The sequence below is a fragment of the Streptomyces sp. NPDC001070 genome, from assembly GCF_053598835.1.
Window position 1 is genome coordinate 1 of record NZ_JBSFLB010000023.1, and the last position, 115,343, is coordinate 115,343.

Below are 115,343 nucleotides of genomic sequence, written 5' to 3' on the forward strand. Positions count from 1 at the left end.
CTCCCGGGGCAGGCACCGTGCGACGACGTCACCCTGCTCCTGGTCCGGACCCGCTCACTCAAACCCACCCGGGTCGCCTGCTGGACACTGCCCGGCGACCGGACCGCCGTCCGCGACGCCCGTGACCTGGCAGCCCGTCAGCTGGCCGCATGGGGCCTGGAAGGGCTCGAGGACTCCACGAAGCTGATCGTCAGCGAACTGGTCACCAACGCCCTCCGCCACGGCACCGGCCCGATCGGACTGCGCCTGATCCGGCACGAAGTCTTGACCTGCGAAGTGTTCGACACCGACGTCTGCGCCCCGCGACTGCGCCGGGCGCACTCCACGGACGAGAACGGCCGCGGCCTCTTCCTGGTCGCCCAGCTGTCCCGCCGGTGGGGCTCCCGCTCGGCATCGGGCGGCAAGGTCGTCTGGGCCGAAGCAGACCTGACCCCCTCACCCTCACAGCGACAGGCCTTCGACGCACCGCCCGCGCCCGGGGAGCAGCCGCGTCGCGCCACCCCACCGCAAGTCCGGCAACGTTGGCCGTGAGGTGAGGCCCGACCCGCCCCACGGGCCCGACGGGCGTGGCGGTGCGTACCGCCGCGCCCATGCTGCACGCGTCTGTCGGAGGTTCCTGGGGAAATCTTTCCCGGCATCCTCTGGACATCCGTCGCCTCTGACGCGACCATGAGGGTTACTCCATACGGTATGCAATCTTCAGTATGGAATTCGGTCATCGCGAGGAGGACGGCACATGGCGGGATCCAAGAGCCACGCCCCTGCGGGCGGCCGGGCGCCGTCGCCCCCGAGGACCACTCCTGACGCGGCCGCTGCCGGGCCGTCGTCGCATGCCCCTGGAACGGTGAACCAGTCGATGGACAAGTGAGGTGACGACCGCTGTGACGAAGGCTCTCGAGGGTGTCCGCGTGCTGGACATGACGCATGTGCAGTCCGGACCGTCCGCGACCCAGATCCTGGCCTGGCTCGGCGCCGACGTGATCAAGCTGGAGGCACCGACCGGCGACATCACCCGCAGCCAACTGCGCGACCTGCCCGACGCGGACAGCCTGTACTTCACCATGCTCAACGGCAACAAGCGCAGCATCACCTTGAACACCAAAACCCCCCGCGGCAAAGAGATCCTCACCGAACTCATCCGCCGCAGCGACGTCATGGTGGAGAACTTCGGCCCCGGCGCCATCGACCGCATGGGATTCACCTGGGAACACATCCACGACATCAACCCGCGGATCGTGTACGCCTCGATCAAGGGCTTCGGCGACGGCCCCTACACCGCCTACAAGGCCTATGAAGTCGTCGCCCAGGCCATGGGCGGCTCCATGGCCACCACCGGCTTCGACGGCGGCCCACCCCTGGCCACCGGCGCCCAGATCGGCGACTCCGGCACCGGCATGCACGCCGTCGCCGGCATCCTGGCCGCGCTCTTCCAACGCACCCACACCGGACGCGGCCAACGCGTCCAGGTCGCCATGCAACACGCCGTCCTGAACCTGTGCCGGGTCAAACTCCGCGACCAGCAACGCCTGACCCACGGCCCACTCGCCGAATACCCCAACGCCGAGGACACGTCTTCGGCTGAAGAGGTACCCCGCTCCGGCAACGCCTCCGGCGGCGGCCAACCCGGCTGGGCCGTCACATGCGCACCCGGCGGCCCCAACGACTACGTCTACGTCATCGTCCAGCCCACCGGCTGGCAACCCATCACCGAACTCATCGGCCGCCCGGAACTGGCCCACGACCCCGAATGGGCCACCCCCCAAGCCCGACTCCCCAAACTCGCCAAAATGTTCCAGCTCATCGAGGAATGGACCAGCACCCTGCCCAAATGGCAGGTCCTGGAACAACTCAACACCCACAACATCCCCTGCGGACCGATCCTGTCCACCAAAGAGATCATCGAGGACACCAGCCTGCAGGCCAACGAAATCATCGTCGAGGTCCCCCACCCCGAACGCGGCACCTACATCACCGTCGGCAACCCCCTCAAGCTCTCCGACTCGCCCACCACCATCGAACGCTCACCCCTCCTCGGCGAACACAACCAGGACATCTACACCGCAGAACTCGGCATCCACGAGGACGAGTTGCCCCTGCTCAAGGCGCAAGGGGTGATCTGACGACGACCGCGGACCCCGGCCCGCCGGCCGTGACCCGACCCGGCGGTGCGACCCGCCGCCGTACGGGCGGCGCATGGCATGCGGGTCACCGGCGCTCCGGAACCCGCCGCCGTACCGGGGACGGTGTCCCGTCGCGGACCCGGCACGGCACGCCCTGCCCCCGCACGACGACCGGGGCCCGGGTCCGGATGACACACCCCGGGGCGGACTGCCGTTGACAGACCCCGCTTATCGACCGGGCGGGCACGCACCACCGGCGCCCGCCGCGGCACGAAGCCGCGGCGCGCAGTCGTGGCACGCACGCGGTAACAGCAGAAAGGCACAGGCCAGACCATGAGCACCATCGAGGACCCGACCGGCGACCGTCTGGAGGTGACCCCGCCCAAGACCTGGGCGACCGGACTGCCCGCGGTGACACACGCGATCGGGTACTCCCTGGGCCAGACCACGGTCCGGCGCACGGCGCTGACGCTGCTGAACATCAACCAGGCCAAGGGCTTCGACTGCCCCGGATGCGCCTGGCCGGAGCCGGACCCGAAACACCGGCACCTGCAGGAGTACTGCGAGAACGGCGCCAAGCACATCAGCGACGAGGCGACCTCGCGCCGGGTCACCGCCGACTTCTTCGCCCGGCACTCGGTGTCCGAGCTGGACACCAAGTCCGACTACTGGCTCAACCAGCAGGGCCGGCTCACCGAGCCCATGGTCAAGCGCCCCGGTGCGACCCACTACGAGCCGATCGGCTGGGACGGCGCCCTCGACCTCCTTGCCGGGGAGCTCCGCGGCCTGGACTCCCCGGACGAGGCCGTGTTCTACACCTCGGGCCGGGTCGGCAACGAGGCCGCCTTCCTCCTGCAGCTCTTCGCCCGCGCCTACGGCACCAACAATCTGCCGGACTGCAGCAACATGTGCCACGAGTCCAGCGGCTCCGCTCTGAACGAGACCCTCGGCATCGGCAAGGGCAGCGTGTCCCTGGACGACATCCACCACGCCGACCTGATCTTCGTGGTGGGCCAGAACCCGGGCACCAACCACCCGCGGATGCTGTCGGCGCTGGAGGAGACCAAGCGCAACGGCGGGAAGGTCATCGCCGTCAATCCACTGCCCGAGGCCGGGCTGATGCGGTTCAAGCACCCGCAGAAGATCCGCGGCATCGCCGGCCGCGGGACCGCCATCGCCGACCAGTTCCTGCAGATCCGCCCCGGCGGTGACCTCGCGCTGTTCAAGGCCCTGAACCTGCTGCTCCTGGAGGCCGAGGACGCCGCTCCGGGAACCGTGCTGGACCAGGAGTTCATCGACACCCACTCCACCGGCTTCGCCGAGTTCGCCCGGCACTCCCGCAAGACCGACTGGGACGACGTCCTCACCGCCACCGGGCTGACCCGCGAGGAGATCGAGCAGGTGCACGCCCGGGTGCTGGAGAGCAGGAGCGTCATCGTCTGCTGGGCGATGGGCCTGACCCAGCACAAGCACGGAGTGCCGACCATCCGCGAGGTGGTCGACTTCCTGATGCTGCGGGGGAACATCGGCAGGCCCGGAGCCGGTGTGTGCCCGGTGCGCGGCCACAGCAATGTGCAGGGCGACCGCACCATGGGCATCTGGGAGCGGATGCCGCAGGAGTTCCTCGACGCGCTGGAGGCCGAGTTCGGGTTCGCCCCGCCCACCCGGCACGGCTGGGACACCGTGGACTCCATCCGGGCCATGCGCGACGGCCGCGCCAAGGTCTTCGTCGGCGTCGCCGGCAACTTCGTACGGGCCACCCCCGACAGCGAGCTCACCGAGGCCGCGCTGCGCGGCTGCCGGCTCACCGTGCACATCTCGACCAAGCTCAACCGCTCCCACACGGTCTGCGGCGACACCGCGCTGATCCTGCCGACCCTGGGCCGCAGCGACCGGGACGTCCAAGGCGGCGTCGAGCAGTTCGTCACGGTCGAGGACTCCATGAGCCAGGTGCACGCCTCCCGCGGCAGGCTCGCGCCCGCCTCCGGCACGCTGCTCAGCGAGGTGGCGATCATCTCCCGGCTGGCCCGCCGCACCCTCGGCGACGCCCCGCCCATCCCCTGGGAGGAGTTCGAGGCGGACTACGGCACCATCCGGGACCGGATCGCCCGGGTCGTCCCCGGCTTCCACGACTACAACGCACGGGTGGCCGAGCCGGGCGGCTTCACGCTGCCGAACCCGGTCAACCACGGGACGTTCCCGACCTCGAGCGGCAAGGCCGTCTTCACCTGCAACGACTTCGAGATGCTCCAGGCGCCCGAGGGGCACCTCATCCTGCAGACGCTGCGTTCCCACGACCAGTGGAACACCGTCCCGTACGCGATGGACGACCGCTACCGCGGGATCCGCAACGGCCGCCGCATCGTCCTGGTGAACCCCGCCGACCTGGCGGCGCTCGGTCTCGCCGACCGCGACCACGTCGATCTGGTGGGCGTGTGGCACGACGGGGTGGAACGCCGCGCCCGCGGCTTCCGGCTCGTCTCCTACCCCACGACGCCCGGATCCGCCGCCGCCTACTACCCGGAGACCAACGTCCTCGTGCCGCTGGACAGCGTGGCCGACATCAGCAACACCCCGACATCGAAGGGGATCGTGGTCCGGCTGGAACCGTCCGGCGACGGGACCAGGGACGACGCTTCGAACCCGACCGAAACGAGGTAGCCCGGCATGTCGACGCCGACGCACCGACCCGCGCAGTCCACCGGCGGCGCCCCCGGCCCCGAGGCGGTCATCGACCGCCTGGTGGAGTCCAACCGGCAGTACGCCGCCGGATTCACCGACCCGGGTATGGGGGCCCGCCCCGTTCTGGGGGTGGCCGTTGTGGCCTGCATGGACGCCCGTCTCGATCTGCACGCCGCTCTCGGCCTCGAGCTGGGCGACTGTCACACCATCCGCAACGCGGGCGGGGTGGTCACCGACGACACGATCCGCTCCCTGACGATCAGTCAGCGCGCACTCGGCACCCGCAGTGTCGTCCTCATCCACCACACGGGCTGCGGCCTCGAGAGTCTGACCGAGGACTTCCGGCACGAACTGGGGCTGGAGGTCGGACAGCGGCCGGCATGGGCGGTGGAGGCCTTTCAGGACGTCGACCAGGACGTCCGGCAGTCGATGCGGCGGGTGCGCACGTCGCCGTTCCTGCCGCACACCGACGACGTCCGGGGCTTTGTCTTCGACGTGTCGACGGGCCTGCTGCGGGAGATCGACCCGCTGCGCTGAGGCCACCGGCCACCCCCGGGACCCGGCCCCGGGGGTGGTTACGGCCCACAGGCGTGCGCGCGGGCCGGCGGACGGCAACCGGGCCGGGGCCTGCGGGACGGCGGCTCCGGCCGTACGGTCCGCGCGCGCAGGATGGCGGGCCGGCCGGAGCGTGTTCTCCGCGCCGGCCCGTCACCGCTCCGGTCTTGTGCCGGCGCATTCGGCGAAGGGACCGGGGTGCTCGGCATACTGTATGCAATCCCTTTCGTGCTTACCACCCGCTGCCTGGCGGCAGACCAGAAACCACTCCTGAGGGGGCGCCCGTGTCGTACCGCAACGCTTTCTCCCGCGTCCTGAGCAGCGTCATCGAGCCCTCCGCCGAGAGGGCCGGCAAGGAGGGCAGGTTTCCGCGCAGCTCGGTGACGGCCCTCGGCCGGGCCGGGCTGCTCGGACTCACCGTCTCCGCGGACCTGGGCGGCGGCGGGCTCGCGCTGTCCGACGCCGCCGATGTGGTGGCGCGGATCGCGCGTGCCTGCCCGGCGACCGCGGCCGTGCTCCAGTCGCACTACGCGGCGGTCGCCGTCATCGAGGCGTACGGCAGCCCGTGGGTCCGTGCCGAGATCGCCGCCGGGCGCCACCTCGGCAGTCTCGCCCTGACCGAGGGCGTCCCCGGCGGGCAGGGCATACAGGCCCGGCCCTGGGGGCCCTCTTCCACGGCCACCCGCTCAGGTGACGTGGTCGCCCTGCGCGCCCGCAAACGCGAGGTGGTCGCCGCGGGGGAGGCCGACAGCTACGTCTGGTCGTCCCGGCCGCTCGCCACGGAGGACGGCCTGACTCTCTGGACGGTCCCCGCGCACGCCCCCGACCTGTTCGTCCCCGCCCGGACGGACGGGGGAGGGCCGTACGGCAGCGCGACCTCGACCGTCCTGGCCGATCCGGTGCTCGTCCCGGCCGACGCGATGCTCGGGAAGGACGGCGAAGGGCACGACATCGTGCTGCGCACCGTCCTGCCGTGGCTGCTCGAACTGCGCGACGCCGTCGGTGCCACCGCAATCCACCCCTCGGTGGACGTCGTGGCAGCCGCCCGGCGCCCGGCCGGCACCCTCGCGTCGTGAACCGGGCGGGGCGGCGGGTCAGCGCCGGGCCGTCGCCCTCGCCGCGAGGGCCTTGCGGTATTCGCCGGTTCGTTCGGTGTGCTTGCGCATGATCTCGCCGGCGCGGCCGGCGTCGCCCTTGGCGATGGCCTTGATGAGCTGGGAGTGCTCGTTCCAGGCGTCCTTGCCGCGGGGCTTGGCGATGGGCGTGTAGTACCAGCGCACCTTCCGGCTCACCTGCGAGATCAGCTCGGCCAGTACGGAGTTGCCGGCCATGGAGGTGATGAAGGTGTGCAGGGAGATGTTGGCCGTGACCAGGCGCTCCACGTCTCCGGCTGCGAGCGCGTCGACGCCCTCCTGCTGCAGCGTCCAGAGGTGTTCGACGTCCTCGGGCTTGGCGTTCGCGGCGGCGAGTTGGGCCGAGTAGGTCTCCAGCACCGAGCGGACGCTGAGGAGTTGGGCGGCCTCTTCCTCGGTGGGGGAGTGCACGAAGGCGCCCTGGGCGGGGCGCAGATCGACCCAGCCGTCGGTCTGCAGCCGCTGCAGGGCCTCGCGGACGGGCTGGCGGCTGACGCCGAGGTGTTCGGCGAGTTCGGCCTCGACCAGGTGCTGGCCGGGTGTGAGGGAGCCGTTGATGATCAGTTCGATCAGCGCGTCGTACACGGCCTGGCGCAGTGGTGCCGGGCGGGCGACACGCCGGGTCGCCGCGGCCGTCAGGGACTCACGCATGCTTCCCCCGATCTGCCGGCGAACCCGTGGGCCGACGGCTCTGCCAGTGGTGGCCGCCGTGGCGGTCGCAAGGCGGTGGTGGGAGTTCCCGGATCTCCCAGTATACAGGTTTTGGTATGCAACATGCCTCAACTGTGGCGTGATGCCCGCCCGGTGGCGGGCCGGAGCGTGCGAAAAGTTGGCGACGGGATTCTGCATACAGAAGCTTGTATGCGGTATCGTCGCCCTGTACTGCCAGCACCGTCGGGAAACCGAAGCGGCTCCGCAGGCCGGTCACCGGCCCCGCGCATCCGCAGGACAGGTCGAGGGGCGTGCATGTGGGCGAATGGCACCGGTCTGACGGCAGCGACGATCCCGCGCCGGTACTCCCCGACCTGACGAAGGCGGAGCGATCAATGACGATCAGCGGGAGTGACATGACGGTCGAAGACGTTGTCCGCACGGTTGTGGCTGATCACCGGGATCAGCGCGGTTCGCTGCTGCCCATACTGCACGCCGTCCAGGCCGAGTTGGGCTGCGTGCCGCAGGAGGCCATACCGGTACTCGCCGACGAGCTCAACCTCTCCAGGGCGGACGTCCACGGAGTGGTGACCTTCTACCACGACTTCCGCCGCGAGCCGGCGGGCCGCACCACCGTGCGGATATGCCGTGCCGAGGCATGCCAGGCCCTCGGCGCCGACGGCCTGCTGGGCTACGCGCGCGAGGCGGGGCTGGCGCTGGGGGAGACCACCGCGGACGGTTCGGTCACCGTCGAGCAGGTCTTCTGCCTCGGCAACTGCGCCCTCGGGCCGTCGGTCGAGGTGAACGGCCGGTTGTACGGACGAATGGACCAGGCCCGGCTGGGCTCGATCCTCGAGGGGACGGTCGCACGATGAGGCTCTCTTCGGACTCCGCGGTGACGGTCTACGTCCCACGCGACTCGGCGGCCAGGTCCGTCGGCGCGGACGAGGTCGCGGACGCGCTGCGACAGGCCGCCGCCGAACGGGAGTCGCCCGTCGAGGTGGTGCGCAACGGTTCCCGCGGCATGCTGTGGCTGGAGCCGCTGGTCGAGGTGGCCACGCCGGCCGGCCGCGTCGGCTACGGACCGGTGTCCCCCTCGGACGTGGAGGGCCTGCTGACCGCAGGCCTGCTGGAGGGCGGGGACCACCCGCTGCGCCTGGGCGTCGTCGACGAACTGCCCTGGCTGGCACGCCAGACGCGGGTCACCTTCTCCCGGGTCGGGGTGACCGACCCGCTGTCGACCGGGGACTACCTGCGCCACGGGGGCCTGGCCGGGCTGCGCACGGCGCTGGGCATGGCGCCCGCTGACGTGGTCACCGAGGTCACCGAATCCGGGCTGCGGGGCCGCGGCGGCGCGGGCTTCCCCGCCGGCATCAAGTGGAAGACCGTCCTGGACTGCGCCGACGAGCTGAAGTTCGTCTGCTGCAACGCCGACGAGGGCGACAGCGGGACCTTCGCCGACCGGATGGTGATGGAGGGCGACCCGTTCATGCTCATCGAGGGCATGACGATCGCCGCACACGCGGTCGGCGCGCGCGAGGGCTATGTCTACATCCGCTCGGAGTACCCCGACGCCGTGGCCACGATGCGCGCCGCGATCGCGATCGCGCGGGAGCACAACTGGCTCGGCAAGGGCATCCTCGGCTCCCCGCTCGACTTCGAGCTGCACGTCCGGGTCGGCGCGGGCGCGTACATCTGCGGCGAGGAGACCTCCATGCTGGAGAGCCTGGAGGGCAAGCGCGGCACGGTCCGGGCCAAGCCGCCGATCCCCGCGATCGAGGGCCTGTTCGGAAAGCCGACCGTCGTGAACAACGTCCTCACCCTCGCCACCGTGCCCGTGGTCCTCGCCGACGGGGCGAAGGCGTACCAGGAACTCGGTGTCGAACGCTCGCGCGGCACCCAGGTGTTCCAGCTCGGCGGCAACATCGCCCGCGGCGGGATCGTGGAGACGGCCTTCGGCGTCACCCTGCGCGAACTGGTCGAGGAGTACGGCGGCGGCACGCTCTCCGGGCGCCCGGTGCGCACGGTGCAGGTCGGCGGGCCGCTCGGCGCCTACCTGCCGGAGTCGAAGTTCGACCTGCCGATGGACTACGAGGCGTTCGCCGCCGCGGGGGCCATGCTGGGCCACGGCGGCATCGTCGTGTTCGACGACACCGTCGACATGGCCGCGCAGGCCCGCTTCGCGATGGAGTTCTGCGCCGAGGAGTCCTGCGGCAAGTGCACCCCCTGCCGGGTGGGCTCCGTGCGCGGCGTCGAGGTGATCGACAAGATCGTGGCGGGGCAGCAGCGGGACGGGAACCTGGCCCTGCTCGAGGACCTGTGCGAGCTGATGACCGATGGCTCGCTGTGCGCGATGGGCGGACTGACGCCGATGCCCGTGCGCAGTGCCATCGCCCATTTCCCCGACGACTTCCTCGCCCGCGACGCCGGCCAGGGGGTCCGGCACGGGCAATCCAGTGGCGCCAGGACGGAGGGCACGGCATGACACTTCTCAAGGAACCCGACTTCGGCACACCGGAAAGGCCCGGCGCGGCGACGGTGTCGGTGGAGGTCGACGGGATGCCGGTGACCGTGCCGGAAGGCACGTCGGTGATGCGCGCCGCCGCGCTCGCCGGCATCGACATCCCCAAGCTCTGCGCCACCGGCAGCCTGGAGCCGTTCGGCTCCTGCCGGCTGTGCGTGGTGGAGATCGACGGCCGCCGCGGCACCCCGGCGTCCTGCACCACGCCGGTGGCGGACGGGATGAAGGTGAGCACGCAGACCCCGAAGGTGGAGAAGCTCCGCCAGGGCGTCATGGAGCTCTACATCTCCGACCACCCGCTGGACTGCCTCACCTGCCCGGCCAACGGCGACTGCGAGCTGCAGGACATGGCCGGCGTGGTCGGGCTGCGGCAGGTCCGGTACGGCTACGAGGGCGAGAACCACCTCGACGCCGCGAAGGACACGTCCAATCCGTACTTCGACTTCGACGCGTCCAAGTGCATCGCCTGCTCCCGCTGCGTGCGGGCCTGCGGCGAGGTGCAGGGGACCTTCGCGCTGACCATCGAGGGGCGCGGCTTCGACTCCAAGGTCTCGGCGGGCGCGGGCGAGAGCTTCATGGACTCCGAGTGCGTCTCCTGCGGGGCCTGTGTGCAGGCCTGCCCGACCTCGACGCTGCAGGAGAAGTCGGTGGTCGAGCTCGGCATGCCGACCCGGTCGGTGGTCACCACCTGTGCGTACTGCGGTGTCGGCTGCTCCTTCAAGGCCGAGCTGCGCGGCGACGAGCTGGTGCGGATGGTGCCGTACAAGGACGGCGGGGCCAACGAGGGCCACTCCTGCGTCAAGGGCAGGTTCGCCTTCGGCTACGCGACCCACCCCGACCGGGTGCTGGGGCCCATGGTCCGCGACAGGATCACCGATCCGTGGCGCGAGGTCGAGTGGGACGAGGCCATCGGCACCGTCGCCCGGCGGATGCGCGAGCTCCAGGATCGGTACGGACCGAGTGCGATCGGCGCCATCACCTCCTCGCGGTGCACGAACGAAGAGGTGTACGTCGTCCAGAAGATGGTGCGGGCGGCCTTCGGCAACAACAACGTGGACACCTGCGCCCGGGTCTGCCACTCCCCGACGGGATACGGGCTCAAGCAGACCTTCGGCGAGTCGGCCGGCACCCAGGACTTCCGGTCGGTGGCGCAGGCCGACGTGATCATGGTGATCGGCGCCAACCCCACGGATGGGCACCCGGTGTTCGCCTCCAGGATGAAGCGCCGGCTGCGCGAGGGCGCCCAGCTGATCGTGGTCGACCCGCGCCGCATCGACCTGGTGCGCTCCCCGCACATCGAGGCCCGGCACCACCTCCAGCTCAAGCCGAGCACCAACGTCGCGGTCGTCAACGCCATGGCGCACGTGGTGGTCACCGAGGGCCTGGTCGACCGGGCCTTCGTGGACGAGCGGTGCGAGGACTTCGACGCGTGGGCGGAGTTCATCGCCCGCCCGGAGCACAGCCCGGAGGCCACTGAGCTGATCAGCGGCGTGCCCGCCGACGAACTGCGCGCCGCGGCCCGGCTGTACGCGCAGGCGCCCAACGGGGCCATCTACTACGGCCTCGGCGTCACCGAGCACAGCCAGGGTTCGACCATGGTCATGGGGATGGCCAACCTCGCGATGGCGTGCGGCAACATCGGCCGTGACGGCGTCGGCGTGAACCCGCTGCGCGGCCAGAACAACGTGCAGGGCTCCTGCGACATGGGCTCGTTCCCGCACGAGCTGCCCGGTTACCGGCACGTGTCCGACGACGCTGTCCGAACGGTGTTCGAGAAGCTCTGGGGCGGCACTCTCCTCGCCGAGCCCGGGCTGCGGATCCCCAACATGTTCGACGCGGCGATCGACGGGACCTTCCGCGGCCTGTTCGTCCACGGCGAGGACATCGCCCAGTCCGACCCCAACCTGGGGCACGTCACCGCCGCGCTGGAGGCCATGGAACTGGTCGTCGTGCAGGACCTGTTCCTGAACGAGACGGCCAAGTTCGCGCACGTCTTCCTGCCCGGCGCGTCCTTCCTGGAGAAGGACGGCACGTTCACCAACGCCGAACGCCGGATCAACCGGGTGCGCGCGGTGATGAAGCCGAAGACGGGCAAGCACGAGTGGCAGATCGTCAGCGAGATCGCCACCGCCATGGGCTTCCCCATGGCCTACGACCACCCGGGGCAGATCATGGACGAGATCGCCGCGGTCACGCCCACCTTCACCGGTGTCTCCTTCGCGCTGCTGGACAAGCTCGGCAGCGTCCAGTGGCCGTGCAACGAGTCGGCCCCGGAGGGAACGCCGATCATGCACGTCGACGAGTTCGTCCGGGGCAAGGGCAAGTTCGTGGTCACCACCTTCGTGCCGACCAGCGAGCGCAGCACCCGGCGCTTCCCGCTGATCCTCACCACGGGGCGGATCCTCAGCCAGTACAACGTCGGGGCGCAGACACGCCGCACCGGCAACGTCGCGTGGCATCCCGAGGACGTACTGGAGCTGCACCCCCACGACGCCGAGGTCCGCGGCATCACCGACGGCGACATGGTGACCCTGACCAGCCGTGTGGGGCAGACGACCCTGCGCGCGGAGATCTCCGACCGGATGCCGGCCGGCGTCGTGTACACCACGTTCCACCACCCGGTCACCGGCGCCAACGTGGTCACCACCGAGAACTCGGACTGGGCGACCAACTGCCCGGAGTACAAGGTCACCGCCGTGCAGGTCGGGCTCGCGCGTCCGCTCCGGCCCGACGACGCGGAGATCGCCGAGGACGGCCTGCTCACGGTGGGGGACTGAGATGGGAGCCGCGGTGCCGTCCGAACGGAGGATGGCGAACGACATCGCCGCGAACCTCGGGCACCTGCCGGGCGGGCAGGCGGCCGAGGCCGTCGCGGGGCACATCGGCAGGTTCTGGGACCCGCGCATGCGCGCTCGGCTGTTCGAGTTCGTCGACGCCGGAGCGGACGGGCTGGACCCCTTGGTCGTGGCCGCGGTGAAGCTCCTGCGGTGACCCGCGGGCTCCGGGAACGGGCCGGGAGCCGGGATCGCGGGCGATTTCCGCGGCCCCGGCGACCGGCCCCGCCCCGGCCGCTCGCTGTGACGGCACCGGCACCCAACGGGACCGGCGGCCGCGCCCGCCGGTGTGCGAGGGCGCCGCGGCCAGGCGAGTTCGTGATGGTCAGGGCTCCCGGGAATCACGGCGCGCCTCGGCCGTCCGACACCGGCCGCCGGGCTGTGCTAGGCTTTTTGTAGTTGCAGTTGTGGTACCCATAAACCTATGTGCGCCTGACGGGTAATTTCTCACCTGCAGGCGCATTATTTGTTCTCCGGCATCTCCGGATGGGGCCTCTGCCTACAGAAGGAGAAAGTCATGGCACAGGGAACCGTGAAGTGGTTCAACTCCGAAAAGGGTTTCGGATTCATTGAGCAGGACGGCGGCGGCCCCGACGTCTTCGCCCACTACTCGAACATCGCGACCCAGGGCTTCCGTGAGCTCCAGGAGGGCCAGCGGGTGACCTTCGACGTCACGCAGGGCCAGAAGGGCCCGCAGGCGGAGAACATCGTCCCCGCCTGATCGCCCGGACGCGTATCCGCCTGCCGGGGTCCGCACCGTACGGTGCGGACCCCGGTTTGTGTTGTTCCAGGAAGGCAGACATCCGTATGTCCCGCAGGCCCCAGAAACCGGCCAGGCGCACGTCGCCGCGTCCGTCGTCCGCGTCGGCGCCGAGAGAATTCCGGCTGCCGGAAAGCACGACACCCGCGCTGCCCGCGGTCGAGGACTTCGCCGGTCTCGACATGCCCGCGGGGCTGCTGAAGACCCTCACCGCGCAGGGCGTGACCACGCCCTTCCCCATCCAGGCCGCCACGCTGCCGAACTCGCTGGCCGGCCGTGACCTGCTGGGGCGGGGACGCACCGGCTCCGGCAAGACCCTGGCGTTCGGACTGGCCCTCCTGGCCCGTACGGCGGGGCTGCGCGCGGAGCCCAGGGCGCCCCTCGCCCTCGTGCTGGTGCCCACCCGCGAACTTGCCCAGCAGGTGACGGACGCGCTGACCCCCTACGCGACGGCGGTGAACCTCCGGCTGGCCACCGTGGTCGGCGGGCTGTCCATGACCAAGCAGGCCGCCACGCTCCGGCGCGGCGCCGAGGTGCTCGTGGCGACCCCCGGCAGGCTGAACGACCTGGTGGCACAGGGCGACTGCGTGCTCGACGACGTCCGCATCACGGTGCTGGACGAAGCCGACCAGATGACCGACATGGGCTTCCTGCCGCAGATCACCAAGCTGATCGAGCGCGTGCGGCCCGACGGGCAGCGGATGCTCTTCTCGGCCACCCTGGACGGCAACATCGACCGCTTGGTGCAGCGGTTCCTGACCGACCCGGTGGTGCACTCCGTGGACCCGTCCGCCGGGGCGGTGACCACCATGGAGCACCACGTGCTCCACGTCCTGGACGAGACCGACAAGAAGGCCGTCACCACGCGCATCGCGGCCCGTGACGGCCGGGTCATCCTCTTCCTGGACACCAAGAGGTCCGCCGACCGGCTCGCCAAGCGGCTCCTGTCCGTCGGTGTCCGCGCGGCGGCACTGCACGGGGGCCGCTCCCAGCCGCAGCGGAACCGGACCCTGGACCAGTTCAAGAACGGCCAGGTCACCGCGCTGGTCGCCACGAACGTCGCGGCCCGCGGTATACACATCGACGACCTCGATCTCGTGGTGAACGTCGATCCGCCCACCGACCACAAGGACTACCTGCACCGGGGCGGCCGCACGGCCCGCGCCGGCGGCTCCGGCAGCGTGGTCACGCTGGTCCTGCCCGACCAGAAGCGGGACGTCACCCGGCTGATGTCGGACGCGGGCATCCGTCCCCGGTCGGCCCGCATCACGTCGAGCGACGCCGAGCTGGCCACCATCACCGGCGCCCGCGAGCCCTCCGGCGTGGCCGTCACCATCGAGATCCCGCAGCCCGCGGCACCGGCGGCGTCCCGCCCGGACCGGAAGAACGGCACCGAGCCCGGCAGGCGGCCCAGCCGCCGGCGCCGGAGCGGCGCCGGGGCCGGGACGGCGACGGGTGCCGGGACCGGTGGCCGGGGTTCGGAGGGGCGTGCCGCGGCCGGGACGACGGGGGCCGGCGGTGCCTCCGGAACCGGCGGGCGCGGTTCCGCCCGCCGGGCGGGATCCCGCGCGGCCGCGGGCGGCGCCGTGAGCGCGGGCGGCCGCAGTTCCGACCGCCGTGCCGCGGCGGGCGCCGCGACCGGCGGCGCCTCCGGCAAGGTCGTCCGCGGCTCCGGCCGGCGGCCGGCCGGCGAGGCGACCGGCGGCGCTGCCGGCACCGACGGCCGGGCCGGTCGCGGTGGCCGGGGCGGCCGCCGCAGCTCGGCGACCTGAGCCCTTGAGGTGAAGCGGGCAGCCGATCCCTCGCCGTCCATGTATGCCGGACACGGGCACTGGCGGCGAAGGGATCGGCCCCGGCTTCGCCGGTGACCCCTGGGGGCTCCTCGGCCTTCCCCGGCCGCGCCGCCGGGGCATGGCGGTACCGAGGGCGGCCTTCCACGGCCGCCCGTTTCGTATACGACGTTCGCACCGCCGCCGCCCCGGGCGGCCGGGCCGGGTTCCGGCCGGCTCCGTGGCGTCCGCACCTCCGCGCCGTGCACATACTGAACCCCGTAGCGCGACCGGGCCGCCGTTGCCACCCTGGAGCGGTCGTCAACCAAGCCCGGCAAATGAGGTGTTGAGCGATCACGCCGCGGCGCGGCTCATCCCTCACGCGCAGCCGGGGCCGGGCAACGCCCAAGGCCCGCCGGATGATGCCGCGCTCTCCGGGCGGTCGCCGAGCAGTCTCCGCGCGGCGGGCCGGACCCGCCGACGGAAGTCGCGGTTGCCTCATAGGTAATGCGGTAGTCAATCTTCCCGACATCCTCTGGACACGCGCTTCGGCGGATCCATACCGTATGCAATCTCCAGTATGGAATGCCTCACATGCTGGTCAGCGGATCGACGACAACTCAGCCCCGGGCGCGGCGCCTTCGCGCCCGGGGCCGTACCGCAGTGATACCGCCCATGCGCTGCACGGTCCGGGATGCCGCCCCGGACCTCCAGGCGTCCGGACGGCGTACCGCCGGCCCGGCCGCTGTCGGCCGTGCCGCAGGGATGGGATTCCGGACCACCCCGCCGCATGAAGAGAAAGGCCCAGGGAGCGCACGCCAGGTTCTTTTCACGCAAGGGAAGGCACACATGTCAGCAATACCTCAGGTGGCCCCTGCTCCCTATCGGGAAGTCACCGACGTGAACGGCCGTGTGTACCGGGTCGGGGAGACCGACCGGTCCATCCTGGGCAGGCCCCGGGCCTGGATGGTCTGGCTTCCGTGGTTCGCGATGATGGGTGTCAGCGTCTTCGAGTACGGCTACAGCTCCGCGGAGTCGACCCTTGAGAGCGCTCACGGTTGGACGCTCACGCAGGCGTTCTGGATCGCCAGTGTGTGGGCGGTCTTCCAGGCGGGAGTGGCGTTTCCCGCGGGGCGGCTGAGGGAGACGGGAGTCCTGCCGGCCAGGACGGCCATGCTCGCCGGTGCGCTGCTGTCCGGTGTCGGTCTCGCGTCCGTCGCCCATTTCGGGAACCCCGTCGTCGTGATCCTCGGCTACTCGGTGCTCGGCGGCACCGGTGCGGGACTGGTCTACGCGACCTGCATCAACATGGTCGGCAAGTGGTACCCGGACAACAAGGGCGCCCGCACCGGCTTCGTCAACGGCGGCTTCGCCTACGGAACCCTGCCGTTCATCTTCGTCTTCAGCTACTGGTTCCACCCCGGGAACTACAAGCTGGTCCTGGACCTGATCGCGGTGTTCATGGTCCTCGTCGTGGGCGTCTGCGGCATGTTCTTCCAGGACCCGCCGAAGAGCTGGTGGCCGCACGACGTGGACCCGCTGAACCGGGGCACGACCGAGGACTCCGCGCGAGTCGCCAGGCGGCTGGCCAAGAACCCTCCGGCGAAGGGGCAGTTCACCCCGATGCAGGCGATCCGGACCGGGCAGCTGCCGCTGATGTGGTTCGCGCTGGTGTGCATCGGCGGTGTGTCGCTCTTCGGCATCAACTTCCAGGTGCCGTTCGCCAAGAGCCTGGGCTTCGGGCCGCTGGTGGCCGCGTCGTCCGCGGGCGTGCTCGCCGTGGTCAACGGTGTCGGCCGCGCGGCCGTGGGCTGGCTGTCCGACACCCTCGGCCGCAAGCGGACGCTGACACTGGTGCTGGTCGTCGCGGGCGTGGCGCAGTTCGGCGTCCTGTGGTCGGGCCAGGCGCACAACGAACCCCTCTTCCTCTTCTTCGCGTTCGTGAACGGCTTCGGCGGCGGCGCCTTCTACCCGCTGTTCGCCGCCCTCGTACCGGACTACTTCGGCGAGAACAACAACGCGCAGAACTACGGCCTGGTCTACAGCGCCAAGCTGTTCGGCGGTGTGTTCGGCGGCGGTCTGGCCGCCTCGGTGATCAGCGCGTGGGGCTACACCGGCGGCTACAGTCTGGCCGGCGGCATCGCCTTCCTCTCGGCGGTGATCACGCTGTTCCTGCGCCAGCCCAGGCCCTCGCACGTGGAGGGGACCGCCGCGCGGGAGGCCGGCGGCCGTGCCGAGCCGGCCCCGGCTGAGACTGCCCCCGCCGAAGCGAGCGGCTGAGCGGTCCGGCCCCGGAGGGGCGCCGCCGCGGCGGCGCCCCCCACAAGACGTGCGCGGGCGAACGGAGCCCGGCCCGGTTCAGCGGCAGTTCCGCGCCGGGTCGCCCGCGTCACGGGAGCGGGGCCGGCCGGTGGGGTGCGCTCCCTGCTTCGTCCGGCCCCGCCCCAGTTCCCGTCGGGCATGCGAGCACCGACGGGAACCGCGCGCTCCTGTCGTGGAACGGTCCGGGTGCGCCGAGCACCCGGACCGTACGGCGTTGCGGCGGCCGCCCCGTCACCCCTTCCGGGCGCCGGCGGCGGCGATCTGCCGGCCGTAGAAGTCGGTGGTGTGTTGGGTGTGGCGGCGCATCAGTTCCTCGGCACGGTCCGCGTCGCCTTCGGCGATGGCGTCGATGAGGGCGGCGTGCTCGTTCCAGGCGTCCTTGCCGCGGGGCTTGGCGATGGGCGTGTAGTACCAGCGCACCCGCCGGTCGACCTGGGGGATCAGCTCCGCCAGGACCTTGTTGCGGGACAGTTCGGTGATGAAGCCGTGCAGGGCGGCGTTGGCCTCGACGATGCCCCGCGCGTCGTCCGCCGCCAGGGCCGCGATCCCGGCCTCCTGCAGCTCCCACAGGCGGGCGACGTCCTGCTCGGTCGCGTGCAGCGCCGCGCCATGGGCGGAGTGCGTCTCCAGTACGGCGCGGACGCTGAGGAGCTGTGCGGCCTCTTCCTGCGTGGGGGAGTGGACGAAGGCGCCCTGGGACGGGCGGAGGTCGACCCACCCGTCGATCTGCAGTCGCTGCAGGGCCTCGCGGACCGGCTGGCGGCTGACGCCGAGGTGTTCGGCGAGCTCTGCCTCGACCAGGTGCCGGCCGGGCTTGAGGGTGCCGTTGATGATCAGTTCGATCAGGGCGTCGTGGACCGCCTGGCGCAGCGGGGCCGGCCGGTTGATCCGGACGGTGGCGGCTGCGGCGGTGCGTGTCTCGCGCATGGGCCCCCTCATCGGACTGCGGTTGGTGACGGAGCCAGAATACAGATTTTAGTATGCAATCTACTCGCAGAAATGTACAAGACCTCGTAATCGACCGGCAGTTGGCACCGGTGGAAAGCCGCACGATTCCGGACGGGCGGACAGGCGGACGGGCGGCCCGCGGTCCGGCGGTGCGGGCACGCGGGGTGGGGCGGGAGAGCCGATGCTCTCCCGCCCCACCCCGCCGGGTGCGTCAGGGCCGTCAGGCGGGCGTGGGCTGCTCGGCCGTACGGGGGCCCGGGCGCGACGCCGCGGACCCGTTGTCCGGCGAACTGAGCGCGCGCAGGATGTTCTCCACGCTCTGCTTCGCGTCCCCGAAGAGCATCCGGCTGTTCTCGCGGAAGAACAGCGGGTTCTGCACGCCCGCGTACCCCGAGGACATGGACCGCTTGAAGATGATGACGTTCTCGGCCCCCCAGACCCGCAGCACCGGCATGCCGGCGATGGGGCTGGTCGGGTCCTCGGCCGCGGCCGGGTTCACCGTGTCGTTGGCGCCGATGACCAGCACCACCGTGGTGTCGACGAAGTCGTCGTTGATCTCGTCCATCTCCAGCACGACGTCGTAGGGCACCTTGGCCTCGGCCAGCAGCACGTTCATGTGCCCGGGAAGCCGCCCGGCCACCGGGTGCACGCCGAACCGCACCTTCACCCCGCGCTCGCGCAGGGCGTGGGTCAGCTCGGCCACCGGATGCTGCGCCTGGGCCACCGCCATCCCGTACCCCGGAGTGATGATCACCGACGTGGCGTTCTCCAGCAGTTCGGCCGTCTCCTCGGCGCTGGTCTCGCGGTGCTCGCCCTGCTCGGCCTCGCCGCTCGCCACCGCCTCGATGCCGAATCCGCCGGCGATCACCGAGATGAAGGACCGGTTCATCGCCTTGCACATGATGTACGACAGATACGCGCCGGAGGAGCCGACCAGCGCTCCGGTGACGATGAGCAGGTTGTTGTCGAGCAGGAAGCCCGCCGCCGCTGCCGCCCACCCCGAGTAGCTGTTGAGCATCGAGACCACGACGGGCATGTCGCCGCCGCCGATGGAGGCGACCAGATGCCAGCCCAGCGCGAGCGCCAGGACGGTCACGGCGATCATCAGGCCGAGGTTCGGGCTCACCGCGAACCAGACCGTCAGGAGGACGAAGGCGGCGAGCGCGCCGAGGTTGAGGGCGTTCTTGCCCGGCAGCGTCAGCGGACGGGACTTGATCCGCGCCGACAGCTTCAGGAAGGCGATGATCGAACCGGTGAAGGTGACCGCGCCGATGAAGATGCCGATGAACACCTCGGCGTGGTGGATCCGCAGCAGGTCGGCGGCGACCCGGGTCTGCTCCGCGCCGTGCGCCTCGACCTCGAGGTAGCTGTTCCAGCCGACCAGCACCGCGGCCAGGCCGACGAGGCTGTGCAGTACGGCGATGAGCTCCGGCATCTGGGTCATCTCGACCCTGCGGGCCCGCCACAGGCCCACGGCGCCGCCGACGGCCGTGGCGGCCACGATCAGGGTGACGGCGCCGGCCGGGATGTCCCGCGCGGCGACGACGACGGTGGCGACGAGGGCCAGGGCCATGCCGCCGATGCCGTACGCCACTCCCACGCGGGCGGTGCGGTGCTGGGAGAGCCCGGCCAGGCTGAAGATGAACAGCAGCGCGGCGACGATGTCGGCGGCCTGGGCGGCCGTGGTTGAGTTCATCGATCCTCAGCCTTTCGAGAACATGCCGAGCATGCGGCGGGTGACGGCGAATCCTCCGAAGATGTTGACGGTGGTCAGCATGATCGCCACGAGCGACATCACGCTGACGGCCACCCCGTCGCGGCCGATCTGCAGCAGCGCACCGACCACCACGATCCCGGAGATCGCGTTGGTGACCGACATCAGCGGGGTGTGCAGGGCGTGGTGGACCTTGCCGATCACGTAGTAGCCGATGACCACGGCCAGCGCGAACACCGTGAAGTTGCGCGCGAGTTGGGTGGGGGAGAAGGCGATGAGGAGGAACATCGCGATCATGCCGAGGCCGGTCAGGGCGTAGCGGGCGGCGGGCGAGAGGCGGGGCTCCTTCGCCTGCGGGGCCGCCGCCGGCGCGGCGGCCGCCTGCGCGGGCGCGGCCGACACCTGGACGGGCGGCGGCGGCCAGGTCTTCTCGCCGTCCCGCACCACGGTCACCGACCGCTGCACGACGTCGTCGAAGTCCAGCGTCAGCCGCCCGTCCTTGCCGGGCGTGAGCAGTTTCAGCAGGTTGACGAGGTTGGTCCCGTACAACTGCGAGGCCTGGGCGGGCAACCGGCCGACGAGGTCGGTGTAGCCGATGATCGTCACGTCGTTGTCGGTGACGATCGCCTTACCGCTCACCGTGCCCTCGACGTTGCCGCCCTGCGCGGCCGCCATGTCAACGATGACGCTGCCGGGCTTCATGGACGCCACGTCCGCGGCCGTGATCAGCCGGGGTGCCGGGCGGCCGGGGATCAGCGCGGTGGTGATGATGATGTCGACGTCCGCGGCCTGCTCGCTGTAGATCTCGGCCGCGCGCCGGTCGTACGCCTCCGACGTCGCCTTGGCGTAGCCGTCGCCGCTCGCCTCCTGCTCCACCTCCACGGTGAGGAACTCGCCGCCCAGCGAGCGGACCTGGTCGGCGACCTCGGCCCGCGGGTCGGTGGCCCGTACCACCGCGCCCAGGCTGCCGGCCGCGCCGATCGCCGCGAGACCGGCCACACCCGCACCGGCCACCAGCACCTTCGCGGGCGGCACCTTGCCCGCCGCGGTGACCTGGCCGGTGAAGAACCGTCCGAAGACGTGCGCCGCCTCGATCACCGCCCGGTATCCGGCGATGTTGGCCATCGAGCTGAGGACGTCCATCGACTGGGCGCGCGAGATGCGGGGCACGGCGTCCATCGACAGGACGGTCACCGGGCGCCGCGCGAGCTCGTCCAGCAGCTCGGGGTTCAACGCGGGGGCCATCAGGCCGATGAGGGTCGCCCCGTCACGCAGTTTCGCCGTCTCCTCGTGCGAGGGCGGGTTGACCTTCAGGACGACGTCCGCCTGCCAGGCGTCGCCGATCCGTGCTCCCGCCTCGGTGTAGGCCTCGTCGGAGAACCCCGAGGCCGTTCCGGCCTCCGATTCCACGACGACCTCGTAGCCGAGTCCCAGGAGCTTGCGAACACTGTCCGGTGTGGCCGCCACCCGGGTCTCCCCGGCGGTTGACTCGGTGACGACACCTATCTGCTGTGGTGGTGTATCCGACATCGCTCTCCTGTTCCGTCCCTTCCGACTGGGCATCACGGCGCCGTTGTGAGCTGAGCCAACCCGCCGTGCCTGCCCCGGCCACCCGCACCGGCCAGGGCCCGCGCCACGACCCGCCGGCCGGCGTGCCCGGCGGCGGGCGCCTTCCGGCGGCGTGGCGACCACGCTTCCCGGCGGCGCCGGCACAGCGTGTGCGGCGATCGTTCCCTCCGCGGGGTACTCGAACAACCGCTCCGGGGTGTGAGTTGCGCCGCGGCCCGGGTGCGGTCCGCCCTCGTCGGCGGGGTCAGGCGACGGCTTTTCGTGTGCGATGACCGGTTTTCCACTGCCCTGATGGGGTGTTGAAGCCGGCCCGGTTCCGCGCCGGTCCGAAGTGGGGCCGGTGCTGGAGCGTGCGTCTTTCCGTGAGGGGGACTGTACATCCCGAGAGGGCACTGCATACAGTATTCACTCCCCCCTCGATTCGAGAGGAGCCGTCGTGAAAATTGCAGTCCTCGGAGCCGGAGCCATCGGCGCCTACGTGGGCGCGGCACTGCACCGTGGTGGCGCCGACGTCCACCTGATCGCCCGAGGTGAGCATCTGCGGGCGATACGTGCCGACGGCGTCCGGGTGATCAGTCCGCGCGGCGACTTCGTCGCGCGACCGAACGCCACGGACGACCCGAGCGAGATCGGCCCCGTGGACTACGTGTTCCTGGGCCTGAAGGCACATGCCTACCCCACCTCCGGATCACTGGTCGCCCCCCTGTTCGACGACAAGACCGCGGTGGTGGCCGGGCAGAACGGCATTCCGTGGTGGTACTTCCACAAACTGTCCGGCCCCTACGAGGGACGCCGGATCGAATCGGTCGACCCGGGCGGCGCCACCAGCAAGGTGCTGCCACCGCAGCGGGCGATCGGCTGCGTGGTCTACCCCGCCACGGTCATCGAGGCCCCCGGTGTCATCCGGCACTTGGAGGGCACCCGGTTCTCCATCGGCGAGCCGGAGGGCGGAGTCTCCGACCGGTGCACGGCCCTGAGCGAGGCCATGATCGCGGGCGGCCTGAAGTGCCCGGTGGAGCCCAACCTGCGCGACGACATCTGGATCAAGCTGATGGGCAACGTCGCCTTCAACCCGATCAGCGCCCTGACCCGGGCGACGATGGTCGAGATCTGCCGGCACCCCCGCACCCGGCGGCTGGTCACCCAGCTCATGGAGGAGACCCTCGACATCGCGGCCAGGGTCGGCAGCACTCCGGACATCTCCATCGAGAAGCGGCTGCGGGGCGCGGAGGGCGTCGGGCACCACAAGACCTCGATGCTCCAGGACCTGGAGGCCGGCAAGCAGCTGGAACTCGACGCCATCGTGACGGCGGTGGTGGAGATGGCCGACATCTCCGGCGCCGAGGCGCCCAACCTGCGGGCGGTCCACGCCGCGACCGACCTGCTGGCACAGGGCGTCACCGCGGCCGCGAACGGCGCACCCGCGCCGAAGCCGGTCCCCGCCTGACCCGCCCTGCGCACCCGCGAGGGCGCACCACCGATCGCCGGTCCACCGCCCGGACGATCACCGGAGCACTTCCGGCCCCGGTCCCGTCGCGGCCGCGACGGGACCGGGTGCCGGGGACGGGCCCTCCGGGCGAGGGGCTCCGGCGCGGGCCGGAGGACGCCGCACCACCGGACCGGGGCGACCCGCCGCACCACAGCCGTGCCGGCACCACCGGCACGCGTACGGGGCGACCCGCCGCACCATGGCCGTGCCCGCACCACCGGCCGCGGGCGCCAGTGAGGGTCGCGGCCGCGCTCGGTAGGCTGGGCCGGCCACACCGCAACCAGCTCGTCCGTCTCCGGCCGGCCGGGGACGCTCTTCACGTCCCGGGCGTCGACCAGCCGGCACCGACGGCCTTGCGACTCCAGCAGGAAGCGCCGGCGCGGCCGCGGCCCCAGGCAGAGAGGAGTCGTTCATGCTGTTCCGACAGCTGGAGTATTTCGTGGCGGTGGCCAGGGAGAGGCACTTCGCCCGGGCCGCGGAGTCCTGCTACGTGTCCCAGCCCGCGCTCTCGGCGGCGATCGCCAAGCTGGAGCGGGAGCTGAACGTCACGCTGATCAACCGCGGGCACAACTACCAGGGCCTCACCCCGGAGGGCGAGCGGCTCGTGGTGTGGGCCAAGCGGATCCTCGCCGAGCAGGAGGCGTTCAAGGCCGAGGTGGCCGCCGTCCAGTCGGGCATCACCGGCACACTGCGCCTGGGCACGGAACCCACGGCGTCGACGACCCTGGTTCTCCCCGTGGCCGCCTTCTGCGCCGCGCACCCGCTGGCCAAGGTCCAGGTCCGCTCCCGGTTGTCGACGACGGAGCTGCACCGCCAGCTGCTCGCGTTCGAACTGGACGCCGCGATAGCCCACTTCGCTCCCCACGACCGGGAGAGCCTGCAGGTGATGCCGCTGTACGAGGAGCGGTACATGCTGCTCGCGTCCAGCGACCAGATGCTGCCCCAGGCCGACACGATGAGGTGGGCCGACGCGGCCCAGTTGCCGCTCGCTTTGCTGACCCCCGACATGAGGATCCGGCAGGTCATCGACAGCGCCTTCGCGGAGAGCGGGGTCATGGTGACCCCCCAGGTGGAGACCGACTCCGTCGCGGCCCTCTACGCCAGCGTGGGCGCCGGCACGTGCGCGAGCATCGTGCCGCACACATGGCTGCAGGCGATGCCGCCGCTGCGCAGGATGAGAGCCGTCCGCCTGGTCGAACCGGACGCCCGGGCGCAGGTGTCGGTGGCGATCCACGCCGCGACCCCCGGCTCGGTCGCGGCGCGGGCGTTCATGAACGCGGCGGCGGGCCTGTCGCTGGACGAGTTCTTCGACGAGCCGCTGCCGGCCGAGCACCGCGTCAGGTGATGCCGGGCCCGCGGGGCCGGTCCGCGTACAGGGCGTCCACCGCCGCCCGGTCGAGCCCTCCCTTGGCGGTGTGCGGGAGAGCGGCGACGATGTCGATCCGGTCGGGTACCTCGAAGGCGGCCAGACGGGTACGGCAGTACCGCGCGATCTCCTCGGACCCGATGGTCTCGCCCCGCGACAGGACCACGGCGGCGCCGACCCGTTGACCGTACGTCGCGTCCGGCACGGCGAAGACCGCGGCCTCGGCGACACCGGGGCATCCGGCCAGGATGTCCTCCACGTGCTCGGGCGAGATCTTCTCGCCCCCGCGGTTGATCAGGTTCTTGATGCGGCCGGTGAGGAACAGGTAGCCGTCCTCGTCGAGCGAGCCGAGGTCGCCCGTCCGCAGCCACCCGTCGGCGAAGCTGTGCGCCGTCCCGGCCGGGTTGGCGAGGTAGCCGCGGGCGACGGTGGCACCGCGCACCCACACCTCGCCCTCGGTGCCGGCCGGGCAGGGGCGCCCGTCGCGGTCGACGACACGGAGCTCCACCCCGGTCGACCGGCCCACCGACCCGTGCTTGAGGGGTCCGTGGTGCGGCAGCGGCTCGCTGGTCGCCTGGTGCGTGGACTCGGTCATCCCGTACGCCGCCAGCAGCGGCGCACCCAGCGTGCGCTCCAGCGCCCGCTGGGTGGCCGCGTTGAGGGGGGCACTGCAGCTGCGCACGAACTTCAGCGGCGGGGTCCGCGGGTCCGGGTAGTCGGTCGCGGACCGGTCCAGGAGGATCTCGTGGATGGTGGGGACCGCGGTGAACCACGTGGCGCCCGCCGCCCGCACGTCGTCCCAGAACGTGTGCGCCGAGAACCGTCCCAGCGCGGGCAGCAGCACGCAGCCGCCGCTCGCCAGGGAGGCCAGGAGCGCCGCGAACAGCCCGTGACCGTGGAAGAACGGCATCACCGCGACCGTCGCGTCGCCGGGTCCCAGCTCGTAGGCGGCGCAGATGCCCCGCACGGACGCGGCCACATTGGCGTGCGTCAGCGGGACCATCTTGGCCCGGTCGGTGGTGCCCGCGGTGAACAGCACCAGGGCGTCGTGGCCGGAGAGTTCGTGTGCCGCGCCCCGGACGGCCCCCACCGCACGCGCGCCGGCGTCGAGCGCGGCCGACGCCGTCCCGGCACGGGACACCTCCACGCGCAGGGTCCACGCCGGGACACCGGCCGGCGCGACCGGTGCGACGGCGTCGGTGGCAGGACCGAGCAGGAGCGCCCGCACCCCGAGCGCCTCCAGCCGGGCGGACATCCGGGACTCGGGCAGGGCCGGGTCGACGGGGGCGACCACCAGCCCCCCGCGCGCCCCGGCCAGGAGCGCGACGACGAACTCGGCGGTGTTGGCGCAGACCAGGCCCACCACGTCCCCACGGCGCAGTCCCGCACGGCCGAGCCGGGCGGCCACGTCGTCGGCCAGGGCGGCGAGCGCGCCGTAGGACAGCTCCACCCGGTCCCCGGTGACGACGAGCGCACGGGCCCGGGGACGTTCGCGGACGTGCCGGTCGAGGAGATCGGCCAGGCCCGTGACCGCCGGCGGCCGGTACGGGTTCGGGTCGCGCACGGATGCCGCGGCTGGAACGGCCATCACCGCACCTCCTTGCGCCAGGTCTGCCGGGTCGTCCCCAGCGAGACTGCGCGGCCCGTGAAGTGCCCGTCCAATACGCGCTGGTGAACGGCCGATAGCGGAGGTCTATCAACAGAGCTCCAGGCCCCTGTGGCGTGCGTCGATAGACGCTGTTTATCGGCTGGTCGCCGATAGGTCTTGGACGCGGCGAGGCGTGCTGCGGAAGGTGAGATGAGAAGCCGCACTGCATGACTTTGCCCAAGGAGGACCTCGGACCATGACCGCCCCCTCACCACTGGAGACCGCGGCGACCGCCGACGTTCCGGCCGAGCTCACCGACGGGTACCACCTGGTCGTCGACGCGCTCAAGATGAACGATGTCGACACCATCTACGGGGTGGTCGGCATCCCGATCACCGACCTGGCCCGCCTCGCCCAGGCGCAGGGCATCCGCTACATCGGCTTCCGTCACGAGAGCAACGCGGGACACGCGGCGGCGGCGGCCGGCTACCTGACCAAGAAGCCGGGCGTATGCCTGACGGTGTCGGCGCCGGGCTTCCTCAACGGACTGGTCGCGCTGGCGAACGCCACCACCAACTGCTTCCCCATGGTGCAGATCTCCGGCTCCAGCGAGCGCCACCTGGTCGACCTCAAGCAGGGCGACTACGAGGAGATGGACCAGCTCGCCGCCGCCCAGCAGTTCTGCAAGGCCGCGTACCGCGTCAGCCGGGTCGAGGACATCGGCCGCGGCATCGCCCGCGCCCTGCGCACCGCGATCTCCGGGCGCCCCGGCGGTGTTTATCTCGACATCCCCGCCGCGGTGCTCGGCTCCATCATGAACGCCGAGGAGGGCGCGAAGACGCTGAGCCGTCTCGTCGACCCCGCCCCGCGCCAGCTGCCCGCCCCCGAGGCGGTGGACCGCGCGATCGAGCTGCTGGCGGGAGCGCAGCGGCCGCTGATCGTCCTGGGCAAGGGCGCCGCGTACGCGCAGGCGGACGACCAGGTCCGCGAGTTCGTCGAGTCCACCGGCATCCCCTACGTGCCGATGTCGATGGCGAAGGGCCTGCTGCCCGACGACCACCCGCAGTCGGCGGCCACCGCCCGCTCGCTGGCGCTGAAGAAGGCCGACGTAGTGATGCTCGTCGGCGCGCGCCTGAACTGGCTGCTCAACCACGGCGAGGCACCGCAGTGGAACCCCGACGCGAAGTTCGTCCAGGTGGACATCGAGGCGCGGGAGATGGACAGCAACCAGCCCATCGCCGCCCCGCTGGTCGGTGACATCGAGTCGGTGCTCGAGGCGCTCATCGAGCGGACCAAGCCGGGCCGGATCGTGGCCCCCGCCGCCTGGCGGGAGGAACTGGCGGCGCGGTCGGCGCAGAACGTCGCCAAGATGGCGGAGCGCCTGAAGGCGGACCCGCACCCGATGCAGTTCATGGGCGCCCTGAAGGCCGTGCGCGACGTCATCCACGAGCGCCCCGAGACGTACCTGGTCAACGAGGGCGCCAACGCGCTGGACATCGCGCGCAACGTGATCGACATGCACGTGCCGCGCCACCGCCTGGACAGCGGTACGTGGGGCGTCATGGGCATCGGCATGGGCTACGCGATCGCCGCCGCCGTCGTGAGCGGCGCGCCGGTGGTGGCCGTGGAGGGCGACAGCGCCTTCGGGTTCAGCGGCATGGAGATCGAGACGATCTGCCGCTACAAGCTGCCCGTCGTCACCGTGATCATGAACAACGGCGGCGTCTACCGCGGCGACGACGTCAACCCCCTCGACGACGCCCCGTCCCCGACGACCCTGACGTCCTCGGCGCGCCACGAGCTGATGATCGAGGCGTTCGGCGGCAAGGGCTACCGCGCCACCACGCCCGCCGAGGTCACCGCCGCCCTCACCGAGGCACTGGCCTCGGGCGGCCCGGCCCTCATCGACTGCGTGATCGACCCCTCGGCCGGCACCGAGAGCGGCCACATCTCGCACCTCAACCCGAAGGGCATCACCGTCGGCAACATCGTGCCGGCGAAGAAGTGACCGCCCGCACCCCCGAAGTCACCCGCTCCCGCACAGCCCACCCTCGCTCAGCGAACATTCACGGAAGGAAACCACCATGAGTGATAAGCCGCTCGCCGGAATCAAGGTGATCGACTTCACCGGGGTCCAGGCCGGTCCCGCGTGCACCCAGATGCTCGCCTGGTTCGGCGCCGACGTCATCAAGGTCGAGCGTCCCCAGGGCGGCGACGTGACCCGCAACCAGCTCCGGGACGACCCCGACCTCGACGCGCTGTACTTCACCATGCTCAACAGCAACAAGCGCTCGCTGGCCATCAACACCAAGACCCCCGAGGGCAAGGAGGTCATGGAGAAGCTGATCCGCGAGGCGGACATCCTGGTCGAGAACTTCGCGCCGGGCGCCATGGACCGCATGGGCCTGGGCTGGGACCACATCCACGAGCTCAACCCGCGCCTGATCTTCGGCTCGGTCAAGGGCTTCAACGACGACTCCTCGTGGAACGACCTCAAGGTCTACGAGAACGTCGCCCAGGCCGCCGGCGGCGCCGCGTCCACCACCGGTTTCTGGGACGGCCCGCCGACCATCAGCGGCTCGGCCCTCGGCGACAGCAACACCGGCATGCACCTGCTGATCGGCCTGCTGACCGCGATCATCCACCGCAACCAGACCGGTGTCGGCCAGAAGGTGTCGGTGTCCATGCAGGACGCCGTCCTCAACCTGACCCGCGTCAAGCTCCGCGACCAGCAGCGCCTGGAGAAGGTCGGCTACCTGGAGGAGTACCCGCAGTACCCGAACGGCGAGTTCGGCGACGCGGTGCCCCGCGGCGGCAACGCCGGCGGCGGCGGCCAGCCGGGCTGGATCCTGAAGTGCAAGGGCTGGGAGACCGATCCCAACGCCTACATCTACTTCACGATCCAGGAGCAGAACTGGAAGCGGACGGCCGAGGCCATCGGCCGGCCCGAGTGGGTCGAGGACCCGGAGTACACGACCGCCAAGGCGCGTCAGTCGCACATCTTCGAGATCTTCGGCGAGATCGAGAAGTGGCTGGCCGACAAGACCAAGTACGAGGCCGTCGACATCCTGCGCAAGTGGGAGGTGCCGTGCGCGCCGGTGCTCAGCATGAAGGAGCTCGCCGAGGACCCCGACATGCGCAAGAGCGGCACGATCGTCGAGGTCGAGCAGAAGGGCCGCGGCACCTACCTGACCGTGGGCAGCCCCATCAAGTTCAGTAACTTCAAGCCCGAGATCAAGGGCGCCCCGCTGCTCGGCGAGCACGGCAGCGAGGTCCTGGCGGACCTGGGGTACGACGGGGCGGCGATCGCGAAGCTGCGCGAGGACAAGATCATCGTCTGACGTCGCCCGTTGCCGATCCCGGTGCCCCGCGCGCGATCCGCGTGCGGGGCACCGGGGTTTGCGGGCGGCGGTTCGCGCGGATACGGCGAAGCCCCCGTGCCGAACCGGTACGGGGGCCTCAACGCCTCGGACGACGGAGGTCAGGTCGTCGCCGCGTGCTGCGCCCTGGCGGCCGCCACCTGCTGGTACAGCTCCTTCTCCCGGGCGCGCCGCGCGGTGACGTCCCGGATAATGGCCCCGACGTAACCCGGCTGCCCGTCCGCGTCGTTGAGCAGCACCACGCTGAACTCGATCGACAGCTTCCTGCCGCCCGCGCCCACCGCGGGGACGGTCAGCAGGTCGTCGTCCCCGTACTTGGTGGTGCCGCTGGCCATGGACTTCTCGAAACCGTCCCAGTGACGCTGCTGGTGCCGCTCGGGAATGATCACGTCCAGGCTGCGGCCGGCGACCTCGGCCGCCGGGAACCCGAAGATCCGCTCCGCCCCGTGGTTCCAGTAGCGGATGAGTCCTTCGCGGTCGATGATCACCACGCCGTCGGGTGCCTGGGCCGTCATGCCCAGCACTACCTCGGGGTCCAGGTCGTCCATGTCGCCTCCGGCCGTCGGGCTGTTCCGTTAGGCATACAGCATACAGTCTTCATGTGTAACGGGCATGGGTCGCCCGCCGTTCGGGGAGCGCTTTTCCTGGCCCGCATGCTGGAGTGAGGGAAGGCGGCGAACGCCGACCCGGGAGCGGATGGTCAGCGCGTGGCGGACGTGAGCTCTTCCACGATGCGACGTACCCGTGACCGCAACTCCGCATCCGACATGTCGTCAGGATCTCGCAGGCTCGAATCTGTGACGTAGTCGTCAAGGTCGTAGAACACCCGGTCCAGTGCGGTTTCCGATCCTCCCCGGACTCTCTCTCCGTCCGCCGGCGCGCGCCCAGTCAGGCCCGGGCGAACCAGGGCCTCGGCGTAGTCGTGTGGCATCCCTGGAGCAGGCACGGCTTCCAAGATCATGCCGTTCTTGACGCCTCTTGCGCGGAACCGGGGTGAGGCGCGGTGCGTCCACTCAAGAATGTGCACGGACGGAAGATCGACGCCGGGGACGCGCCTGCCGCGGCGGGCGCGGCGGGCGGCTGCGCGGTGGGTTGCGCCGTCGCCCTGGCGGGGCTGGTCGTGGGCTTCGTGGTGGAGGCGACAGCCACCAACCTAAGTGGAGTTCCGACGGGTTCCCCGAGCGGTCCTTGGCTGATGCTGTTGCATCTCAGCAGCTAGATGGCACCTTCTGGCCTCTCACTCGTTCGTGGGGGATTTCCGCTGTAACTGGCAAATTCTGCGAGTGATCCGCGTAATTTGCCGGTCCATGGCGGATTCAGGAAGTCGTCGGCTGTCGCTGGTACCACCACCTGCGACCCCGGCGCCGCAACAGCCCCGGGCAGAAGAGGGCCTGGCGGATGTGCTGACGCTGCAGGAGCGAGCATCAGCGATCTCTAGCGAGGCGGACGAGGTGGCGTTCTTCCACGACACCGTGGCCGAGTACACGTGGGCGCGGGACGTGGCTGGGCTTGCGGCGACCACGTTGCGGCAGGTGGTGCAGCCGATCATCGAGGTCTGCGATTTCTACGACACCGTGCCGTGGCATCTCACCTCGCGGCAGGTCGACTGCTACTTCGCCGGCCCCGGCAAGCGGGCGCACAGGACCATCCGGCAGAAGATGGTCCGGATCGACGGCTTCTTCGCCTTCCTGGAGCAGCGGTACGCGGGCGAGATCCTGCGGCGTTTCGGAGCGGCCGTCGAGTCGCCCATCGACCCGTTCAACCAGCCCCGGCACCGTGGGGAGTTCGGCCTGCGGATCCCGCCGTCGAAGCGGGCGACGACAGAGTTCTTCGCCTCCTGGCGCAAGGGTCTGCCGCAAGCTCGTAAGTACCCGGTTGCCGCACGCGACTACGTTATGGCGAAGATCGCGTACATCTCGGGCGTCCGGGCGACCGAGCTGTGCTCGGTGCGGATCGGTGACGTCCACTGGGAACTCGGCCAGTGGGGTCGCTTCGTCGTTCAGGGCAAAGGTGCCCGGGGCTCCGGCCCGCGCGAGCGGGAGGCGTATCTGTTCGCCGAGGGCCGCGAACTGCTGTGGTGGTACATCGAGGAGATCCGCGGAGAGTTCGCTGACGATCCCTGCGACCCGTGTGCGCCGCTGTGGCCCTCGGAACGGCTTCCGACGGCGGTCGCCTCACTGAACGTCCCCATCGCCCCGCCGGTCGGCTCGGATGCGTTTCGGCGGGCATTGAAGGCCGCCTCGAAGCGGCATCTGACCGGGCCGGTCACCATGCTTCACCCGCATCTTCTACGGCACGCGTGCGCGACCCACAACTACGAGTCGGGCATGCCGTTGTGGGACGTGCAGAAGATCCTCGGCCACGAATGGCCGACCACCACGGTCGGCTACCTGGGATCGGTCAAGGCCGACCCGGAGAAGGCGAGCCTGGCAGCGTCACACCGAGCGGTGCGACGCCTGAGCGGAGAGGCGTGAGACGGTGAAGTGGAACCTGCGCATGGTAGCGGCCCAGCGGGACATCTGGCGGCCAACGCAGCTGCTGGTGGCCTTCAAGGAAGTCGGGTTCACCCCCTCCCTGAGCAAGGTCGCGGCCCTGTGGTCAGGCAAGCCGGTCACGGTCCGGCTGGAGGACCTGGACAAGATCTGCGCGGCCCTGGACTGCACGGTCGCCGACTTGATGGTGGCCGAGCCCCAGCAGCACCTGGCCCAGCGCGAGCAGCCGCAGCAGCGGGCCGTCGGCGAACAGCGGGAGGGCGGAGCGGTACGGCCGGTTCCGCGTCGCGGCGGCGGCCCCCGCCGCGGCCTGCCGCCCAACTGAGACGGCGAGACCATGGTGATCAGCGAATGCGTCCGCTGCCATGGCTGGGGGCCGGTCCGTCCGCTGGGCAGCTGCCAGACCTGCCTCAACTGGACGCCCCGCGGCGGCTACAAGGGCCTATGCCACCGGTGTCGGCACGAGGGCAAGGTCAACCGCGACGGGCTGTGCCGGCTCTGCATGCTGGAGGTCCGCATGGTCCCCGATCATGAGTGGGCCGACGCGGCAGCCAGGCGGACGCTGGGGCCCGTCCGGGATCTGCAGCTACCGCTGCTGCTGGAGGGTGTCCGGCTGCCTGTGGTCCTTGCGCGCCACCATGACCGGCCGCTGGTGCGCGAGCGGCTGCGGACGGGGCGCTCGTCAGGCCCCTGGACCTGGGCCAAGAAGGGCGATGACCTGCAGGTCTGCCCTCCGCAGGTTACCGGCCAGCTGCCGCTGCTGCCCCGCCTGCCCAGGACGTTCACCCGCCAGCACGGCTACCGGATCGCCGCCCGCGACTTCCCCGAGTGGGCGGACGTCCGCCAGGCCGTCGAGCGGGTTAGCGTCCGGCGCGATCTGTCCGCGGGGTGGAGCGAGAGCGTGGGGCAGATGATGCGGCTGGCGCTGGCCTCCCGGGAGGCCAGCGAGCAGATGGTCGACGAGTACGTCGTCGCCGAGCTGCCCAGGATGAGGCCTGCCGTCGCCGAGGTCCTGCGGGAGGCCGGGCTGCTGCGGCGTCGACTCGGCTCCGGACTCGCCCAGAACGGCTACCGGCGTGAACGCCGGCGCATGGTCTCCTGCGAGCACTGCCTGGCCTGGAGCGGGGATGCCAGGCCGCTGTGTGACTCGTGCCGGGAGTGGGCTCGTCAACCGGACCGGGAGAGTGGCCTCTGCCTGCGGTGCGGCCGCACCTGGCCCCTGAAGAACGGACAGTGCCGGTTCTGCCACCTGGTGCTGAACGAACACGTCGGAGACGGCCCGGCGGTCGAGCAACTCTGGTTCGGCGCCGGCCTGGGTCACGGCCTCTACACGAAGCAACCCGGCGACTACAGCCAGGGCAGCCGCAAGAGCCGCCGGCGGGAACTGGAGCGTCGGGAAAAGCAGACCCGGCAGGCCGACCGCCGGCTGTCCCCGCACTTGATCAACCCACACCAGCTGGAGCTGTTCCCGCCCCCGGCGCGTGTCTGGAAGGGAGCCCAGCACACCCAGCTGCCCACGATGACACCAGAGGCCGAGCAACTGGTCGCTGATTTCCGGCAGTTCACAGCAGACCAGCACTGGACCACCCCATCTCGGGACATCAATGCCAAAGTCCTGCGGCTTCTCGTCGCCTGGCTCGGTATCGACGCCCCCCTTCTCGAAGCCGACGTTCGTGCGGTCACCAGACTCGGCCCGAACTGGTCAGGACGTCGCGTCGCAGCCTTCCTCGACCAGCGCGGCCTGCTCGTTCCCCTGGAGCGGACCGATCCGGAGCAGGCCGCGCTCGAACGGCTCCTGCAGGGTGTCCCCGATCACCTGCGGGACGAGGCGGACGCCTGGGTCCGCGTGCTCCGCGGAGAAGGCCGCAAGCCCTCCCTCACGATGAACTGGGTCACCATCCGACGCTATGCGCACTTCAACGTCCCGGCCCTGCAGCAGTGGGGCCAGCGGGTCAGCAGTCTCCGTGAGATCACCCCGAAGGACATCGAGGACATACTCAGCAGCCGCATGGGAGAACAAGCCCGTTCCCTCCACGCCAGCCTGCGATCGCTCTTCCGCGCGTTAAAGCGCGAGCGCGTGATCTTCCGCGATCCAGCCCGCGGTGTCTCCGTGGCCTCCACCGTCAACGCACCCCGGCGCATCCCCTCAGACCGGCTCGTGGGTCTGCTGGACAAGGCACCGACCGCGATGGCGAAGGTCGCCGTTGCCTTGGTGGCCATCCACGCGCTGGGGCCCCAGGAGATCCGTCATCAGCTGCTGACCGGCCTCGACCGTCCGGCGGGACGCTTGGTCGTCCGCCGCCGCTTTGGTGATCACGTCGTCTATCTCGACGAACTGACCATGAAGTTTCTGAGCGACTGGCTTCGCGAACGGGCTGAGCGCTGGCCCCGCAGCACCAATCCGCACCTGATCGTCACGCAGGTCACCGCGGTCGACCCCAACGGCCCTCCGGTGTCCAAGGACGGGCTGCGGTTGATCTTCAGAAAGCTCGGTATCCAGCCCCGGACGCTCCGCATCGACCGGCTGTTCGATGAGGCACACGAAACTGCCGACCCCGTGCACCTGATGCGCGTCTTCGGAATCTCCGACACGACCGCGCTGAAGTACGTCAGAGCAGCCCACCCACACCGCTTCGGGCCAGAGCCCACCCAAGCCTGATCGGCAGTCCTCGGCCCGACGACCTCCTTGCCCGCCTTTCACCGCTCCGGTTCGACCACATCAACTTCCTCGGCCGCTACGCGTTCTTCCGCCCGCAGGAGGCCGGCCGCAGGAGGCCGGCCGCAGGCCGCTGCGCGAACCCTCGACCCGCGAGGAGGGCAACGGCAACGGCCGGCGGTAGAAGGGCCGATCACGCGAGGGAAGGGCTACGCGCGCGGGTGGCCGCCCTTGCGAAGGCCACGGCCGGACGGGGACGGCGTTTCCGGCGGCCCTGGTTGGACCGCGTACCGCGCGGACCAACACTTCACCGGATGAACTTCACCTCTGGGAAGGCCGGGCTCGGGCCGTCGAGGAGGTGCCTTATGCGGTGTCGCAGGTGCTGGTCGAAGAAGGCGAGCGGGTAGGCCTGTTGGATCCGTACCGCCCGGGCCGGGTCGAGGGTGCCGATCCAATCCTGGATCTGCTGGTCGGTCATGCCGAGGATCTTGCCCGCTTGCGGGATCAGCGTCGCGTCGTCGCCGTACGAGTTGTGAACGGCGCCGTCGGCCTGGATGTCGAGCCGCCAACCGCGAAGGTGCGTCCAGAACTCGGCGACGTCCGGCATGGCGGCCCGGGTGAACACCGCGGTCATCATCATGAACGGCCGGTCCAGATCGGCGGTGATGGTCGGCTGCATCGGGCCGTCGATGCTGAGCCCGGCGCGCACGCGCCGGTCGGCGAGCATGGTGAGCGCGGTGGCCGTACCGCCCTTCGACCAGCCGAACGCGCCGATGCGCTGCGGGTCGAGGGCGCCGAGCAAACCCCGGGGCAGTGGTTTGCCGTCGACGTCGGGGTTGCGCCCGGCGGCGAGCTGCTCCACGCAGTCGAGCAGGAACCGGAGGTCCGCGGCGAAGTCCCTTGGGAACATCGGGGGGAAGTCGGCCGGGGTGAGCACCCGGCCGTCGGGAAACTCGGTGAACGTGTCGTAGGTGTGGTCGACGGTGACCACGGCGTAGCCGTGGCTGGCGAGTTCCTGGACCATGATGGTGTGGTCGCTGCGGTGGCTGCGCGCGCCATGTGAGTACACGATGACGGGCAGAGGGTGGCTCGTACGGTGCACGGGCGCGCCCATATGCCCGGCGGTGAGCGGGCCGAGGGCGGGGTCGAGGGGGAAGCCGACGTCCGTCAGGAGCGCCCGCAGCGCGCCGTCGGTCATCCAGGGAGAGCGCGGCAGGTTCTCCGTGTTGCACGCGGGGTACCAGACGCCGGCCATCAGCTCGCGGTGATGCCCGGGACCGGCCGCGGGGTCCGGGCGTGAGGTGTCGATGAGGTGGAGTGGCACTGTGCCCACCGGGTACGGGCCGGTGGGCGCAGGCAGGGTGAGTCGTGCCGGGCCGGAGGCGGTAGGAGCTGCCCACGCGCGGGATGCGGCGCCGAGCGGCACGGTAGCCCCGAGGCCGGTGATGAGCGTTGCCGCGAGTATGCGGCGGCGCGTCATGTCCGTTCGGGTGGTGACCGATGTCGTGGTCACAGGTCTTCCCCAGTCTTTTGGATGGTGTTGGGCATGCTGCACGCGTGCGCCGCGACCAGCGCGAGTCGGTCGCGGCGCACGGAGGAGTTTCCGGGCGATGTCGGCTAGGGCTGTGGGTCTGAGCTGCCCTGTTCGATCTGGTGGATGAGCCGCTTGAGTTGGCTGACTTCGTCCTGGAGGGCCTGGGCGCCGGCGGGGGTGAGGGAGAGCCAGGTGCGGCCGCGTTTGCCCTCGTAGCCCTTCTCGATGTCGATCAGTCCGGCCTTCTCCAGGGTGGCCAGGTGCTGGCTGAGGTTTCCGGCGGTGAGGCCGAGCGTTGTCCGCAGGAAGCCGAACTCGACACGGCGGGCTTGGTGGGCGACGGTGAGAATGCCAAGGCGGACGCGCTGGTGGACAACGTCGTCCAGGCCGTTGACGGGGTGCTGGTCGGTCTGCTCGCTCATGAGCGGGCGCGCTTAGCGGGCAGCTCGGCCAGGCCGAAGCCGAGGGCGCCGAGCAGGAGGAAGACGCCTTGGACGCCGTAGTGGGGCAGGGATGACCAGGGCGAGGTGTAGGGGATTCCGGCCCAGCCGTCGGTGAGCGGCACCAGATCGATGGCCAGGTACACGGCTGTGAGCAGCAGCAGGGCGCGGCTGCGTTCCACCCAGCACAGCACCAGCAGCGGCAGCCCGATGGTTGTGGCGTTCCCGATGAGGCGGTGGAGGAGCATTGCCGCCCTTGAGGCGGCATCGAGGTGCAGGCCCCAGAGGTCGAGCGGCTGGCCGGGCTTCGGCATCCCGTGGCGGATGGCCCAGAGCGTGGTGGCGGTCACCAGGCCGCCGAGGACGATCCCGGTGAGGATGTACGGCCGGACCGGGGTGCCTACGCCGCGGTTGCGGGAGCGGCGGATGTAGAAGAACGCCGTCGCGGCGTACGCGAGGGCGAGCCCGACGGGCCAGTAGACCGGCGAGCCCTGTGTGACCGCAGTGCATCCGGTGCCTGTCGTGGGGTTGCTGGCGGGGCAGGGAACGGACTCGATCCTGAATGTGAGACGACTCGCCACGATTGCGCCCAGCGTGAGCACACCGAACAGCAGGAGGGGGAACCAGGCGCCGCGCTGGGCGGCACGGACCCGCCGGGTCAGGTCACCGAGGCCGGCGAGGACTTCATGAGGCGTGCCTTGCGAGGGCACCGATGCGTCTGTCACGCAGTCAGCTTTGCATTACAAACTAGTTATTGCAAGAGACGTCCGTGCAGTCGCTTCGGCCCTTGTCTGCTGACTCTGGAGGTCAACGAGGGCGCCATGGAGGTGAGCGTGTGGGACAGCAGCACCACCCTGCCCGCGATCGTGGCGATGGATCCCGGCCGCGTCGGGCAGCACGGCTTGGAGATCGTCCTGGCCGTATGCCAGATCTTCTGTGTCCACCGCGAACCGGTGGGCAAGCGCATCACCGCGGCGATCGAGTTGGCCGACGACCCGGCCGGCACCCCACCTGACCCACAGCCGACCGGACGAACGCTCTCCCAAGGTTGGTCCCGAACCCGTCGGCTGCTCCGCCAGCGCGCGCCAAGTCTCCCTCCGGTTCCCCGCGATTCCACCTCGAGAATCCGCGAACCCGTCGGCTTGGATCGGCGACGCCTGGACCTACTGCTACGACGTCGCCTGGCCTGCCGCCTACGACATGGCGGACTCCCCCCGCTTCTTCGTCTTCGAAGGCCTCGGCTGGCTGCTGCTGTACTCGCCCTGCCTGCCTGTCGGCTTCTGGCTGGCGCGTCGGCTGCTGCGCGGACGCGGCAGGCTACTGCGGTTCGGCGCCTGGCTGTTGACCTCCTCGGTGCTGCTGGCGGGGGTTTTCGGCACGGATCTGATGCTCAACGTCTCGGCCAGGGACGGTATGTACCAGCAGGCGCGCTGCCCGCAGGGCCTCCCGCCCTGGTGGCCCGGCTGGCTGCCGGCCCGTCGGGCGCCGGACCCGTGCGGCAGCGGCCCGTGCCTGGGGGCGGGGCGGTGAATCGCGGCCGACCCGTCTGGGTGCGAGCATGACAGCCAGGGCATGCCGCAGGGCTTCGGCGCAGTCGACGGCCCTCCGTATTGTGGTCACGTGAGGCCCAGGAGGGCGAGGGGGTGGCGGGGCCCACCACCCAAACAAACCATCGCGAACCGGACGGCGGACGACTACGCCGAGGCACTGCCGGGCGAACGAGTCCGCGGGCAGGTCGCCGTCCACGAATGACCGCATCAGTGACAGTTGCTCGGAGGCGAGGACAACCAGCGGCCGCTGACGTCCCTGTACGTCGCCGGCCACGAGATGACGCACGGCATCACCTCGTCCACCGCGGACCTGATCTACAGCGGCGAGTCCGGCGGCCTGAACGGACAACACCCCTGGCAACTTCCACGTGCTCCCCGGCTACCTCGACACCGGGAGCCTCGGCTTCTCAGCAGGCCCAGGCGCAACCGCGGCCTCACGACACGGCGCATGCCGTGTGGTGAGGCCGCCGCGCTGTTCACGCCGGGGCGCGCTGCTCACGCAGGCTGCCGACCGGCGTCTCGCGGCCTCCCGACCGGATCCCGGCCACCCGTCCGGATCGAAGAACAAGCGGCGCGCCGAGCACCGCGAAGCGGGGAAGGCTCTCCCGCGCGCGGAAACGATCAAGGAATACCAAGAGTCGAGGCCAACAGGTTGCAGAACCAGGGGCGGTTGCTCCTCGGCCAACCACGTTGCGCTCGCCCCTCCGCTCAAGGCGCGGCGCATCGGACGAGCCGCCATGCGGGGCACTTGTACTGCTCTAGGCTCATGAAGGTGCATGCACGTACTGCCCTGGAACAGTGGCTCGCCGGGCTCTCCGCCGAGCGTCTGACCGCCCTGCTGGAAGAGCGTGAGCTGCCGCGCGCCGCGGGCTACACGCCGGTCACCACGTACCGGCAGCTGGCGGAGCATCTGCTCACCGACGACTCGGTGGAGCGGGCCATCGCCGTCGGGACGGCGGGCGCGGCGGAGCTGCTGGCGTGCGTGGCGGCCCGAGCCCTGGAGACGTACGGGCCGGTCGCCGCCGCGGAGCGGTCCTCATACGCCTGGCAGCCGGCGCCACCGCCGGTGGACCCCCACACCCGGCTCGTTCCCGAGGCGGACGTACTGGACTGGCTCGAACGGGGCGGGACGCCGCGCGCGAGGACCGCGGAAGCGCTGGAACGGCTACGGGAGCGGGCACTGGTCCTTCCCGCCCCGCAGGGGCAGCTGGCCCTGCCGCCGCTGCTGCACGTGTGGGCGGCCCGGATGGACGGCTACGGGAGGCCGGCCGACATCCTGCTGACGCAGGCGTACAACGCGCCGGAGATCAAGCGGATCGCCGCCGTACTCGGCGTCGACGAGCGCACCCGCGCCGACGCGCAGGCGGCGATCGGCGCGCTGCTCGCCGACCCCGACCGGGTACGGGAGTTGGTGGCCACCGCCCCCGCGGCGTCCCACGCACTGCTGGACCACATGGCGCAGGGGCCGCCGCTGCTGCGCACGCACTGCTTCGTCTCCCGGTACGGCGCCTATGCGGGACCGGACGGCAAGTACGGGTTCCGGGAGGGCGGCAGCGGGGACGAGGGCACCGACTGGCTCGCAGAGCGCGGCATGGTGGTGCCGGTGGGACCGGATCTGGTGGAGCTGCCGTACGAGGTGGGCCGCGCCCTGCGCCGGGATCAGCCCGCCCCGTCGCTGAGCCTGGACCCGGAACCGCTGACCTGCGTCGCGCCGCTGCCCCGGGACTGGTCGGGCCAGGGCGCGGTCGCGGCGGGGGCCGCCGCCTGGCGGGCGGAACTGGTGCTGCGGGAACTGGCGGCGCATCCCGTCGCGGTACGCAAGGCGGGCGGTATCGCGGTGCGCGAGACCAGGAGGCTGGCGAAGGCGGCCGGGACGAGCGAGGAGCACACCCGGCTGTGGCTGGACCTGGCGGTGAACGCGGGCCTGGCCGCGCCGCAGGCCGACACGGAGGAAACCGCAGCGCGCGGACGGGGCAGGGGGCGTCAACGTCCCGCCGCGCCGAAGGAGCCGGCGCGGCTGCTGCCCAGTGAGCGGTACGACGCGTGGGCGGCGGCCACGCCCGCCGGGAAGCTGCTGCCACTGGTGGCGGCCTGGGCGGTGGTGCCGGAGGTATTCACGTACTGGCCGGAGGAGGACGAGACCCCGGTGGCGCTGATCAGCCCGCAGGACCCGTACGCGGTACCGCTGCGGCACGGCGTGCTGCAGGCGCTGGCCACGCTGCCGGACGGGCACGGGCTGACCACCGGGGAAGAGGGACGCGACGAACTCCTCGAGCTCGCCGCCTGGTTCCGACCGGTACTCGGTGCGCCCGACGAGGACGAAGCGGAGGCCCTGGCGGGGAGGACCGAGGCCACCCTGGCCGAGGCGCAACTGCTCGGTCTGGTGGCCCACGGTGCGCTCACCGACGCCGGCCGCGCGGTCGCCGGCCTCCTCCAGGCCGGGGCCGCCCGCCACTACCCGGCCGTCCCCGGCGCGGAGGCCGACCCGGCGGCCGAGGGCACCGACCGCCTGGGGGAGGGCCTGGCCGAACGCCCGGTCCTGGCCAAGGCGGTGGCCGCGCTGCGCCAAGCCCTGCACTCGATGCTCCCCGCCCCGAGCACCACGGCCCGGTTCCAGGCCGACTCCACCGCGACGGTCACCGGCGCTCCCGCTCCCGCCCTCGCGGCCCTGCTGTCCGCGGTCGGCGACATCGAGTCCGAGGGGCACGCCGTGGTCTGGCACATCACCCCCGCCTCGCTGCGCCGTGTCTTCGACGCGGGATGGGACGCCGACGAGATCCTCGAACGCCTCGCCGCCGTCTGCCGGCCGGGCACCGGGCTGCCGCAACCGCTGACGTACACGGTCAAGGACGTCGCCCGCGGCCACGGACGGCTGCGCGTGGTGCGCTCCGCTTGCTGCATCCGCTCCGAGGACACGGCGCTGATCGCCGAGGTCGCCCGGGCGCGCGGTCTCGCCAAGCTGGGGCTGCGGCGCATCGCGCCGACGGTGCTGATCTCCACCGCGCCGCCGGACGAGACCCTCGCCGCTCTGCGTGCCGCCGGCTACGCCCCCGCCCTGGAGGCGGAGACCGGCACCACCGTCCTGGAACGCGTGCCCGAGGAACGGTCCCGCCCCCTGGTCCCGGCTTTGGACCAGGCGCATCCGCAGTACGGCGAGCCGATCCGCGGACTCCCCTCCTCGGCCCGGGAACTGGCCGCCACGCTCCGAACCCTGAGGTGAGCGCCGCCACTTTGCCGCGGCCGCCCGGATGCACGGCTCCCGGGGCCGGGGCACGCAATCGTGCTACGCCAGGTCCCGGCATGGCGGGAGCCGGCGCCAGGCCACGAATCCTCCGGGGTTGGCAACCATCGGCTTGTACCGTGTAGAGCGACGTATCGGTGCGGGCGCTGGGGGCGTGGTCTACCTTGCCAGGTCGCCCTCGGGACGCAGAGTCGCCGTGAAGTGGCGCTGCTGGTCAGAGGAGTCCGATGAGGTCCAGCGGGCAGGTAAAGGGGTCGTAGGAGACCTCGCGCAGGCTGGCGGCGATACTGCGGTGTCCGGTGGTGCGCAGCCCGCGACGCCGGCGCGCTTGCTCAGCTGACTGACCACCGCGCCGGCCGCGCCCGCCCCAGGAGCCTGGGACACCGCAGCCCCATCTCCTGCAAACAAGCACTCGACCGAACATCAACTACGCCGGCAGCAGCCGCATGACCCGTGTCCAGGATCAAGAGTCAGGCCCCAACATCCCCGTGACACCATGAAGATCAACAAGGCCCGCCGGAACCGCCTGCGGGCCTTCTTCAACCCCCAACATGCTCATCCCGAGTGGCAAACCCATGCTCATCTCGAACGGCACTCAACAAGAGAGAATCCGCTCCAGCACGGGGACGGCGGCCCGCGGCGCACCGGTGGGTCAACTCCTGGCATGCCAACCACACGTCCGGTCCGACCGTCTCCCCGGCCCATTCACCCACAGCCACAAGACGGGTTTGGCCCCGCCACACACATGGCGAGGCCAAACCCCAGGATCTTCAAGAGCGTTCTTGCGGAATTTCGAGTCTTGGGCACGTGCAGCCCCGAGCCATCTCCTCATCACAGCTTGTGGCTCTTGGGAGATTGAGACCGGAACTCATGATCTGGACCCACAGCGGACCGGCTTCACCCACCAAATGCGCCCGTGACTGTCCTGCTGCTCAGCCGAGCAGCTGGTCCTTGTGCTCGGTCAGCCACTCCTCCAGCGACTTCACCTGCGGGTTGAGCTGCCGCACGCGGTCGAGGTCACGGTTGGCCACGAAGTTCTCGGACGCCTCCACGAAGAACTGGTACATGTTGGCAACCTCCTCGACGAACCAACCACCGGCGGCACGCATCGCGTGATGGCTGGTCGGCCGGTAGGTCACCTTCTCACCGATGGTCCGGGTCATCATCTCCGCGAGCTCGACGCCGGTGGCGTGCGCGCTGGCGACACCGACTGTCCGGCCGATGTACTTGGCGCCGGCACGGAAGATGCCGTATGCGGTACGGCCGATGTCCTCCCGGGCGACGAGCGCCATGACAGCGTCGCCCATCGGGATCGTCAGGACCAGTTCACCGTTCTCGTCGCGGTGCGGGCCCTGCCCCATCGCCGGGAGGAACGACTCGTAGTAGAAGCTCGTCTCCAGGAACGTCGTGGGGACACCGGCCTCGATGAAGAACGCATTCGCCAAACCCTTGGCGTCGAGGTGCGGCACCTTGTAGTGGTCCATGAGCGTCGGCAGCTCGCTGCCCAGGTACTCGAAGAGCGGACGGGTGTCCTCGAGCGTGGACCACACGACGTGCTTGATGCCCGCGTGCTTCGCGGCGCGCGCCGCCGCGGCGGCCTGGTCCATCTCAACCTGCGGCCGGCCGAGGCCAGCCGCTTCCTGCTCCGACGTGAGCTCGGCCCAGAAGTTGGTGACGACGAAGGCGCCGTACGCGCCCTCGAAGGCCGCGCGGATGCTGGCCTCGTCGTTGAGGTCGCCCTCGACGACCTCAGCTCCCGCAGCGACAAGCGCCTTGGCATTGTCGGAGCCGGCGTCGCGGGTCACCGCGCGAACCGCGAAAGGTCCCTCGGCATCGGCCAGGATCGCGCGGACAAGGCCTCCGCCCTGCTGGCCCGTGGCACCAATGACAACGATGATCTTCTTCTCGGTCACAATGACTCCTGTTTGTAGCCCGGCGTGTGCCGTCGGTCAGCCGGTCGACCCGGACGACGGACACCCCGTCGAGGTCGAGCAGCAACGTCGTATCGTTGAGCAAGCCCGTGGCTCCTGCATGATCGTTCTGCGTCAGGAACAGAAATGATCACGCACGGCCACGGGCCTCTTGCTTCCCAGCCCCATCACCGACCGTGACAGCGCGTCGGCCGTCCGCCAGTGCCGCACCGCTCAACTTCGAAGACCCAACAATCGAGTCAGTCAACCGCGCAGGTAGTTGACTGGTCGTCTTGATGCGAGCATATGCGCTTAGTCGGCGGGCCGTCAATACTCCCCGGCCGTACCCGCAGGGGTCGAGCGTTCACAGGTGCCGGGCTTGATCAGGTCGAGCGCGTGGTCCAGGCGCGACCGCCCCCGGACTCGGGCCGCGGGGCTGCGCGAGCGGATCGCTGAACCGTCCGAGGAGATGCCCCTATGTTGTGTCAAGCGGTTCATGGCGGCTCCATGGTTGCCGGCCGTTCGTGCTCTTCGCCCTGCGGGGCCGCACCAGTCGCCGTCGATGCGTGCGGCGATGGCGTAGCACAGGGCGGCGGCGTGCTTGCACGGGCCTGAACATGCTGCAGCCTCCCGGGCCCGCCCAGATCCTCGGCGGGGTCTGGCGTCCGCCACCTGGTGGACAACCCGGAGCAGGTGCCGGACAACCAGCTCTGGGGGACCACCTTGGGCGTTCTGAAGTAGAAGGTCCAGCGAGAAAGTGGGGACATTCCCATGGAGCATCCATAGTCAGAAGGTCGCGGTCATCACCGGTGCCTCGCAGGGCATCGGTGCGGGCCTGGTCACCGCGTATCGCGAGCTCGGCTACGCCGTCGTCGCCACCTCACGCACCATCGCTGAATCGCAGGACGCGGACGTCCTCACCATCCAGGGCGACATCGCCGACCGGGCAACCGCCGAGCGTGTCATCGCCGCGGGCATCGAGCGGTTCGGCCGCATCGACACGCTGGTCAACAACGCCGGGATCTTCACGTGACCTCCGTACTCGCCTCCCTGGCCAAGGGCGGCCTGCAGTCCGCCATCAACGCGTTGACCATCGAGTACGCCACCGCGGCATCCGCGGCATCCGCGGCAACGCCGTCGCGCTGGGTACCATCAAGACGCCCATGACCGAGGGGTACCACGACGTGCTCGTCGGCCTGCATCCGGTCGGCCGCATGGGCGAGGTGAGCGACGTCGTCAAGACGCGGTGGTTTATCTTGAGAACGCCCCGTTTATCACGGGCGAGATCCTCCACGTAGACGGTGGCCAGAGCGCCGGCCACTGAGCCGAAGGCGCAGCTGCCGCCGCCCTCCGACCCACCCGGGCACGCCCTGTTCGGACAAGTCACAGAAACACCCAGCGCTCGGCGTGCCGGAACAGCCGGCCGTCTGCCACTTGGAGTAGATGTCCGGTCTACTTCCCATAAGAAAGTAGGGAAAATCCGATGCATTTGAAGCTCGAAGTCATCGTGCTGCCCGTGTCCGACGTCGATCGGGCCAAGGCCTTCTACGAGAAGGCGGGATTCCGTCTGGACCTCGACAAGGCCGCCAGTGAGGACTGGCGCGGCGTGCAGTTCACGCCGCCCGGCTCCGAGTGCTCGATCATCTTCGGCAAGGGGATCACCTCCGCCGCACCGGGCTCGGCCCAGGGCCTGTACCTCATCGTCACCGACATCGAGCAGGCCCGCGCGGAGCTCGTCGAGCGCGGCATCGAGGTGAGTGAGATCTTCCACGACGCGGAGTTCTTCTACCACGGCCACGAGGGGGGAGAGGTCACCCACCAGTTGGAGGGCCAGGAGCGGCTCGTCGGCTCGCGCCCCGACCGCGCTTCCTACGGCTCCTTCGCCACCTTCAGTGACCCGGACGGAAACGGCTGGGTGCTCCAGGAGATCACGCAGCGACTCCCCGGCCGCTGACCTGCTGCGAGGTTCCAGCGATGGGACGGCCGCGGCCGGACTTGAGGGCGGCCGGCCGCTCAAGCCGTGAGTGCGGCACCCGCGAAGACGAATGGCCGCACCCCGGCAGCGAGCGCACGCCGACCACGGCACTGCTCGTGCCCGGCAGGCAGGTGATGATCGCTGGGGACGTCGAGGGCCACGGGCCGGTGCGACATCGGGCAGGGCGGACCCGGTCGCAGCCGCCCCGCGGCCCCGGCAGGTGCATGGCGGGCTCCACTTGGGGATGCGGAGGCCGGCGACGGGTCGGTGGACGCCCCGGCGTTCTGACCCAGGGCGCCGATTCCCCAGCATGCAAGCCAATGTGGGCAAAACGCGAGGGTTGTTGGAAGCGGGACTGGGTGGTGGAGTTCGACATCGCCGCATTCTTCGACAGCGTGCCCTGGGACCTCCTCGTCAAGCGGTGGAAGCTCAGACTGATGCCGTTTGGGTGAAGTCGTATGTGGAGCGGTGGTTTGCTGCCCCGCTCAAGATGTTCGACGGTTCTCTGCTGGACCGCGAGTGCGGGACCCCGCTGGGTGGACCGGGAGTTCCCCGCCGTCTGGTGGGAACGGTGTGCGGACGACGCGGTGCTGCACTGCATCTCGGGAGCGGCAGGCGGTCAAGGTGCTGTCCGCTCTGGAGATCAGGACGGCCGAGGTCGGATTGGGAGTGGAGCCGACGGCAATGTATGTGATGCCGCCGCGTCCACCCCAAAGGATCAGCCTCACCGCGCACAGGGTCCGCAGACAGGGGCACGTCCGCCGGCCCGGGATCGGAACCTGGACGAGGACAAGCGTGACGCCGGTGCCCCACGGGCTTCCCGTGGCATCGAGCCGCTCGACGGTTGCCGGGGAGAGCCGATCACCGTGCCGGACTTGAGTGTGCGCAGGGGGGCCACCAGGCGTGCACGCGGACGTCATGGGCTTTCGAGCCGGGCCGCCAGATCCTCAGGGAGGGCGTCCCGGTTCGCCCGGGTCACCTGGACGAGATCGATGTCGGAGCGCCGCTTGAGGGCGTCGGTGAACGGGGCGCTCTTCGCGTGGACCGTGGCGACGATGTCGATGTCGGTCTCGAACAGGGAACGGACGGTGTCCTGGAACGCCGTGCACGCCAGTTCCATACGCCCCAGTTCGTCGATCAGCGCGAGTACTCCAGGGGCCGGATCCGCCGCCACCGACCTGAGCGGCGGCAGCGCGAGCTGCTCCATGACACCGAGGTCGACGCCGTACCGGCCCACCCGCGGCGGACCCGGAAAGTCGACATGAGCGAGCACGGCTCGCCGGCCGCTCTCCATTGTTTCCAGCGTGAAACCGGTCCGGGTGCCGCCTTGCCGGATCTCCTCCGTGGTGAAGCCGACAGCCCTGCGGGTGCGCAGGAGTCCGGCCAGCCGGCGGACAACGGTTGTTTTGCCCGTGCCGGGGCGTCCCTCGAGCAGGATTCTCGTCGGCATTCTGCGCTCCGTATCTGGCCTGTCCTACCGAGGTTCCCGGCACGCCGACCGGCATTGTCGGCCGATCAGGTGTTCTTGCCGTATGGACCGGTCCGAGCCGGGCCGTCCCGGGTAGAGCCGCGCGTATGTCCGGAATTGAGATCAGGAGCGTGGCGTTCGACGACCGTGCGGCGATCCCTCGACGCCACAGCGGGGCGGGGGACGATGTCTCGCCACCGCTGAGATGGTCAGCGGTACCCGAGGGCGCCGCGGAGCTGGTGCTGCTCTGCGAGGACCCTGACGCCCCGGGCGGGACATTCGTGCACTGGCTGGTCACCGGTATCGATCCGCGCAGCTCCGGTGTGGCGGAGGGGCAGGCGCCTGCCGGCGGCCAGGAGTGGCCCAACGGATTCGGCCGCACGGGCTGGGGCGGTCCCCTGCCTCCGCCCGGGCACGGGGCGCACCGCTACTTCTTCCGTCTGTGGGCCGTGTCGGAGCCGCTTTCCCTGCACGGCCGACCGACAGCCGACGCGGTGCACCGTGCCGTGAAGGGCCGGGAGCTGGCGAGTGGCACGCTTATGGGCACCTATCAACGCTGACCTGTCTTTTGACCTGCTGGGTCCTGTGGGCCGAGGCCAGAGTGTCGGTGCCGGACGAACGGCTGCCCGTAAATGATCTGTGGTCGGCTCGGGAGCGCGCCCGTGTGCGGCGTCGGTCCGGTGGCCGGACGCTCGCGCTCAGCCTGTCGGACGACCTCGGTGTCCCCTCTTTGCCGCGGCCTTCTTCGCGGTCGCCGCTTTCTTCCGTCCGGTCGGCTTCGCGCGGCGGGTCCGCGCCGCCTCCACGCTTTGCTGCAGCGCTGTCATCAAGTCCGCTCCGGCCTCCTCGATACCCCAGGACTCCGGTGCGTGCGGTGGCTCCATGCCCAGGAGCTTGGCAGCGACGACTTGCTCCAGGGCACGGCTGTAGTCGTCGTGCTGCTCTTCCAGGTCGAAGCCCGAGCTGATCGCGTCCATCAGGTTCTGTGCCATCTGCAGCTCCTGACGCCGGGCCGGAGGTGTCTGCGGGACGGTGACCCCTTGAGTGGGCCGCAGTTGGTTCGGCCACAGCATGGTCTGCATCGCGATCACCCTGTCCCGAGCCCGGAGCACGGCCAGCGACTCGCGGGTGCGCAGCGCTGTCCGTGCGATGGCCACCTTCCCCGCCTTCTTCATGGCGTCGCGCAACAGGGCGTACGGGCGGGCGCCGATGGGGCCGGTGCCCAGGTAATACGTCGTCTGCAGGGTGAGCGGGTCGATCTGGTCGGCATCGACGAACGCCAGGATCTCGATACGTCTGGCGGTGGGCAGCGGGAGGTCGGCGAGATCGTCGTCGTTCAGTACGACGACCCGGCCGTCCGGTGCCTCATAGCCGGGTGCCACTTCCTCGGAGGGGATTTCGATGCCCTCACGCTCGCAGTAACGGCGCAGGCGCACCCGGCCCCCGCCGCACCGGGTGTGGACCTGGTGCAGCGGGACATCGTGCTCCTCGGTGGCCGCGTGGACGGTCACCGGGATCGACAACATGCCCCAGGTGATGGCCAGCTTGATGATGGTCTGCGGCATGCCCCCATCGCATCCCGGCACGGCAAAGATCGCATGTCGGGCACGCCGCAGGTGGTCAGGGGCAGGACTTGCCAGTGAGAACGGCGGGCTCGGTGCCAAGCGGGTTGGTGGGAGTTGGGGTGGGCGAACGGGGCATCGTGTGGGACGCGAGCGGTTCCGTTGGACATTGCCGCATGTACTGCCTCAAGTGCCGTCGCAACCAGTCAACTTGGCGAGTTGACGCCGATCACCCTGCGCGGCGGCAACCGGTCCGCGCCGGCGGTCGGCAGGGGGAGTGCGCCCGCGCCGCCCCGTCGAACCGCCCCGGGTCTTGTGGAGTCGGATTGCTGCCCGCCGGCCGAGGTGCTCAACATCGGCATGCTGACCCGATCGAGAACGAACTCCGCGCCGTGCCATGCATGAATCCGGCGATTCGACGTCACGGAACCCGGGGCGGATGTCCCGCTCGTCCTCCTCCTGGCGGTTGGCGGTTGGCGGTCGGCGGAGAGCCGGAGGCGTGCGGCGGTGTGAGCCCGGCCATCAGTGGACGCGGGGCAGTGCGGTCACACCACATGCCGGACGGCGGCGCCGGCGAGGACCGCCTGCGCGACGATACGGCGTACGCGGCACCGTGATCAGGCAGCACCGGGAGGGATACCCGTCAGGCGTCGACGGCAACGCCCGGTCAGCAGCGGCATGGTGCACTTCGGCGGCCGGCCTGGGCAGGGGGCGAAGGTCCCGGGCACTGCCCCGGGCCACGTCCCCGTCGCCGGCTGCCACCGGCGGCGGGGACGTCTCGGCCATGCCTCAGAGCGTCAGCGGCTTCAGCCCTTCAACAGGATGAAGTCGTGGACTGTCGTCTTGCCCTTGGAGACCTTCACGGTGACCGCCAGCGGCTGGTAGCCGTCCTTGGCCGCGATGACCTGGAGCGGGCTGTTGCGGGCGTCGAGCCAGAGCGCGTAACCGCCGTCCGCAGCGGTCTTGAGCGTGTAGTGCGCCGCCGAGCCGTAAATCTGCACGGTCGCGCCGGCGATCGGTCCGCCGCCGGACGCCGTCACCGTTCCGGCGATCTTGCCCCAGGTGGTGGGCGGCTTCACGGTCAGTGAGACGCCGACCGGGTCGAGCCGGTACGGGGTGTCGCTGCGCAGGATCAGCGAGGCGGTGTAGGTGCCCGGCTGGGTGACCTCGGGCACGGAGGCGTCGAGCGCGACCGTGACCGTCGTGGAGGCGCCCGGCTGGACGGTCACCGTGTTCGTGCTCTCGGTCAGCCAGGTGACGTCGGCGGCGTGCACCTGGTCGTAACCGGGCAGGACCTCGGAGGACTTGACCGGAGTGCCCCCGCTGGTGAGACCGCCGACCGCGTAGAAGCCCAGGCTGCCGCCGCCGCGGTAGACCGAGGCGTTGGCGTTGGGCAGGGCGGTCCAGGTGTTCTCGTTCGGCTCGTAGGCCCAGACCTGGTTGGTCAGCGCGGTTCCGTTGTTGACCGAGCCGCCCCGGACCAGCAGCAGGCCGTTGGCCGAGGCGTAGGCCGCGCCCCAGGCGTCGGTCGGCTGGTCCGCGACGGGTGACCAGGTGTCGGTGGCGGGGTCGTACACGTAGGCGTGCTTGGTGGTCACGTGCTGGGCCTCGCCGCCCGAGCAGTAGAGCTTGGCCGCGATGGCGCCGCAGGACTCCCAGGACACCGGCTCCGGGTAGGGGGCCGCCATCGACCAGGTGTCGGTGTCCGGGTCGTAGACGGAGACGTCCGTGGAGCCGCAGCCGATGGTGAAGCAGCCGCCGACCGAGTACAGCTTGCCGTCGAGCACCGCGCTGCCCGCGCCCGCGTACGGCTTGGGCATGCGGGCGCCCGTGCTCCAGGTGTCGGTCGCGATGTCGTAGATCTCCAGCTTGCCGTCCGGGCTGCCGGCCTCGCCCCAGCCGCCCGCCGCGTAGATCTTGCCGTCGATCACACCGTGGGCCGGGGCGTCGCGGGTGTCGGCGGCGGAGGCGAGCTTGGTCCAGATGCCGTTGTAGGCGTACAGGTCGCCGGTGCCGTGGCCTCCCGTGGAACCGAACGCGGAGTAGACGGTGCCCTGGTAGGTGTCGACCGCGTTGTCGCCGGTGGCCACGGGCAGGTCGGGGACGGGCTGCCAGGCGGTGCCCGGGGTGCCCAGGGCGTCGGCCGTCGCGTCGGTCCGGCCGGCACCCGACGCGGCAGCGGGTGCGTCGAGCCGCAGCGGCGAGTAGGAGCCCTTGACAAGGTTCAGCGGGGCGCCTGCCCGCTGTACGCTGAATCCTCCGGCTTTCTCCGTGAGGTCGAGGGAGGCCGGCGCGGTGCCGTCGTTGGTGACGGTCACGGTCTGGCTCGTGCTCTTGCCCCAGGCCACGTCCTTGGCGATGGACGCCGGGGCCACCTTGAGGCGGCCCGCCCTGAGCGCGAGGTCGTGCTTGACCGTGGCGTCCGAGGTGATGTCGACGGTGTCGTCGGCCGTGGTGTAGCGGGACAGCGCGGCGGCCACCGGGTGGTTGCCCGTCAGGTGCGAGAACATCCAGTAGAAGCCGTCGCCCACGTTCGGGTCGTCGGGCGTGGCACTGCTGGTGGTGTGGTCACCGGACGCGTCGGTGCTGGTGACGGTGGCGCCGTTGACGCCCGCGTGGGTGTTGGCGTCCGTCACGTGGCCGACGAGGAGAGCGCCGGGCACCGGGTCATAGGTGCGCTGCCCGAGGAAGACGTCGTCGAGCTGCCACCACATGCCCCAGTCGATGGTGGTGAAGTGGAAGCGCACCCGGACATCGCTCTTGCCCGCACAGGCGTCGAGCGGCACCTCGACGTGGGCGGGACCCGGGAGCCAGATCGAGGTCCTCTCCCACACAGTGGTCCAGGTGGTGCCGCCGTCGGAGGAGATGTCCACATCGGCCTTGTTGCCCGCCCAGCCGGCGTAGTCGGTGTCGAAGGCGAGGATGGGGGTGGTGGCAGAGCTGAGGTCGTACGACGGTGAGACCAGCGAGGAGTCCTGCTCCTGGAGGTTGCTGGACTCACTGTCGACGATCGCGAAGTTGCCGCGGCCGCCCGTGTGGTTGTCGCGGTCGCCCGGGTTGTCGAAGACCCAACCGCCGTCCATGCCCTCGGCGTTGACCACGCTCCAGCCGTCGGCGGGACCGGTGGTGGAGTCGAAGGCCTCGGTCGGCCCGTGCAGGTTCACGGCGTAGCCCGGTGCCTGGGCGGCAGCCGAGTCCACGGGTACCGCGATGTCCAGCGTCCGGTCGGCGGTACCGACCTCGACGGTCTTGTCGACCGCCTGGTAACCGGGGTAGTCGGCGGTGACGTGCAGGGTGTACGAGGCACCCTGCGGAAGCTTCAGGGTGTAGGCGCCGGTGGCGGGGTCGCTGAAGACCGGGCCGCCGGGCACGCGGTCGGCGGTGATCTTCGCGTAGAGCGGCCAGCCGTGGCCGGAGCCGTCCGAGACCTTGCCGGAGACCGTCTGCGTGGGCAGGGAGTCGAGGCTGAACGACTGGGCGACGGTGCCGCCGTCGGCCACGACGATGCCGCCGGCACTGCCCGTGGCGTAGCCGTACACGCTCGCGGTCATGTCGTAGGTGCCCACCGGGATGTCCAGCCGGTACGTGCCGGACGTGCTCGAAATGGCGGTGTTCTCGCCGGCCTTGACGGTGACGCCGGCGATCGGCTTGCCGGTGGCGCGGTCGGTGACCGTGCCGCTGATCACGCCGTGCGGGCCGGTGCGGAAAGCCTTGATGCCGTTGGGGGTGCCGAGCCCGGTGGGGCCGTCGTAACCGGGGCCCGCGGTGCACAGTGCCGCCGGGGTGCAGGTGCCGTTGCTGCCGGTGGTCACGTCGTTGAGCGATCCGGCCTGGGCGTACGGGTAGGCGTTGGGGTACGTGCCCGCGGCCGGGGTGCCGGCGACCGCGTAGACGCCCGCGATGATCGGGGCGGAGGCGCTTGTTCCGCCGAACACCGACCAGCCGCTGCCGCCGTAGGTCTGGTAGACCGAGACACCGGTCGCCGGGTCGGCGACCGCGGAGACGTCGGCGACGGTGCGGTTCGCGCACGCGGTGTCGGTCTGGAACGCGGGCTTCGGCTCGTAGAGCGAGCAGCCCGAACCGGGGCCGCCGCCGCTGGGGCCGTGCCACACCGACTCGCGCCAGCCGCGGCCGGTGCCGGAGTCCCTGAACAGGGCGGTGCCGCCGACGGAGGTGACGTACTGCGAGGCCGCCGGATAGGCGACGCCGTAGCTGTTGTCACCGGAGGACGCGACGACTGCGACGCCCGGGTGGTTGTAGTAGGGGTCCATGGCGGTGAGTTCCGACGGGTCCTCGCCGCTGCCCGGCGTGCTGTCGTAGAAGGTGCCGTACGAGTTGGAGACGTACTTCGCGCCGAGCGCGACCGCCTCGTCCACCGCGGCACCGAGGTCTGCGAAGCTCGGGGAGTCGGCCTCGACCAGCAGGATGTGGGCGTTGGGGGCGGCGGCGGACACCATGTCCAGATCGAGGGAGATCTCGCCGGCCCAGCCCGGGTCGGCGGCCGGGTAGTGCGTGCCGCCGCGCTGGTCGACCTTGGTGAAGCAGCCGTCGGCGGTGGTGCACGCGGGCAGACCGTACTGCCGGCGGTAGACGGCCAGGTCGGCTGCGGCGGTCGGGTCGTCGAAGGCGTCGACGATGGCGACGGTCTGGCCGGCGCCGCCGTCCGCGGGCAGCGAGTAGGCGCTCTGCAGGTCGCCTGCGCCGAAGCCGGTCGGGGTGGCGGATTGCGGCTGCACACCGGTTCGGGCGGGCACGTCGACGCGGCGCATCGCCATGCAGGCGAACTGCCCGGGTTTGGGGTCCGCGCACTGCTGCACGACTGCGGTCTTGCCGGAGGGCACGGCGGCCGCGGGCGTTGCGATGGGCAGTTGGAGTCCTATGACGGCAAGCGCTGCCGAAAGGAGCCCGGCGACCGCGGTCGCGGCTTGCCCTGCACGTCCACCGCTCGGTCTGAGGCGGGTTGTTCGCAAGGAGAGTCCCCTGAAACGGAGGTGACCGGGTGTGGACGACGTGCTGACGACGTCCCCGCCCGGTCGCGGCCCGATCAGACCGCTGGCGTATTCAATTGGCCCACCCGCGCCGCTCGGAAGACGTAGCGGTGGTCGAGTACGTGACACCCGGTGTCCGTTTTTCGGAGTCGGCTTTCCGTCATTCGGTCAAGAAGTCGTAAGCCGCGCCTCAGGCAGGGTCGCTGTCGTACCCGTCGTCGAGCCAGCCGTGCCGAGCCGCGTACCAGACGAGCTGGACGCGGTTGTCGACGCCCGCGTCGCGTTGCATCGCGGCGATGTGGCGCTGCACGGTGCGGACCGCGACACCCAGCGCGCGGGCCATCGCCGCGTCGGTGCTGCCGGTCACCAGCAGGGCCAGGATGCGCAGGTCGAAGTCGCTGCGCGGCTGGTGGGCGGCGGAGCCGGCGAGGGGGACGGCGGCGGACCACACCGCATCGAAGAGAGTGACCAGCGCCTCGAGCAGGCTGCTCGGACGGATCACCAGCAGTACGGGGTCGGGTGGAGCCCCGTCCGCGGCCAGCGGGAGAAGGGCGACGGAGCGGTCGGCGATGCAGAGCCTGACCGGGAGGCGTTCCGCGACACGGAAGTACGTTGCACCGGCCATCGCAGGCCGCGGCACCGCGTCGGTGAGCGGCCGGTAGGCGCCGAGGGCTTCCAACCCGGCCCGCTCGATCACCACCCGCCGCCGCAACCGGGCCGGCGATCCGTCGTTGTGGGGGGCCATGGCGCGCTGCCCGGCGTGATCAAGGATGTCCGCGGCCGGGGCGGACTCGCGTCCCGGCGATCCGTCCCCACGCGAAGGCCGGCCACCCGGAGTCGACAGCGGGTCAGCCGCGCCGTCGAGGCCGGGCACCGTGCGGCTGAAGGCCATCACCTCGCTGCGGGCGGTGGCATGCACCTCGGTGATACAGGCGCGGACAGCTGCCGCGCCCTCAACGAACCGGACCATCTCTTCGGCGCGGTGGCCCTCGTGGACGCGCTGGTACTCCACGCCGAGGCGGTCGACGAGTTCCCGGATGTGGACCAGTTGCTCCTGAGCCCGGTCCACCAGCGGCAGGAGCCCCGACTGCGGAGGCATCGGGTACCAGCGGTCGTCGTAGCCGAGCCGTACCAGGTCACGGTCGGCCAATTCCCGGCACGCGGCCTGTGCCCGTTCCTGCGACACCCCTATTTGCCGGGCCAGTTCGGCTAGCGGGACTCCCCTTGTGGCGACGAGGAGTGGATAGGCCCGATCCGCGTCGGAACTGAGCCCCAGAGCCCCAAACGAACGTTCGTTCACGTTTGCGCACTATAGCTGTAGCCTCCACCAATTGCTACGTCCAGCAAGTAGATCAGGCAGCTGCATCGCCAAGCAAGACGCAGCCGCTCGGGGCCTGGGCGGTGACCTACGACAGGGAGCACCACTCGCCCCCCGACGAGCGTGCCCTCATGAGCACTCTGGCCGACCTGGCGGGGCAGGCACTCAGACGCATCCGGTTGCAGCAGGCCCGCGTCGAGCTGGCCGCGGCGCTCCAGCAGAGTATGTTGCCCACGCTGCCCGAGCATCTCCCGGGCCTGGAGGTCGCCGCCCGGTACCAGCCGAGCCGAGACGGGCTCGACATCGGCGGGGACTGGTACGACGCCTTCGTGACGCCCGACGGTGCGGTGGCCCTGGAGATCGGTGACAGCCAGGGGCATGACGTGGATGCGGCCGCCTTCATGGGGCAGGTACGCACCTCCATGCGTGCGATCGCCTCACAGGAACCGGACCCGGCAACGGTGCTGACGCGTACCAACGAATTGCTGGTCGCGATGAACGCGGCACGGTTCGCCAGCTGCACCATGCTGTACATCGGTCCACGAGAAGGACAGGTCACCGGCGCCAGCGCCGGACACGTGCCGTTGCTGTGCGTACGCGACGACGGCAGCAGTGACGTCCGCGAGTTGCCGGGCGGTCCGGTGCTGGGAGTCCTGTCGGGGACCGACTACCGCGAGGAGATCTTCACGCTGGACGAGGGCACCGCGCTGGTCATGGTCACCGACGGGGTGGTCGAAGGACCGGGCCTGACGCTGGACGCCGGCCTGGAGCGGGCCGGAACGCTGGCCGCCCACGCCCTCCACAACGGGCTGAACGCCGATGCGATCGCCGACCGGATCCTCGATGCCGCGGTCGGGGTGGACCATCTCGACGATGTGGCCGTGCTGGTCATCAGGCGCGTATGACGGCTCCCCTTTGCCTCGTGCTGCGGACACCCCGTTGCCGTCGGCCGGGACGACGGCAACGGGGCGCAAACCGGCACCGTGTACGGGGAAAGTGCCTTCTGCCTACCGTCCCCTGTGATGCGGAACGCCGCGTCGGACCCATCGCTTCGTCACTCCCCTGCCGGATGAGGCTGGGCGACCGGCGGTCGGTGAACCGGATACGCCATGCAACCCTGGTGATCGCCGGCCGCCTGCGTCGGGCGCAGCTCATCGGCGTGCGAGGGCGCGCAGGGCAGGTCCTGGTCGACCCAGACCAGCTTGCCGCCGGTGGCGGACCGGAAGCCCCTCCTGTGGCACAGCTGAGCGATCATGAAGAGGCCCCGGCCGTTCTCGTCGACGCCGCGAGCCTGGCGCAGGCGCGGGTGGCAGCTGCCGCTGTCGAATACTTCGCAGGTCAGGACCTGGTGTTGGATCAGCCTGAGACGGATGGGGCCGGCGCCGTGGCGGATGGCGTTGGTGACCAGCTCACTGACGATCAGTTCCGTGTTGGGAACGAGATGATCCAGCCCCCATTCCCTGAGCTGCCGGGCGGCCGTGTGCCGGGCGGTACGGACGACGGTCGGATCAGCGGAGAAGTCCCAGGAGGCGATCTGGTCGGCATCGAGGGTGCGGGTCCGGACAAGGAGCAAGGTGACGTCGTCTGACGGTGCCTGAGTCGGCAGGGTCTCGATCACCGAGGAGCACAGGTCGTCCAGGGACTGACCGGACTGTGTGAGGGCGGAGCCCAGGCGGCGCATGCCCACCTCGATGTCGTCGTCACTGGACTCGACCAGGCCTTCGGTGCAGAACGCGAGCAAACTTCCCTCGGGGAGCTCCACTTCCACGGCGCCGAAGGGGACCAGGCCGAGGCCGAGGCCGAGCGGGGCTCCTGTGGGCAGGCCGGGGAAGAAGGTGACCTGGCCCCGCGGGTCGATGATCGCGGGCGGCAGGTGTCCGGCGCGCGCCATGGTGCACTTGCGGGTGACCGGGTCGTAGACGGCGTACAGACAGGTGGCGCCGACCACCGCGAGGGGCTGGTCCGAGGCGTCGGCGTCCTCCTCGGTCAGCCGCCGGACGGTGTCGTTGAGGTGGGCCAGGAGTTCGTCGGGTGGCAGCTCCATGTCGGCGAGGGTGCGCACGGCGGTGCGGAGCCGGCCCATGGTGGCGGCGGCGTTGATGACGTGCCCGATCACCTCGCCGACGACGAGGGCCACCCGGGCGCCGGACAGGGGGATCACATCGAACCAGTCGCCCCCGACGCCGGCATCCGTGTCGGCCGGCAGGTAGCGCGAGGCCGCCTCCACCGCGACACCGCCCCTCAAGCGGTGGGGGAGCAGGTTGCGTTGGAGCGCCAGGGCCGCGCTGCGTTCGCGGGCGTACTGGCGGGCATTGTCCAGTGACAGTGCGGCGCGGCTGACCAGTTCCTCGGCCAGGAGCAGGTCGTCCTCCTGAAACGGCACCGGGTTCTCCGCGCGTGCGAAGACAGTGCGTTGTTCCACGCGCGTGGCCCGGCGGGAATTCGAAGTCTTCCCGGTGGCCGGGCGGGCTTGCGGTGCCCTTGGAGGCGATGGGCACCGCAAGCCGTCAGGCTCACTGCGAGTTGTAGGCCTTGAGGCTCACTGCTGGACCGTTGGAGTTGCGTGCCACCGCGGCAACTGCTTCCTTCCCGTTCACGCGTACGACCGCGGTGCCGTGCGCCGGCACTCGCGTCAGTCCGCCGATCGGGGTGACTTCGACAGCCTGCTGCGTGACGCCCTTGGGAGGCTGGTCCCAGAGGATGTAGGCGATCCGTACGGCGACGGGAAAGTCGTCCTCATTGGTGAGTCTGATCGTTCTTGTCCACGGCTTTGAAGCTCAGGACCGGGACCAGCGAGGTCGCGGCGACGTTGCCGATCTGCAGCGTCTGATTCATGGTCTCGTTCACACCCGAGTCGCCTACGTAGCGGAAGGACAAAGCCACGGCGTACTCGTCGCTCCCGAATCCGGGTTCGCCGTGTTGCTCCTTCCCGACCTTGCTGGCGTGGGCTGTCGGCCCGCACCCGCTCAGAAGCGCCCCAGTCACCATCACCGCCGCACCTGCGGCAGCCAGTCTTCGCCGGCCGACCTTCACGATGTGCACCCCTCCCCATTGATCGTTGCGCGCGGGACGCTACCCGATCGCCCTCGCCCCTGTTGCGGCACCCCACCTGGAGATTCGCGGCCTGACCTGGCAAGGGTGCGGGCGTCCGCGCCTTCGAAGGAGGCCGTCCCCGGGCGTCGACATCACATCGCGGAGGGTGCCGCGTGCCCGCCCGACCGGCGCTGGTGCGCGCCGACGTGACAGCGAGTCCCGCGTCGCCGAGCCCTGGCCACAGCGGATGCCCGGCTTGGATCACCAATGCGCCTATCCGAGTTGCTTCCGGACGTCCCGTGAGCGAGAGATGCGCGGTGGGGGTACGTCGTTTCGCGCAAGGTGACCGTGGGAGCCAGGAGGAGATCAGCTATGTACGCAGTAGTGCGGCGTTACGAAGGGGTGACCGACCCTGCCGAGGCTGGACGCCTTGTGAACGAGGGATTCGTGCCTCTCCTCCGTAAACTCCCCGGATTCGTCGCTTACTACTGGGTGGACGCGGGGGATGGGGTGATGCTTTCCACCAGCGTCTATGAAGACCAAGCCGGGGCCGAGGAGTCGGTCAAGAGGGCGGCTGACTTCGTACGGGACAACATGACGTCACTGCTTCCCAACCCTCCTCAGGTCACGGCCGGCCAGGTTGTGGCTGCTGGGTAGCTATCTGCCGGTGGCGCTGGATCTCCGACGACTGACCTCTCACGAAACGCGCATGCGAGCCGCCGTCCCGGCGTGGGGCTCCGGGAGTGGTGCGCCAGGCGTCCGCGTCTCGGGGACGGGATGCGGTCAGGCCTATTTGGCGAGGGCTGGGACGAAGCGGGCCGCGTCGACCGTGCCGACGCCGGTTGCCATGTCGTAGCCCTTGACCGCGGTGTAGCCGGTGACTCCCGCGTAGCTGTTGTTCGTGCCGTCCTTCACGTCCACGATCCCGGTGGACGGGTTCCGCGAGGACTGCGCGTACAGCGAGTACAGCGCCTGGTGGATGTCGCCGAGTCGGTGCCCTGCGACCTGGTCGGCCAGGGCCACGATGCCCGCGAAGAGTGGGCTGGCTTCGCTGGTGCCGACGTAGACGTCCCAGCCGATTCGCTTCGGGTCGTAGCTGGAGTACACCCATGCGCCGTCCTTCAGTGAGGCGGACATGGAGACGTCCGGGGTGCCGCGGTGGTCGCGGACCTGCTCCAGCCCGTTCTGGTACGAGGGACGGGCGAAGACGTGGGACAGACCGCCGGCGCCGGCGTCGTAGTAGACGCTGTCCGGCGCGATGCGGTCGCCTCCGACACGCCCCAGCTCTGGCTGATCACATCGCCCACGCCGCCGTCGATGAGCGACTTCTCGGTGTCCATGATCTCCCGCAGGCCGTGGGTGCCGTCCCCGATCCGGCCGACCCCGGCACGGCGGACAACCAGTCGCAGCCCGGCTACTCCCCGGCGGAGGACTCCGCCGGGGAGTAGCCCGATCGGGAGCCCTCTGATTGCGGAATGACCTCCGCTCCCGGCTCGTGCAGGGTGTGGATGGCGTCCGCGTGCTGAGCCAGAGCCTGGTCGTGGGTGATCAGGATCGTGGTGCGTCCGGCCATCAGCCGCCGTAGCGGGGCCAGAACATGCGCGGCTGCCTGGTAGTCGAGGCCGGCGGTCGGCTCGTCGAGGACGAGGACCGGGGTTGCCCGGAGGAAGGCCCGGGCGATGGCGATGCGCCGGCTCTGGCCTCCGGACAGCTGGAATCCGTTCTCCCCGATGGTGGTCAGGTAGCCGTCGGGAAGGGCCGTGATGAACTCATGGGCGTCGGCGTCCTTGGCCGCTTGGACGATCTCCGCCATTGTGGCCCGAGGCCGGCCGTAGGCGATGTTGTCGCGGATGGTCGCGTGGAAGAGCTGGGCGTGCTGAGGGAGCAGAGTGACCGCCGCGCGCACCGAGGCCGTCGTCACGTCCCGGAGATCGACCCCGTCCAAGCGCACTGATCCGGAATCCGGGTCCATGAAACGGACCAGCAATTTGGCCAGGGTGGACTTGCCCGCGCCGCTCGGGCCCATGATGGCGAGCACCTCGCCGGGCGCGACGCTGAAACTGACGTCGCGCAGCACCGGTTTGTGCCGGTTTGTATGGTAGGCCGCCGCAATGCTCAGGCACTCGACACGTCCCTGCACCTGGGTGAGCGCGGCGGCGCCGGGGTGCTCGCGGACCGGGGAGCGCGTGTCGAGCAGTTCGATGACACGCTCGGCGCCCGCGCTGGCGGAGCCGAACACCGATGCCAGGCCGGAGAGTTCCTGCACGGGCCCGAAGAGCTGGGCCAGAATCGCGGCGAGGGCGAGCAGTCCGCCCAAGGTCAGAGCGTTCCGGGTCAGTTCGAAGGCGCCCAGGCCCACCACGGCAAGGCAGCCCACGACTTCGAACACGTTCAGCAGCGACGGGTACAGATGTGCGACTCGTGCCGTGGACAGTTCCGCGCGCAGCAGGGCCTCCCCCTCCCGGCGGACGCGTTCGACCTCGTGGGCCTGGCGGTTGTAGGCATGGGCCAGGGAGGAGCAGGCGAGGCTCTCCTCGACCACGGCGGTGAGGCCGCCCTCACACCGCCGGGCCTCGCGTGACAAGGTCTGGATGCGGGCGCTGAACAACCGGGCCGCGAGCCAGAAGAGCGGCGCAGTGGCGAGGGTTGCCAGGGCTAGCGGCCAGCTCAGATAGAAGGCAGCCGCCACGAAGAACAGCAGGCTGATCAGAGCCGAGCCCGATGAGATCAGACCGGACGCCACCAACTCCTCGATCTGGGAGATATCCGAGGTCAGCCGCGCCACTACGTCGCCGTGTCTGCGGGTGCGCAGGATGTCGGGCGGAAGACTGTGCAGATGTTCCACGACCGAGGTGCGCAGACGCAGGAGGAAGCGCTCGGCGACCCAGGTGGCCAGGTACTCGCCCGCAAAGGTCAGCAGCGCCGAGACCACGGCCACGGCCGCCATGAGTCCGGCCAGCGCCGGGAATGCCGTGAATCGGTGGGGGATCAGGACTTGGTCGACCAGGTTCTTGAAGAGCCACACTGAAGCGACCTCACCCGCGGACCCCGCGATGAGGAGGACGGCACTCGCGGCGAGCCGGTACCGGTCGGGGCGTGCCCACGGCCAGAAGCGGCGGAACGCGTCGGCCGAAGACACGGCCGCAGCGAGGGGCACTGGACTGCCCTCGGCTGCCGGGGCCACGGGCTTGATGTCAGCCGGGCCGGCGTGTGCTGCGTACGCCAAGCGGGGTCACCTTCTCGGGGAGGGAGCCGGGTGGGGTCATGCCGTTGTTGGGGGGTCGGCGGACGAGCCGTCGACCCCCCACGGTGAGGACCTCAGGTGAAGCGGCGATCTTTAGTAGCGGCCGCCGTAGCCGCCACGGTGACCGTGACGGTGGTGGCGGTGGTGACGACGGTGGTGACGGCCGCCTCGGCCGCCACGGCCGCCACGGCCTCCACCTCGGCCACCGTGTTCGTCGCGGCCGTTGAAGAGCGAGAAAACGCTCATGCTGTACTCCCTTTGTGACTTGATGTGCCGGAAGGATTTCGCAGCCCCTCAGTTGCCTGCGATCGGACCTAATGGCACCGAAGACATTCATGCAGCTGGGGTGAGACCCTTTGGGCAGTCCGGCGTGGACGGGGGTGATCGATCAAGGACCCCTTGCCTTCTGCGAATCTATCCAGACACACGCAGGAGTGCTCGTCCACGCACAAATGGGACAGTCCTCCTGCGGGTCCGTGACACCTCGACGGAATGTCTCCCGAGGGCAGCGGCCTCGTTCGCGTCGCCACCGCACGGCTGTCGAAGCTGGCCTCGAGCCGTTCGCTGTCGGACCCTCAGTTGCCTTCCGGCTGAGCCGATATGAGGCCACGTCAATTGCGGACGGACAGAATGTGCGGCGACCGCCCACTATGGGGCCGTGCTCGGGCAGCATCGGCCCGGGGCGCCGAGAACCCCGGACATGTGATCGGAATGGCCGGGGATCAGGACAGGCATTCGGGTGACTTGACCAACTCTTGAACTCCATTGACAGCGTTGTCGCGTTGTTGGGTATGCACTCGGCTGAGGGTGGTGTCGAGGTGTGGTGTGGTCTGGTTCAGGCCACGACGGCCAGACATTGCTCTCGGTGACTGGGCGCCAGATGGCGGAGTGGACAGTCCCCTCGAAACGGTGTTCGGTGGCCGTCACGGGGTGGCGGCGGTTTCTGAAGGGCCGGGATATGCCCCTGAAACTGAATCGGGGCAGTCGGTCTCCGGCGCTTTGGACGATGTCCAGGCCGATGACGGGGAGTGCACTCGAGGCGCTGTCTGTGACCGGACAGCCCGGACAGCTTCCTGTTGGGGGTATCCGGTTCGTCTTCGCAGGTCACGGTCCCAAGCGGGCAGTCGGACACCTCGACAGATCCTGATGCCGGAAGCGTTGGGGCAGCCGGCCTGCTGTCGGTTGCCGAGGCGGGTGGAGCGCCACCCTGAACCGGTGCTTCTGATCATTCCAGCTTGTTCCGGTTTGCGGAGCTGGTGCAGCACAGATGATGTGCTGGAGAGGCCGACGTGCTCACCGATCCCGCGGATGGTCGGGCCCTCTCCGTACCTGCGGCACAACTGCATCACCCACTGGCTCGACGCCGGGGTCCCGGTGGCGGAGGCAGCCCGCCGGGCCGGCGACTCGCCTGAAGTCATCCACCGACGCTACGAGGGCTGCACCGACGGTCATGAGGAGGAGAACAACCGGAAGATCGAGAAAGCCACGGGCTGGGCGGAGGGAGCCGTCGCATAACCACATCTCGGCAGGCGCGATCAACGGTCACCGTGGGCTCCGGTCCCACGCACTCTGCACGTGAACCGCCCCCGGCCAACTGCTCTGGCCGGGGGCTTTGTCGCTGTTCGGCTCGCCGTGAGTGACCCCTCCTTTCCTGGAATTGCCGCATCGAATGGCGCGCGGCCCGGCGCTTCGTTGAGGCTGCCGCGGTGTAGTCTTCTGCGATGCTCGGATGGCCTTGTCTTTTGCCCGGTCTACTTCACGACGACGGTGCCGTGCATGTAGGGATGGATGCTGCAGATATACGAATACGTTCCCGGTCGGGTGAACGTGTAACTGTAGGAAGCACCCTTGGACAGGGTCGGCGAGTGGAGCGGGCCACCTACCACGTTGTGCGGCTCAGAATCATGGTTCGTCCAGGTAACCGACGTGCCATGGCTTACGGTCAACGTCGCGGGGGAGAAGGCGAATCCCGCGATGGCCACGTGCCGGGCTGCTACGGACGGCGCCGTCGGAATCTGCGCGGCAACTCGCGAGCCCGAGTCAACCGGTGCCGCATGCGAGGCCGGTGCACTCGGGCAGGCGCCGAGTACGACAGCGGCGACCATGGCGGCGGCCGCCACCAGCGGCTTTGTGAGGTGGTGCCGGGATGCGTGGAACTTGGTATGCCTGACCGACGTGAGTGTCATGAGGATTACCTCACTTGGTTCATCGTCCGTTTTTTCGAACGTAGCATGGCGCGACGGAGGGATCATCTCGGAAAATGGCATCTTTTTCGCATCGGGGTGTGATGCCGGTGATTAAAGGAATCCGAGAACACAGCGCCGCCGCGTAAACGTCCAGCGTGACTGCCTGCGTGAGGGTGCTCGGCGTGCGACGACAGCGGTGACTGTGTTGTCAGCGGCTGGCGAGCCGAGGTGGTCAGGTGAGCCGGCGGATGCGGGTGATGCCGGTGAGGCGTCGTGGGTGAGGCGTCGTGGGGCACGGCCGGGTTGAGGAGGACACCCTGCGTGTCCACGTCCGGCCGATCACGATGGCGTGGCGCGAAATAGATGGGCCTGGGGCGCTTCTGCTGCAGCCCCAGACAGGATTGGAACTTGCGACACCTGCTTTAGGAGAGTTCATTCGCAGCTTCATGCGCGCCGCCGCGTTGCCGCTGCAAGTATCGCCGGCCCCCTGTTACCGCCAAGGTCCTCGTGTGTACGGCTCTGTTGCCGTCATCCGCTGCCGTCGGGAGACGCGATGGCACGGACAACCCGCCAATGGCCGGAGCCGGTGGTCAGGAGACACGGGCGCTCCTGGTATGCGACCTGATGGCACCCTGCCGCTGCCGTGCCGGGCTGCCGATCGCCGCTGTCGTCTGTTGTCGTGGCGGTCACTGCCGTCGGTGGCATCACCACTGTGTCGGGCCGCTCCGGCGCTGCTCAGTCACGCCAGACGGAGACCAGGCGCGCCGCCACAGCCAGCACCAGCCCGGCCCCGAGGAGGTACAGGCCGAGGCGGTCTTCGGGTACCGCAGGTGACCACACCCGCCAGGCCGACGGGGTATAGCTGTCGGCCGCGAGGAAGGACCCGTACGACCTGGAGGAGAGACTGATGGGCGTGCCGACCTGGCTGCGCACCCACAGCAGTGCGCCTATGGCGGCACAGGTCGCGGCTGTCGCATACAAGGCCGTGGCGCTGCGCGGGGCGGGTCTGGTCACGGGTTCTCCCTCGTCTTCATCGTTGTGGTGTGTGGATTCTTGCTGCCCGTGCCGGTGCGCGTTCGCACCGGGGTCGTCATGTCCCTGCCCGGACCGGACAGCACCCCGGTGAACGGCCGGGTGCCGGCCGACCTCGCAAGCTCGCTGATTGACTCGGACCTCCACCGGGGCGACTTTTGTCGCTGTCAGTGCCGGCGTTCATCATCCGCGGCATGGCCGACATGACAGTTCCCGATTCCCGGGGTGACCTGCGGCGATCGTTTAACGCGGCCCGTAAGGCGGTGCGCGAGCATCACCGTGCCACGGGGCCGGTGCTGGAGTGGACGGATGAGTAGCGGGTCATGGGAGACCGGCTGCAGGCGGCGTGGGTGCAGGTCGCCACCGAACCGCGGGCGGCCCTCGCGGACTCCGGCCTGGAGGCCGAGCACGGCGCCTACGAGCTGGGCCGCGCACTGCGCAAAGCTGCCTACGGGGACGACTGCGCCGGGGAGTAACCCGACCGGGTGGCCGGCGGGTAGGGGGCTTGGCTTGACCCACCCGCCCCCCTGGAGTCGAACATGTGAACGAATGACGCGGTGCAGGTGTCGCCCTCCGCTTCGGCGTCGACGGTTTGAGCGCCCGCGTCGGCGGCCCAGCAGCCTCGCCTGCGCGCTCTTCAGGTGAGTGAACCGGTCGCGGGTGTACTCCCTTAGCTCCCGGCCGGGGAACGGTATGAGTGACAGATGTTCTTCGTAACTGCCCTCGGCCCACTGCGCGGCGGTGATCTTGTATCCAGCGACATGCGCGCAGAGCTGGAGCAGGGCCGAAGGCATCTCCTCCTCGATCAGGAGATCGGCCTTTGTGACCACCACGTCGCGCATTGCCTGAATGTTGGGGATGAAGACGGTGGTGGCCCATGTGCGCCACCGCGCGAGCTCCTGCTCGGTGGGAGGTATGTCGTGGTGGAAGGGATCGCGCCCGTCGGGGCGGGCGTACGTCTCGGAGAAGGTGTCGTAGGCGCGGTTGTTGGCTTCCATCAGCGCGAACAGGGGACCGTAGAAGTCGCTCAGCTGGACGTCGGCCCGCGTCAGCCGGGCCTGCCTCTGCGCCAGTCGCAGTCCGTTGAGATAGGTCGCCAGGTTGCCGATGAACGCCAGCCCGACGGTCAAGATCACTCTGGCCATGAGAGGTGATAGTAGGCCGCTCCGATCGGATCATCTGATCGCCATTCCCGTTCCTCCGCATGTCCTCGAACTCAAGGTCGGCGGAACGTCTTTGGCGGAAGCTGCTTTGGCGCGAGTGGGCATGGCCACGTGCCGACATCGTTGAACTTCGCTGTATCCACGAGGACGTCGACAAGGCGACCACCGGGGCTACGGTTGGCTGGACCTGCCGCCCGAGACGGGGGCGACCGAGCCGGGTGACCCGACGCGCGAGCGGGTCCGCTGTACCACCGCTACCACGAGATCGACCAGGGACCGCGCTACACCATCGGTCTGCTCGCCCGTGCCGAGATCATGACCGGCTCCGCCAACTCAACCACCAGGCGTACGTCGACGAGGTCTTCCTCGGCCTTCACGAGAAGCCCGCGATGCACGCGGGCGTGCCCTCGCCCTCACGCGTACGCGGGAGCGTAGTGGGAGAACACCTCCGATTGATGGGTCCCGACGGGAGGGGGATTCGGTGCGGGGCGGTGGCACCCGGTCGTGGCCTCTTGACGGAATGGCACGTTCCAGTATGGACTCTACTTGACGACGCAAATACCTTTTGGTTGTAGGCGTTGTGCTGCGCGTTCTGGCTTCTGACGTGGACCGAGGCTGCTTCAGCCCCAGCCGGGCGGCGTGCAGGAGCAGGGATGCCGGGAAGAACGGGGCGACGCGGAGGGCGGGCGGGTGCAGCGGAATGCGTGTGCGGACAGTCCCCGTTTTGTCGGGCGTGACGCCGAGCTGCGGCGTGTGACGGACGCACTGAGACGACTGCCCGCACTTGTGCTGGTCGAGGGCGAGGCCGGCATCGGCAAGAGCCGTCTGGTAGAGGAGGCACTGGCGGCGGTCGCTCCGGAGGGGATGCGCTCGCTGGTGGCGGTCTGCCCGCCGTTCCGCGAGGTACTGCTGACCCTGGGGCCGATCGTCGACGCGGTACGGCAGGCCGTACCCACCGGGGCGGACGTGGCGGACCTCGGGCTTTCGGCGCTGGCCGGTACGCTGCGGCCGCTCTTTCCCGAATGGGCGGACGGCCTGCCGCCCGCGCCGGAGCAGCTGGCCGACGCCGGTGCCGCCCGGCACCGCCTGATCCGGGCCTTCGCCGAACTCCTCGACCGTCTCGGCATCGAGATCCTGGTCGTTGAGGACGTGCACTGGGCGGACGAGGCGACGCTGGAGTTCCTGCTCTCCCTCGTCTCGCGGCGGCCGATGCCGCTCAGCCTGGTGCTGACGTACCGTCCCGAAGAGGTGACCGCTGACTCCCTGCTGCTGCGCCTGTCCTCCCGGGTCCAGACGAGTACCGGCGTGAGCCACGCCCGCGTCCGTCTCGGTGGGCTCGCGGTGCCGGACACCGCGGACCTTGTCTCGTCGATGCTGGACGACGGGCATGTCTCCGCCGCGTTCGCCACGTTCCTGCACGAACGGACCGCGGGAGTGCCGCTGGTAGTGGAGGAGTGCATCCGGCTGCTGCGGGACCGCGAGGACCTCGTGCGGCGGGAGGGTCAATGGGTGCGGCGCACCCTCGACGACATCGCCGTGCCGCCGACGATCCGGGACGCCGTCATGGAGCGGGTGGGCCGGCTCGATTCCGGCGCCCAGCGGGTGCTGCTGGCGTCTGCCGTGCTGGGCGATCCGGCGGACGAGCGAATGCTGGGCGCGGTCGCCGGGCTGGCCGGGGCCGGGAGCGCCGCGATCGAGCCGGTGGTCGAAGCCGCCGTCGCCGGCGCCCTGCACAGCGGTCTGCTCGCCGAGGACGACTCGGGCCCGGGCCGGATGGTCCACCGCCACGCGCTGGCCGCTCGGGCGGTGTACGACCGGGCGTCGCGCGCCGAGCGGCGAGCCGCCCACCGGCGCGCCGCCGCGTTGCTGGAGACCGCGCGCCCCCGGCCGGTCGAGAGGCTCGTCCATCACTTCCGGGAGGCCGGCGAGACGGCGCGGTGGTGCGAGTACGCCGAGCAGGCGGCGGACGTCGCCCTCGCCTCCGGCGACCATCTCACCGCCATGACCTTGCTGCACGAACTGATCACCGAACCGCTGCTGCCCGCGGAGGCGGTGGCTCCGCTGGTACGGAAGATGCCGTTCCTGGCATTCACCGGTTACGCCCGGCGTGCGGAGGCTGTGAGCGCCCTGCGTGCCGTCCTGGAGACGGACGGGCTCAGCGCGCGCGACCGCGCCGATGTGCGCGGTCAGCTCGGGCGTCTGCTGTACAGCCTCGGTGATCACGCGGCCGCCGCAGTCGAGTTGGAGTTGGCGATACCCGACCTCGGCGAGGGCGCGTTCGCCGATGCCTGGGCGATGACCGTACTCGGACTGCCGTGGGCGGGGCCGTGGCCCGCCTCCACCCATCTGTTCTGGCTGGAGCGGGCCCGGCGGTTCGCGGCCGGTTCCCGGCTCGTCCCCCACGAGCGGAAGATCCTGCTGGTCAACCGGATCACCGCGCTGCTCGAACTCGGTGAGGAAGCGGGCTGGACGCTCGCCGGGGAGATCGACGACGACGAGTCCACGCCGCAGATCGCGCTCGAACGCGCCCGCGCCGAACTGAACATCGGCGACGCCGCCATACGGTGGGGCCGGTACGCGGAAGCCCGAGCCCGTGTGACCAGCGCCGTCGATGTGGCGGAACGACATGGGTTCTCGATGATCCGGAACATGGCGCTGGTGACACTCCTGCGCCTCGACTACCTCACCGGCTCCTGGCAGCAGCTGGCCGAGCGGGTCGAGCAGTGGGCGGGCGTGGCCGACGACCCGGTGTGCCGGCTGGAGGCGCAGCTGGTGGGGGCTCAGCTGAAGCTGGCGACGGCGGGCGGCGACGTACAGCTCGAAGATCTGCTGCGCACGCTCCGCAAGGAGGGCGAGCGCCGGGGCATCGTCGCCCTGTGGCTGGAGTCCGCCGCGAGCCACGCACGCCTGCGGCTCTCCGCGGGTGACGTCGAGGGCGCCCTCGCACTGACCGGGGATCCCGTACGCCTGATCACGGACAAGAGCATGTGGACCTGGGCGACGGAGATCGTGCCCGTGCGGGTGGCCGCCCTGACCGCGACCGGGCGGCAGACAGAGGCACAGAACCTCGTGGCCGCCTTCGAGGACGGGCTGCGCGGGCGGAGTGCCCCGGCGGCGCATACGGCGCTGGAGACGTGCCGGGCGATGTGCGCCGAGGGACGAGGGGAGTTCGAGGCTGCTGCGCAGGCGTGGGGCGAGGCGGCGCGGGCCTGGTCGCAGCTGCCGAGGCCGTACGAGGAGGCGCGGGCGCGGGAGGGCGCCGAGCGCTGCGAGCGGGCCGCGCGGGGAGCACGGCGCAGTGGCAGGCGCGGATACGGGAGCCGGTTGTCGCCACGGGAGTCGGAGGTCGTGCAACTGGTGCTGCAGGGCATGACGAACCGCCAGATCGCCGTCGAACTGTCGAGGTCGCGGAGCACGGTCGCGGCGCAGTTGACGTCGGCCATGCGCAAGTACGGGGTGAGCTCCCGAACGGCGCTGGCGCTGAGCGTGACGCAGATCACCGGCCTCGACTGACGGGCTGGGCACGACGTGCCCGTCTGCATTCTTTAGTTCATTTGACCAATCGTAGGCGCCCGGTACCCAGACCCATACTCGCGTGACGCATCCGTTCGGGGCGCGGCGACGGAGGGTCGTTCATGAGCGGCACGGATGGTACGAGTCCGCAGGAGCAGGAGCTTTGCGGCGAACACGGCGAACACGGCGAACACGGCGAACACGGCGAACACGGCGAACACGGCGAGCCCGAGCACGCCGGCGGAGAGGACGCCGACCGCGGGGCGCCTGACGGGTACGAGCCGCTCTGACGCACCTCTGATCTGAAATTCATGCTGCAAGGAGTGTTTTCATGCACAGATCCCACCGCGGCGCAGCCGCGGCAGGTGCCCTGATAGCAGGTGCCGCCCTGGTCGCCGTGAGCCTGCCCGCCGGCTCGGCCTCGGCTCGAAATACCACCATTGTGAGCGCCGTTCAGGCCCGCACCCACGCCGCGCCACGCGCGGGCGCGCTGCCGGCGAAGCTTTCTCCGGCTCAGCGGACGGCTCTGCTCTCCAAGGCCCGGTCTCATCGCGCCGCCACCGCCTCCTCCCTGCACCTCGGCGCGAAGGAGCAACTGGTCGTCAAGTCGGTCGCCCAGGACCAGGACGGCAGCACCCACACCCACTACGAGCGCACCTTCGCCGGGCTTCCGGTCCTCGGCGGAGACCTGATCGTCCACCAGAGCCCCGCGGGGGCCATCGCCGGTGTGAACAAGGCGACCAACGTCTCGATCACGGTGGCCAGTACCACCGCTGCCAAGAGCGCCGCGTCAGCGAAGACCGCCGCGCTGACCGTCGCCAAGGCGGACCACGCCGTGCACCCGTCGGCCACCGCCCCCCGCAAGGTGATCTGGGCCGCCACCGGAAAGCCGACCCTCGCCTGGGAGTCGGTGGTCGGAGGCTTCCAGGACGACGGCACACCGAGCCAGTTGCACGTGATCACCAATGCCACCACCGGAGCCAAGCTCTACCAGTACCAGGGCATCGACACCGGTATCGGCAACAGCGAGTACAGCGGGCAGGTGAACATCGCCACCACGCAGTCCGACGGCTCGTACAACATGACCGACGGCACCCGCGGTGGCCACAAGACGTACGACCTGAACCACGACACGTCGGGCACCGGCACGCTCTTCTCGCAGTCCTCCGACACCTGGGGCGACGGTGACGGGTCCACCGTGCAGACCGCGGGTGTGGACGCCGCCTACGGCGCCCAGGAGACCTGGGACTTCTACAAGAACACCTTCGGACGCAGCGGCATCCGCAACGACGGCGCCGCCGCGTACTCCCGTACGCACTACGACGACAAGTACCAGAACGCCTTCTGGGACGACGACTGCTTCTGCATGACGTACGGCGATGGAGACGATGGCAAGCACCCGCTGACCGAGCTGGACGTGGCGGGTCACGAGATGAGCCACGGTGTCACCGCCAATACCGCGGGTCTGACTTACTCGGATGAGTCCGGCGGCCTCAACGAGGCCACCTCGGACATCTTCGGCACCGGCGTGGAGTTCTACGCCAACAACCCGGCCGACCCGGGTGACTACCTGATCGCCGAGAAGATCGACTTGTTCCATGACGGCAGGCCGCTGCGGTACATGGACAAGCCAAGCCTCGACGGCTATTCGGCGGACTTCTGGGACCCCGGCCTCGGCAACCTGGACGTGCACTACTCCTCCGGCCCCGCCAACCACTTCTTCTACCTGCTCTCCGAGGGCAGCGGTGCCAAGGTCATCAACGGCGTGCACTACGACAGCCCGACCGCGGACGACGTGCCGGTGCCCGGCATCGGCCGGGACAACGCCCTCAAGCTCTGGTACAAGTCGCTCACCGAGCGTTTCACCTCCAGCACCAACTACGCTGAGGCCCGAGAGCAGTCGCTGCAGGCCGCCGCCGACCTGTGGGGCGCGGGCAGCGCCACCTACAACACGGTCGTGAACACCTGGGTGGCGATCGGGGTCGGCAACCGCGTCACCTTCACCAGCCCGGGTGCCCAGACGTACTTCGCGGGTGCTTCGGTCAGCCTGCAGATGCAGGCGAGCAGCACCACCCCCGGCGACCTGTCCTTCTCCGCGACCGGGCTCCCGCCCGGCCTGTCGATCAACACCTCCACTGGCCTCATTTCCGGCACCCCGACCACCGGCGGCAAATACACCACGACCGTGACGGTGAAGGACGATCTCAACTACGACGGCTCCGCCACCTTCACCTGGAAGATCTACCCGGCCGGCAGCGGTTGCTCCTTCGGTCAACTGCTCACCAACCCTGGCTTCGAAGGCGGTGCCAACGCCTGGACCCAGAGCCCTGGTGTGATCGACAACAGCGCAGGCACGCCCGCCCATACCGGCTCCTACAAGGCCTGGCTGAACGGCTACGGCGTCGTCCACACCGACACGCTCTCCCAGTCGGTGACGATTCCGGCTTCCTGCAACATCGCCACCCTCACCTTTTATCTCTCCATCACCACCGCAGAGACCACGGCCAACACCGCCTACGACAAGCTGACCCTCAAGGCCGACACCACCACCCTGGGCACGTGGTCCAACCTCAACAAGAGCACCGGCTACGTCCAGCGGACGGTCGACCTGTCCGACTACACCGGCAAGACCTTCACCCTCAAGTTCACCGGCACCGAGGACTCCGTCGCTCAGACGACCTTCCTGATCGACGACACGGTGGTCAGCGGCTCCTGATCGTCTCGGAGGAGCCTTCCGACTGACTGCTTCGACCCCGCCTCTGATTTCAATTGAAGGGTTATCTGTTCATGAAAAGACGTGGGCGTTTGCGCGCCCCTTTGTCGGGCCTGATAGCCGCCTGTCTCGGCGTGCTCGTTGCCGTCCCGACCTCCGCGTTCGCCGCCGCCCCGGTGGTGAAGACCGGGCACTCCGCTGTGTCTCCCGGCGATCGAGCCAAGGTCAAGTCTCTGCTTGAGGCCAAACGCAAGCAGTCGAATCAGTCGGCCAAGACCACTTCGCCTACACTGCCCGATGGTGTGAAGGCAGCGTGCGACGTTCCGAAGTCGGAGAACGAGGCGCGGTGCTTCGCGCTGCGGGTGACGGGTGTCAATGGCGGCAAAGGCGTCCGCGCCGCCGCTCCGGAGGGCCTGGCGCCCAGCGATCTGCTCAGCGCCTACAACCTGCCGACGGACGGGGGAGCCGGCACGACGATCGCCGTCGTCGACGCCTACGACAACCCGAAAGCCGCCGCCGACCTGGCCGTGTACCGGCAGCAGTTCGGGCTCCCGCCGTTGACAGACGGCCAGTTCATCAAGGTCAACCAAGACGGCATCCAGGGCCACTACCCGCGCTTCCAAGACGGTTGGGCGGCCGAGACCATACTCGACTTGGACATGGTGTCGGCCGTCGCGCCGAAGGCCAAAATCATCCTTGTCGAGGCCAACTCCGACCGCGTCGATGACCTTGGCGAGAGCGTGAACGAAGCAGTCGCGCTGGGCGCTACGGAAGTTTCCAACAGCTACGGAAGCAACTACTTCATCACGCCGGGTAGCGGTGAGAGTGCCAATGACTTGGCGCTCTCGCAGAAATACTACGACCATCCCGGTGTCGCCATCGTGGCCAGCAGCGGCGACACCTATTACGGCGTCAGCTTTCCTGCGTCCTCGCCCACCGTCACCGCCGTTGGCGGCACCAGCTTGAAGGCGGACCCGTCCACGGCGCGCGGCTGGAGGGAGTCGGTCTGGGACGGTGCCGGTTCGGGCTGCTCGACCATCGAGGTGAAGCCCTCCTTCCAAAAGGACACCGGTTGCGACAAGCGAACCGTCACCGATGTCTCGGCGGTCGCCGACCCGGGCACCGCTGTCGCCGTATACGACTCGGTTCACGGCGGCTGGACCGGCTACGGGGGTACCAGCGTTTCAGCTCCGATCATCGCCGCGACCTACGCGCTCGCCGGGCCGATGACGGCGGGAACGTATCCCAACAGCTATCCGTATGCGAACTCTCGACTCAATGATGTGACCTCGGGATTCAACGGAACCTGTGACCCCACCTACCTGTGCAGCGGGACAGTGGGCTACGACGGCCCCTCCGGGCTTGGCACGCCGAACGGAACCACCGCATTCCATCTCGGAGCGATCGGCACGGTGAGCGGCACCGTCACCGACGGGGCCGACGCGCCGATGGCCGGAGTGCACGTTGCGCTGACGGACGACAGCACCCAGGTGTACACAGCCGCGACGGACAGCAAAGGCGCATACCGACTGGGGGTCTCTCCTGGCACGTACCACGTGTCGGCATCGTCCTTTGGCTATGAAAGCGCCACGGACAACGTCACCGTGACGGCCGACACCACCGCGACTGCGGACCTGAAGTTGGTGAAAGTTCCGACGCGGAGGCTGTCAGGCAAGGTGACCGACGGATCAGGTAACGGTTGGCCGCTCTACGCAAAAATCACCATCGACGGGGTCCCGAGCGGGACGCTTTACACCAACCCCAGGACGGGCATCTACTCGACGAACTTGCCGAGTGGGGCCACTTACACCATGCACGTCGCACCGGTCTACCCCGGATACACGAAGCGGTCCATCGACGTCGCGCTCGGCGCTGACGACGTGCGGCGCAACGTTTCCGTCGCGGCGGACATGACGGCGTGCACCGCACCCGGATACAGCTACATCGCACAGGCCGACTTCGAGGACTGGGGGAAGGAGCCGCGGTACGGCTGGAGCACCACCCACACAGCCGACACCAAGGTCGGTTGGGAATTCGATGAGCAACCGGGAGAGAATGTCTTTACCGGCAATGGCAGCTTTGCAAGCGCCGACCCGTTGGCCCGTGGTTTGTTCGATGGGAGTATCCGGGCCGAGGACACGGATCTGACCTCGCCGTCGTTCGACCTGAGCGGGCAGACGAGTGCGGCCCTGCGATTCGACGCATTCGAATTCGCGGGCGCGCTCGACGCCTCCATCAGCACCGATGATGGCAGTACTTGGACAAAGGTCTTCCAAACAGACGACATTGTCTTCCTAGCACCCGTCGATGTTCCGCTCACCCAGGCACTTGGCCATAGCAACGTCAAAGTCCGTTTTCACTACGTCGGCCACGGCGAGTCCTGGGGCCAGGTGGACAACGTGTCGGTCGGTCAGTGCCGGCCGATCGGCGGCGGGATGATCACGGGCACCGTGACGGACGGCAACACGCATCGACCGCTGAACGGCGCAACCGTTACGGTCGATGCGGCTCCCCTCGCGGACCGGTACCGTAGCTCGGCCAGTGCGCCAGGCACGGGGTTCTACTGGTTGTACAGTCCGAACGCCGGCGCTAACAAGGTCACCACGACGGCCCCCCGGTACACAACGACCACAGCGAATGTTGTTGTCTCCCGTAAGGTGTCTCGCTACACCCCGGAACTGCAGGCCGGGCAGTTGAAGGTGACGTCCGGAAAAGTGACCTTGGACGCCGCACTGGACGGCAAGGCGAGCCAGGATGTCACCCTCACCAACACCGGGCAGGCACCGATCAAGGTCACTGTGGCCGAGCAGAGCCAGGCCCCGTCTTCACCCGCGCTGGAGACCCCGGCAGATCAGTCGTGGCAGGTCCTGCCCAATTATCCCACTAATGCTCTCAATGACGGAGTCATCGCTTCTTACGAGGGCAAGATCTACGGGGTGGGCGGCAGCACCGCTACATCCATCGTCTCGGATGGTTACGTTTACGAGCGGGGCGCCGACTCCTGGTCGCGGATCACCCCTCTGCCGGAACCGCGCACGAATGCTGCAGGCGCGTTCCTCAACGGAACCCTGTATGTCGTCGGCGGAGGCCACTTCGTCGAGCATGTGAACGTCGCCAGCCCGTCTACCTTCGCCTACCATCCGCACAGCAACAGCTGGTCACGAGTGGCGGATCTGCCGCAGGCGATGTACGGCAGCGCCGTCGCCGTACTCGACGGCAAGCTGTACGTCATCGGCGGCTTCGACAGCCGGAATAGACCCGTGGCTACGTCCTACCGCTACGACCCGGCCCGCGACACCTGGAGTCAGATCGCCGACTACCCCGTCATCACCAGGTTCAATGGATGTGGTGGTGTCAACGACAGCATCGTGTGCGCCGGCGGCATGTTCCCCGAGCCAGACCCGCGCAGGGATCAGCTGATAACAGGCAATACCTACGTCTACCATCCCACGACCAATACGTGGACGCAGGGTGCTGACATGCCACACCCCGAAGCTCAGTCGTGGTACTCAGCAGCTAACGGAAAACTCCAGGTCTACGGTGGCTGGAACCAGGATATGTACCCCTTCGGCTACGTCGAGGGCGAGAGCAATCGAGCGCAGCAGTACGACCCGATCGCCGATGTCTGGACCGACCTGCCCAACACCCCCTACGGGGCCCTTGGCGCTGCCAGGCGCGGTACCGGTACCGGCTGCGGAGTCTCCATGGTCGGTGGAGAAGCCGGCTACGCGCACAATCCTCAATTTTATAATCTTGCCGCGAGGCTGCCCGGGTTCGACCAGTGCGGCGGCGATGACGTGAACTGGCTGTCGGAGAGCGCGACGACGGTGACTCTGGCGCCCGGTCACTCGACACAGGTCCGGGTCACCGCCGACGCCAGGGTCCTCACGGCCCCCGGCGGCTACGCGGCGAGCCTGTCCCTGATCGACGACTCGCCGTACGGGAGCCATGCCGTCCCGGTCGCACTGAAGGCAACCGCTCCGGCCAACTGGGCGGAGATCACAGGTACGGTCAGCGACGGGGGAGGCCGCCTCAGGCTCGGCGGGGCGGGGGTCACCCTCTCCCGTGCGGGCACGGACCTGATCACCGCCACCACCAACAGCCAGGGCGTCTACGACATGTGGCTGAAGGCGTCCTCGGGCAAGACCACCGTCACGGTCACCAACGACGGATACGACTCGAGCAGCCAGCAGGTGGACACCACGCCGGGCGGCCGGACGAAGGCCGACTTCGCCCTGCAAAGCAGCAGGTGACCAGCACCCCGGGGACCTCGTATGCCGAATACGCCGTCTGCTGTGAGGATGCGGCAGTGAAGCGGAGACGGCGCAGCGAACGCCCTCGCCCGTCAGGGTAAGGCCCCAGAACCGTCGCATCACATGAACCCGCTCGTGCGGCGGACAGAAGGTCAGACAGATGCCCGGCCGGTCAACCCGGCCGGGCATCTGCTGTGCGCGTTCCCCGGCTCAGGATCGGCACCGGTCGCCAGCAACACGCGCAGGGTCACACCCTCACCCCGGAAGGTGAACACCGCCATCCCCAGGGCGGTATTGACGAGGACCTCGAACGGGCCCATGTCGAAGAACATCACTGGCCTCCGGGGAGGGAGCGATGTGCCGCTGACGATTGCGGACGCCGGATACGGACATGCGGCGGCCTTCCGGCTCGGCCTGAACGCGCGGGGGCATGCACTACGTGGTGGGGATCTCCAGCACGCTGTCGGCCCAGCCCGGCGACGCGGCCCGGTCGCAGAGACGTCCTCGGGACTGGGCCGGTCGCCAGTGCCGAAGTATCCGCAGCCTGCCCGCTCGGTGAAAGAACTCCACGTACCGCGAAACGGTCGACCTCGCACCGGACGTGCCCGAGCGCGCGCCCCACCGCTGTGTCCGCCGTCGACGCGCCGCTCGAGCGCGGCCGGCAGTTCGCTGCCCCATTGCCGGAGCGCGGGGGATCGCCTCGCCGGGGTGACCGACGACTGCCGGCCACGCCGGTGCCTGCCCGGCCGTCGGCGTTGCCGGGCGAGGTGTACCGCCAGGAGGCCGTCCCGGCATCGACGGCCTCCTAGTGGTATTCAGGATGCATCCTTGCGAGAAGCGGACGTGTCCCGTAAAGCGCGGGAGCGGTGGTGAGTCGCACGTCGAGTGGGGAAGCGCTGTGTCCGGACCGGACCGGAAGTACCGCTGCCCGGCCACCCGGGCGCCGGACGGCCGGGGTTGACCCTCGACTTGGTGGAGGGCTCAGAGTTCTGGGTGTGGAGAGCGAGATGCGCAGTATCGGTGAGATGGCTCGGGACAGTGGGCTGAGCGTGAGCGCCCTGCGGTTCTACGACGGTGCCGCCATGCTGGTCCCGGCGTGGGTGGATCCGGTGAGCGGCTACCGCTGGTACGGCCCCGAGCAGCTCGAAGAGGCCCGGCTGCTGGCCCGGCTGCGTCGGGCCGGCATGCCGCTGGCGGACATGCGACTGCTGCTGGCCGGCTGGTCCAGTCAGGACACCGATCTGGTGCGGAAGCTGCTTCAGGCGCATCTGCGGCGTCTTGAACTGGGGCTGTCCGATGCCCGCATCGAGTTCTCCACGGTCAGAGCACTACTCGAACGCAGGGAGAACCCCATGACGTCGCACCGCACCCTTGCCACCGCCCGGTTGGCTGTCTCCGCCCCCGAGTTGGCCGCGGCGTTGGACGCGGTCCGCTTCGCGGCCAGTACCGACCCGGAACTGCCGATGCTCGACGGTGTCCTGTTCGACATCGACGGTGAGGCTGTTCATGTCGTGGCCACCGACCGGTACCGGATGGCGGTCGCGCAAGCTGCTGCGACCGGGCATGACGGGCCCCGTACGCAGGTCATCGTCCCGTCCCCGCTCGCCGACGCGATGCGAGCGCTGCTGAGCGACGACGCATCCGTCCAACTGGCCGTGGACGGTGACCGCGTGACGTTGGAGGCGGGGGACCGTCAGGCGGCCGGCCAGTGCCTCGATCACGACTTCCCCGACTACCGCCGCCTCGTCCGCCTGCCGGCAGGGCGGCGTGCCCTCGTCGATGTCCCGGCATTCCGGGCGGCGCTCGAGACCGGCCCTGTCCGCGCCAGCGAGGTGCGCGAGCAGGACGGGGTGTCCTTCGACATCACCGTGCTCAAGGTGGCGGGCGACGGCACGGTGCGCGTCTGTGAGGACGGCGACGACGACGAGGGCGGGGTCGCCGTCAATCGCGGGTTCCTTCTGGATGCCCTCGCCGCCGGAGCACCGGACCAGCTGATCCTGGAGTTCGGCGCTCCTACGGCGCCCCTGGCGATCCGCCGGACCGACACCGAGGACGCCTTTTCGGTACTGATGCCTGTCCGCCTGGACAACTGACGGGAGCGCGCACGGGCGGAGGCCCGGCCGGCCGTGCCGAACAGGGCAGCAGTGCCGGCCGGTGGACCTCCGCCATCTCGCGGCGGCGTCAGGGAACCGGGCCCCACCGGGTTCGTGTCGGTGCGGATCCGTTCGCGCGGGGCTGTCGTCGAGGAAGCCTCCCGACTGGTGCTGCCCCAGCTGCGCGTAGGCGCCATCCGTGGCGAGCAGTTCCTGGTGGGTGCCCTGCTCGACGATCCGCCCGCGTCCGAGGACGACGAGCCGGCCCATGGTGGTGACCGTGCTCAGGCGGTGTGCCACCACGAGCGCGGTGCGCCGCTCCATGAGCCGCCACAGTTCCTCTTGGACAAAGAGCGCCGAGGCGGTTCGGGCAGTGCAGGCCGTCCCGCTACAAGGCCTCCGCGAGCAGAAGGACACCGGTGAAGCCGACCGGTAGGGCAGCGCCGCCGCGAAGCCGATGTCGGCGCCGCCGACCGGGGGTCGGAGCACCGCGTCGCTGCTGTTGAACAGGCGTCATCCCTGAGGCAGGCGATCAGAGGAGGGCCGCGCGGAATCGGTCCACCTCTTGCCGGATATACGGCGAGAGGTGGGTCAGCATTTCCAGGGTCTCCTCCACCTCCGCGGCAAGCCCCGGAAATGACGCCCAGGTGGCAGTTTTTCGCGTGAGTACCGCTGTCAGCAGGTCGTCATCGTAGAAGCCGGACTCCACTTGCCGGGGCGCTGTGTCCCTGAGGATCTCCAATGCCAACGGCAGAGTGAACGTGAGGCCGACGTCCTGCCCGATCAACCGGGACAGGTCCCAAGGGGTCAGGGTGCCAACAGGGCGACGACGGAGGGCATGCACACTTCTGACGAGACCCGTGGACGCCTCGGGAGGATCGGGCCAGACGTCTCCCTCGAGGGTCTCGATGGAAAGTCCTCGATCGAACGAGATTCGCTTCAATGGCCCCTCTCCCGGAAGTACTGCGGCGACGTCACTCCGTTCAGGTCACGGCGTCAACGGCGTTCCCGCGCGCCGGCGTGACAGGAAGGAGCACACCGCGGTGTGAACGAGCCACCCCGCTGCCGCGCCGATCGCATACCCGAACAGATCCGGCGGATTGAAAGTGGAACCGAGCACGAGACGGGCAACGTAGCTGCGCCGGGAGAGCTCCGCAGGCACCTCGCTGAGCTGCAGGAACTCCACCCCCCAACTGACAGCCAGCGCGCTTCCGGCAGTCGTCAGGGGCGTCACCCGTGGTGCCACCAGGACGACAAGAGCGAGAAGCAGGACGGTGTACAGCGCGTCTCCGCCGTACTTGGCGATGTTCCCCTCCGCCACGGCCCGGAGCCCCAGCCCCGCACCGACGGTGATCACCGCGGCCCCGGCTGCCACCAGACGAGTCCGTACCAGGTAGGCAGTGCTGTCGCGGGTTCTGGATTCGAGAGTCCCAGGGGCATTCTGACGGACGTTCATTCCGGGCATCCGTGGGGGAGCGGGCCAGAGCGGGATGGTCGCCGGCTCACGGCGGCACGCCGATGTAGATCCTCTATGGACACGGCCTGGACGTCGGGCGATCCCGGTGCGTGAACACCCCCCGGTCGACGTGTTTCCGGCTGTCGGAAGCCGGCGCAGCGGGCGTGGCCGCTGCGCCGGCTCGTACTCTCGGTACTCACCGGTCCTTGGGCGAGGTGAAGGAACCGACGAGCCGGCGGATCAGCTCCGCCGCGATCAGGGCCGGCAGTGTTGGTGCCGTGATGTGGACGTCGATCCGGATACGCGAGGCGAGCACGAATCCCAGGACCAGTGCGACCAGGATGGCAACGACGACTGTGGGCAGACAAATACCGCGACTTCTCGGACTGGGGTCTTCCGGTGGATGAATGGTGTGTGTGCGTGTCATGCGGCACGCTGAGGGACCTCCCGCGCTCGTTGCCACTCGCTGGGCCCCGGGATGTCACCGTGGGTTGCAGCCCGACGGTGAGGGGCCTCCGTGACTCCTCCTCCACCTCCTGAAGGGGGTGGCTTCTCGCTATGCCGTTTGGGCTTCGCGACGGACCAGCCCGGCCCGTAGAACGTTCAGGGCGCCTACCGTGTCTGCGTGTGCGTGGTGGCCGCAGGCGACGCAGTGGAACTTCTCCTGTGTGGGGCGGTTCTCCTTGGCGGTGTGCCCGCATTCGGGGCACCGCCGGGAGGTGTTGCGGGGGTCCACGGCCATCACTTCCCGTCCGGCGCTTTCAGCCTTGGCGTTCAGGATCGCGAGGAACACCCCCCAACCGGTATCAGCGATCGAGCGGTTCAGTCCGGCCTTGGACGCGGCCCCGTTGGGCAGGAAGCCGCCCGGCCGGTCGGGGTCGGGCTTGGGTTCAGGAGCCCGGCTCATGTTGTGGATCCTGAGGTCTTCGTGCGCGATGAAATCGTGTTCGCGTACGAGTTTGAGCGCGGTCTTGTGCGCGTGGTCCAGGCGCTGGCGGCCTGCCTTGCGGTGTAATCGGGCGACCTTCTCCACGGCCTTGCGGCGGCGCTTGCTGCCGCGCTTGCACCGGCTGAGCGCCTGTTGCGCTGCTTCGACTTTCGCGGCGGCGTTGCGGCCATGACGCGGGTTGGGCACGAAGTGGCCGTTTGAGTCTGCGAGGAGGTTGGCTATGCCGAGGTCGATGCCGACCACGCTGCCAGTCGGCGGCAGCGGCTCGGGCCGGGCCTGTTCAGCGGTCAGGATGACGTACCAGCGCTTGCCCTCACGCTTGACGGAGACGGTCTTGACCTTGCCGGCCACCCGGCGGTGCTGATGCACCCTGACATGCCCGATGCCCTGGAAGCGGACGCGGGTGACGGGATCGTGCGGTGTGGAGTCCCAGCGGCAGCCGTCGCCGTCCTTGGGGAAGTCCACGGTGTCGAAGTGGCCGGTACCCCGAAAGCGCGGATAACCGGGCTTCTCCCCGGCCTTGGCGCGACGGAAGAACGCGGCGAACGCCTTGTCCAGACGCCTGAGCGTCGCCTGCTGCGAGCTGAACGACCATCGGCCCTGACGCTCGGGGTCGAACGCCCGGATCTCTTTGAGCTGAGCTGACTGGTCCCCGTACCGGACGGTGCTCTTGGAGACGTGCCGGTAGGCGTCGCGGCGTTCCTGCAAGGCGCCGTTGTAGAGCGAGCAGTGATCGCGCAGCATCTCGCCGAGCGCGATCGTCTGGCCCACGGTGGGCCGCAGGAGGAACTTGTACGCACGGATCATCCAGCCGACCCCCTCCGCGTCAATTCCGCCGACCGCGCTAGATTTGGTGCATGTCACCACGCTGGGAACCAAACCCCGATGTACGGCGCGGACGTCACGTAGTCTACAATCTCCACGCACATTTGGTGTTCGTCACCAAATATCGACGCAACGTCTTCAACGACGAGATGCTGACGCGCTGCGAAGAGATCATGCGAAACGTGTGCACCGACTTCGGAGCGGACCTGATCGAGTTCAACGGCGAAGAGGACCACGTCCACCTGCTCGTGCACTACCCGCCGAAAGTCGCTCTCTCCAGCCTGGTCAACAGCCTCAAGGGCGTCAGCTCGCGGTACCTGCGCGCCGAGTTCACCGGCCGCGTCAACCGCGCCACCATGCACGGCCGCTTCTGGTCCGGCTCCTACTTCGCCGGATCATGTGGCGGCGCACCACTTCAAGTGGTGAAGGACTACATCGAGAACCAGAAGCGGCCCACCTGACCGTCACGACGAAGAGGCAGAGGACTCCGGCGCTCCGCGCCTCCGGGCCCAGGATCGGATTCCCTCCCCGCCTGAAGGCGGGGATTCCCTCCGAAGAAGTGGGATGGGCAGAGTGGAGCCCACGCCGGGGGTCGGTCCACCGGGTATCCGGAATTGATTTCGCGTGACGGCAGCGTGGGCGAAATCCGGACGACCGCGCCATGTGCCTGTCCGTGCAGTCGGCCCGTACGGCCAGGTCAGGACTCCGGTCGACTACAGGATGAGCCTTTTGCGGCCATTCTTCGGGGCGTATCGCACCGCAAAGGTATTGCCTTTAGCTTTCCGACCTGCTGCCATTGTCCTTGAGACCACGACGAAATCCGGTTCACCGGATCTTATCCCGTCAGGCGCCCGGGTCGGGTGCCCCTGGGGTATGGGTGGTCTGTTTGGCTGACCCCGGCCGTTGCCACTCGCACCAGGGGACAGGGCCGGGTTCTGTTGCAGCGGAGCCGGCCCGATCGTGCCGACGCCACGCACGCGTCGAGCGGCATGTGCGCGCCGGTGGTCCCAAGTGCCCGCTCCGTGCTCTCCGTTGCCGTGTTGAGGCGTCGCACCGACGGGGAGCCGGCGTCCCACTTCCGAGATCCGATCGGGACGTCGGACGGCAGTTGGTCGAGGTGGGCGTTGAAGCAACGGCGGACGTCGAGCGAGCCCACGTGGTTCCACTTGCCGTCGAGGGTCAGAAGGGCATGAGTCGGCAGGACGTCCGCAACCTGACGCTCCACGAAGTCATCAAGATCGTCACCAACATAATCGACGGGACAGCTGCTCACCCGGTCCCGCAGGTCCGGGCGCTCGCCGTGGAGCGCCCTGATCACCGACCGGCCGTCGTGGTTCTCGTGCACACGCTGCGCGGGATGGCCCTCGGGGTCGGCATCGTGCTTCTCCCAGAAGTGGTTCAACGGCTGGGCGGGCGGATAGTGGGACGCGAACTCGTGCCATTCGCGGAAGGTACGTGCCGCCTCGGCAGCCACCGGGGCGCGAGCGGCGTCGAAGTCCGGCAGCCCACGAGGACGGCCGTCACATGTGCCCGGTGGGTAGACCCGTGGCGTGCCGGAGAGAGTCAGAGCACCCCCGATGATGCGGGGGTCGTCCTGATACCCGGCGCGAACGGGGAGTTCGCAGCCGCGGCCGTCGACCCGCCAGTAGTCCCACTCGCCCATCCAGTCGGGATCGTCGGGGACATCCTCGCGGTTGTAGTCGTACGGCGCCATCGCGGCGCCTGACGCGTCCCGCACTTCCCCGGATCGGAGGGCGGCAGGCAGACCGTCACGCGTTCTATTGCCATGGCTTTTCACGATCCGCAAGAGGCAGTTGCGGGCCGCAGGCGCCGCGGATATGCGCTACGAGCGCGGCCTTCCGGAGGCCCAGGAGCGACGCTTCCTCGGCGGTCGCCTGCCGTGGCTCCGGCTGCTCCACGGCGTGGCTCACGGTGACGCCGATCGTGGAGAAAATTTCCCCGTTCCCGCAGGTCATGGGGCTGGCCGTATAGGCTGCTCCACTATGAGGTATAGAGAGACAGCGCGGGGCGGACTGGCGGTGAACATCATCGGGTGCTGAGCGGACTGCTTGGGTCATGGTCGTGGCTTGCCTCGGCCAGCTGCGCCCAGAAGGGAGCGCTGCGCCGCGTCACCTCCTCAGCCAGGCGGCCCCGACCGGCCTCGGCGAGTTGCTTGGCCAGATATTCCAGGAAGTGAGCCAGCTGCATCTGCTGGGAATGGGACACCGGTGCTTTGAACCGACGCCAGACGAGAACGGACTCGACCAGGGCCAGCATCGCCTCCTTGTCCCGTCCCCGTTCGCTCAGCCACAGGGCGACCAGCACCTGTGACGTCGCATAGTGCCCCGTGTACTTAACCGGGATGAGGTTGGCGAGCCTTCGATAGCTCTCCGCAGCCTCTCGCTGATAGGTCAGGGCGTCATCGAGGCTGCCTGCCGTACGCAGCCGCCCGGCGAGCACGGCGATGACTTGTGCATACTGGCACAAGTACGCCTCGGTGTCGCTCCCCGCCAGGACCTGGTAAATGGCCGCCGCCTGGCGCAGCACCGCCAGTGATTCCTCGCCCTCGCCCATGGCTTCCAGAAGACGGGACACCGTCTCCAGGGCCTGCGCATAGTACAGCTGGTTCACCGGCTCCGTGCGTTGCTCCATGCTCTGGTACACGTCGAGCGCTCTGCGCAGCACGGCGCGCGCGTCACTGTCGCGGCCGGCGCCCATGAGGTTCTTGGCCACGGGCACCAGAGAGCGGGCGTAATGCAGTGTGTAGCGGGCCGGATTTGCGTCGGCCGCCCGCTGATACGCCGCCGTCACGCGTTCGAGCATGCCCAGCGCCTCGTCATGCCGTTTGGCTCTGGTCAGGCGTTTGGCAGCCGCATTCAGCGCGAGTACATGCGGCCCGACGTACCGGTTAATGTTTTGCTGGGCCAGTTTTCCGTACACGTCCGCCGCCCGCACGAAGAGGGGCAGGGCTTCCTCGTCCCGTCCTGCCGCGGCCAGCGCACGCGCTCTCCTGGCCAGTGTCGGGGCCTGCAGGACCAGTTCCGGGTCAGTCGGCGCGGTCAGCGCCTGCCCGTAAGCGGTGACGGCTTGCTGATACGAGGTGAGCGCGTCCTCCTCTCGACCCGCCTCGACGTGGTTCTCCGCTTCGGACTCCAGGGCCTGCGCCCGCGCTGCCAGCTCCGGTTTCCGCGCGGCCGCCTCCGTCCGGGCGAAGGACGCGCAGGCTTCCTGATATGTCCGGAGCGCCTCGCGTACGTATCCCAGTCCGGCCTCGTGGCGTGCCAGCCTCACCAGATTCGTCGCGTAGATTTCCAGAAAGCTCGCCGGCCTCCTGGCGGCGAGTTGCCGGCGCGTGTCCATGGCGCTGCGCAGGACCTTCAGCGCGTCGTCCCCTCTGCCGGTCTCGCTATACCACTTGCTCAGCATGGTCAGGGAGTCGGCCAGGCGCAGGCCGTACTCAGGGGCGACGGCATAGAGTTGCCGACAAACCTCTACGGCCTCCTCCAAGCGAGCCAGCGCCGCAGGCGAAGGCGCCTTGGTACCTGATGAGGTAGCGGAGAGGAACAGTTCCCGTTCCAGATTGGGGAGGTAGCGCGATGGATTCATCCTCGCGAGCCGTCGCCAGATTTCCACCGCTTGTTCACGGCTGCTCGTTGCCTCGTCCTCCCGGCCCAGGACGGTCCAGCGCCGGGCGACATCAACGAGGCACTCGGCCAGCACCGAAAGGTTCCCGTCCGGCCTCGCGTCAACGAGGTCGCGTGCGATCCGCGATGCTTGCTGGGAAGCCCTCAGCGCCCCCTCGGCATCCCCGCAGCCGTCGAGGACGATCGCCAGCTGGCCGAGCGCACGGGTCAGCGCGATGGCCGTTGCCGACGCGGGGTCGGCCGCCTGCTCAAACAGCCGTCGGCGGATGGCGACGGCACGCTGGACGGCTGACAACGCCTCATTTAGCTGACCCGCGGGAAACAGTCGTTTGGACAACATCAGCAGCGAGTCCGCAAGATAGGCCTCGGCGTCCGCGCCGACCAACCGCGTGTTCATGGCCACGGCTCGCTCCGCCTGAGCGATCGCGCGCCCATACTGCCGCAGGTCGACAAGTCTGCTCGCATGGTTGACGAGATAGCGGGCGAGTCGGGACGTGTGCGCTTCCGGGTCGAGCTTGACCAGTCGCTCCGCGTACCCCACCGCCTCGTTGACGGCTTGAGCGGCCCGCTTGACGTCGCCTTGGGACCAGCGCTCTTTCCGGGTTCGGTCCACATACCGGTATGCGAGGCGTGCCAGCGCCTCCGCGAGGTGTGGCTCGTAAGTCTGCGGGTCCGCGGCGACCAATTCCCGGTAGAGCAGCACCGCCTCCTTGGTCGCCGCTACCGCCTCGGCCCGACAGCCCTCCCAGGCCAAGCGGTTCGCCAGCGCTTCGAGGGACCGGGCGTACCGGTCCTTGTCGGCAGGGGCGCCCGATTCGGTCGCGAGACGGCAGCGGCCAGCGACCAGCTTCGCGACCACCGTCGCTTGGCGCACCAATCTCTCCGTGAATTGCGGGATGGCCTCGAGCAGGGCCTCCAGCATGTCCAGCGAAAGGGCTTCCGGCTCGGCGAGCACCGCGTCGACCGCAGTTAGCAGCGGCCCTGGATTTTCGGTCTCAGCGATCACTGTGACCGCGGCGACACCGAACCGGTCCACATTCTCCTTGATCAGTTCGGCGAGGACGGCGGCCACATGGCGATGACGCACCTCTGTCCGGGCCAGTACGGTGAGCAGATGGGTGATTTGACGTCCGGTCGCTACGTTCGCGGCATCATGCAGTAGCTGTGGTCGCTCCTTCAGCACCGTGCCGATGAGGTGTTCGCCGAGTCGGTCCGGCTGCAGCGTCGCCCAGAAGTGGCTGGGCGTCCGGTACAGATCGCTAATCCATTGCGCTGCCTCGACGCTACGGTCCTCCCCCAGGTCCCGAAGGCCGTACACCCTTCCCAGCACGGGCAAAGCCTCGATCTCGTCGGTGGCGCTCCACGCCGACGCCGAGGCGACCGCATGCCGACGCGTCGTGGTCCCGAGGATCAGGCCCCGTGCCTTCGCCGCCTTCTCCCAGTAATGCTGTTCGTGGAGAAGCAGCACGTCCTCCGTGCGTGTCGTCAACGAGCCCAGGGGACGGCCCGCCTCCAACAGGGCGGCCAAGGCATTCATGTGCAGGGCCAGAACCGAGCGGTCGTCGGTACCGCCCGTTCCCAGGGCTGGCCGCAAAGCCACCTGGTCACGTATGCCTCGCCAGTTCACATCCTGGTGGTCGGGCAGAGACGATAGCGCGTCCGCCAGTGAGGTGACCGCGGCGCGCCATAGGGCGACACGGCCGGTCGGTGTGACCTCCAGCGGCTCCAGGTGCTCGACCGGCGCGGCTACCAAGGACGACAGGTTCGGCGACGCGGCCAACTGTGTCAGCCACTCTCCCGCCGACCGGGCGAGAAGCAGCAGCCGTACTGAATGTCGGGGATGGCCCAAGTGACGTGCCAGTGCGCGTAGTTCCTCCTTCCTGGTCTCGGCGTAGTCGACGACCAGCAGCAATGGGCGGGAAAGCTGCTCTAGCGCCTTCAGCGTCTCGGCGGGCGCCTCCTCGGCGAGCCGGCCCGCGACCCAGCCCTGGGCACGGAGGCGGTGGCCGAGTTCCACACCGAGCCGGGTCTTGCCCTCGCCACCGCCGCCCACGAGCAGCCGCGTCGAGAAGGAACCGGGTTCGTGACACCAACTTTCCAGTGCTGTCAAGAGGTCTGTGCGGCCGTGAAACGGCACCGCCTCCACGTCTGCGCGGAGCAACGCTGCGGGTGAAGTGGCCGCCGGCGGCTCCGAGAACAGCCGACGCAGCTCCGCCGGCTCGATGACGCATGCCCGGCCGGTATCGGCTTCCAGCAGCGAGCGGAACTCCGGGTCGGCGGCTAGCGAGGCAACAGGCACGGCTGTCAGACGGCGGCTGGAGAAACCGCCCTGGTCACCGGCGACGACCCCGACGAGGAGGCCGTCAGCGAACAGCGCCGCTCCCGACATGCCGTGCCACGGAGTACTGCTCGCTTCCACCCGCGTGGGCGGATCGTCGACAGCTACCGCGTACCAGCCTGTCTTGACACCGGTAAGTGGATTGATCCTGCCGCTGAGTTGCTCCGTGTCGCGGAACCCGTCCGGATGCCGCTGCACGTCCGGGAATCCCGCGGCTGTCACAGGCGTGCCGATCGCCGAGGTCACCAGCTGACCCCAGCGGAGAGCCTTCCACCGGAGCGGCAGCCTCTGTTCGGGATCGCTGACGCGCAGGAGCGCGACGTCTAGATCCTCGCCGTAGCGGTGCCAGATGACGGTGCACTCGACATAGTCAGCGGCGCCGAGTAAGCGGATCTTTACCGTACGTGCCGGTACACCGTCGACCAGCACCACGTGGGCTGCCGTCAGCAGCAGACGTGGTCCCACACCGTAGGCAGATCCAGAGCACCAGGGGCTGTCACCGGTCCGCGCGTATACCTCAGCGATCAGATCCGTGTCCATGGCGGTACTCGGTCAGCGGGAAGGAAGCTCGTCCACCTGGCCCTTGATCTCTAGGGTCTTGCCGTGGCGGTCACGAGGCAGCAGTTCGAGTCGCAACCTGTGCGTCGTACCGGAGGAGTATTCGCCCTTCCCGTCGAGGGCGAACACGCCGAACTGGAGCTTGCCCCCGCCGCCCGCGGACCGCCTGACCTCCAGACCTAGTTCGACCTCAACCTTGCCGACGGCGAAGGACACCTCGCTGTTTTCGCCGGCAGCCTTGGCGGTCAGCAACTGCTCCCGCAGCACCTGGATCGCCGTAGACAATTCCACCCACTCGTGCGTCATCGACCCCGTGTCCCCTCAATTTGCGCGTGGGGAGCATGGTAGCCGAGCAGGGGCAGCAGCCCGGTTCTCGCTGTGAATAAACCACCATTCCTGCACAGTCGCAGACTCTGCATCACGTTTCCGAAGAGTGAGATGCCTGGGGGATTTTGAGCGCTTTGCTGTCGCTTGTCCAAGGGGCCGACGGCACGTCAGCCAGTCGCCTGTGGCTGGTAGCGGTCAGTGGTGGATGCGGACAGGTGGCCACACTGGAGACCCGCCATTCTGACTAGTGCGTGACCGCATAGGTTCGCCGGGGTCGTCGGCTGCGGTCGCCCGTGCCCGTCCGCCCCAGCGGACGCCTTTCTCGCTGCGGATGCGGGCGCGTCCTTTGCGTTGGGCGGCGAGGATGTCGGGGTGGCGGGTGTTGGCGTTGCGCCAGCCATCGCGCTCGGTTTCCAGCGCGGCGAGATCGTCGGCCTCCGCTGGCAGGACGTCGACTTCGACAAGCGCGTGATCCGGGTCCGCAGCAGCGGCAGCGCGTCCGGGACGAGGCGTACCACGATGAGGAGCGGCTGCGTGAGGCCATGGTCGCCGTCGACGCGCTGCTCGCGCGCGGCTGGCAGTTTGCTGCGCCCCTTCCCGAGCGGGGTTGGGTGGCCGCGGGGGAGTGACCGCGCAGCGGCCGCTGCCCGGCAATGTACCGCCGCCGTATCAATCTTCATCGGCGATCCCCTGGACGGCGAGTGGGACGACCGGGCCGGGCGAACTCTCCCGCGTCGTAGGTGCATGCACGCCGTGGTTCCCTGGAACCGGACATGTCTGGGAAACTCCGCCGGCATGCGATCTCGAACGAACGGCATGTGGTGGGGAGCCACCATCGAAGCCCCGGACCCGGGAGTTTTGGCCCGGTTCTACTCCGAGCTGCTCGGTTGGTCCGTCGTCGATGAGGAGACGGGAACGGTCGTGCTCGCTGCTCCGGGCTCCGCCTTCCTCGTGTTCCAGCAGGCACCCGGATACCGGCCTCCTGTCTGGCCGCCCGAGGACGGTGAGCAGCGCCCCATGATGCACTTGGACTTCCAGGTCGGGGACCTCGACTCTGCGGTCGCCGAGGCGATCGCTCTGGGCGCCACACCGGCGGCGACGCAACCTCATGAGAACGTTCGAGTGCTCCTGGATCCGGCTGGCCACCCGTTCTGCCTCTGCCGGGAAGAGGAGTAGCGGCAAGGGCGTCGCCGCTCGGCGGACCGCACCGCACCGGGACGTGTGTGCCGGGCCCGGCGCGGCGGCGTCCGCGAGGGGTGTTGTCAGTGATCGCAAGTATGTTCAGTGCCGTCCCGCCGATGTGGCGCGGAATACCCCCTGCTGCACAGGAGATGGCGCGTTGTCAGATTGGGAGAGGTCGAGCACGGCACGGGTGACAGCACCCGCCCAGCCGCGCAAGCTCGTCAAAGTACCGTTCGTCGAACTGGCCGACGGTCGCCTGCAGGGCGTGGTGTCCAGCGGCTCGGACATCGAGCGGGTCTACGTCTCGTCGGTGGCGGCCGGCACGTACGCGTTCGCCTGCAGCACCAACAACAACCGGCCCTGCGGCGGCGCGCGGGGCTCGTTCTGCAACCACATCCGGGCCCTGATCGCCGAGGCCGTGCTGCAGTACGGCGCCGAGCGCGTCGCCCGTTACGTGAAGGCCGAGGCCGCGGGCGGGGCGCCGGACGCGCAGAGCCTGATCGCCGCCATGACCGCCGCGCGCCCGCCGCAGGGCGACGCACAGGCCGCCGCCGCCGTCTTCAGCCGGTTCCTGCGCCACCTGGCCTACCTGGAACTCGCCCCCACCACCGCGCCGCTGCCGGAGATGCAGTGGTTCCCGCCGACCAGGGCGGTGGCGTGATGCGCGTCGACCTGCTCTCCGAGCCGATCGCCGGGCTCGACGAAGCCGTGGCGGCCGTCGACGCCTTCGACGCGACGCTCGTCGCCGGACTGCTGCGTCCGCAACCCGCACAGGCGGCCGGGCTGGCGGAACTCGTCCACGCCGTCGCGGGCACGCCGCTGGCCGGCAGGGTCGCCGAGGCGGCCGAGAAGGCGGCGGCCGGAGCCGCGAGCGAGGACCACCTGGTGGTCCTCGCCGCCGCCCGCACCGCGCTGCTCGGCTCCGTCCACGACGCGCTGACGGCCCGGATCGAGGAGGCGACCGGCCGGTCCCGCGGCGCGGAGCCCGTACCGGAGCCCGCGGGCGGGCAGGCGCCGAACCTGCTGGCCGCCGCGCGTACCTGGCTGTCCGACCTGGCGCGCTCCGGGTGGCAGGGCATCGACCACGACCCGGTCTCCGGGGCTGCGCAGGTCGTCTCCGCGATGCTGCCGGATCCGGCCCTGCGCCGCCTGGCGACGCTCCTGGACGGCTTCGCCGCCGAACTCGCGGCCTCCTGCCCGGGGGCGAGCACGGAACGGTTCCCGGTGCGCCGCTGGGCCGACCTGTGGTCGCGCGCGATGCTGCTGACGGTGCCCGGCGCCTCGGACGTGCCCGTGACCGGTACGGCGACCGGCCGCCTGCTGCCCCTCGGCGTGGACCTGCAGGAACACGCCACCGGCGTGCAGGCCCAGGTCCACGCGGTGTTCGAGCCGGCGGACGGCGCGGCGGCCCGCCTGGTGCGTGCCAGTGTGTCCGTGCCGAAGCCCGACACCGTCGTCGGGGCCGGGCTGTGGCAGTTGCTCCGTCCGCACATGTCGCTGCTGGCGGCCGCGGGCGAGGGCCGCTCGATGGACCTGGTCGGCATGCCGGTCACCGCCGAGGGCGATCTGCTCTGGGACGACGGGCACGCGCAGGCAGGCGAGCCCGCCGACGCCTTCGCCACCGCCCGCGTCGCGCTGCCCGCCGCCGGCGACCCGGCGACCGCGCCCCTGGACCGCCACCCGGCGCGCATCGCCGTACCGGTCTTCCTGGAGGGCTACGGCGCACGGACGGACGACGCCGCGGTGACGTTCACCATCGCCGGGCACCCCCTCGCCGTCGACACCGACCGCATCCCGGCCGCCGGGCCGCTCACCCCCGAGGCCGTCGCCGCCTCCGGCGCCTGCATCGGCCTGCTGCGCTGGGACGCCGGCACGTACCGCGTCCAGCTGCTGGCCGTGGAGACGACCGTACGGAAGAAGGCCGTCGCGATCCACGCCGGGGCGTGGGCGGGCGGGACGACCGACAGGAACGGGATCAAGGCCGAGAAGGCCGCGACCGACGCCGTGGCCGTGCTGCGGGAGCGCGCCGGAAGGCTGCTGCGGAAATGACGGAACAGACCACCGGGAACACGCCGGACACCGCACAGTCCACCGTGGCCGACGCCCACGACAACCGCCGTCAGGTCCTGTACTGGCGGCTCCTGGCCCGGCTCTTCGACCACGAGGAACAGGCCACTCTGGAATCGGCGAGCCTGGCCGTCGTCGAGGACATCGGCCTGCCGCCCGCGCTGCTGGACCCGCAGACCTCCGTGGACTCGATCACGCAGCGCCACCCCGAGCTGGCCGCGGAGTTCGACGGCCTGATGACCCCCGAGCCTGATCCCCAGGACGGTACACGCGACCGGGCGGCAGAGGTGCGGCGCGCGGCACTGGTGTCGAAGGTGCTGCTCAATGTCTTCGACTGCGGCTCCGGCACGGTCACCGCCGGGCAGCTGGCGCGCTGGCAGTCCGACGCGGGCTGGCTGGAGCGCGCGCTCGGCTTCGGGCCCGGCGAGCTGCGGGGCGGCCGCGCCGGTGGACGTGTCGCGGGAACCGGCGTCAGCCCGACCGGCACCGGCGGCGCGGGCACGACCCCCGACCTCAGCCGGCTGATCCCGGCGATCGGCCCCGAACTCGGCGCGATCGAGGCCGACCTCGTCAAGCGGATGCGTCTGCGCGAAGTGCTGGCCGACCCGAAGCTCGCGGCGCAGCTCACCCCGAGCATGTCGCTGATCGAGCAGTTGCTGCGGGACAAGAACAACCTGTCGGGCGTCGCCCTGGCCAACGCCAAGGCCCTGATCCGCCGCTTCGTCGACGAGGTCGCCGAAGTGCTGCGCACCCAGGTCGAGAAGGCCACGGTCGGCGCCGTGGACCGCTCGATCCCGCCCAAGCGGGTGTTCCGCAACCTCGACCTGGACCGCACCATCTGGAAGAACCTCACCAACTGGAGCCCGGAGGAGGAGCGGCTCTACGTCGACCGCCTCTACTACCGGCACACCGCCCGCAAGACGACGCCTCAGCGGCTGATCGTCGTCGTGGACCAGTCGGGGTCGATGGTCGACTCGATGGTGAACTGCACCATCCTGGCCTCGATCTTCGCGGGGCTGCCGAAGGTGGACGTCCACCTGATCGCGTACGACACGCAGGCGCTCGAACTGACGCCCTGGGTGCACGACCCCTTCGAGACCCTGCTGCGCACCCAGCTCGGCGGCGGCACCGACGGCACGGTCGCCATGGCGCTCGCGCAGCCGAAGGTCGCCGAGCCCCGCAACACCGTCGTCGTGTGGATCTCCGACTTCTACGAATGGCGGACCGAGCCCCTGTTCGAGAGCATGGCCGCCCTCCACCGCTCGGGGGTCAAGTTCATCCCCGTCGGCTCGGTGACCAGCTCCGGCCGCGGCAGCGTCAACCCGTGGTTCCGGGAGCGCTTCAAGGACCTCGGCACGCCGGTGATCTCCGGCCACATACGCAAGCTCGTCCACGAGCTCAAGACGTTCCTCGCCTGAGCGCCCCAGGCAGTCCAAGGCAACGCAAGGCACCCCAGGCAACCCCAGGCACCCCAAAATCCTCGAAAGGCCCCTCATGTCCGACCTGTTGCGCGCCCCCGCCGAGACCAAGTACGCCGAGGAACTGGACTGGCTGGAGTCGATCGACGACAACCCCAGGCCCTTCTCCTGGCGCCTGTCGCCCAAGATGGTCCGCCTGTTCATCCTGGGCTCCGAGCGCTCCGACGGCCTGGACCGGGAGATCCCGCAGAAGTGGTTCGGCGACCGCAGCTTCGTCGAGCGGTCCATCGTCACCCTCGCCTCCGACCGCGGCCTGCTGCTCATCGGCGACCCCGGCACCGGCAAGAGCTGGCTCGCCGAGCTGCTGTCCGCCGCGATCTCCCGCAACTCCACGCTGGTCGTCCAGGGCACGGCCGGCACCACCGAGGACCACATCAAGTACTCCTGGAACGTGTCGATGGTCATCGCCAAGGGCCAGTCGCGGGAGTCGATGATCCCCTCACCGATCATGACCGCCATGGAGACCGGCGCGATCGGGCGCTTCGAGGAACTCACCCGCTCCACCAGCGACGTCCAGGACGCGCTGATCTCCATCCTCTCCGAGAAGTACATCTCCGTCCCCGAACTGGACGGCGACAGCGACAACATCGTCTTCGCCAAGCCCGGCTTCTCGATCATCGCCACCGCCAACAGCCGCGACCGGGGCGTCAACGACCTGTCCTCGGCGCTCAAGCGCCGCTTCAACTTCGTCCGCATCCCCGTCGTGACGAACAAGAAGAGCGAGGCGGAGATCGTCCGCTTCCGCACCGAGGAGCTGCTGCGCCGCCACCAGATAGAACTCGACGTGCCGCCGACGCTGCTCGACGTGCTGCTGCAGAGCTTCGCCGACCTGCGTGCCTCGGCCGCCGCGGCCGGCAGCGACGACGAGAGGCTGGAGTCAGCGCTGTCCACCGCCGAGCAGATCGGCGTGCTGGAGGACTCCATCCTGCACAGCAACTTCTTCGGCGAGCGCGCCCTGACCGCCCGCACCCTCGCCTCCTCGCTGGTCGGCTCGCTGGCCCGGCGCGAGCCGGAGGACCTGGCCATCCTCAACAAGTACCTGCACGGCGTCGTCGAGCCGCGCAGCAAGGAAGAGGGCGGGGACTGGCCGGAGTTCCTGGAGGGCGGCCGCGACGCGATCGCGACCCTCTCATGAGCGGCACCCACGAGGGCACCTTCGAGGCGCTGCGCAGCCAGCTCCGCGAAGCCGCCACGACCTTCGCCGACGGGCCCGACGCCCTGGAGGGCATCCTCCTCGGCATGGTCGACGACGTCGACCGCGCGGTGCGGGAACCGCTGGAGATCTTCCCCGTCTGCCACCACTCGCCGGCCTCGGCGGTCGCCATGGCGCGCCGCCTGCGCGAGAAGCAGCCGAAGGTCGTGTACCTGGAGCTGTGCGAGGACATGGCGCCGCTGCTGACCGAGCTGCGCAACTGCAGGCTGCCGGTGGCGGTCCAGGCGTACGCGAGCGAGGTCGACGGCTTCCCCGCCGACTGGGCCCCGCTGTCGGTGGTCGCCCCGATCACGGAGGCCTCGGCGGAGTACCAGGCCATCGCGTACGCGCTGGACACCCCCGGTGTGGAGCTGGTCCTGGTCGACCGCTCTTCCGACCACGTCTTCCAGTGGGACGCCCGCGCCGAGCGGCCCGACGGGCCGGACGACCCGGAGGCGCCGCCCGCCGAGGAGGAGGCCGCGCTGCACGGCGACGCGGTCGGCGTCGAGATCGGCGACCTGCGGCCGCGCTTCGCGGAACTGGAGGAGCACCTGCTGCGCCACGGCCGCGTGCGGCACTGGTCGGAGTGGTGGCACCAGTACGTCGAGCTGCCGCTCGGCGACGCCGACCACGACGCGTACCGCCAGGTCATGTTCCTCATCGGCAGCCTCTTCCGGCGCCTGGCGCCCGGCGACACCCACCGGGTGCGCGTGGACGAGGACCGGGAGCGCCACATGTGGACCCGGATGCGCGAGCACCTGGCCGCCACCGGCACCGACCCGGCGGACTGCCTCTACGTCTGCGGCGCCTTCCACGCGGCCAGCCACGTCGAGGAGTTCGGCGTGAACGGCGCCGACACCTTCGAGATCAGCCCGCGCAGCGCCACCAAGTGGCTGCACGGCCTGATCCCCTCCAGCCACGCGGCGATCGAGGCGCAGTTCGGCCTCGCCGCCGGCTCGGTGTCGATCGCCGCGACGCTCTGGACGAAGAACCTCAAGCGGACGCGCGTGAAGCCGTACCGCCTGACGGGACAAGCCGGCACTAAGAAGACGACCGCCCCGAAGACCCCGCCGCCCGTACCTCAGGCACCGGCCGCCGACCAGCTGACCGGCTTCCTCCAGCGCCCCCCCGTCCTGGACCGCCTGGACGAGGCCGAGCTGCTGGGCTGGTCGGTGGAGATCGTGCGCGCCGCCCGGCGCAACGGCTACCTGACCTCCACCGCCGACGCCATCGCCGTGTTCGAGACGTCGATCCTGCTGGCCGGGATGCGCGACCGGGCCAAGCCCACGCCGTACGACTTCCAGGACGCGGCCGTCACGTGCATCGAAAAGGACGCCGTGCCCGGCCGGCGCGATGTGCGCCGCCTCGTGGAGATCATGATGGGCGGCGACCGGATCGGCCAGGTCGGCTACGACGCGCTGCCGCCCCTGGCCCGCGACGTGCACGACCGGCTCGCGCCCCTGAACCTCAAGCTCCAGCAGCGCGGGGTGCAACGGGCCCTGCTGGACATCGCCTCCCGGCCGGAACTGGGGCCGTGCTCCGATGTGCTGTGGATGCTGCGCCAGCTGATGCCCGCGGGCACCGCCCGGCCCATCATGGGGGAGCGCAAGCTCGGCGAGCGCCCGATCCAGGAGTCCTGGGACCTGGCTTTGGGCACGCACCAGCGCGCGCTGATCGAGCTCGGCTATGAGGGCGTCAGCATCGAGCAGGTCCTGGAGCAGCGCCTGCGCCGCAGGGCCTACGACCCGAAGGCCACGGCGGCGACCGTGTTGGAGACCGTCGAGGACGCGACGCTCTACCTGAACAGCCGCCGCCTCGCGGACGAGCTGGGCACGCGGGCCCTGGAGGTGCTGTCGGCCGAGCGCACGGTCGACGGCGCACCGGAGGTGCTGCACCGGGTACGTCGGCTGCTGGCGTACTACCGCACCAGCGAGCCGGTGCTGCCGCCATGGATAGAGTCCTTCGTCAAGACGGGCTACGCGCACTACTGCACGCTGCTGCCGACGGCGTTCACCGACGAGGACGCCACGGTCCGCCAGGTGGCGGCGATGCTGGGCTTCCTGTTCAGCATGGAGACGCTGGCGCTGTCGCTGGGCTGCGACCGGACCCAGCTGGAACTGGCGGTGGCGCAGTCGCACCCACAGGACCCGTCGAAGACGGCGCTGCTCTGGGCGGCCCAGGTCCACTTGGGCACACTTTCCCGCACGGACCTCAGGGCGCGCTGCGACGAGTTGCTGGCCAACCCGTTGGTGGTGCCCGCGTATCCGCGTTACCTCAGCGGTCTGCTGCACGCGCTGGAGCCGGTCCCGGGCCTGGCGGACGTCGTGGTGGAGGCGGTGTCGAACGCGTTCGGCCGATTGCCAGACCGGGTCCTCCTGCCGTGGCTGCCGACCCTGATCATGAGCCTGCGCGCGGGCGGCACGGAACTGGCCCCTCTCCTCATCCGAGAGGCCGGCCGGATCTTCCCGGGCCGGTTGGCGGCGCTGGACGCGTGGGTCCCGCCGTGGCGGGCCGAGGCGGAGCTGGTGCCCATGGCGTCGGCGCGGCGTACGCAGGCCCCCCGCGGCGTCACCCTGCTCGCCGCCCACCCGGCGACGTGCGACGCGTTGGCCCGCCTCCTGGGCTGCGAGGGCACGTGGGCGACGGCGGAACCCGGCCCGCGCGTCGTTGAGCTGATGGTTCGGTACCCGGCCACGGCGGAGGCACTGGAGGCGCTGCTGGCCAAGTCGTGATCGCGGTGTGGTGTGGACCGGCGAGCGGGGGCGGCTCCCACCGCCGGTCCGCGTCAATACGTTCCGAACGGGGTTCTTCCGCAGCAGATCACTCTCGGCCGGGAACGGCAATGTGACTCTTGGTACCCTGCCAGCTCCCGTTGTCTCACCAGATCACCGAGACGTCGAAGGCTCCTTCTACGGCCGCGGGGCCCTTGATCCAGATCATGGAGGTGCGAAAGTGGAGTCCAGCTTGGCAGCTTTCGAGGGTCACGTCGTAGCGGGTGACTGTGCCACGCCAGGCTCTTAGCTTGTTGATCACGCGCTCGCACTCTGCGTACGCCGCCCAGATGGAAACTCAGGCCTTCAGGGAGCGTGTCACGAGCGCTCAGGCAGTCATGCGAACGAGGTAGCCGACCGAGTAGCGGCTGTTCTACGGTGATCGGTGTGCGCGAGGGGAGCGTTCTGGCAGGTCGTTCGTTACGAGATGACCACCACGGAGCTCCTGTACCGGATCCTCACCGAACCCGGGTTCTGGCCCCCCTCCGCGGCGCAGGTCGTGTGTGGGCCCGTGGCACAGGCCATGCCCGAGCCGTTCTTCGAGCCTGCCTGATCGGTTGGCGAGCGGAGAGGAGGGCTTCGCGGATCTCGCTGAACAGCGCCAGGGTCAGAGACTCCAGATCGCAGTACAGCCATGGGTTGAGCTGCTGTCGAAGGATCTGGGGCCTGCACCGGGCATATCCTCGCCCGAGCAGGTGATGGCCCGTGCGGGGCGAGTGTCGGCGTTGGCGTGATCGGGAACTTGGGCCAGTCTCGTCTCGGAAGGAGGCCCCGAAACATGGTCGTGCACGTTGTTGAATTCCCGCGTGGCGCCCGCGCCGGACTGCGGTCCCTGCCACTCGCCGTGCTGACCGCTGCCACTGCGCGCTCCAGCAGTCTCGGCCCCGCCCCTGACCGGGGCCCGAGTCCCATCGACAAGCACAAGGAACTCGCCATGGACACCCACCTCCAGGTCGGCGGGAACGGACCGGCGTCCCCGGCGCCCGGTAGGGCCGCAGCAAGCGCGGTCGGGCAGTAGCGATGGCTCCCAGCCCCGGCGACCGCCCGCGCCGCCACACGGTCATCCGGGTGATGCTCCAAGTGGTGACTGCGGCCGCACTGGCCGTGAACGCCTACGTGCACGCCGACCTCGCCGCCCCCTACGATCTGGTCGGGCGGCAGATCAGCCAGGGAACGCTGTTTCGCCTCGAAGCCGCCGTGGCGTCGCTGGCCGCGCTATTGGTCCTGCTGCTCGGTCGCCGGCGGCCGGTGTGGGTGTTCGCGTTCCTGGTGTCCGTCTCCGCGCTGGGCGCCGTGCTGCTTTATGGGTACGTGAACGTGGGCGCTCTCGGTCCGCTGCCGAACATGTACGAGCCGTTCTGGGGGCCGAAGAGGACCGGCAGCGCGATCGCCGAGGCCGTCGGCGCTGTGACCTCGCTCGTGGGCTTTCTGATCACCGGCCCGCCGCGCTCTGCGTCCACTCGGGCCGGCGCTCCTCGGGGCGGCAAGGCCGACGGCGGGGGCGGCTGATCACATGCCACGCGCCTCGCCTCGCGCACCGAATCCCGGCAGCTCCTGGGGCTGCTGTGGCTGCTGCGCCTGGCTGTGACCGCCGTCCTCATCTGTACGGGCGGGTGCGCACCACCCCGGAGTGCCGGCGCAGCCTTTTTGGGGGTGCACGGCCACGGCGTCTTCCTGCTCAAGGCCGAGCTGCGCAGCGCTCTGCTGGGCCTGGTGCTGATCCGGCTGCTCCTCGCGCTTTGGATGTACGGCCAGTTGCCCGGCCTGCGGGCCGCACCGCACCGGTGCCCACCGTGCGGCGCCTGATCGGTCTGGTCGCCTTCCTGCTCTCCATCCCGATCGCCCCGGAATGCATCATCGCCTACGGCGTCAGCCTGACGGGGACCCGTGGCGCTGCACTCGCTCGCCGGCTGTTTTCTCTACGGGGCCTATGTCGCCAAGGTCGTCGTGGTGCGCCACCGCCGCCAGCCGGGCTGGGGCGGACCACTGCTTCAGGAGCGAGGTGGGGTCGTATCTCTCCTGACCTGGGACGCCTCGCCTTGGGCAGAGTTCGGCAGTTCTGTACCTTTGCGCACCCAGATTCCCTGTGAGGCCCCGCCTGTTCTGGCACGGATGTGGCACGCCACGCCCTGGCGGACCGTCAGTAGCGGGCGCTGACGGGCGCCGGGAGGGCGTCGAGGTCGGCGAGGTCGGCGGCGGAGAGCCGGAGGTCTGCGGCGCCCGCGTTGTCGGTGAGGTATTTGGGGGTCTTGGTGCCGGGGATGGGGACGACGTGCGGGCCCTGGGCGGTGAGCCAGGCGAGGGCGACCTGGGCGGGGGTCACTCCGGCCCGGTCGGCGACCTCGCGGACCTTGGCGGCGATGTCGAGGTTGGCTTGCAGGTTGTCCTGCTGGAAGCGTGGCAGGCGCCGCCGCTGGTCGTTGTGCGGCAGTTCGTCGAAGGAGGCGAAGCGACCGATGAGGAAGCCGCGGCCCAGGGGGGAGTACGGCAGGAGGCCGATGCCGTGCTCCTCGCAGTAGGGCAGGACCTGGGCCTGGACGTCGCGGGTCCACAGGGAGAACTCGGACTGCACCGTGGTGACCGGGTGGATGGCCTGGTGGATGACCGAGACGGAGGTGGCTTCGTCACGCGGGGTGGCCATGTCGTAGGCGAAGCTCATGCCCATGGCGCCCAGGCCGATGACGCCGACCTCAGGTCCGTGGGCGCCCAGGGTGGTAGTACGCATGCCGGTGTTCTGCGTTCGTGTCGGATCGGAGCGATGCTACGACCGATGCCAACGAGGCGACCGGTCGTCTACCCTTCTCGGGGTCAGTCCCGAGTTTCCCTGTTGTGGCTGGTGGTTGTTGGATCTTCGTCGGCTGCCGGTGACGGAATCGGGATATTCGGGCGGGAGTCTTGAATTGCAGCAGGCCCGGCGGATCAGCAGTGTTCCCATCAGCCGCTGGGTGGACGCGAACCACAGGAGTTTCAAGTCATGGACACATACCTGAGCACCGGCAATGCCCTGCCTCAGCAGACCGCTACCGCCGGGCGTCGCCTCGCCGGTCCCCGGGGCAAGGCCGCGGTGCTCGCGGGCAGCGCCGTCCTGCTGGGACTGCTCACCGCCTGCGGGGCGAACGGAGCCACGGGTGCGGCCGCCCCGGCCGGCGGCAGTCCGGCGGACAGTGGCGCGCCGGCGCAGGCACCGTCCACCGCGGCGGGGTCGGGGACCGGGCAGTCGTCCACGTCCACTGGTGGTTCGAGCGCCACCAAGGGTTCGTCGACCTCCGGCGATGCGGCCGGCAGCACTCGCTGTCACAGCTCGGACCTGAAGGCGTACGTCGGGGACCCTCATGGGGCGGCCGGGTCGGTGGAGTACGCGATCTCGGTGGTCAATTTCTCCGACCATACCTGCACCCTCTACGGCTTCCCGGGGATAGCCTTCACCAAGGGAGGGGCCGAGGTGGGCCGGACTCCTGACCGTGACACCTCGCAGGCCAAGGAGCGGGTGACGCTTGCTCCGGGCAAGCGGGCCTGGGCCGGGCTGAGGTTCGCCAACCCGAAGATGACCGGGGGTCAGACCATCACTCCCGACGGGCTGGCCGTCACTCCGCCGGACGAGACCGCCTCGATCGGCGTCGACTGGCACGGCGGGCCTGTTCCGAACAGCGGCGCGGTCGACGCTCCCACCGTCACCGTCTTCACGGCAGAACCCATGGGCTGAGCCGGTCGCCGGTTCTGAGTCCGGCCTGGCTCCGAACGCCACACGCCGTATCGGCTTGAGGACGTTCAACCTCGCAGGTCACTCGACCTGCTGAGATCCCAGGAATCTTGCGGCACGCGACGCGGCCGTTCTTCATGCTTCGAGATGTCGAGTAACGAAGTGTGAGAGAACGGCCGCTGCGTATGAGTCTCCCCGCCGACGCACCCGCAGGAGAGGCATTGAGCGTGTCGTCCCGCTTTCGTGTCGACTTCTACGACTGCCTGTACAGCCGTACTGACGATTCTCCCGAGGGCTGGAGGTGGAGTTGCGTCCGGCTGTCCGCCCGATACGGCCCGTGCTGTGCCGGGTCTGGCCGTCGCGTGACGCTGCGGAGGCGTCGGATTCCACGGGCCCGGGGGGTGGTGCGGTGCTCTCCTCCCGGTCTCGCCGGGTTGGCGGTCGGCCGTCAGGTGTGGGCCGGTAGCCGGTGGGCGGTGGTGAACGCTGCTGTCCAGGGCCGGGTGCGGCCGAGGTGCAAGGTGCGCCGGCGGGCGTGGGCGGTGAGCCGGGCGGGCAGGATCCCCACCATAACTGTCAGACCGCGCCGGCCGCAGCGGTGACATCGTGCCGGTCCAGGTCCCATACCGGCGCCTCTGCCATCATCCCGTTCGGTGTTTCGTAGCTGCTGGTCGGCTGCTCCGCACACGCCTCCTGGCCGTGCCACGAACAGCCGCCCCGCCTTCCTACTGTGTCCTCACGGTGCAACGTCGCGTCGTAGGCGTACTTCACGATGGGCACGAGACCTCCCGAAGTGCACAGGGCCGACGGCTCTAAAAGTAGCGAGTGCTGACGGCTCAGAACAGGGCGCGCCGCAAGCAGCAAACGGGAAAGCAGGTAGGGAGAGTGAGTCTCTGACGCGTTACTGACTTCGGATGGTTGGGGTGAAGTTCCGCGATGTGCCTGATGGGGCCGGTGTTAGTCCCGGTAGGCCGGCACGCGGCCCGGCGTCAGTCAGGCCGGTGGGAGTCGGTCTCCCCGCCGTGTGTTGCAACCGCAACTCGCGGGGGCTCACACCGTACGTGGTCTTGAAAACGCGACTGAAGTGGGCCGCGCTGGCGAACCCCCACCGGTGGGCGATGGCCTCGATCGTCATGAACTGATGCACTGGCGAGGCCAGTTCTTTCTTGCACTCCTCGAGGCGCTGCGTTCTTATCCATTCACCGAGGGTGATACCCGCTCGGGACAGGGTCACGTAGAGCCAGCGTACGGAAACGTCATGCTCGGCGGCGATACGCTCGGCGGTCAGGTCGGGGTCTGCCAGATGGAGGCGGACGTATTCCTGAACGCGCACAAGAAGTGTGCTGTTCAGAGGCGCTCTGGCCAGGTCGTCCCGGTCCAGGACCACGGTGACCACAGCCCTGATCAGGTCGACACTGGGCTCCGTGAACAGGGCGGTCTCAGCTTCGCCGGCTGCGGCCTGATGGCGGGCCAGTCGGGTGAAGAATGCTGCTGTGGCGCCCACGACCGGGCGCTCCGAACTGAGTGGCACGGCAGTGATCTGGTCGAGCAAGGACGGCCGCAGCCCCAGGACATGCGTGGGAACGCGCACGAGAACCGAATGTGTTGAGCCGTGGAACAAGACCTCATAGGGCTTCGCATTGTCGAGCACCGTGAGGTCCCCGGCCCTTCTCAGTGCGTGCCTGCCCCCCTGGCGGACATCGGAGACCCCCGCCTCCTGGAGATGGACGAGAACGTGCGGCACCATGTCCTCGTCCACCGGGGCAGCGGTACACAGGAGGCGGGCCACGTTCCAGCCGATCTCCGAGACTTTCACCGACCCCAGCGCGTTGGTGGTCGCATAGGCCCGCTGGCGATGCGGATTCGGCGGAAGGTCCACCTCTACGCGGCCGTTGATGGACCACGAGAATTCACGGATCGCGTCCGCGCGATCACCAGGAGCCAGCGATGCGGCGTCGAGTCGAACTGCCATGCGGGCTTCCTCCTGAACAGGTCGCGGAGCCTGCGTAGCGGGCGCACATTTTCCGTGGTGCTGCGGTCAGTGGCCCATTTCGCAGGTTTTACTGCATTGTGCATCTTTGTTTCTGCTTGGCCTTGCGGTACACCGGCGGGCCGCCGTTGAGGGCCAGGGCCGCTCCCGGGGAGGGTTCACCAGCAAGCTCCACCTGAGCGCCGACGGCTGCTGCCGCCCGCCCCCTGCCCCTGATCGTCACGCCGGGACAGCGGGCGGACTGCACCCAGTTCAAGCAGGTGCTGGACAAGATCTTCATTCCCAAGCTCGGGCCGGCCAGGCCCCGCAAGAAGCCCGACAGCCTCGCGGCGGACAAGGCTTACAGCAACGGACCCATCCGCGCGTATTTGCGTCGTCGCCGTATCCGGTACACCATCCCCGAGAAGACCGATAGCAAGGCCGCCCGCCTGCGCAAGGGCTCACGGGGCGGACGACCATCCGGCTTCGACGAAGACCGGTACAGGAGGCGCAGCACCGTGGAGCGAGCGATCAACCGGCTCAGGCGGCACCGGGCCGTGGCCACCCGCTACGACAAATGCGGCTACGTCATCCTTGGCACCGCCACCGCAGCAGCCCTCGTCGTCTGGCTCCGTACATGATCGGCCGGACAAGACTGGCCGCCTGGCCCCCGCTTCCCGGAGGAGCGGCAAGTCACGTACAGCATGCGCTGTCAGAGGGCGTATGTGACCTGGTGTCGCGTCTATTGTCGCCGGAGTGTGTGCGGTCGCCGCATGACCCGGCACCACATCACTTGCCGCCTCCTTCGCCACCAAGTTCAGCGCGCATGTCGTCGACCGGTTCGGGCAAGCCAGCCCCGGGTTTCGCCGAGCCATCCAGGGCGAATGCCGCAGGACAAGCCTGGCTGATCCACGCATGCGCCCTCATCGCGTGGCGCGGATCGGTTCGGCAGCACTGATCACCCGCCGTGTTGGTGAGGGGGGGGAGATCGACGGCCTGCAAAGGGTCAGTCTGCAGGACGCCGGCCTGCCGCCACTCCATGGGAGACACGCCGTAGACCGAACGGAAGGTGCGGCTGAAGTGCGCGTGGCTGGCGAAGCCCCAGCGGTGTGCGATGGCCGCCACGGTCTGCCCCGCGAGTTCCGGGGATACGAGGTCCCTTCGACATGCCTCGAGTCTGAGGCGCTGGATCCAACGGCCCACGGTCATAGGCTCGTCCTGGAAGAGCTGGTACAGGTAGCGAACGGAGATGTGGTGTTCGGCCGCGAGTGAGGCCGGGCAGAGTGCGGGGTCTTGCAGGTGGGCGCGAATGTAGCTGCGCAGGCGTAGCAACAGGTCCGCCTCCGCCGCAGGCGTGGCCGCTTCCTTGATGTTGCCCTCCAGGGCGACCAGGGCCGTCAGCACGTCGACGATCCCCCGTCTGAGGAAGTCCTTCGGAGTCGGCGCGTAGATGCAGTGGTTTGTCATCGTGACGAGTCCGTTCACGTACGACGCGAGGATTCCGCTGATGCCTTGGCCGGTTGAGTAGGTCCGGCCGGTGGCCAGGCGCAGTGCCGAGTCGGGGAGATCCAGCATCTCGCGCGGGACTGTGACGAGGTGCCGTCGTACCGGGCCGGTGAACTCGACGTCGTAGGGCCTGCGGGTGTCGAGGATGACGAGCTCGCCCGCGGCGACCGGGGTCTCCTGGCCGTCCTGATGCGCGACGCCGGCACCGGTTCGTTGCACGCTCACGACCAGCGATTCGTCGCCGTCCGCGGCGATGAGCGGCGCGGTCCGGGCCAGCCGTTGCGGGCTTGTCTCGATGAAGCCGGCTTGGACGCCCGCCACGCATGCCCGTCGAATGGCGCCATGGATCATGGCCTCTCCCAGGCTACGGACCTCCATCTGAATGAACGCCTGGCACACGGCGTCTGCCCAGTACTCGGTCCGCTCGTCGGGCGGTTTGATGTCAGTGCGGAATGCTTGGATCACGATGCCCTCGCAAATTGCCAGGGAGCCATTGCGTTCCCGGGACCTGCGCAACGCGTCCACGCATCGCGCGACGCCGGGAAGCCCTTACCCTGCCAACGTAAAGCCCAGCCGCGGTCACCGACCGCCTGCCGGGTGAGACTGCGGGACACCCGCAGACATGCGATCGGGAAACTGCGGGGAAACCCGGATGCCCCGACCGGCAAGTCGTGCGAGAGTCCGGCGCCGTGCCGCGGATTGCTTTTGCGTCCAAGGCGATGGTGCCCATCACACCATGCTCGGCATTGCTTGCATGCACAACCTTGCCCTGGCCGGATAGCGGCGCGTCGGCGATCTGCTGGTCACGCTCGCCGAGCGGGACGGGCTCGCCCCCGACGTCGTGGTGGCTCCCTGAAGAACGGCCGCAAGGTGTGGGAGTACAAGGCCAAGACTCTGTCCACGTACAGCCTCGCCCGCGAGCCGGGCGGACGCATCGGAGTCCTGGCCGACAACGGGAGCGGCGGGCTGGTGGTCCTCCTCAGCATGGGCGGAGCCGAACGAGGACGGATCGTCCCGGAGGACATCAAGGGCGCGGCCCTCTCGATCCGCCCCGAACTGATCCCCGTGACGGGCGGTCACGTCGTCGTCAATCACGTGTCGATGAGCGGGCAGCCGGGGGTTTTCTCCCTGCGCTGACCCGGGCACCTGAAGGCCCTGAGGGATGTCCCCGCTGGACCTTCAGGCTCAGTTCAACGCGCTCGGCATTTCCGTGTGGCGCAGGTGTTCGTCCCGGCACTGTGTAGGCGGCGCAGGCGGTACGCGGCCATGTGCCCCGGCTCGGCACTCAAGATCGTCCTCGGAGGCGGCGTCCCGTTCCCGGAGTGGTGGAAGGCGCATGCCGGCATCTGATCGCTGACTGTTTCGACATCGCCGGCTCCAGGTGGAGGGTCGAGGGCGCCGAAGCCGTCCTCCAGCGTTGGCGGGGCTTGATCGCCGACGTCACTCAAAACGGGGTCATCCCCGCGATCGGGCTGGTGCGACTACTTCGGGCGGATCCGCAGGCCCGCCCGGTTCCGGGCCAAGGGCACGTTGAGGTGCAGCGAGCGCTGGTGGATGTTCACCGGCTCGTACCGGATCGATGCCTTGTCGGCCCTCGCCGTCGCGAGCAGCTTGTGGAACGTCGACTCCGCCATGGCCTCTGCGTCCCTGCGCGCACGGCGCAGATGCGGCCCTGCCAGGTTCAGTCGCTGCGCGCCGTCCCGTGGGGGCAGCAGCGCGGTCACGGCACGGACCGGGAGCGAGGCGACGCCCACCGCGTGCCGCCTGGACGGGCCCGCCGCCGGCGGCCGCCAGCACGTGGGCGAGTGCCGCGCTCGCGGGGATGTCCGGGTACTCGCTCAGCCCGTGCCACAGCGAACCGCCTGCCGGCAGTTGGGCCCAGTCCATGACCGGCCGCTCCGGCGGGCCGGGCAGCGGCACCGCCGCCTGCGCGAGGAGCCGGACCACTTGCCAGTGCCCGCAGCCGTCGATGCGAGATCCGACCGGCAGTCCGCAGCCCGGGCAAGCCGGGTTCGGTCCGCAGCCGCCTCCCCGCAGTGCTGACATGCATCAGGGTGTCGTCCCGACGAACGACCGAAAGCCGGGGCCACCAGGCCGTGCAGATTCACGGTGCCAGCGAGATGCCGACGCGTGTGTCAGGGTGAGGAGTCCGTGCCGAGGATCAGGGACCGGTGGGTCTCCTGCAAGCCCTCGGGCAGGGAGCGATCGAGGTCGCCCCGGCGGCCGTGGCCGGCATCGCCTACTTCGCGCTGTTCACCGAGTCCATCGACGCAGTCGCGGCCTTCCTCGGCGGTTACGGGCTGCTGTTGGTGCTGGCCCAGATGCGGTTGCTGCCCGTCTACCTGAAGCTGCGCTTCATGCCCAGTACGTGGGCGTTCACCTTCAGCTGGGCCGCGGTCGCCGCTGTCGCGATCCACTGGGTGGAGCGCCAGCGTCCGCCCGGGGCCGGGGCGTATACCTATGTGCTCCTCGCCGCCATCACCGTGTTCGTCGGCGGCGTCGCCCTGCGGACCGTGGTCGCTCTGTCGCGGCGCGAATTGCTGCCCCCGGCGCTGGCTCCGCAGCCAGCCGAACAGCCGAACAGCCGGGCGGCGGGGCCTGAGGCGCCGGAGGGCACCGTCGCCGTTGCCGCGGGGGACAGCCATTCGTAGTGGAACCTGCTCCTGCAGGAAGGACTGCAGCAGGTTCGTCACTTCCTGCGGCTTCTCGTCGGTCTCCCAGTGTCCGGAGCCCTTGATGACCCGGCCTTCGACGTCCGCGGCGTAGTCACGCCACTGGTCGGCGATCTTGCCGCCGAACGCTGCCTGGCCGCCGATCGCCAGGGGCACTCGACCCTTGGCTCGCCTGACATCTGAGGGTGATGGGGGAGTGATGGTTCCGCTTCATTAGCCTTGTTGTCATGAATCGCTGGGAAGAGCTGACTGGTGGGACGTCCGGAGAGGACTACGCCGCGCGTCTCGCGGTTGTGGCCGACAGCGGCAAGGACATGCATGGTGAGGCGCGATTCTGCGCCGCGCTCGTGCCCGCAGGAGCGCGGGTACTGGACGCCGGGTGCGGTACCGGACGGGTCATGATCCGGCTTGCGGAGCTCGGGTATGACTGTGTCGGGGTGGATCTCGATCAGTCCATGCTGGCGGTGGCTCGCAGGGAAGCGCCGGAGCTGACCTGGATCGGGGCCGACCTGACCGATTTTGCCCCGGCCGCTGTTCATGCCGCTGCGGGCTTCGACCTCGTGGTCGCCGCCGGCAACATTTTCCCGCTTCTCGCCACCGGTACCGAGGCGGCGGCCGTCAGCCGCCTGGCCGCGGTGCTGCGCCCGGGGGGTCTGTTCGTCTCCGGATTCGGTTTGGATGAGGCCCACCTGCCGGTGCCGCCGAGCATCACGCTGCCGGAGTACGACGCCTACTGCGCTGCGGCGGGCCTCGCCCTTGTCGACCGCTTCGCCACCTGGGACGCCGACCCTTACGAGGGCGGCGGCTACGCAGTCAGCGTCCATCGACGACGCTGAAAGATCCCCTGGAAAGATCGGTGGTGCACGATTCGGCTGGGTGCGGTTCGTTTCGAGTGAAGCTCGGGATCAAGCGGTGAGGGAGTAGTTCCGCTGGTCGGGGGTGGGGTAGAGGCGCTCGTGCTCGCGGGCGAGGTGGTAGCGCCAGTAGGCGTCGAGGTCGCTGTTGGAGACGAGGGTGCGGAGCCGGAGGACGGCTTCGGCTCCGGGAAGGCCCCAGCGGGCGCCGGTGATGTCGAGGCGGTCGGCGATCAGGTGGCGGCAGGGGTCGACGGCCTCGCGCCGGGCGGCCGGTAGTCCTTCCCGGTTGGCCTGGGCCGTCATCTCGGCGGCGGTGCGGGCGGTGTGGCCTGCGAGGATCGCGGTCAGGTGGTCGGCGGCCCAGGTCTCGGCTTCGGTGGCGCCGGGCTTGTGGAAGGCGTGGGCGGCGGCCCAGACGTACTCGGCGACGTGCACGAAGTCCAGCAGCACGTGCACCGTGACGTCGCGTCGGGTGGTCTCGGCGGTGATCAGGTCGAGCTGGTGACGGGCACCGTCGACCAGGACGCCCCAGGGCCGCAGATGCTTTGGGTCACGGGCTTCGGCCTGGTCGAAGGCGTCGGCGATGACCTGTTCGGGCGGGCGGACCAGGGAGGCAGTGCACCACTTGTTCTCGGCCCGCGGTCCCGGGCGGGCCCGGCGCTCGTCGCTACGGCCTCCGGGTGGGTGGATCACGTCGTGGGGGCGTCTGGGGGCGGGGCGGGTGTCGAAGACGCAGGCCACGGTGACCTCGGTGGGGGTGGCGCATCGGTGAGCGGGCTGGGTCTGGTCCTCCAGGGGTTTCCAACTGCCGCTGCCGCCGTCCCATTCCGAGCTGTCGATGGTCATCAGCAGGCGCATCGGTGTCGTGCAGGTCAGGCAGTCCATGGGGTATGGGTCGGTGGTGTGCCAGGAGGCGAAGCCTCCCACGCGCCAACTGGGCGGGATGGACAGGTCGTACTGGTAGCCGGGCGGCTCGGCCGTGTTCCCGCCCGCTGACTGCTCGGCTTCGTCTTCGAGGGCTTCCTCCCAGGCGCCGATCCGGGCGCACAGCTCCTCGGGCAGGAGGCCGGCGAACGGATAGGTGACCACTTGCTCCGGGTGAAACACACATGGTTCGGGCACGAACCCGTCAGAGCCGACGACCGACGACTGTGGCGGCGTGGCCAGCACGTCGCCGACCTCCCAGGATCGCCGCCACCGCAAGTGCAGTTCCAGGTCGTACCGGCTCGGGCCGTGCGCGTTGAAAGGACACCAGAACACCTGGAGCAGGTCGCAGTCATCCGGACCCGCCGGCAGGTCGGGGACGTCTCGCCGGTACAGCTGAGCGAGACCGATCATCGGCAATGGATCCGTCTCGGACACCCCGGGAACCCGATGCTCCTGGTGCAGCTCCTGCAGGAGCTTCCGCTCCTCGTCTGTGGGGCCCGGGGCCTGCTCACGAGCCGATGCGGACGCCAGAACCTGCCGCCATCGGTGAATATCGGCCGGTCGCCGACCACGCCCGCGGCCATGAGCCTCGCGGCACTCCGGCCACGGCTCGTCCGCCGGCCACAGCATCGGACCGCCCACGGAACTGGCCGAAAGGTCCGGTCTGCCCGGCCGCGGATGGAGCCTCGTCGTCGTCCCTCGGTAGGCGGATAGCTCCGGGAAGAGAGTCTCGACATTCAGCGGCCGCGGGGGTGTCGACGACGCGTGAACCTTGACCCACTTCCGACGGGTGAAAATTGACCCCCGCTGCGTCATCTGATGTTGGTCATTCCCTGGTGTTGGCGGCGGGAACCCGTCCGAGGTCGCGGCCGCGCATGCGGTAGCTGTCGCCCTTGAGTGAGATGACTTCGGCGTGGTGGACGAGGCGGTCGATCATTGCGGCGGCGACGGTGTCGTCGCCGAAGACTTCGCCCCACCGTCCGAAGGGTTTGTTGCTGGTCACGATCACGGAGGCGCGTTCGTAGCGGCCTGAGATGAACTGGAAGAAGAGGTTCGCGGCCTCGGGTTCGAAGGGGATGTAGCCGACCTCGTCGACCACGATCAGCGGGATCCGTCCCAGCCGGGTCAGCTCGTCGCTGAGACGGCCGGCGTGGTGGGCTTCGGCGAGGCGGATGACCCACTGGGCGGCGGTTGCGAAGGCGACCCGATGGCCGGCCTGGCAGGCCCGGATGCCCAGGCCGGTGGCGAGGTGGGTCTTGCCGGTGCCGGGTGGCCCGAGGAAGATCACGTTCTCCTTCCCGACGATGTCCGGCGCCTTCTGCCGGTCGGCGTCACGACATGGGCCACCGGCCAGCCGCCGGGCATGCGTTCCTCATTCAGCCTAGCCACCGCCGCTGAGCCGTGCCTCACCGTCGCCCGGCGCCGCCCGCCCGGGCCCCGGCGCCCCGCCCCCCCCGGGCCCCCGGCCCTCCGGGCGTCCGCGCCGTGGACGGCGGGCGCGGATCGCGGGCCTACCAGGGCAGCGGCGTGGTGCGGTCGGCGAAGGTGCCCGTCGGGCCGTCGGCGCCGATCGTCGCGTACCGGACGATGGCCTCGGCGCCCTCCTCGGCGCTCTGGATCCCGTTCCCGCTCAGGCCGTGCAGGTCGGTCGCGCTGAAGCCGGGCTCGACGCAGTTCACGCGGACACCCGGCAGGCCCTTGGCGTACTGCACCGTGAGCATGTTCACCGCGGCCTTCGAGGCGGAGTACGCGGCGGTCACGTAGTGCGACTCGGGCCGCCCGGGGTCGGTGACCACGCCGAAGGAGCCGAGTCCGCTGCTGACGTTGACGACGGCCGGCGACGCCGACTCCTTCAGCAGCGGAAGGAAGGCGTGCGTCACGCGCACCAGGCCCACGACGTTGACGTCCACAACGGTCTGCGCGTGGGTGGCCGTGGTCTGCTCCGCGCCGACCATGCCCTCGAAGACTCCGGCGTTGTTCACCAGGACGTCGAGCCGTCCCTCGCGCCGCCGCAGCTCCTCCGCCGCGGCGGCGACGGAGGCGTCGTCGGTGACGTCGAGCAGCAGCAGTTCGGCGCCGAGCTCCTCGGCGGCCACCCGCCCGCGCTCCGCGTCGCGGGCGCCGATGTACACGGTGTGGCCGAGCTTGATCAGACGGCGTGCGGTCTCACGGCCGAGGCCCTTGTTGCCGCCGGTGACGAGCGTGATGGTCATGAAGCGTTCCTTCGCTGTGACGTGATGCGCGTGGGAATGCGGTGCGAACGGCCCTGCGGGCGATCCCGGGCCCGGCCCGGCGGAGCGACGCCGGCCGGTGCCTCCCGGTCCGCTGGGGGACGCGGCGGCCCGCGGCGGCACGCGAGGGCGCACGAACTCGTGACGCGCATCTGTGCGACGCACATGGCGTTCCGGGGTGTTTTCCGGACGCCGCCCAATCTGCGTGCCCTCCGGGGCAGGCGCCAGTGCCCTGCCGTTCCTGGTACTACGGGGGCCAGTCTCGTCCGGGACGAGCGGGCTACGGTCATTCCATGGACGCCACGAATGCGCTGGGCGAGTTCCTGCGCGCTCGCAGGGGCCTGGTCCGGCCGGAGGAGGCCGGCATCAGCGCCACCGGGACACGAAGAGTCCAGGGCCTGCGGCGGCAGGAGGTCGCGCTGCTCGCCGGCATCAGCTCGGACTACTACCTCCGGCTGGAGCAGGGGCGCGACCGCAATCCCTCGCCTCAGGTGCTGATGGCGATCGCCCGCGCGCTGCGCCTGGACAAGGAGGCGGTCGACTACATGACCGGGCTGGTCCAGGCACAGGCAGCCCAGGGACCGGGCCGGCCGCGGCCCCGTACCCGGGCACCGAGACCGGAACAGGTGCCGAGGACCGTCCGCGAGCTGATCGACGGATGGACGGCCCATCCCGCCTGGGTCCAGAACCGGTTCTTCGACGTCCTGGCCGTCAACGCGCTCGCGGTGGCGCTTTCGCCCAGCTACGCCCGAGGGGTGAACCTGCTGCGGGCCGCCTTCCTCGATCCCGCGGACCGCGAGCGGCGCCGGGACTGGGAGGAGATGACCCGGCAGGGCGTCGCCACCCTGCGCGCCCAGGCGGGCCCGGACGTCGACGCCCCGCGGCTGGCCGAACTCGTCGGTGAGCTGTCCGTACGCAGCGATCGCTTCCGGCACTTGTGGGCCCGTCACGACGTGATGGCCCACAAGGACCATGCCGTGCGCCTGACGCACCCGCAGGTCGGCGATCTCGAACTGCGCTCGACCAAACTCGCCGTGACCGGCAGCGACGGCCTCACGCTCGTCGTGCTCCACCCCGAGCCCGGCAGCCGCAGCGCCGAACTCCTGCACATGCTCGGCAGTCTCATCGCACCCGGCCACTGCCCGGCTGCCGGGGAACGGTGAGCGCGCGGCGTACCCCGGTGTCCCTGGGTGAGTCGGCCCGTGTCCGGGCTCCCGGCTCCCGGTGCGGGCCGCGCGGGCGGGGACACCCTGGTATCGCGAGTCCCAGGAAAACGGGACGACTCCCTACCCGCCACGCCCTGCCGGACGCTGAAGGTGTCGCAGAACGACCACCCGTGACGGGAGAGACACCATGACGACCACACTGATCACCGGGGCCAACAAGGGGCTCGGTTACGAGACCGCCCGCCGCCTGATCGCCGAGGGACACACGGTCTGGATCGGGGCCCGGGACGCGGAGCGCGGCCGTGCCGCCGCCGAGCGGCTGGGAGCGCACTTCGTCCGGATCGACGTCACAGACGACGCGTCCGTGGCGGACGCAGTACGGACCGTCCAGGCCGAGGGCGGCCTGGACGTGCTGATCAACAACGCCGGCATCGAGGTGCGCCGGCCGGACAACAGCGTCGTGCCCACCGTGGAGACCACCGCCGACGCGATGACGAAGACCTTCGAGACCAATGTCTTCGGCGTCGTACGGGTCATCCACGCGTTCCTTCCCCTGCTGCGCGAGTCGGCGGCCCCGGTCGTGGTCAACGTCAGCAGCGGACTGGCCTCGCTGCACCACGTCGCCGACCCGGACCAGCCGGCCCACATGTTCCCGGGCCTGGACTACCCGGCCTCGAAGCTGGCCGTGAACATGATCACCGTGCAGTACGCGAAGGCGCTGCCCGGCTTCCGCGTCAACTCCGTGGAGCCGGGCTTCACGAAGACCGATCTGAACGGCAACACCGGTTTCCAGACCGTCGAGGAGGGTGCGGAGGCCATCGTCCGGATGGCGCTGGTCGGCCCCGACGGCCCGACCGGCGGGTTCTTCGACCGCAACGGCGTGCTGCCCTGGTGACGAGGAGTCCCCGCACCGGCCCGGGAGCCCGGCGCCGCTGACCGTCCGGCAGGTCCGCCGCCGGGCGGCGCCGGACCTGCCGGACCCTTCCCCCAACAGATCGAGGACCACATGAATCCCACTGGTGACGAGCCCATGGCCGATGTGCGCGACATGTATATGGCGCACACCATGATCCGCCGCGAGTTCGGGCTGCTGCCGCGGCTCGTGCGGGACGTCGAACCGGACGACACCCGGCGCTCGGAGACCGTCGGCGCCCATGCCGAACTCGTCTGCCGCCTTCTGCACCTCCACCACGAGGGCGAGGACCTGATCCTGTGGCCGCTGCTCCTGAGGCGGAGCGGGCCGGAGGCCGAGGCCGTCGTGCCGCTCATGGAGGAGCAGCACCACGCCATCGAGGCCGCCAACGACGAAGTGGCGCGCCTGCTGCCGCGGTGGCGGTCCACCGCGCGCGACGGCGAGAAACTCGCCGAGGTGCTGGACAGGCTGTCCGCCGCCCTCGCGGAACACATGGCGATGGAGGAGCGGCGGATCCTCCCCCTGGCGCGCGAGCACATCACCGCCGCCGAGTGGCGGCGGCTCGGCGAGCACGGCATGGATGAGGTGCCCAGGAAGATGCTGCCGCTCGCCTTCGGCATGGCGATGTACGAGGGGGACCCCGAAGTGATCAAGGCGGTCCTCGCCGAGGCGCCCCTGCCCGCACGGCTGGTCCTGCCGTTCCTGGCGCCCCGCCTGTACGCCCGGCACGCCAAGCGCGTCCACGGCACCGCCACGCCGCCGCGCGCCAACCGCTGACGGCGGGGCGGGGACGCCACGGCGGCGGTGTGGCCGTCGACGTCCGGCGAGTCCGCTGTGGGCCTGTCTCGCGAGCATGGCGGACCAGTTCGAGCGCGTTGGCGACCACCTGGGCTAGTAGTGGGGTAGATTTCCCACATACATCAAGATCATTTCTCGCATCCTAGATCACGCGCCGCCCAATCGCTGCCGACCAGCCCACCGGTGGCTTTGCTCCTTGCAGTGGGATGCGAGACCGCGTGCGTGGGTATGCGGACGCTCACAACACATTTCTCGCAGTGGGGGACCGCATGTCGGGCGTGGAAGCGGTACTTATCTGGGTTCGAGGAGCAACCACAGCGCGGGCTGTGCTGAGCCGGGTAGCGGGTGAAGACGCTCATCAGGCGGCGTTCAGTGCAATCGAGCAGGTCTACCGCGAGACGGCCGACCGCCTGCTCAGGGAGGCCGCGTTGCTGGAGGGCAAAGACCGCAACCTGTTGCTCGCTCAGATTCCTCCTGTGCTGGAAGTTGCTCTCACCGCGAAGCTGAAACAGGTTGGCCGAGGCTGGCGGAGCTTGAGTGGCCAAGGGGCGGAACGGGACGCAGAAAGTCTTCTGCAAACCCGAATGGTCCTGGCTCTCTCGTACGCCCTCAGCGGCAACAAGCAGATGTGTCTGAGGCGCCTCGATGATGTGGAAACTGATACCCGGGCGTACTCAGCCATCCTGACCGAACGAGCAGACCTTGCGTTTGACCTCGTGAACGTGAATGTCACGGCCGGGGTGGCTGCACCCGGGATCCACGAGAAGTGGATTGCCAGGCGCGACAAGAAGCTAGAAGTTGTTAGGGGAACCATCCGTACCATTCGTGAACTGACATAGGTTGGCCTGCCCAAACGATGTCGAGGTCGTACAGGTCGGGGGCCGTTGGATGTTGGCAGTGGGTCTGGACGGCCGCTTCGGAAGCGTGCTGCACTGGTCTCCAGGTTCAACGACCTCCATGCCGCCCGCGCCGTACAGATTGCTGCCCTGGGCACCGTGGAGAACGGGACCCTGGCCGGGTTCACACAGACCATGCAGGCCGCCCTCACCGAGCAGACAGCCGCCTACCTCCGTGTCGGCGAGACTTTCGCCTGGGAGGAGGAGATCACCAGCCCCAACGAGGCCAGGGCCACGCGCAAGCCGTCTTCCGGAACCAGGCCCGGGTGATCGAACTCGCCGAGGGCCTGAGCAAGCGGAGCCGGCATCCGCAGCTGATGCTGTGGGTCGCCTGGATCGTCATCATGGCAGACGATAAAATCGCCGACGATGAGGCGCTGTTGATCCGGCACCTGGTCAGGCTGGTGCGGGATCACCATCAGGTGGTCGACGAGCAGCTCGCTCACCTTGTCGACATCGACCCCACCGAGGTGTGGCAGCGCATAGACGCCGAGCCGGGGGATCTGAGCGACATCCTCGACGCGGCCGACCGGGTGGCCACGGCGGACGGTGCCGTCAACGCGTCCGAGAAGGCCGTCATCTCCGAACTGCGAGATCGCTGCCTGCGAGCCTGCCTGACGCCGTCACGCGCCACCTCCCACAACGGCCAAGGCTCCTCTTCACCGCTTGGCTGACCCGGTTTGGAGCGCCGGGTCTTGCTCTCGGCACGGCTGCGGCTGCGCTTTCGGGGCGGCATGAACGTCGTGCGGCCGCGGTCCGGCTCTCCTGGTGCTCCTTGTCGGCAGGCGGCCGGGCCTGGCCCGTGTCACCGGGCGTGGCGCCAGGAGATGTCGTGGCGCCCGTCGGGTGTGATGGTGATGCGGAATTGGTCCAGGGTGGGGGATCCATCGTGGCGCCACCGTAGGAGGTGGTCTTCGATGGGGTCCCAGAGGCGTTCGGGGCCGCCTTGCCGCACTCGCCAGCCGTGCTGGTCGCGGCGGAGCAGGGCCCAGCTTCCCGCGTCGGCGTCGAGGAGCAGCTGGCCCCGGTTGCCGAGGTGGAGGCGCTGGGCTGCGGGTGCGGCGGTCTGGGCGACGAACCGGGCCCAGTCGTCCAGGATGCCGCCGTCGATCGTGGTTTCGCGTTCGATCGGGCGCCGTCTTGGCGACCGAATACA

91 protein-coding genes and 4 pseudogenes (1 of these 95 running past the window's edge) are annotated in these 115,343 nt (G+C 69.6%); 55 read left to right on the forward strand and 40 right to left on the reverse strand.

Features of this window, described 5'->3' with window-relative positions:
• The 5 genes from ACWDAS_RS26260 to ACWDAS_RS26280 form a co-directional block, all read left to right on the forward strand.
• The coding region (locus tag ACWDAS_RS26260; protein ID WP_450395435.1) for an ATP-binding protein at positions 1–531 on the forward strand (531 nt) is incomplete at its 5' end.
• Positions 532–869: 338 nt separating this feature from the next.
• Positions 870–2,120: a formyl-CoA transferase gene (frc, locus tag ACWDAS_RS26265; protein ID WP_450395437.1), complete on the forward strand. Its 1,251-nt coding sequence runs from the start codon at positions 870–872 to the stop codon at positions 2,118–2,120.
• Between the two features lie 333 nt (positions 2,121–2,453).
• Complete coding sequence (locus ACWDAS_RS26270) at positions 2,454–4,781, forward strand: FdhF/YdeP family oxidoreductase (RefSeq protein WP_450395439.1); 2,328 nt, start codon at positions 2,454–2,456, stop codon at positions 4,779–4,781.
• A gap of 6 nt (positions 4,782–4,787) precedes the next feature.
• Positions 4,788–5,339 carry a beta-class carbonic anhydrase gene (locus ACWDAS_RS26275; protein WP_450395441.1) on the forward strand — a complete coding sequence of 184 codons (552 nt, stop codon included), beginning with the start codon at positions 4,788–4,790 and terminating at the stop codon, positions 5,337–5,339.
• Between the two features lie 302 nt (positions 5,340–5,641).
• On the forward strand, positions 5,642–6,433 hold the full coding sequence (locus ACWDAS_RS26280) for an acyl-CoA dehydrogenase family protein (RefSeq protein ID WP_450395443.1): 792 nt from the start codon (positions 5,642–5,644) through the stop codon (positions 6,431–6,433).
• A gap of 18 nt (positions 6,434–6,451) precedes the next feature.
• Here the strand turns inward: ACWDAS_RS26280 and ACWDAS_RS26285 are convergent, their stop codons facing one another.
• Positions 6,452–7,141, reverse strand: coding sequence for a GntR family transcriptional regulator (locus ACWDAS_RS26285; RefSeq protein ID WP_450395445.1), 690 nt, complete (start codon positions 7,139–7,141; stop codon positions 6,452–6,454).
• A gap of 416 nt (positions 7,142–7,557) precedes the next feature.
• On the opposite strand from ACWDAS_RS26285, the gene ACWDAS_RS26290 reads away from it, so the two are divergent.
• The 7 genes from ACWDAS_RS26290 (at position 7,558) to ACWDAS_RS26320 (ending at position 17,305) form a co-directional block, all read left to right on the forward strand.
• Positions 7,558–8,016, forward strand: a complete 459-nt coding sequence (locus tag ACWDAS_RS26290; protein ID WP_450395448.1) for a formate dehydrogenase subunit gamma — start codon at positions 7,558–7,560, stop codon at positions 8,014–8,016.
• Positions 8,013–9,626 (forward strand): formate dehydrogenase beta subunit, encoded by a 1,614-nt coding sequence (locus ACWDAS_RS26295; protein WP_450395451.1) that lies wholly within the window; start codon positions 8,013–8,015, stop codon positions 9,624–9,626. Before ACWDAS_RS26290 ends, ACWDAS_RS26295 begins: the two co-directional genes overlap by 4 nt.
• Positions 9,623–12,439, forward strand: coding sequence for a formate dehydrogenase subunit alpha (fdhF, locus tag ACWDAS_RS26300; RefSeq protein WP_450395454.1), 2,817 nt, complete (start codon positions 9,623–9,625; stop codon positions 12,437–12,439). The genes ACWDAS_RS26295 and fdhF overlap by 4 nt, the downstream gene beginning before the upstream one ends.
• A gap of 31 nt (positions 12,440–12,470) precedes the next feature.
• On the forward strand, positions 12,471–12,653 hold the full coding sequence (locus ACWDAS_RS26305; protein WP_450395456.1) for a formate dehydrogenase subunit delta: 183 nt from the start codon (positions 12,471–12,473) through the stop codon (positions 12,651–12,653).
• Positions 12,654–13,013: 360 nt separating this feature from the next.
• A complete protein-coding gene (locus tag ACWDAS_RS26310; protein WP_031013754.1) occupies positions 13,014–13,217 on the forward strand; it encodes a cold-shock protein in 204 nt (67 codons plus the stop codon).
• 221 nt (positions 13,218–13,438) lie between these two features.
• On the forward strand, positions 13,439–15,028 hold the full coding sequence (locus tag ACWDAS_RS26315) for a DEAD/DEAH box helicase (protein ID WP_450395459.1): 1,590 nt from the start codon (positions 13,439–13,441) through the stop codon (positions 15,026–15,028).
• 846 nt (positions 15,029–15,874) lie between these two features.
• The gene (locus ACWDAS_RS26320) at positions 15,875–17,305 is read left to right on the forward strand and encodes an OFA family MFS transporter (RefSeq protein WP_450395461.1); all 1,431 of its coding nucleotides are present in this window, start codon (positions 15,875–15,877) and stop codon (positions 17,303–17,305) included.
• Between the two features lie 273 nt (positions 17,306–17,578).
• Here ACWDAS_RS26320 and ACWDAS_RS26325 read toward each other — a convergent pair whose 3' ends face one another.
• From ACWDAS_RS26325 to ACWDAS_RS26335, 3 genes are all read right to left on the reverse strand, one after another.
• Positions 17,579–18,274, reverse strand: coding sequence for a GntR family transcriptional regulator (locus tag ACWDAS_RS26325; RefSeq protein WP_450395464.1), 696 nt, complete (start codon positions 18,272–18,274; stop codon positions 17,579–17,581).
• 241 nt (positions 18,275–18,515) lie between these two features.
• Positions 18,516–19,991, reverse strand: a complete 1,476-nt coding sequence (gene pntB, locus ACWDAS_RS26330) for a Re/Si-specific NAD(P)(+) transhydrogenase subunit beta (protein WP_450395467.1) — start codon at positions 19,989–19,991, stop codon at positions 18,516–18,518.
• A gap of 6 nt (positions 19,992–19,997) precedes the next feature.
• The gene (locus ACWDAS_RS26335) at positions 19,998–21,539 is read right to left on the reverse strand and encodes a Re/Si-specific NAD(P)(+) transhydrogenase subunit alpha (RefSeq protein WP_450395470.1); all 1,542 of its coding nucleotides are present in this window, start codon (positions 21,537–21,539) and stop codon (positions 19,998–20,000) included.
• A gap of 475 nt (positions 21,540–22,014) precedes the next feature.
• On the opposite strand from ACWDAS_RS26335, the gene ACWDAS_RS26340 reads away from it, so the two are divergent.
• Complete coding sequence (locus ACWDAS_RS26340) at positions 22,015–23,025, forward strand: 2-dehydropantoate 2-reductase (protein ID WP_450395472.1); 1,011 nt, start codon at positions 22,015–22,017, stop codon at positions 23,023–23,025.
• A 454-nt stretch (positions 23,026–23,479) separates the two neighbouring features.
• Complete coding sequence (locus ACWDAS_RS26345) at positions 23,480–24,412, forward strand: LysR family transcriptional regulator (RefSeq protein WP_450395475.1); 933 nt, start codon at positions 23,480–23,482, stop codon at positions 24,410–24,412.
• Here ACWDAS_RS26345 and ACWDAS_RS26350 read toward each other — a convergent pair.
• Complete coding sequence (locus tag ACWDAS_RS26350; RefSeq protein WP_450395477.1) at positions 24,405–26,021, reverse strand: FadD7 family fatty acid--CoA ligase; 1,617 nt, start codon at positions 26,019–26,021, stop codon at positions 24,405–24,407. The genes ACWDAS_RS26345 and ACWDAS_RS26350 overlap by 8 nt on opposite strands.
• A 256-nt stretch (positions 26,022–26,277) precedes the next feature.
• On the opposite strand from ACWDAS_RS26350, the gene oxc reads away from it, so the two are divergent.
• Entirely contained in the window at positions 26,278–28,029 is a 1,752-nt protein-coding gene (gene oxc / locus ACWDAS_RS26355) for an oxalyl-CoA decarboxylase (protein WP_450395480.1), read from the forward strand.
• A 76-nt stretch (positions 28,030–28,105) separates the two neighbouring features.
• Entirely contained in the window at positions 28,106–29,362 is a 1,257-nt protein-coding gene (gene frc / locus ACWDAS_RS26360) for a formyl-CoA transferase (RefSeq protein WP_450395483.1), read from the forward strand.
• Positions 29,363–29,502: 140 nt separating this feature from the next.
• On the opposite strand, the gene ACWDAS_RS26365 is transcribed toward frc (ACWDAS_RS26360), so the two are convergent.
• Positions 29,503–29,949: a PAS domain S-box protein gene (locus ACWDAS_RS26365; protein WP_450395485.1), complete on the reverse strand. Its 447-nt coding sequence runs from the start codon at positions 29,947–29,949 to the stop codon at positions 29,503–29,505.
• A gap of 152 nt (positions 29,950–30,101) precedes the next feature.
• On the reverse strand, positions 30,102–30,428 hold the full coding sequence (locus ACWDAS_RS26370) for a hypothetical protein (RefSeq protein ID WP_450395487.1): 327 nt from the start codon (positions 30,426–30,428) through the stop codon (positions 30,102–30,104).
• A gap of 280 nt (positions 30,429–30,708) precedes the next feature.
• On the opposite strand from ACWDAS_RS26370, the gene ACWDAS_RS26375 reads away from it, so the two are divergent.
• The 3 genes from ACWDAS_RS26375 to ACWDAS_RS26385 are packed head-to-tail and all read left to right on the forward strand — an operon-like array spanning position 30,709 to position 34,552.
• Positions 30,709–31,875, forward strand: coding sequence for a site-specific integrase (locus ACWDAS_RS26375; protein WP_450395687.1), 1,167 nt, complete (start codon positions 30,709–30,711; stop codon positions 31,873–31,875).
• A 22-nt stretch (positions 31,876–31,897) separates the two neighbouring features.
• A complete protein-coding gene (locus ACWDAS_RS26380; protein ID WP_450395489.1) occupies positions 31,898–32,218 on the forward strand; it encodes a helix-turn-helix domain-containing protein in 321 nt (106 codons plus the stop codon).
• A gap of 12 nt (positions 32,219–32,230) precedes the next feature.
• Complete coding sequence (locus ACWDAS_RS26385) at positions 32,231–34,552, forward strand: hypothetical protein (protein WP_450395492.1); 2,322 nt, start codon at positions 32,231–32,233, stop codon at positions 34,550–34,552.
• 304 nt (positions 34,553–34,856) lie between these two features.
• On the opposite strand, the gene ACWDAS_RS26390 is transcribed toward ACWDAS_RS26385, so the two are convergent.
• From ACWDAS_RS26390 to ACWDAS_RS26400, 3 genes are all read right to left on the reverse strand, one after another.
• Complete coding sequence (locus tag ACWDAS_RS26390) at positions 34,857–35,873, reverse strand: alpha/beta hydrolase family protein (protein ID WP_450395494.1); 1,017 nt, start codon at positions 35,871–35,873, stop codon at positions 34,857–34,859.
• A gap of 293 nt (positions 35,874–36,166) precedes the next feature.
• Entirely contained in the window at positions 36,167–36,505 is a 339-nt protein-coding gene (locus ACWDAS_RS26395) for a winged helix-turn-helix domain-containing protein (protein WP_450395497.1), read from the reverse strand.
• Entirely contained in the window at positions 36,502–37,248 is a 747-nt protein-coding gene (locus ACWDAS_RS26400; RefSeq protein ID WP_450395500.1) for a hypothetical protein, read from the reverse strand. The genes ACWDAS_RS26395 and ACWDAS_RS26400 overlap by 4 nt, the downstream gene beginning before the upstream one ends.
• Positions 37,249–37,723: 475 nt before the next feature.
• On the opposite strand from ACWDAS_RS26400, the gene ACWDAS_RS26405 reads away from it, so the two are divergent.
• Both ACWDAS_RS26405 and ACWDAS_RS26410 read left to right on the forward strand, forming a co-directional pair.
• Positions 37,724–38,053 (forward strand): hypothetical protein, encoded by a 330-nt coding sequence (locus ACWDAS_RS26405; RefSeq protein ID WP_450395503.1) that lies wholly within the window; start codon positions 37,724–37,726, stop codon positions 38,051–38,053.
• 792 nt (positions 38,054–38,845) lie between these two features.
• Positions 38,846–41,293: a helicase-associated domain-containing protein gene (locus ACWDAS_RS26410; RefSeq protein ID WP_450395506.1), complete on the forward strand. Its 2,448-nt coding sequence runs from the start codon at positions 38,846–38,848 to the stop codon at positions 41,291–41,293.
• Between the two features lie 953 nt (positions 41,294–42,246).
• Here the strand turns inward: ACWDAS_RS26410 and ACWDAS_RS26415 are convergent.
• A complete protein-coding gene (locus tag ACWDAS_RS26415) occupies positions 42,247–43,227 on the reverse strand; it encodes an NmrA/HSCARG family protein (RefSeq protein ID WP_450395509.1) in 981 nt (326 codons plus the stop codon).
• A gap of 775 nt (positions 43,228–44,002) precedes the next feature.
• On the opposite strand from ACWDAS_RS26415, the pseudogene ACWDAS_RS26420 reads away from it, so the two are divergent.
• Both ACWDAS_RS26420 and ACWDAS_RS26425 read left to right on the forward strand, forming a co-directional pair.
• Positions 44,003–44,548 (forward strand): annotated as a pseudogene (locus ACWDAS_RS26420) (SDR family NAD(P)-dependent oxidoreductase).
• 159 nt (positions 44,549–44,707) lie between these two features.
• Positions 44,708–45,178 carry a VOC family protein gene (locus tag ACWDAS_RS26425; RefSeq protein WP_450395511.1) on the forward strand — a complete coding sequence of 157 codons (471 nt, stop codon included), beginning with the start codon at positions 44,708–44,710 and terminating at the stop codon, positions 45,176–45,178.
• Positions 45,179–46,115: 937 nt separating this feature from the next.
• Here the strand turns inward: ACWDAS_RS26425 and ACWDAS_RS26430 are convergent.
• Positions 46,116–46,649 carry a nucleoside-triphosphatase gene (locus tag ACWDAS_RS26430; RefSeq protein ID WP_450395513.1) on the reverse strand — a complete coding sequence of 178 codons (534 nt, stop codon included), beginning with the start codon at positions 46,647–46,649 and terminating at the stop codon, positions 46,116–46,118.
• 125 nt (positions 46,650–46,774) lie between these two features.
• Here ACWDAS_RS26430 and ACWDAS_RS26435 point away from each other — a divergent pair, with 125 nt between their 5' ends.
• The gene (locus tag ACWDAS_RS26435; protein ID WP_450395516.1) at positions 46,775–47,227 is read left to right on the forward strand and encodes a YbhB/YbcL family Raf kinase inhibitor-like protein; all 453 of its coding nucleotides are present in this window, start codon (positions 46,775–46,777) and stop codon (positions 47,225–47,227) included.
• A 138-nt stretch (positions 47,228–47,365) separates the two neighbouring features.
• On the opposite strand, the gene ku is transcribed toward ACWDAS_RS26435, so the two are convergent.
• The 3 genes from ku to ACWDAS_RS26450 all read right to left on the reverse strand — a co-directional run bounded on the left by ku (position 47,366) and on the right by ACWDAS_RS26450 (position 54,367).
• Positions 47,366–48,232, reverse strand: a complete 867-nt coding sequence (gene ku / locus ACWDAS_RS26440) for a non-homologous end joining protein Ku (RefSeq protein WP_450395519.1) — start codon at positions 48,230–48,232, stop codon at positions 47,366–47,368.
• 803 nt (positions 48,233–49,035) lie between these two features.
• Positions 49,036–53,070 (reverse strand): carboxypeptidase regulatory-like domain-containing protein, encoded by a 4,035-nt coding sequence (locus tag ACWDAS_RS26445; RefSeq protein ID WP_450395521.1) that lies wholly within the window; start codon positions 53,068–53,070, stop codon positions 49,036–49,038.
• A 337-nt stretch (positions 53,071–53,407) separates the two neighbouring features.
• Positions 53,408–54,367 (reverse strand): response regulator transcription factor, encoded by a 960-nt coding sequence (locus tag ACWDAS_RS26450; protein WP_450395524.1) that lies wholly within the window; start codon positions 54,365–54,367, stop codon positions 53,408–53,410.
• A 299-nt stretch (positions 54,368–54,666) separates the two neighbouring features.
• Here ACWDAS_RS26450 and ACWDAS_RS26455 point away from each other — a divergent pair, with 299 nt between their 5' ends.
• Complete coding sequence (locus ACWDAS_RS26455) at positions 54,667–55,440, forward strand: PP2C family protein-serine/threonine phosphatase (RefSeq protein WP_450395527.1); 774 nt, start codon at positions 54,667–54,669, stop codon at positions 55,438–55,440.
• Positions 55,441–55,589: 149 nt separating this feature from the next.
• On the opposite strand, the gene ACWDAS_RS26460 is transcribed toward ACWDAS_RS26455, so the two are convergent.
• Positions 55,590–56,918, reverse strand: a complete 1,329-nt coding sequence (locus tag ACWDAS_RS26460) for an ATP-binding SpoIIE family protein phosphatase (RefSeq protein WP_450395530.1) — start codon at positions 56,916–56,918, stop codon at positions 55,590–55,592.
• Between the two features lie 353 nt (positions 56,919–57,271).
• Positions 57,272–57,577, reverse strand: coding sequence for a hypothetical protein (locus ACWDAS_RS26465; protein ID WP_450395533.1), 306 nt, complete (start codon positions 57,575–57,577; stop codon positions 57,272–57,274).
• 363 nt (positions 57,578–57,940) lie between these two features.
• Between ACWDAS_RS26465 and ACWDAS_RS26470 the strand changes: the two genes are divergently transcribed.
• Positions 57,941–58,225 carry a hypothetical protein gene (locus ACWDAS_RS26470; RefSeq protein ID WP_450395535.1) on the forward strand — a complete coding sequence of 95 codons (285 nt, stop codon included), beginning with the start codon at positions 57,941–57,943 and terminating at the stop codon, positions 58,223–58,225.
• 132 nt (positions 58,226–58,357) lie between these two features.
• Here the strand turns inward: ACWDAS_RS26470 and ACWDAS_RS26475 are convergent, their stop codons facing one another.
• The 4 genes from ACWDAS_RS26475 to ACWDAS_RS26490 all read right to left on the reverse strand — a co-directional run bounded on the left by ACWDAS_RS26475 (position 58,358) and on the right by ACWDAS_RS26490 (position 62,158).
• A complete protein-coding gene (locus ACWDAS_RS26475) occupies positions 58,358–58,705 on the reverse strand; it encodes a hypothetical protein (RefSeq protein ID WP_450395537.1) in 348 nt (115 codons plus the stop codon).
• 277 nt (positions 58,706–58,982) lie between these two features.
• On the reverse strand, positions 58,983–60,707 hold the full coding sequence (locus ACWDAS_RS26480) for an ABC transporter ATP-binding protein (protein WP_450395539.1): 1,725 nt from the start codon (positions 60,705–60,707) through the stop codon (positions 58,983–58,985).
• Between the two features lie 179 nt (positions 60,708–60,886).
• A complete protein-coding gene (locus ACWDAS_RS26485) occupies positions 60,887–61,018 on the reverse strand; it encodes a hypothetical protein (protein ID WP_450395542.1) in 132 nt (43 codons plus the stop codon).
• A gap of 717 nt (positions 61,019–61,735) precedes the next feature.
• Positions 61,736–62,158 carry a LexA family protein gene (locus ACWDAS_RS26490; protein ID WP_450395690.1) on the reverse strand — a complete coding sequence of 141 codons (423 nt, stop codon included), beginning with the start codon at positions 62,156–62,158 and terminating at the stop codon, positions 61,736–61,738.
• Between ACWDAS_RS26490 and ACWDAS_RS26495 the strand changes: the two genes are divergently transcribed.
• On the forward strand, positions 62,121–62,327 hold the full coding sequence (locus ACWDAS_RS26495; protein ID WP_450395701.1) for a hypothetical protein: 207 nt from the start codon (positions 62,121–62,123) through the stop codon (positions 62,325–62,327). The genes ACWDAS_RS26490 and ACWDAS_RS26495 overlap by 38 nt on opposite strands.
• Positions 62,328–62,563: 236 nt before the next feature.
• Here ACWDAS_RS26495 and ACWDAS_RS26500 read toward each other — a convergent pair whose 3' ends face one another.
• From ACWDAS_RS26500 to ACWDAS_RS26510, 3 genes are all read right to left on the reverse strand, one after another.
• Entirely contained in the window at positions 62,564–62,998 is a 435-nt protein-coding gene (locus ACWDAS_RS26500; RefSeq protein WP_450395545.1) for a cupredoxin domain-containing protein, read from the reverse strand.
• Positions 62,999–63,733: 735 nt separating this feature from the next.
• On the reverse strand, positions 63,734–64,012 hold the full coding sequence (locus tag ACWDAS_RS26505) for a hypothetical protein (RefSeq protein WP_450395547.1): 279 nt from the start codon (positions 64,010–64,012) through the stop codon (positions 63,734–63,736).
• A 185-nt stretch (positions 64,013–64,197) separates the two neighbouring features.
• A complete protein-coding gene (locus tag ACWDAS_RS26510) occupies positions 64,198–65,175 on the reverse strand; it encodes a hypothetical protein (protein ID WP_450395549.1) in 978 nt (325 codons plus the stop codon).
• Between the two features lie 708 nt (positions 65,176–65,883).
• On the opposite strand from ACWDAS_RS26510, the gene ACWDAS_RS26515 reads away from it, so the two are divergent.
• From ACWDAS_RS26515 to ACWDAS_RS26530, 4 genes are all read left to right on the forward strand, one after another.
• On the forward strand, positions 65,884–68,706 hold the full coding sequence (locus tag ACWDAS_RS26515; RefSeq protein WP_450395552.1) for an ATP-binding protein: 2,823 nt from the start codon (positions 65,884–65,886) through the stop codon (positions 68,704–68,706).
• 122 nt (positions 68,707–68,828) lie between these two features.
• Positions 68,829–68,996 (forward strand): hypothetical protein, encoded by a 168-nt coding sequence (locus ACWDAS_RS26520; protein ID WP_450395554.1) that lies wholly within the window; start codon positions 68,829–68,831, stop codon positions 68,994–68,996.
• A 41-nt stretch (positions 68,997–69,037) separates the two neighbouring features.
• Positions 69,038–71,422 carry a M4 family metallopeptidase gene (locus tag ACWDAS_RS26525; protein WP_450395557.1) on the forward strand — a complete coding sequence of 795 codons (2,385 nt, stop codon included), beginning with the start codon at positions 69,038–69,040 and terminating at the stop codon, positions 71,420–71,422.
• A gap of 53 nt (positions 71,423–71,475) precedes the next feature.
• Positions 71,476–75,672, forward strand: a complete 4,197-nt coding sequence (locus ACWDAS_RS26530) for a carboxypeptidase regulatory-like domain-containing protein (RefSeq protein WP_450395560.1) — start codon at positions 71,476–71,478, stop codon at positions 75,670–75,672.
• A gap of 152 nt (positions 75,673–75,824) precedes the next feature.
• Here ACWDAS_RS26530 and ACWDAS_RS26535 read toward each other — a convergent pair whose 3' ends face one another.
• Positions 75,825–76,004, reverse strand: coding sequence for a hypothetical protein (locus ACWDAS_RS26535; protein WP_450395562.1), 180 nt, complete (start codon positions 76,002–76,004; stop codon positions 75,825–75,827).
• Positions 76,005–76,667: 663 nt separating this feature from the next.
• Between ACWDAS_RS26535 and ACWDAS_RS26540 the strand changes: the two genes are divergently transcribed.
• On the forward strand, positions 76,668–77,765 hold the full coding sequence (locus ACWDAS_RS26540) for a DNA polymerase III subunit beta family protein (RefSeq protein ID WP_450395565.1): 1,098 nt from the start codon (positions 76,668–76,670) through the stop codon (positions 77,763–77,765).
• Between the two features lie 126 nt (positions 77,766–77,891).
• Here ACWDAS_RS26540 and ACWDAS_RS26545 read toward each other — a convergent pair.
• The 4 genes and pseudogenes from ACWDAS_RS26545 to ACWDAS_RS26560 all read right to left on the reverse strand — a co-directional run.
• Positions 77,892–78,125 (reverse strand): annotated as a pseudogene (locus ACWDAS_RS26545) (ABC transporter ATP-binding protein); the annotation flags it as partial.
• A 172-nt stretch (positions 78,126–78,297) separates the two neighbouring features.
• Positions 78,298–78,708, reverse strand: coding sequence for a contact-dependent growth inhibition system immunity protein (locus ACWDAS_RS26550; RefSeq protein ID WP_450395567.1), 411 nt, complete (start codon positions 78,706–78,708; stop codon positions 78,298–78,300).
• A gap of 45 nt (positions 78,709–78,753) precedes the next feature.
• Positions 78,754–79,221, reverse strand: a complete 468-nt coding sequence (locus ACWDAS_RS26555) for a ribosomal maturation YjgA family protein (protein ID WP_450395570.1) — start codon at positions 79,219–79,221, stop codon at positions 78,754–78,756.
• Positions 79,222–79,777: 556 nt separating this feature from the next.
• Positions 79,778–80,977 carry an RNA-guided endonuclease InsQ/TnpB family protein gene (locus tag ACWDAS_RS26560; protein WP_450395573.1) on the reverse strand — a complete coding sequence of 400 codons (1,200 nt, stop codon included), beginning with the start codon at positions 80,975–80,977 and terminating at the stop codon, positions 79,778–79,780.
• Positions 80,978–81,027: 50 nt separating this feature from the next.
• On the opposite strand from ACWDAS_RS26560, the gene tnpA reads away from it, so the two are divergent.
• Positions 81,028–81,456, forward strand: a complete 429-nt coding sequence (gene tnpA / locus ACWDAS_RS26565) for an IS200/IS605 family transposase (protein WP_450395575.1) — start codon at positions 81,028–81,030, stop codon at positions 81,454–81,456.
• A 374-nt stretch (positions 81,457–81,830) separates the two neighbouring features.
• On the opposite strand, the gene ACWDAS_RS26570 is transcribed toward tnpA, so the two are convergent.
• From ACWDAS_RS26570 to ACWDAS_RS26580, 3 genes are all read right to left on the reverse strand, one after another.
• Positions 81,831–82,709, reverse strand: coding sequence for a hypothetical protein (locus tag ACWDAS_RS26570; protein ID WP_450395577.1), 879 nt, complete (start codon positions 82,707–82,709; stop codon positions 81,831–81,833).
• A 332-nt stretch (positions 82,710–83,041) separates the two neighbouring features.
• Positions 83,042–87,517 carry a tetratricopeptide repeat protein gene (locus tag ACWDAS_RS26575; protein WP_450395579.1) on the reverse strand — a complete coding sequence of 1,492 codons (4,476 nt, stop codon included), beginning with the start codon at positions 87,515–87,517 and terminating at the stop codon, positions 83,042–83,044.
• Positions 87,518–87,529: 12 nt separating this feature from the next.
• Positions 87,530–87,841, reverse strand: coding sequence for a trypco2 family protein (locus ACWDAS_RS26580; RefSeq protein ID WP_450395582.1), 312 nt, complete (start codon positions 87,839–87,841; stop codon positions 87,530–87,532).
• 816 nt (positions 87,842–88,657) lie between these two features.
• Here ACWDAS_RS26580 and ACWDAS_RS26585 point away from each other — a divergent pair.
• The 10 genes and pseudogenes from ACWDAS_RS26585 (at position 88,658) to ACWDAS_RS26630 (ending at position 98,709) form a co-directional block, all read left to right on the forward strand.
• A complete protein-coding gene (locus ACWDAS_RS26585) occupies positions 88,658–89,038 on the forward strand; it encodes a VOC family protein (RefSeq protein WP_450395585.1) in 381 nt (126 codons plus the stop codon).
• Positions 89,039–89,201: 163 nt separating this feature from the next.
• Positions 89,202–89,705 (forward strand): hypothetical protein, encoded by a 504-nt coding sequence (locus ACWDAS_RS26590; RefSeq protein ID WP_450395587.1) that lies wholly within the window; start codon positions 89,202–89,204, stop codon positions 89,703–89,705.
• Positions 89,675–91,093: a hypothetical protein gene (locus tag ACWDAS_RS26595; protein ID WP_450395589.1), complete on the forward strand. Its 1,419-nt coding sequence runs from the start codon at positions 89,675–89,677 to the stop codon at positions 91,091–91,093. Before ACWDAS_RS26590 ends, ACWDAS_RS26595 begins: the two co-directional genes overlap by 31 nt.
• Positions 91,090–92,529, forward strand: coding sequence for a VWA domain-containing protein (locus ACWDAS_RS26600; RefSeq protein ID WP_450395592.1), 1,440 nt, complete (start codon positions 91,090–91,092; stop codon positions 92,527–92,529). The genes ACWDAS_RS26595 and ACWDAS_RS26600 overlap by 4 nt, the downstream gene beginning before the upstream one ends.
• A 76-nt stretch (positions 92,530–92,605) precedes the next feature.
• Positions 92,606–93,724, forward strand: a complete 1,119-nt coding sequence (locus tag ACWDAS_RS26605) for an ATP-binding protein (protein ID WP_450395594.1) — start codon at positions 92,606–92,608, stop codon at positions 93,722–93,724.
• The gene (locus tag ACWDAS_RS26610) at positions 93,721–96,513 is read left to right on the forward strand and encodes a hypothetical protein (protein WP_450395597.1); all 2,793 of its coding nucleotides are present in this window, start codon (positions 93,721–93,723) and stop codon (positions 96,511–96,513) included. The genes ACWDAS_RS26605 and ACWDAS_RS26610 overlap by 4 nt, the downstream gene beginning before the upstream one ends.
• Before the next feature lie 466 nt (positions 96,514–96,979).
• Positions 96,980–97,105: a hypothetical protein gene (locus ACWDAS_RS26615; RefSeq protein ID WP_450395599.1), complete on the forward strand. Its 126-nt coding sequence runs from the start codon at positions 96,980–96,982 to the stop codon at positions 97,103–97,105.
• A 225-nt stretch (positions 97,106–97,330) separates the two neighbouring features.
• A complete protein-coding gene (locus ACWDAS_RS26620) occupies positions 97,331–97,570 on the forward strand; it encodes a hypothetical protein (RefSeq protein ID WP_450395602.1) in 240 nt (79 codons plus the stop codon).
• A 65-nt stretch (positions 97,571–97,635) separates the two neighbouring features.
• Positions 97,636–98,061 (forward strand): hypothetical protein, encoded by a 426-nt coding sequence (locus ACWDAS_RS26625; protein WP_450395604.1) that lies wholly within the window; start codon positions 97,636–97,638, stop codon positions 98,059–98,061.
• A 69-nt stretch (positions 98,062–98,130) separates the two neighbouring features.
• Positions 98,131–98,709: pseudogene (locus ACWDAS_RS26630) on the forward strand (DUF6529 family protein).
• Here ACWDAS_RS26630 and ACWDAS_RS26635 read toward each other — a convergent pair.
• Positions 98,693–99,277: an aldo/keto reductase gene (locus ACWDAS_RS26635; RefSeq protein ID WP_450395607.1), complete on the reverse strand. Its 585-nt coding sequence runs from the start codon at positions 99,275–99,277 to the stop codon at positions 98,693–98,695. The pseudogene ACWDAS_RS26630 and the gene ACWDAS_RS26635 overlap by 17 nt on opposite strands.
• A gap of 249 nt (positions 99,278–99,526) precedes the next feature.
• Here ACWDAS_RS26635 and ACWDAS_RS26640 point away from each other — a divergent pair, with 249 nt between their 5' ends.
• On the forward strand, positions 99,527–100,255 hold the full coding sequence (locus ACWDAS_RS26640; RefSeq protein WP_450395610.1) for a DUF4232 domain-containing protein: 729 nt from the start codon (positions 99,527–99,529) through the stop codon (positions 100,253–100,255).
• Positions 100,256–100,828: 573 nt separating this feature from the next.
• On the opposite strand, the gene ACWDAS_RS26645 is transcribed toward ACWDAS_RS26640, so the two are convergent.
• On the reverse strand, positions 100,829–101,032 hold the full coding sequence (locus tag ACWDAS_RS26645; RefSeq protein WP_450395612.1) for a hypothetical protein: 204 nt from the start codon (positions 101,030–101,032) through the stop codon (positions 100,829–100,831).
• A 121-nt stretch (positions 101,033–101,153) separates the two neighbouring features.
• Positions 101,154–102,224, reverse strand: coding sequence for a helix-turn-helix domain-containing protein (locus tag ACWDAS_RS26650; RefSeq protein ID WP_450395614.1), 1,071 nt, complete (start codon positions 102,222–102,224; stop codon positions 101,154–101,156).
• Between the two features lie 233 nt (positions 102,225–102,457).
• On the opposite strand from ACWDAS_RS26650, the gene ACWDAS_RS26655 reads away from it, so the two are divergent.
• Positions 102,458–102,862: a transposase gene (locus tag ACWDAS_RS26655; RefSeq protein WP_450395693.1), complete on the forward strand. Its 405-nt coding sequence runs from the start codon at positions 102,458–102,460 to the stop codon at positions 102,860–102,862.
• 148 nt (positions 102,863–103,010) lie between these two features.
• Here ACWDAS_RS26655 and ACWDAS_RS26660 read toward each other — a convergent pair whose 3' ends face one another.
• Positions 103,011–104,192 carry a helix-turn-helix domain-containing protein gene (locus tag ACWDAS_RS26660; RefSeq protein WP_450395616.1) on the reverse strand — a complete coding sequence of 394 codons (1,182 nt, stop codon included), beginning with the start codon at positions 104,190–104,192 and terminating at the stop codon, positions 103,011–103,013.
• A gap of 405 nt (positions 104,193–104,597) precedes the next feature.
• Here ACWDAS_RS26660 and ACWDAS_RS26665 point away from each other — a divergent pair, with 405 nt between their 5' ends.
• A complete protein-coding gene (locus ACWDAS_RS26665) occupies positions 104,598–104,864 on the forward strand; it encodes a hypothetical protein (RefSeq protein WP_450395618.1) in 267 nt (88 codons plus the stop codon).
• 344 nt (positions 104,865–105,208) lie between these two features.
• On the opposite strand, the gene ACWDAS_RS26670 is transcribed toward ACWDAS_RS26665, so the two are convergent.
• Entirely contained in the window at positions 105,209–105,481 is a 273-nt protein-coding gene (locus tag ACWDAS_RS26670; RefSeq protein ID WP_450395704.1) for a hypothetical protein, read from the reverse strand.
• Positions 105,482–105,898: 417 nt separating this feature from the next.
• Here ACWDAS_RS26670 and ACWDAS_RS26675 point away from each other — a divergent pair, with 417 nt between their 5' ends.
• Together ACWDAS_RS26675 and ACWDAS_RS26680 are read left to right on the forward strand one after the other, a co-directional pair.
• Positions 105,899–106,378: a hypothetical protein gene (locus tag ACWDAS_RS26675; RefSeq protein WP_450395620.1), complete on the forward strand. Its 480-nt coding sequence runs from the start codon at positions 105,899–105,901 to the stop codon at positions 106,376–106,378.
• A gap of 248 nt (positions 106,379–106,626) precedes the next feature.
• Positions 106,627–107,235 carry a class I SAM-dependent methyltransferase gene (locus ACWDAS_RS26680; protein ID WP_450395621.1) on the forward strand — a complete coding sequence of 203 codons (609 nt, stop codon included), beginning with the start codon at positions 106,627–106,629 and terminating at the stop codon, positions 107,233–107,235.
• 69 nt (positions 107,236–107,304) lie between these two features.
• Here the strand turns inward: ACWDAS_RS26680 and ACWDAS_RS26685 are convergent.
• From ACWDAS_RS26685 to ACWDAS_RS26695, 3 genes and pseudogenes are all read right to left on the reverse strand, one after another.
• A pseudogene (locus ACWDAS_RS26685) lies at positions 107,305–108,000 on the reverse strand (ISKra4 family transposase); the annotation flags it as partial.
• 1,009 nt (positions 108,001–109,009) lie between these two features.
• Entirely contained in the window at positions 109,010–109,537 is a 528-nt protein-coding gene (istB, locus tag ACWDAS_RS26690; protein ID WP_450395695.1) for an IS21-like element helper ATPase IstB, read from the reverse strand.
• Positions 109,538–109,694: 157 nt separating this feature from the next.
• Positions 109,695–110,396, reverse strand: a complete 702-nt coding sequence (locus ACWDAS_RS26695) for an SDR family NAD(P)-dependent oxidoreductase (protein ID WP_450395623.1) — start codon at positions 110,394–110,396, stop codon at positions 109,695–109,697.
• A 311-nt stretch (positions 110,397–110,707) separates the two neighbouring features.
• On the opposite strand from ACWDAS_RS26695, the gene ACWDAS_RS26700 reads away from it, so the two are divergent.
• The 7 genes from ACWDAS_RS26700 to ACWDAS_RS26730 form a co-directional block, all read left to right on the forward strand.
• Positions 110,708–111,577, forward strand: coding sequence for a helix-turn-helix domain-containing protein (locus ACWDAS_RS26700; RefSeq protein WP_450395626.1), 870 nt, complete (start codon positions 110,708–110,710; stop codon positions 111,575–111,577).
• 190 nt (positions 111,578–111,767) lie between these two features.
• Complete coding sequence (locus tag ACWDAS_RS26705) at positions 111,768–112,475, forward strand: SDR family oxidoreductase (protein WP_450395629.1); 708 nt, start codon at positions 111,768–111,770, stop codon at positions 112,473–112,475.
• Positions 112,476–112,586: 111 nt separating this feature from the next.
• The gene (locus tag ACWDAS_RS26710) at positions 112,587–113,270 is read left to right on the forward strand and encodes a hemerythrin domain-containing protein (protein ID WP_450395631.1); all 684 of its coding nucleotides are present in this window, start codon (positions 112,587–112,589) and stop codon (positions 113,268–113,270) included.
• Positions 113,271–113,548: 278 nt separating this feature from the next.
• The gene (locus ACWDAS_RS26715) at positions 113,549–114,130 is read left to right on the forward strand and encodes a hypothetical protein (protein WP_450395634.1); all 582 of its coding nucleotides are present in this window, start codon (positions 113,549–113,551) and stop codon (positions 114,128–114,130) included.
• 156 nt (positions 114,131–114,286) lie between these two features.
• Positions 114,287–114,457 carry a hypothetical protein gene (locus ACWDAS_RS26720; RefSeq protein ID WP_450395636.1) on the forward strand — a complete coding sequence of 57 codons (171 nt, stop codon included), beginning with the start codon at positions 114,287–114,289 and terminating at the stop codon, positions 114,455–114,457.
• Positions 114,454–114,861 (forward strand): hypothetical protein, encoded by a 408-nt coding sequence (locus tag ACWDAS_RS26725; RefSeq protein WP_450395638.1) that lies wholly within the window; start codon positions 114,454–114,456, stop codon positions 114,859–114,861. The genes ACWDAS_RS26720 and ACWDAS_RS26725 overlap by 4 nt, the downstream gene beginning before the upstream one ends.
• Before the next feature lie 376 nt (positions 114,862–115,237).
• A protein-coding gene (locus tag ACWDAS_RS26730) for a GntR family transcriptional regulator (protein ID WP_450395697.1) crosses the window boundary here: on the forward strand, positions 115,238–115,343 show its start. Its footprint extends 644 nt past the window's final position; only the first 106 of its 750 coding nucleotides appear in the window; the start codon lies at positions 115,238–115,240; the stop codon falls past the right edge of the window.

What these genes read in the sequence shown, in the direction of transcription:
- ACWDAS_RS26270 (WP_450395439.1), top strand. Translation starts at nt 2,454, where the DNA reads ATGAGCACCATCGAGGACCCGACCGGCGACCGTCTGGAGGTGACCCCG.
- ACWDAS_RS26275 (WP_450395441.1), top strand. Translation starts at nt 4,788, where the DNA reads ATGTCGACGCCGACGCACCGACCCGCGCAGTCCACCGGCGGCGCCCCC.
- ACWDAS_RS26285 (WP_450395445.1), bottom strand. Translation starts at nt 7,141, where the DNA reads ATGCGTGAGTCCCTGACGGCCGCGGCGACCCGGCGTGTCGCCCGCCCG.
- ACWDAS_RS26290 (WP_450395448.1), top strand. Translation starts at nt 7,558, where the DNA reads ATGACGGTCGAAGACGTTGTCCGCACGGTTGTGGCTGATCACCGGGAT.
- ACWDAS_RS26295 (WP_450395451.1), top strand. Translation starts at nt 8,013, where the DNA reads ATGAGGCTCTCTTCGGACTCCGCGGTGACGGTCTACGTCCCACGCGAC.
- fdhF (WP_450395454.1), top strand. Translation starts at nt 9,623, where the DNA reads ATGACACTTCTCAAGGAACCCGACTTCGGCACACCGGAAAGGCCCGGC.
- ACWDAS_RS26305 (WP_450395456.1), top strand. Translation starts at nt 12,471, where the DNA reads ATGGCGAACGACATCGCCGCGAACCTCGGGCACCTGCCGGGCGGGCAG.
- ACWDAS_RS26310 (WP_031013754.1), top strand. Translation starts at nt 13,014, where the DNA reads ATGGCACAGGGAACCGTGAAGTGGTTCAACTCCGAAAAGGGTTTCGGA.
- ACWDAS_RS26315 (WP_450395459.1), top strand. Translation starts at nt 13,439, where the DNA reads ATGCCCGCGGGGCTGCTGAAGACCCTCACCGCGCAGGGCGTGACCACG.
- ACWDAS_RS26320 (WP_450395461.1), top strand. Translation starts at nt 15,875, where the DNA reads ATGTCAGCAATACCTCAGGTGGCCCCTGCTCCCTATCGGGAAGTCACC.
- ACWDAS_RS26325 (WP_450395464.1), bottom strand. Translation starts at nt 18,274, where the DNA reads ATGCGCGAGACACGCACCGCCGCAGCCGCCACCGTCCGGATCAACCGG.
- pntB (WP_450395467.1), bottom strand. Translation starts at nt 19,991, where the DNA reads ATGAACTCAACCACGGCCGCCCAGGCCGCCGACATCGTCGCCGCGCTG.
- ACWDAS_RS26335 (WP_450395470.1), bottom strand. Translation starts at nt 21,539, where the DNA reads ATGTCGGATACACCACCACAGCAGATAGGTGTCGTCACCGAGTCAACC.
- ACWDAS_RS26345 (WP_450395475.1), top strand. Translation starts at nt 23,480, where the DNA reads ATGCTGTTCCGACAGCTGGAGTATTTCGTGGCGGTGGCCAGGGAGAGG.
- ACWDAS_RS26350 (WP_450395477.1), bottom strand. Translation starts at nt 26,021, where the DNA reads ATGGCCGTTCCAGCCGCGGCATCCGTGCGCGACCCGAACCCGTACCGG.
- oxc (WP_450395480.1), top strand. Translation starts at nt 26,278, where the DNA reads ATGACCGCCCCCTCACCACTGGAGACCGCGGCGACCGCCGACGTTCCG.
- frc (WP_450395483.1), top strand. Translation starts at nt 28,106, where the DNA reads ATGAGTGATAAGCCGCTCGCCGGAATCAAGGTGATCGACTTCACCGGG.
- ACWDAS_RS26365 (WP_450395485.1), bottom strand. Translation starts at nt 29,949, where the DNA reads ATGGACGACCTGGACCCCGAGGTAGTGCTGGGCATGACGGCCCAGGCA.
- ACWDAS_RS26375 (WP_450395687.1), top strand. Translation starts at nt 30,709, where the DNA reads ATGGCGGATTCAGGAAGTCGTCGGCTGTCGCTGGTACCACCACCTGCG.
- ACWDAS_RS26380 (WP_450395489.1), top strand. Translation starts at nt 31,898, where the DNA reads ATGGTAGCGGCCCAGCGGGACATCTGGCGGCCAACGCAGCTGCTGGTG.
- ACWDAS_RS26385 (WP_450395492.1), top strand. Translation starts at nt 32,231, where the DNA reads ATGGTGATCAGCGAATGCGTCCGCTGCCATGGCTGGGGGCCGGTCCGT.
- ACWDAS_RS26395 (WP_450395497.1), bottom strand. Translation starts at nt 36,505, where the DNA reads ATGAGCGAGCAGACCGACCAGCACCCCGTCAACGGCCTGGACGACGTT.
- ACWDAS_RS26405 (WP_450395503.1), top strand. Translation starts at nt 37,724, where the DNA reads ATGGCGGACTCCCCCCGCTTCTTCGTCTTCGAAGGCCTCGGCTGGCTG.
- ACWDAS_RS26425 (WP_450395511.1), top strand. Translation starts at nt 44,708, where the DNA reads ATGCATTTGAAGCTCGAAGTCATCGTGCTGCCCGTGTCCGACGTCGAT.
- ACWDAS_RS26430 (WP_450395513.1), bottom strand. Translation starts at nt 46,649, where the DNA reads ATGCCGACGAGAATCCTGCTCGAGGGACGCCCCGGCACGGGCAAAACA.
- ACWDAS_RS26435 (WP_450395516.1), top strand. Translation starts at nt 46,775, where the DNA reads ATGTCCGGAATTGAGATCAGGAGCGTGGCGTTCGACGACCGTGCGGCG.
- ku (WP_450395519.1), bottom strand. Translation starts at nt 48,232, where the DNA reads ATGCCGCAGACCATCATCAAGCTGGCCATCACCTGGGGCATGTTGTCG.
- ACWDAS_RS26455 (WP_450395527.1), top strand. Translation starts at nt 54,667, where the DNA reads ATGAGCACTCTGGCCGACCTGGCGGGGCAGGCACTCAGACGCATCCGG.
- ACWDAS_RS26470 (WP_450395535.1), top strand. Translation starts at nt 57,941, where the DNA reads ATGTACGCAGTAGTGCGGCGTTACGAAGGGGTGACCGACCCTGCCGAG.
- ACWDAS_RS26475 (WP_450395537.1), bottom strand. Translation starts at nt 58,705, where the DNA reads ATGTCCGCCTCACTGAAGGACGGCGCATGGGTGTACTCCAGCTACGAC.
- ACWDAS_RS26495 (WP_450395701.1), top strand. Translation starts at nt 62,121, where the DNA reads ATGGTCGGGCCCTCTCCGTACCTGCGGCACAACTGCATCACCCACTGG.
- ACWDAS_RS26490 (WP_450395690.1), bottom strand. Translation starts at nt 62,158, where the DNA reads ATGCAGTTGTGCCGCAGGTACGGAGAGGGCCCGACCATCCGCGGGATC.
- ACWDAS_RS26500 (WP_450395545.1), bottom strand. Translation starts at nt 62,998, where the DNA reads ATGACACTCACGTCGGTCAGGCATACCAAGTTCCACGCATCCCGGCAC.
- ACWDAS_RS26510 (WP_450395549.1), bottom strand. Translation starts at nt 65,175, where the DNA reads ATGGCCAGAGTGATCTTGACCGTCGGGCTGGCGTTCATCGGCAACCTG.
- ACWDAS_RS26520 (WP_450395554.1), top strand. Translation starts at nt 68,829, where the DNA reads ATGAGCGGCACGGATGGTACGAGTCCGCAGGAGCAGGAGCTTTGCGGC.
- ACWDAS_RS26525 (WP_450395557.1), top strand. Translation starts at nt 69,038, where the DNA reads ATGCACAGATCCCACCGCGGCGCAGCCGCGGCAGGTGCCCTGATAGCA.
- ACWDAS_RS26535 (WP_450395562.1), bottom strand. Translation starts at nt 76,004, where the DNA reads ATGTTCTTCGACATGGGCCCGTTCGAGGTCCTCGTCAATACCGCCCTG.
- ACWDAS_RS26555 (WP_450395570.1), bottom strand. Translation starts at nt 79,221, where the DNA reads ATGAACGTCCGTCAGAATGCCCCTGGGACTCTCGAATCCAGAACCCGC.
- ACWDAS_RS26560 (WP_450395573.1), bottom strand. Translation starts at nt 80,977, where the DNA reads ATGATCCGTGCGTACAAGTTCCTCCTGCGGCCCACCGTGGGCCAGACG.
- tnpA (WP_450395575.1), top strand. Translation starts at nt 81,028, where the DNA reads ATGTCACCACGCTGGGAACCAAACCCCGATGTACGGCGCGGACGTCAC.
- ACWDAS_RS26570 (WP_450395577.1), bottom strand. Translation starts at nt 82,709, where the DNA reads ATGGCGCCGTACGACTACAACCGCGAGGATGTCCCCGACGATCCCGAC.
- ACWDAS_RS26575 (WP_450395579.1), bottom strand. Translation starts at nt 87,517, where the DNA reads ATGGACACGGATCTGATCGCTGAGGTATACGCGCGGACCGGTGACAGC.
- ACWDAS_RS26580 (WP_450395582.1), bottom strand. Translation starts at nt 87,841, where the DNA reads ATGACGCACGAGTGGGTGGAATTGTCTACGGCGATCCAGGTGCTGCGG.
- ACWDAS_RS26585 (WP_450395585.1), top strand. Translation starts at nt 88,658, where the DNA reads ATGCGATCTCGAACGAACGGCATGTGGTGGGGAGCCACCATCGAAGCC.
- ACWDAS_RS26600 (WP_450395592.1), top strand. Translation starts at nt 91,090, where the DNA reads ATGACGGAACAGACCACCGGGAACACGCCGGACACCGCACAGTCCACC.
- ACWDAS_RS26605 (WP_450395594.1), top strand. Translation starts at nt 92,606, where the DNA reads ATGTCCGACCTGTTGCGCGCCCCCGCCGAGACCAAGTACGCCGAGGAA.
- ACWDAS_RS26610 (WP_450395597.1), top strand. Translation starts at nt 93,721, where the DNA reads ATGAGCGGCACCCACGAGGGCACCTTCGAGGCGCTGCGCAGCCAGCTC.
- ACWDAS_RS26615 (WP_450395599.1), top strand. Translation starts at nt 96,980, where the DNA reads ATGACCACCACGGAGCTCCTGTACCGGATCCTCACCGAACCCGGGTTC.
- ACWDAS_RS26620 (WP_450395602.1), top strand. Translation starts at nt 97,331, where the DNA reads ATGGTCGTGCACGTTGTTGAATTCCCGCGTGGCGCCCGCGCCGGACTG.
- ACWDAS_RS26635 (WP_450395607.1), bottom strand. Translation starts at nt 99,277, where the DNA reads ATGCGTACTACCACCCTGGGCGCCCACGGACCTGAGGTCGGCGTCATC.
- ACWDAS_RS26640 (WP_450395610.1), top strand. Translation starts at nt 99,527, where the DNA reads ATGGACACATACCTGAGCACCGGCAATGCCCTGCCTCAGCAGACCGCT.
- ACWDAS_RS26650 (WP_450395614.1), bottom strand. Translation starts at nt 102,224, where the DNA reads ATGGCAGTTCGACTCGACGCCGCATCGCTGGCTCCTGGTGATCGCGCG.
- ACWDAS_RS26680 (WP_450395621.1), top strand. Translation starts at nt 106,627, where the DNA reads ATGAATCGCTGGGAAGAGCTGACTGGTGGGACGTCCGGAGAGGACTAC.
- ACWDAS_RS26695 (WP_450395623.1), bottom strand. Translation starts at nt 110,396, where the DNA reads ATGACCATCACGCTCGTCACCGGCGGCAACAAGGGCCTCGGCCGTGAG.
- ACWDAS_RS26700 (WP_450395626.1), top strand. Translation starts at nt 110,708, where the DNA reads ATGGACGCCACGAATGCGCTGGGCGAGTTCCTGCGCGCTCGCAGGGGC.
- ACWDAS_RS26705 (WP_450395629.1), top strand. Translation starts at nt 111,768, where the DNA reads ATGACGACCACACTGATCACCGGGGCCAACAAGGGGCTCGGTTACGAG.
- ACWDAS_RS26710 (WP_450395631.1), top strand. Translation starts at nt 112,587, where the DNA reads ATGAATCCCACTGGTGACGAGCCCATGGCCGATGTGCGCGACATGTAT.